Source organism: Pirellulales bacterium, assembly GCA_035533075.1.
Classification (GTDB): domain Bacteria; phylum Planctomycetota; class Planctomycetia; order Pirellulales; family JAICIG01; genus DASSFG01.
In genome coordinates, this window is sequence record DATLUO010000193.1 from 1 (window position 1) to 115,343 (window position 115,343).

97 protein-coding genes (1 of these 97 running past the window's edge) are annotated in these 115,343 nt (G+C 63.1%); 36 read left to right on the top strand and 61 right to left on the bottom strand.

The features are described 5' to 3' along the window. Nucleotides 1-1,110: 1,110 nt before the first annotated feature. The 8 genes from VNH11_23630 to VNH11_23665 form a co-directional block, all read right to left on the bottom strand. The gene (locus VNH11_23630) at nucleotides 1,111-2,748 is read right to left on the bottom strand and encodes a glycosyltransferase family 39 protein (GenBank protein HVA49377.1); all 1,638 of its coding nucleotides are present in this window, start codon (nucleotides 2,746-2,748) and stop codon (nucleotides 1,111-1,113) included. 29 nt (nucleotides 2,749-2,777) lie between these two features. Further along, nucleotides 2,778-3,389 (bottom strand): hypothetical protein, encoded by a 612-nt coding sequence (locus VNH11_23635; protein HVA49378.1) that lies wholly within the window; start codon nucleotides 3,387-3,389, stop codon nucleotides 2,778-2,780. A 4-nt stretch (nucleotides 3,390-3,393) separates the two neighbouring features. Further along, the gene (locus VNH11_23640) at nucleotides 3,394-5,379 is read right to left on the bottom strand and encodes a glycosyltransferase family 39 protein (protein HVA49379.1); all 1,986 of its coding nucleotides are present in this window, start codon (nucleotides 5,377-5,379) and stop codon (nucleotides 3,394-3,396) included. 614 nt (nucleotides 5,380-5,993) lie between these two features. Beyond that, nucleotides 5,994-6,629, bottom strand: coding sequence for a hypothetical protein (locus VNH11_23645; GenBank protein HVA49380.1), 636 nt, complete (start codon nucleotides 6,627-6,629; stop codon nucleotides 5,994-5,996). 29 nt (nucleotides 6,630-6,658) lie between these two features. Continuing rightward, nucleotides 6,659-7,570 (bottom strand): ABC transporter ATP-binding protein, encoded by a 912-nt coding sequence (locus tag VNH11_23650; protein ID HVA49381.1) that lies wholly within the window; start codon nucleotides 7,568-7,570, stop codon nucleotides 6,659-6,661. Between the two features lie 4 nt (nucleotides 7,571-7,574). Then, nucleotides 7,575-8,522: a DUF1573 domain-containing protein gene (locus tag VNH11_23655; GenBank protein HVA49382.1), complete on the bottom strand. Its 948-nt coding sequence runs from the start codon at nucleotides 8,520-8,522 to the stop codon at nucleotides 7,575-7,577. Between the two features lie 196 nt (nucleotides 8,523-8,718). Then, on the bottom strand, nucleotides 8,719-9,747 hold the full coding sequence (locus VNH11_23660) for a hypothetical protein (GenBank protein ID HVA49383.1): 1,029 nt from the start codon (nucleotides 9,745-9,747) through the stop codon (nucleotides 8,719-8,721). A 455-nt stretch (nucleotides 9,748-10,202) separates the two neighbouring features. Beyond that, a complete protein-coding gene (locus VNH11_23665) occupies nucleotides 10,203-11,198 on the bottom strand; it encodes a MauE/DoxX family redox-associated membrane protein (protein HVA49384.1) in 996 nt (331 codons plus the stop codon). 514 nt (nucleotides 11,199-11,712) lie between these two features. Here VNH11_23665 and VNH11_23670 point away from each other — a divergent pair. Next, nucleotides 11,713-12,738: a hypothetical protein gene (locus tag VNH11_23670; protein ID HVA49385.1), complete on the top strand. Its 1,026-nt coding sequence runs from the start codon at nucleotides 11,713-11,715 to the stop codon at nucleotides 12,736-12,738. Between the two features lie 12 nt (nucleotides 12,739-12,750). Here the strand turns inward: VNH11_23670 and VNH11_23675 are convergent, their stop codons facing one another. The 11 genes from VNH11_23675 to VNH11_23725 form a co-directional block, all read right to left on the bottom strand. After that, nucleotides 12,751-13,137: a hypothetical protein gene (locus VNH11_23675; GenBank protein ID HVA49386.1), complete on the bottom strand. Its 387-nt coding sequence runs from the start codon at nucleotides 13,135-13,137 to the stop codon at nucleotides 12,751-12,753. Further along, complete coding sequence (locus tag VNH11_23680; protein HVA49387.1) at nucleotides 13,097-15,160, bottom strand: glycosyltransferase family 39 protein; 2,064 nt, start codon at nucleotides 15,158-15,160, stop codon at nucleotides 13,097-13,099. Before VNH11_23680 ends, VNH11_23675 begins: the two co-directional genes overlap by 41 nt. Before the next feature lie 95 nt (nucleotides 15,161-15,255). After that, nucleotides 15,256-16,113, bottom strand: a complete 858-nt coding sequence (locus VNH11_23685; protein ID HVA49388.1) for a glycosyltransferase family 2 protein — start codon at nucleotides 16,111-16,113, stop codon at nucleotides 15,256-15,258. 99 nt (nucleotides 16,114-16,212) lie between these two features. Next, nucleotides 16,213-17,220, bottom strand: a complete 1,008-nt coding sequence (locus VNH11_23690; protein HVA49389.1) for a DUF1559 domain-containing protein — start codon at nucleotides 17,218-17,220, stop codon at nucleotides 16,213-16,215. Nucleotides 17,221-17,255: 35 nt separating this feature from the next. After that, on the bottom strand, nucleotides 17,256-19,130 hold the full coding sequence (locus VNH11_23695; GenBank protein ID HVA49390.1) for a glycosyltransferase family 39 protein: 1,875 nt from the start codon (nucleotides 19,128-19,130) through the stop codon (nucleotides 17,256-17,258). Beyond that, nucleotides 19,127-20,323 (bottom strand): hypothetical protein, encoded by a 1,197-nt coding sequence (locus VNH11_23700; protein ID HVA49391.1) that lies wholly within the window; start codon nucleotides 20,321-20,323, stop codon nucleotides 19,127-19,129. The genes VNH11_23695 and VNH11_23700 overlap by 4 nt, the downstream gene beginning before the upstream one ends. Before the next feature lie 36 nt (nucleotides 20,324-20,359). Next, nucleotides 20,360-21,223: a hypothetical protein gene (locus VNH11_23705; protein ID HVA49392.1), complete on the bottom strand. Its 864-nt coding sequence runs from the start codon at nucleotides 21,221-21,223 to the stop codon at nucleotides 20,360-20,362. A gap of 408 nt (nucleotides 21,224-21,631) precedes the next feature. Further along, nucleotides 21,632-22,432 carry a DUF1573 domain-containing protein gene (locus VNH11_23710; GenBank protein HVA49393.1) on the bottom strand — a complete coding sequence of 267 codons (801 nt, stop codon included), beginning with the start codon at nucleotides 22,430-22,432 and terminating at the stop codon, nucleotides 21,632-21,634. Between the two features lie 23 nt (nucleotides 22,433-22,455). Further along, nucleotides 22,456-23,112, bottom strand: a complete 657-nt coding sequence (locus VNH11_23715; GenBank protein ID HVA49394.1) for a cysteine peptidase family C39 domain-containing protein — start codon at nucleotides 23,110-23,112, stop codon at nucleotides 22,456-22,458. Between the two features lie 804 nt (nucleotides 23,113-23,916). After that, nucleotides 23,917-24,669, bottom strand: a complete 753-nt coding sequence (locus VNH11_23720) for a hypothetical protein (GenBank protein HVA49395.1) — start codon at nucleotides 24,667-24,669, stop codon at nucleotides 23,917-23,919. A gap of 263 nt (nucleotides 24,670-24,932) precedes the next feature. Beyond that, nucleotides 24,933-25,457, bottom strand: coding sequence for a hypothetical protein (locus tag VNH11_23725; GenBank protein ID HVA49396.1), 525 nt, complete (start codon nucleotides 25,455-25,457; stop codon nucleotides 24,933-24,935). Between the two features lie 370 nt (nucleotides 25,458-25,827). Here VNH11_23725 and VNH11_23730 point away from each other — a divergent pair, with 370 nt between their 5' ends. After that, the gene (locus VNH11_23730; protein HVA49397.1) at nucleotides 25,828-26,535 is read left to right on the top strand and encodes a hypothetical protein; all 708 of its coding nucleotides are present in this window, start codon (nucleotides 25,828-25,830) and stop codon (nucleotides 26,533-26,535) included. A 55-nt stretch (nucleotides 26,536-26,590) separates the two neighbouring features. Beyond that, the gene (locus VNH11_23735) at nucleotides 26,591-29,668 is read left to right on the top strand and encodes a PVC-type heme-binding CxxCH protein (GenBank protein ID HVA49398.1); all 3,078 of its coding nucleotides are present in this window, start codon (nucleotides 26,591-26,593) and stop codon (nucleotides 29,666-29,668) included. Here the strand turns inward: VNH11_23735 and VNH11_23740 are convergent. Beyond that, a complete protein-coding gene (locus VNH11_23740; protein ID HVA49399.1) occupies nucleotides 29,625-30,113 on the bottom strand; it encodes a hypothetical protein in 489 nt (162 codons plus the stop codon). The genes VNH11_23735 and VNH11_23740 overlap by 44 nt on opposite strands. 86 nt (nucleotides 30,114-30,199) lie before the next feature. Between VNH11_23740 and VNH11_23745 the strand changes: the two genes are divergently transcribed. After that, a complete protein-coding gene (locus tag VNH11_23745; GenBank protein ID HVA49400.1) occupies nucleotides 30,200-30,541 on the top strand; it encodes a hypothetical protein in 342 nt (113 codons plus the stop codon). A gap of 100 nt (nucleotides 30,542-30,641) precedes the next feature. Here VNH11_23745 and VNH11_23750 read toward each other — a convergent pair whose 3' ends face one another. Next, complete coding sequence (locus VNH11_23750) at nucleotides 30,642-32,036, bottom strand: HD domain-containing protein (GenBank protein HVA49401.1); 1,395 nt, start codon at nucleotides 32,034-32,036, stop codon at nucleotides 30,642-30,644. Between the two features lie 125 nt (nucleotides 32,037-32,161). On the opposite strand from VNH11_23750, the gene VNH11_23755 reads away from it, so the two are divergent. Next, nucleotides 32,162-32,755, top strand: a complete 594-nt coding sequence (locus tag VNH11_23755) for an LUD domain-containing protein (GenBank protein HVA49402.1) — start codon at nucleotides 32,162-32,164, stop codon at nucleotides 32,753-32,755. Nucleotides 32,756-32,759: 4 nt separating this feature from the next. After that, nucleotides 32,760-33,344, top strand: a complete 585-nt coding sequence (locus tag VNH11_23760; GenBank protein HVA49403.1) for a gamma carbonic anhydrase family protein — start codon at nucleotides 32,760-32,762, stop codon at nucleotides 33,342-33,344. Here VNH11_23760 and rlmKL read toward each other — a convergent pair. Genes rlmKL through VNH11_23780 form a run of 4 tightly spaced genes read right to left on the bottom strand, consistent with a single transcriptional unit; the run spans nucleotide 33,268 to nucleotide 37,464 of the window. Continuing rightward, nucleotides 33,268-35,592: a bifunctional 23S rRNA (guanine(2069)-N(7))-methyltransferase RlmK/23S rRNA (guanine(2445)-N(2))-methyltransferase RlmL gene (gene rlmKL / locus VNH11_23765; protein ID HVA49404.1), complete on the bottom strand. Its 2,325-nt coding sequence runs from the start codon at nucleotides 35,590-35,592 to the stop codon at nucleotides 33,268-33,270. The genes VNH11_23760 and rlmKL overlap by 77 nt on opposite strands. Nucleotides 35,593-35,624: 32 nt before the next feature. After that, entirely contained in the window at nucleotides 35,625-36,503 is an 879-nt protein-coding gene (gene rsmH / locus VNH11_23770; GenBank protein ID HVA49405.1) for a 16S rRNA (cytosine(1402)-N(4))-methyltransferase RsmH, read from the bottom strand. Nucleotides 36,504-36,560: 57 nt separating this feature from the next. Beyond that, entirely contained in the window at nucleotides 36,561-37,190 is a 630-nt protein-coding gene (gene dcd / locus VNH11_23775; protein ID HVA49406.1) for a dCTP deaminase, read from the bottom strand. After that, nucleotides 37,165-37,464 carry a hypothetical protein gene (locus VNH11_23780; GenBank protein HVA49407.1) on the bottom strand — a complete coding sequence of 100 codons (300 nt, stop codon included), beginning with the start codon at nucleotides 37,462-37,464 and terminating at the stop codon, nucleotides 37,165-37,167. The genes dcd and VNH11_23780 overlap by 26 nt, the downstream gene beginning before the upstream one ends. Before the next feature lie 353 nt (nucleotides 37,465-37,817). On the opposite strand from VNH11_23780, the gene VNH11_23785 reads away from it, so the two are divergent. Next, nucleotides 37,818-38,483: a metal-dependent transcriptional regulator gene (locus VNH11_23785; protein HVA49408.1), complete on the top strand. Its 666-nt coding sequence runs from the start codon at nucleotides 37,818-37,820 to the stop codon at nucleotides 38,481-38,483. Here VNH11_23785 and VNH11_23790 read toward each other — a convergent pair. After that, complete coding sequence (locus VNH11_23790; protein HVA49409.1) at nucleotides 38,480-39,481, bottom strand: hypothetical protein; 1,002 nt, start codon at nucleotides 39,479-39,481, stop codon at nucleotides 38,480-38,482. The two genes, VNH11_23785 and VNH11_23790, sit on opposite strands and share 4 nt — an antisense overlap. Before the next feature lie 463 nt (nucleotides 39,482-39,944). Here VNH11_23790 and VNH11_23795 point away from each other — a divergent pair, with 463 nt between their 5' ends. From VNH11_23795 to VNH11_23840, 10 genes are all read left to right on the top strand, one after another. Then, a complete protein-coding gene (locus tag VNH11_23795; protein HVA49410.1) occupies nucleotides 39,945-41,072 on the top strand; it encodes a DegT/DnrJ/EryC1/StrS family aminotransferase in 1,128 nt (375 codons plus the stop codon). A gap of 13 nt (nucleotides 41,073-41,085) precedes the next feature. Continuing rightward, nucleotides 41,086-41,826, top strand: coding sequence for a GNAT family N-acetyltransferase (locus VNH11_23800; GenBank protein ID HVA49411.1), 741 nt, complete (start codon nucleotides 41,086-41,088; stop codon nucleotides 41,824-41,826). A gap of 105 nt (nucleotides 41,827-41,931) precedes the next feature. Continuing rightward, the gene (locus VNH11_23805; protein HVA49412.1) at nucleotides 41,932-42,984 is read left to right on the top strand and encodes a glycosyltransferase family 2 protein; all 1,053 of its coding nucleotides are present in this window, start codon (nucleotides 41,932-41,934) and stop codon (nucleotides 42,982-42,984) included. A gap of 183 nt (nucleotides 42,985-43,167) precedes the next feature. Further along, nucleotides 43,168-43,974: a transketolase gene (locus tag VNH11_23810; GenBank protein ID HVA49413.1), complete on the top strand. Its 807-nt coding sequence runs from the start codon at nucleotides 43,168-43,170 to the stop codon at nucleotides 43,972-43,974. Beyond that, complete coding sequence (locus tag VNH11_23815) at nucleotides 43,974-44,915, top strand: transketolase C-terminal domain-containing protein (protein HVA49414.1); 942 nt, start codon at nucleotides 43,974-43,976, stop codon at nucleotides 44,913-44,915. The genes VNH11_23810 and VNH11_23815 overlap by 1 nt, the downstream gene beginning before the upstream one ends. Nucleotides 44,916-45,206: 291 nt before the next feature. Continuing rightward, nucleotides 45,207-46,907, top strand: a complete 1,701-nt coding sequence (locus tag VNH11_23820) for a hypothetical protein (protein ID HVA49415.1) — start codon at nucleotides 45,207-45,209, stop codon at nucleotides 46,905-46,907. Nucleotides 46,908-46,944: 37 nt separating this feature from the next. After that, complete coding sequence (locus VNH11_23825; GenBank protein ID HVA49416.1) at nucleotides 46,945-48,141, top strand: alpha/beta fold hydrolase; 1,197 nt, start codon at nucleotides 46,945-46,947, stop codon at nucleotides 48,139-48,141. 249 nt (nucleotides 48,142-48,390) lie between these two features. Continuing rightward, nucleotides 48,391-49,218, top strand: a complete 828-nt coding sequence (locus tag VNH11_23830; protein HVA49417.1) for a ParB N-terminal domain-containing protein — start codon at nucleotides 48,391-48,393, stop codon at nucleotides 49,216-49,218. Between the two features lie 291 nt (nucleotides 49,219-49,509). Further along, nucleotides 49,510-52,482 carry a hypothetical protein gene (locus VNH11_23835; protein HVA49418.1) on the top strand — a complete coding sequence of 991 codons (2,973 nt, stop codon included), beginning with the start codon at nucleotides 49,510-49,512 and terminating at the stop codon, nucleotides 52,480-52,482. A gap of 46 nt (nucleotides 52,483-52,528) precedes the next feature. Continuing rightward, nucleotides 52,529-53,899, top strand: a complete 1,371-nt coding sequence (locus VNH11_23840) for a hypothetical protein (GenBank protein HVA49419.1) — start codon at nucleotides 52,529-52,531, stop codon at nucleotides 53,897-53,899. An 81-nt stretch (nucleotides 53,900-53,980) separates the two neighbouring features. Here VNH11_23840 and VNH11_23845 read toward each other — a convergent pair whose 3' ends face one another. Beyond that, nucleotides 53,981-54,115: a hypothetical protein gene (locus VNH11_23845; GenBank protein HVA49420.1), complete on the bottom strand. Its 135-nt coding sequence runs from the start codon at nucleotides 54,113-54,115 to the stop codon at nucleotides 53,981-53,983. Between the two features lie 162 nt (nucleotides 54,116-54,277). On the opposite strand from VNH11_23845, the gene VNH11_23850 reads away from it, so the two are divergent. Beyond that, nucleotides 54,278-59,272 carry a hypothetical protein gene (locus VNH11_23850; GenBank protein ID HVA49421.1) on the top strand — a complete coding sequence of 1,665 codons (4,995 nt, stop codon included), beginning with the start codon at nucleotides 54,278-54,280 and terminating at the stop codon, nucleotides 59,270-59,272. Between the two features lie 445 nt (nucleotides 59,273-59,717). On the opposite strand, the gene fusA is transcribed toward VNH11_23850, so the two are convergent. Both fusA and VNH11_23860 read right to left on the bottom strand, forming a co-directional pair. Further along, entirely contained in the window at nucleotides 59,718-61,805 is a 2,088-nt protein-coding gene (fusA, locus tag VNH11_23855; protein HVA49422.1) for an elongation factor G, read from the bottom strand. A gap of 512 nt (nucleotides 61,806-62,317) precedes the next feature. After that, a complete protein-coding gene (locus tag VNH11_23860) occupies nucleotides 62,318-62,797 on the bottom strand; it encodes a hypothetical protein (protein ID HVA49423.1) in 480 nt (159 codons plus the stop codon). Nucleotides 62,798-62,967: 170 nt separating this feature from the next. On the opposite strand from VNH11_23860, the gene VNH11_23865 reads away from it, so the two are divergent. The 3 genes from VNH11_23865 (at nucleotide 62,968) to VNH11_23875 (ending at nucleotide 65,115) form a co-directional block, all read left to right on the top strand. Beyond that, on the top strand, nucleotides 62,968-63,321 hold the full coding sequence (locus tag VNH11_23865; GenBank protein ID HVA49424.1) for a hypothetical protein: 354 nt from the start codon (nucleotides 62,968-62,970) through the stop codon (nucleotides 63,319-63,321). Nucleotides 63,322-63,459: 138 nt separating this feature from the next. After that, nucleotides 63,460-64,320 carry a flagellar motor stator protein MotA gene (gene motA / locus VNH11_23870; GenBank protein ID HVA49425.1) on the top strand — a complete coding sequence of 287 codons (861 nt, stop codon included), beginning with the start codon at nucleotides 63,460-63,462 and terminating at the stop codon, nucleotides 64,318-64,320. A gap of 12 nt (nucleotides 64,321-64,332) precedes the next feature. Continuing rightward, complete coding sequence (locus VNH11_23875) at nucleotides 64,333-65,115, top strand: flagellar motor protein MotB (protein HVA49426.1); 783 nt, start codon at nucleotides 64,333-64,335, stop codon at nucleotides 65,113-65,115. A gap of 31 nt (nucleotides 65,116-65,146) precedes the next feature. Here the strand turns inward: VNH11_23875 and VNH11_23880 are convergent, their stop codons facing one another. Then, a complete protein-coding gene (locus VNH11_23880; protein ID HVA49427.1) occupies nucleotides 65,147-65,419 on the bottom strand; it encodes a hypothetical protein in 273 nt (90 codons plus the stop codon). A 242-nt stretch (nucleotides 65,420-65,661) separates the two neighbouring features. Here VNH11_23880 and VNH11_23885 point away from each other — a divergent pair, with 242 nt between their 5' ends. Continuing rightward, nucleotides 65,662-66,495, top strand: a complete 834-nt coding sequence (locus tag VNH11_23885) for a creatininase family protein (GenBank protein HVA49428.1) — start codon at nucleotides 65,662-65,664, stop codon at nucleotides 66,493-66,495. Nucleotides 66,496-66,515: 20 nt separating this feature from the next. On the opposite strand, the gene VNH11_23890 is transcribed toward VNH11_23885, so the two are convergent. The 12 genes from VNH11_23890 to VNH11_23945 all read right to left on the bottom strand — a co-directional run bounded on the left by VNH11_23890 (nucleotide 66,516) and on the right by VNH11_23945 (nucleotide 80,855). Then, nucleotides 66,516-68,885, bottom strand: a complete 2,370-nt coding sequence (locus VNH11_23890) for a HEAT repeat domain-containing protein (protein HVA49429.1) — start codon at nucleotides 68,883-68,885, stop codon at nucleotides 66,516-66,518. A gap of 30 nt (nucleotides 68,886-68,915) precedes the next feature. After that, nucleotides 68,916-70,457: a hypothetical protein gene (locus tag VNH11_23895; protein HVA49430.1), complete on the bottom strand. Its 1,542-nt coding sequence runs from the start codon at nucleotides 70,455-70,457 to the stop codon at nucleotides 68,916-68,918. Between the two features lie 209 nt (nucleotides 70,458-70,666). Then, entirely contained in the window at nucleotides 70,667-74,113 is a 3,447-nt protein-coding gene (locus tag VNH11_23900; protein ID HVA49431.1) for a hypothetical protein, read from the bottom strand. Further along, nucleotides 74,114-74,827, bottom strand: a complete 714-nt coding sequence (locus tag VNH11_23905; protein HVA49432.1) for an ABC transporter ATP-binding protein — start codon at nucleotides 74,825-74,827, stop codon at nucleotides 74,114-74,116. A 171-nt stretch (nucleotides 74,828-74,998) separates the two neighbouring features. Beyond that, nucleotides 74,999-75,940 (bottom strand): inositol oxygenase family protein, encoded by a 942-nt coding sequence (locus tag VNH11_23910; GenBank protein HVA49433.1) that lies wholly within the window; start codon nucleotides 75,938-75,940, stop codon nucleotides 74,999-75,001. A 2-nt stretch (nucleotides 75,941-75,942) separates the two neighbouring features. After that, nucleotides 75,943-76,779, bottom strand: a complete 837-nt coding sequence (locus VNH11_23915) for a phosphatidylinositol-specific phospholipase C/glycerophosphodiester phosphodiesterase family protein (GenBank protein ID HVA49434.1) — start codon at nucleotides 76,777-76,779, stop codon at nucleotides 75,943-75,945. 103 nt (nucleotides 76,780-76,882) lie between these two features. Continuing rightward, the gene (locus VNH11_23920) at nucleotides 76,883-77,092 is read right to left on the bottom strand and encodes a hypothetical protein (GenBank protein ID HVA49435.1); all 210 of its coding nucleotides are present in this window, start codon (nucleotides 77,090-77,092) and stop codon (nucleotides 76,883-76,885) included. A 90-nt stretch (nucleotides 77,093-77,182) separates the two neighbouring features. Beyond that, the gene (locus tag VNH11_23925) at nucleotides 77,183-77,521 is read right to left on the bottom strand and encodes a transcriptional regulator (protein HVA49436.1); all 339 of its coding nucleotides are present in this window, start codon (nucleotides 77,519-77,521) and stop codon (nucleotides 77,183-77,185) included. Beyond that, nucleotides 77,508-78,149 (bottom strand): hypothetical protein, encoded by a 642-nt coding sequence (locus VNH11_23930; protein ID HVA49437.1) that lies wholly within the window; start codon nucleotides 78,147-78,149, stop codon nucleotides 77,508-77,510. Before VNH11_23930 ends, VNH11_23925 begins: the two co-directional genes overlap by 14 nt. A gap of 246 nt (nucleotides 78,150-78,395) precedes the next feature. Further along, nucleotides 78,396-78,593: a hypothetical protein gene (locus VNH11_23935; GenBank protein ID HVA49438.1), complete on the bottom strand. Its 198-nt coding sequence runs from the start codon at nucleotides 78,591-78,593 to the stop codon at nucleotides 78,396-78,398. Next, nucleotides 78,590-79,183 carry an AAA family ATPase gene (locus VNH11_23940; protein ID HVA49439.1) on the bottom strand — a complete coding sequence of 198 codons (594 nt, stop codon included), beginning with the start codon at nucleotides 79,181-79,183 and terminating at the stop codon, nucleotides 78,590-78,592. The genes VNH11_23935 and VNH11_23940 overlap by 4 nt, the downstream gene beginning before the upstream one ends. Before the next feature lie 220 nt (nucleotides 79,184-79,403). Continuing rightward, a complete protein-coding gene (locus VNH11_23945; protein HVA49440.1) occupies nucleotides 79,404-80,855 on the bottom strand; it encodes an arylsulfatase in 1,452 nt (483 codons plus the stop codon). A 50-nt stretch (nucleotides 80,856-80,905) separates the two neighbouring features. Here VNH11_23945 and VNH11_23950 point away from each other — a divergent pair, with 50 nt between their 5' ends. After that, nucleotides 80,906-82,621: a serine/threonine-protein kinase gene (locus VNH11_23950; protein ID HVA49441.1), complete on the top strand. Its 1,716-nt coding sequence runs from the start codon at nucleotides 80,906-80,908 to the stop codon at nucleotides 82,619-82,621. A gap of 39 nt (nucleotides 82,622-82,660) precedes the next feature. Here the strand turns inward: VNH11_23950 and VNH11_23955 are convergent, their stop codons facing one another. Next, on the bottom strand, nucleotides 82,661-82,879 hold the full coding sequence (locus tag VNH11_23955) for a hypothetical protein (protein ID HVA49442.1): 219 nt from the start codon (nucleotides 82,877-82,879) through the stop codon (nucleotides 82,661-82,663). A 259-nt stretch (nucleotides 82,880-83,138) separates the two neighbouring features. On the opposite strand from VNH11_23955, the gene VNH11_23960 reads away from it, so the two are divergent. Then, nucleotides 83,139-84,308, top strand: coding sequence for a metallophosphoesterase (locus VNH11_23960; GenBank protein HVA49443.1), 1,170 nt, complete (start codon nucleotides 83,139-83,141; stop codon nucleotides 84,306-84,308). Nucleotides 84,309-84,480: 172 nt separating this feature from the next. On the opposite strand, the gene trpC is transcribed toward VNH11_23960, so the two are convergent. Continuing rightward, the gene (gene trpC, locus VNH11_23965; GenBank protein ID HVA49444.1) at nucleotides 84,481-85,263 is read right to left on the bottom strand and encodes an indole-3-glycerol phosphate synthase TrpC; all 783 of its coding nucleotides are present in this window, start codon (nucleotides 85,261-85,263) and stop codon (nucleotides 84,481-84,483) included. A 1-nt stretch (nucleotide 85,264) separates the two neighbouring features. Further along, complete coding sequence (locus VNH11_23970; GenBank protein HVA49445.1) at nucleotides 85,265-86,122, bottom strand: sugar phosphate isomerase/epimerase; 858 nt, start codon at nucleotides 86,120-86,122, stop codon at nucleotides 85,265-85,267. Between the two features lie 186 nt (nucleotides 86,123-86,308). On the opposite strand from VNH11_23970, the gene VNH11_23975 reads away from it, so the two are divergent. The 3 genes from VNH11_23975 (at nucleotide 86,309) to VNH11_23985 (ending at nucleotide 89,323) form a co-directional block, all read left to right on the top strand. Beyond that, nucleotides 86,309-87,859 (top strand): hypothetical protein, encoded by a 1,551-nt coding sequence (locus VNH11_23975; protein ID HVA49446.1) that lies wholly within the window; start codon nucleotides 86,309-86,311, stop codon nucleotides 87,857-87,859. 26 nt (nucleotides 87,860-87,885) lie between these two features. After that, a complete protein-coding gene (locus VNH11_23980; GenBank protein ID HVA49447.1) occupies nucleotides 87,886-88,203 on the top strand; it encodes a hypothetical protein in 318 nt (105 codons plus the stop codon). 505 nt (nucleotides 88,204-88,708) lie between these two features. Then, the gene (locus VNH11_23985) at nucleotides 88,709-89,323 is read left to right on the top strand and encodes a hypothetical protein (protein HVA49448.1); all 615 of its coding nucleotides are present in this window, start codon (nucleotides 88,709-88,711) and stop codon (nucleotides 89,321-89,323) included. A gap of 121 nt (nucleotides 89,324-89,444) precedes the next feature. Here VNH11_23985 and VNH11_23990 read toward each other — a convergent pair whose 3' ends face one another. The 3 genes from VNH11_23990 to VNH11_24000 form a co-directional block, all read right to left on the bottom strand. Further along, nucleotides 89,445-89,831, bottom strand: coding sequence for a DUF1501 domain-containing protein (locus VNH11_23990; GenBank protein ID HVA49449.1), 387 nt, complete (start codon nucleotides 89,829-89,831; stop codon nucleotides 89,445-89,447). A 464-nt stretch (nucleotides 89,832-90,295) separates the two neighbouring features. Then, nucleotides 90,296-90,880: a peptide-methionine (S)-S-oxide reductase MsrA gene (msrA, locus tag VNH11_23995; GenBank protein HVA49450.1), complete on the bottom strand. Its 585-nt coding sequence runs from the start codon at nucleotides 90,878-90,880 to the stop codon at nucleotides 90,296-90,298. Between the two features lie 295 nt (nucleotides 90,881-91,175). Next, a complete protein-coding gene (locus VNH11_24000) occupies nucleotides 91,176-92,156 on the bottom strand; it encodes a hypothetical protein (GenBank protein HVA49451.1) in 981 nt (326 codons plus the stop codon). Between the two features lie 536 nt (nucleotides 92,157-92,692). Between VNH11_24000 and VNH11_24005 the strand changes: the two genes are divergently transcribed. The 4 genes from VNH11_24005 (at nucleotide 92,693) to VNH11_24020 (ending at nucleotide 97,440) form a co-directional block, all read left to right on the top strand. After that, nucleotides 92,693-93,916, top strand: coding sequence for a M20/M25/M40 family metallo-hydrolase (locus VNH11_24005; GenBank protein ID HVA49452.1), 1,224 nt, complete (start codon nucleotides 92,693-92,695; stop codon nucleotides 93,914-93,916). A 264-nt stretch (nucleotides 93,917-94,180) separates the two neighbouring features. Further along, nucleotides 94,181-96,058: an SLC13 family permease gene (locus VNH11_24010; GenBank protein ID HVA49453.1), complete on the top strand. Its 1,878-nt coding sequence runs from the start codon at nucleotides 94,181-94,183 to the stop codon at nucleotides 96,056-96,058. 145 nt (nucleotides 96,059-96,203) lie between these two features. Further along, a complete protein-coding gene (locus VNH11_24015; GenBank protein HVA49454.1) occupies nucleotides 96,204-96,389 on the top strand; it encodes a hypothetical protein in 186 nt (61 codons plus the stop codon). Nucleotides 96,390-96,549: 160 nt separating this feature from the next. After that, complete coding sequence (locus tag VNH11_24020) at nucleotides 96,550-97,440, top strand: xanthine dehydrogenase family protein subunit M (protein ID HVA49455.1); 891 nt, start codon at nucleotides 96,550-96,552, stop codon at nucleotides 97,438-97,440. A 46-nt stretch (nucleotides 97,441-97,486) separates the two neighbouring features. On the opposite strand, the gene VNH11_24025 is transcribed toward VNH11_24020, so the two are convergent. The 8 genes from VNH11_24025 to ribA form a co-directional block, all read right to left on the bottom strand. After that, the gene (locus VNH11_24025; GenBank protein ID HVA49456.1) at nucleotides 97,487-98,077 is read right to left on the bottom strand and encodes a hypothetical protein; all 591 of its coding nucleotides are present in this window, start codon (nucleotides 98,075-98,077) and stop codon (nucleotides 97,487-97,489) included. Nucleotide 98,078: 1 nt separating this feature from the next. Next, the gene (locus VNH11_24030) at nucleotides 98,079-99,149 is read right to left on the bottom strand and encodes a protein arginine kinase (GenBank protein ID HVA49457.1); all 1,071 of its coding nucleotides are present in this window, start codon (nucleotides 99,147-99,149) and stop codon (nucleotides 98,079-98,081) included. A 4-nt stretch (nucleotides 99,150-99,153) separates the two neighbouring features. Beyond that, nucleotides 99,154-99,648: a UvrB/UvrC motif-containing protein gene (locus VNH11_24035; protein ID HVA49458.1), complete on the bottom strand. Its 495-nt coding sequence runs from the start codon at nucleotides 99,646-99,648 to the stop codon at nucleotides 99,154-99,156. A 100-nt stretch (nucleotides 99,649-99,748) separates the two neighbouring features. Further along, a complete protein-coding gene (locus tag VNH11_24040; GenBank protein HVA49459.1) occupies nucleotides 99,749-101,350 on the bottom strand; it encodes an arylsulfatase in 1,602 nt (533 codons plus the stop codon). A gap of 270 nt (nucleotides 101,351-101,620) precedes the next feature. Beyond that, nucleotides 101,621-102,271, bottom strand: coding sequence for a hypothetical protein (locus VNH11_24045; protein HVA49460.1), 651 nt, complete (start codon nucleotides 102,269-102,271; stop codon nucleotides 101,621-101,623). Between the two features lie 7 nt (nucleotides 102,272-102,278). Further along, on the bottom strand, nucleotides 102,279-102,845 hold the full coding sequence (locus VNH11_24050) for a hypothetical protein (GenBank protein ID HVA49461.1): 567 nt from the start codon (nucleotides 102,843-102,845) through the stop codon (nucleotides 102,279-102,281). 1 nt (nucleotide 102,846) lies between these two features. Further along, nucleotides 102,847-103,851, bottom strand: coding sequence for a hypothetical protein (locus VNH11_24055; GenBank protein HVA49462.1), 1,005 nt, complete (start codon nucleotides 103,849-103,851; stop codon nucleotides 102,847-102,849). A gap of 231 nt (nucleotides 103,852-104,082) precedes the next feature. Beyond that, nucleotides 104,083-105,294 (bottom strand): GTP cyclohydrolase II, encoded by a 1,212-nt coding sequence (ribA, locus tag VNH11_24060; GenBank protein ID HVA49463.1) that lies wholly within the window; start codon nucleotides 105,292-105,294, stop codon nucleotides 104,083-104,085. Between the two features lie 543 nt (nucleotides 105,295-105,837). Between ribA and VNH11_24065 the strand changes: the two genes are divergently transcribed. Next, nucleotides 105,838-106,179 (top strand): hypothetical protein, encoded by a 342-nt coding sequence (locus VNH11_24065; protein HVA49464.1) that lies wholly within the window; start codon nucleotides 105,838-105,840, stop codon nucleotides 106,177-106,179. 43 nt (nucleotides 106,180-106,222) lie between these two features. Here VNH11_24065 and VNH11_24070 read toward each other — a convergent pair whose 3' ends face one another. The 4 genes from VNH11_24070 to VNH11_24085 are packed head-to-tail and all read right to left on the bottom strand — an operon-like array spanning nucleotide 106,223 to nucleotide 109,805. After that, nucleotides 106,223-107,602 carry a hypothetical protein gene (locus VNH11_24070; protein HVA49465.1) on the bottom strand — a complete coding sequence of 460 codons (1,380 nt, stop codon included), beginning with the start codon at nucleotides 107,600-107,602 and terminating at the stop codon, nucleotides 106,223-106,225. Next, on the bottom strand, nucleotides 107,596-108,513 hold the full coding sequence (locus VNH11_24075) for a hypothetical protein (GenBank protein HVA49466.1): 918 nt from the start codon (nucleotides 108,511-108,513) through the stop codon (nucleotides 107,596-107,598). The genes VNH11_24070 and VNH11_24075 overlap by 7 nt, the downstream gene beginning before the upstream one ends. Further along, on the bottom strand, nucleotides 108,510-109,556 hold the full coding sequence (locus tag VNH11_24080; protein ID HVA49467.1) for a formylglycine-generating enzyme family protein: 1,047 nt from the start codon (nucleotides 109,554-109,556) through the stop codon (nucleotides 108,510-108,512). The genes VNH11_24075 and VNH11_24080 overlap by 4 nt, the downstream gene beginning before the upstream one ends. A gap of 6 nt (nucleotides 109,557-109,562) precedes the next feature. After that, entirely contained in the window at nucleotides 109,563-109,805 is a 243-nt protein-coding gene (locus tag VNH11_24085) for a hypothetical protein (protein ID HVA49468.1), read from the bottom strand. Nucleotides 109,806-109,952: 147 nt separating this feature from the next. On the opposite strand from VNH11_24085, the gene VNH11_24090 reads away from it, so the two are divergent. From VNH11_24090 to VNH11_24100, 3 genes are read left to right on the top strand one after another with little or no spacing between them, the layout of a single operon-like run. Beyond that, nucleotides 109,953-110,489: a hypothetical protein gene (locus VNH11_24090; GenBank protein HVA49469.1), complete on the top strand. Its 537-nt coding sequence runs from the start codon at nucleotides 109,953-109,955 to the stop codon at nucleotides 110,487-110,489. Beyond that, nucleotides 110,486-110,821 carry a hypothetical protein gene (locus tag VNH11_24095; protein ID HVA49470.1) on the top strand — a complete coding sequence of 112 codons (336 nt, stop codon included), beginning with the start codon at nucleotides 110,486-110,488 and terminating at the stop codon, nucleotides 110,819-110,821. Before VNH11_24090 ends, VNH11_24095 begins: the two co-directional genes overlap by 4 nt. A 2-nt stretch (nucleotides 110,822-110,823) precedes the next feature. Beyond that, the gene (locus VNH11_24100) at nucleotides 110,824-112,323 is read left to right on the top strand and encodes a LutB/LldF family L-lactate oxidation iron-sulfur protein (protein HVA49471.1); all 1,500 of its coding nucleotides are present in this window, start codon (nucleotides 110,824-110,826) and stop codon (nucleotides 112,321-112,323) included. Nucleotides 112,324-112,448: 125 nt separating this feature from the next. Here VNH11_24100 and thiL read toward each other — a convergent pair whose 3' ends face one another. After that, nucleotides 112,449-113,366 carry a thiamine-phosphate kinase gene (thiL, locus tag VNH11_24105; protein ID HVA49472.1) on the bottom strand — a complete coding sequence of 306 codons (918 nt, stop codon included), beginning with the start codon at nucleotides 113,364-113,366 and terminating at the stop codon, nucleotides 112,449-112,451. A gap of 1,348 nt (nucleotides 113,367-114,714) precedes the next feature. Between thiL and VNH11_24110 the strand changes: the two genes are divergently transcribed. Continuing rightward, on the top strand, nucleotides 114,715-115,343 hold the beginning of the coding sequence (locus VNH11_24110) for a serine/threonine-protein kinase (protein ID HVA49473.1). The gene runs 700 nt beyond the window's last position; only the first 629 of its 1,329 coding nucleotides appear in the window; the start codon lies at nucleotides 114,715-114,717; its stop codon lies beyond the right edge, outside the window.

A 115,343-nucleotide genomic window follows, 5' to 3' on the forward strand; every position in this document is an offset into this window, starting at 1 on the left:
GCCCCTATGACCATTTCCATCGACCGATGGACCTGCCCATGCCTGGCCGCTTCATTCTTCTTGGGAAAGCCGGATGCGGGAAATCCGCCCGTCCGGTTTGACGAGGGGCGGGGAGGCCAACCTCCCCGCCTACTCTACTCAGGTAATCTTTCTGTCGTTCTACTCGTTCTACCGCGCGGCTGGCTTGGCATGGATCCGTGGCGGGCGCTGGCCCGCATCGTTCCCATTGTTGTACCGCGCCGTTGGCTTGGCACCGATTTTTTTTCGACCTCTCACCGCACCTCGACGAGAGCCGGCGACGCTGCTTCGCCGCACGGACAAACGAATTGCTCAAAGAATAGGCAGTCAGGCGACCACTATGCACATCATTTCGGCGGCCGCCAGAAAACCCTCCTGTCAGGTTAATCGATGGGCAAAAACCTCGTGTTTCGCCGGTGTCGGCAAATTTGCCCACACCGTGCGCGGCGCGCGAACCGATCGCCCATCGCTCAGCCCACTGCTCAATTCTTAGGCACGGCTGGAGCTCTGCCAACCACCAACCACTGACCACCGACCACTAATTGTTAGACGCTTTTCCGCCCTAAAAGTTCCTCCCCGTTCCTTTGCTGCGGGGCACGCATCGCCGGCCATCGGCCCGCTGTTTTTCCCCTCTGCCAGTAATACGAAACGGCGCGGCCCAAAATTCCACCGCAGCCTCTCTCCTCCTCTTTTCCCGTAAGGTGACGCTGGCGACGCGGGCCGCCGCTTCGCGACCGCCGATCCGCTCGCGGAGCGTGCGGGCTACGTAGCCCGCACGCTCCGCAAGCGGGAGGGTGACCGCGAAGCGGCGGCCCGCTGCCGGAAGCGGTTGTTGGGCGCGTCGTTTTGTAGACTGCCAACGTACACCTCCGCCGGGCAAGCCGGCGGCATCCACTCGGAACAAAAACGGGCGTCAGGTAAACGCTCGTCGTCCCGCGTTCATTCTTGTGTTCTATCTCGCGACTGGCTTGGGATGCATCTGGCACGCGCGGAATGACGGATTGCGGGCGATTCGACGTGATGCTGGCATTCTTAGATGCGGCTTTGGCCCTCATCCTGAAGGCGTCGTCGGCTTTTCCGAGTGTTGAACAATCAAGGCGAAGGCGCTTGACGGTCGGCGAAGCAATGGAAGACCCAAATCGGCCAGTCGGGCACGCCGTGGTCGTACCGCTCGACGAACGTTTCGGTCACCTTGACGCGGTGCAGGGCGGGGACGTCGAACGACGACTCGAAGCGGTCCAGCGGCCCGTGGCCGATAAACCACACTCCCGTCTCGAGCGACCGCTCAAGTTGGTCATTATCAATGAAGTCGTCCGCGGGTATGAATTGCCGCGCCCAGCGGCCGCGGGCCATCGAGCCGACGAGGCGGACGCGAGCTTGGGAGCCCGCGTAGAACTTAGCGGGCACGAAGTGCAAGTGGCTCTCTGCGACAACCAATTCGCCCGGCCCGATCGAAGCGAGCACGCGCTCCATTGCTCCGCGCATGCCGTGGCAGGTCTCAATCTGGCGGCTTCGCCAGAAGTCGAAGGCCAGAAAAGTGTTGCCCCATACGAGCAACAACAACAGCCCTGCACGCACGCCAGGCCAGCGTGCCAGCAATCGCCACGCGGCCAGCGCGATCAGCGCAAGCAGAAAGAGGTGCGCGAAGCGAAAGTAGCGTCCTTCCCAGATTGGCGTCTTCAGCGACGCGAGCCCCGCCGCGGCCAGCGGAAACGCAGCCGAAACGATCAGCATCCAGTCTCCCCGCCGCGCCCGCCAGGCCACGACGAAGACGCTGGCCAACAAGACCGACGTCAGGCCGATGGCCTCGACTTGGCGGAGCGCGCCATAGGGCGGATCGACCGGCTGCACGAACTGCGCGAAAGTATCGGCGAGCAGTTGCGCGTCCAACGGTGCAATCCAGAAGCCCTTGTGAACCATGCGATGCTCCGCGAGGAACATCGGCAGGCCGGGCAAAAACATCGCGGCGGCGAGCGCCCCCGCGGCTCCGGCCCGGCCTGCCAACGATTGCGCCCGCCGCCTCTTTCCGCGCCAAAAGCGAGCCGCGATCAGGCCGAACAGCGCGGCGAACTGGCCTGCGACCGAAAAGAGCAGATAGGGATGGAGGTATTGGGTCACGCCCGCACTTGCGCCGTAGGCGAGCCACCATCGCCAGGCGCCGCTGCGCAAGGCCCGCAACAGCAGCCAGCTCGACAGGGCAACGGCCGCGGTGCCGGGGGCGTACATGCGCACTTCGATCGCGGCGTTGATCTGGAACGGACTGGTGGCCACCATGAGCGCGACGGCCAGCGCGAACCATTGGGCGTTCATCGAACCGCGCGCGGTGCGCCGGCCTTCATTCGCGGCGCGCGACAGCAGGTAGAGCTCGAACGCGAACAGATACATGCCCGCGACGGCGAGCAAACCGAACAATACCGAGAAGCCGCGCAGGGAGGCGGCCGACTCGCCGAATGCCGCCATCCAGCCTTTCAACAGCAGGAAAAACGGAGGCAGCACCGTGTCGAATCGCAGGCGGTGCAATAACTCACGCGCCGGAAGGCTGGACTGCTGCCAGGAGGCCGCCTCGTCGAACCAGATGCTGCGCGTGGTGAATTGCGGGAACCGCAGGGCTGCGGCCAACAGCACGGCCCCGCCAATGCCCAAGAGTATGCGTGCGCCGGGCCGGCGCAATGGCAGCTGCTTTGCTTGCTGGCGCGGCGGCGCCTCGACGACAAGAGGGGGCGCGCTCATCGGTTGATCTTCAAGTCTGGGAGCGCTAATTAGAGATCGGCCGCCCCCTTCTCCGTGACCTTGGTGTTCCAAACTGAGAGATAATCGAGTTCTTTCAGGGCCACGAGGTGTTTCAGTCCCGCGTCGCTCACCTGCGTTTCGTCGAGGCTGAGCGTGCGGAGCCACGTCATTTTGGCAAGATGCGCGAGCCCCGCGTCAGTGACGTGGTCTCGCCACAAAGAGACCGACCGCAACTTCGGCAGCTTGGCGAGCGTTTCCAGGCAGGCGTCGGAAATAGCCGCGCGGTCCAGACGTAGCGACTCGAGATCCTTGAGCGCGGCAAGCTTGCCGACGCCGAGGTCGCTGATCCGCGTGCTCGAAAGAGAAAGCGACTTGAGTCGCGGCGACTGTGCGATGTAAATGGCTCCCTCGTCGCCCACGCTGGTGCCGTCGAGGCAGAGGTTTTCCAGGCTCGTGGCGCCGGCGAGCGCCGCAAGGTCGGCGTCAACCACCCGCGGATGGTCGCGTGCGTCGATTTCGGCCGAGTCGCCCGCCTGGACCTCATCGACCGCGGTACGAAATAGCTCGTGATCGGTGGGCCGGTGGCAGCCCGCGATCGCCGCGAGTATGAAGAGCAACGCTGGCAAACATCTCTTGCACATCGCTTTAGCCTCGCTCTTGATTCGCTGGCTGGGGCGAATCCGTGAGTTCGGGGAGGCCGAGACGGCGCCTCACCCGATTCACTTCGGGCAGCTCCAGGTGATAGATATAGATCGAGTAGCCGGCTCTCGCGACCGGCTCGAAGTGCTGAAAATAGGTGAGGTATGGGCGATCCATGTATGATTTATCGCCTTGGCCGTCGGGGATGTGATACTTGTATCCATGCAGCATCATCACGCTCACGGCATACCAGCCAGGAAGCGGGCCATTTTCCGCGCGGGAGGTTGGTGAGGGCTCGCGCGGTTCTCCCCCCTCGTTCTCCGGATGAACCGGTCCGTGCGGCGGGAGCGAGAATTCGATTCCTGCGGCGCGCGGGTCAAAATAGCCGAAGTAGGCCAGTCCTAGCGGACGGGCCTCCGTGCGCTCGCCGAGCCATGTCTTAAGGTACAGGAGATCCTGACCCCAATCGAGATTGCTGTCGAGCATGTGCCAGCGGCCCCCCTGCGGACCGCCAACGAGCTCATTGAAGTACGAAAGCGAGTGCGGATAATACCAAAGGCTACTGCCGATCGACCAAGCCAGGGCCAGTCCCGCAGCCACCTTCTGTAGGGGACGGACTCGGTGCCGTTCCGGAGATACGCGGCCTCCGTGACGTTCCGCCGATTCCGGTAGAGAACGGACTCTGTGCCGTTCCGTGGCATCGGCAAACAACCGCCCCAACCTGCCGATCCAAATAAACACGAACGGAAAGATCGGCAGCACGTAGCGCAGGTGATGATTGAAGCCGGTCTGCGAACTGACCAGAACGAGAATGACGGCCGCCGGCAGAAGCAAGACGAATTCGTCTCGCCCGGTCGCGCCGCCAATCGTCGACGTCTCGCTCGGCGAGATGTTCGCCGTCCTCATCACGCGGAGCGTGATGCCCATGCTGGCCGCTATGAGAAACAGCAGCCAAGTTCCCAGCGGCACTTTGATCGCCAAGCCATACAGGTAATAGTACCACCAGCCACCATGCCGCCATTCGCCGCGCAGGTAAGATGGATAGCCGCGCTCAAAGTCGCTTTTCTGCTGGTCAATGCCGCGAACGTAGTTTGCCGGTAGAGGCACCCTCAGCCCCGCCAGGGCCGTTCTCGCGAAGCGGTTTCGCCGCCCCGAATTACGCCCGGCCAGATCGGGCGCGCCGCCCAGTGACGTGCTGAGGAAGTCATAGTCCCCTAACGGCTGTAGCGAACCTTCGAATACGTAACCGAGGTTGAGGACGTACAGGCCCAGCGCGGCCATCAGCACGAGTTGGGCGGCTTGTCGTAGGCCAGCCTTTCCAGCCCGACGCCCCTCGCTCGTGACCTCCGCTAGGTCGCGCTTGTCAATCTGACGCTTTTCGAGCGCTGCCGACACGCTGTCAAGCTGGAAAGCCTGACCTACGCTCTTGCTAGCTCTGGCGACGCGCCAAAACAGCCAAGCTAATGGAAAAAGAGCGTACAGGATGAGGAACGTCGACTTCGCCAGCTCGGCTGCCCCGAGCGCGATTCCCGTCGTGACCGCCCGCGGCCAGCTCGGGGCGCGCAGCCATTTCCAAAACAGGTACCAACAGAGCACGCCCATTGATGTAGCTCCCACATCGGGCGTAATCATCTGCGCGTGGGCGAGGACATTCGGACAAAAGCACCATAACGCCAGCGCCAACAATCCGCCCACCGGACTGTACAGCTCTCGGGCCCAGCGATAGCAAAGGCAACCCCCGAGCACGCTAAAAGGAATGCAAGCCCAGCGGGCAATGGTGAATAGCCAGAACGATCGCACCCCGTTGGCGGAGATGAACCGTTCTCCACACTGAAACTCTCCGCGCGCGCCGGGCGAAAGGGAGTAGGCGCTCCAGTCCGATCGCGGGCGCATCAGCGCCACAGGCCTGGTGGCCACCAACCTCACGAGCGGCGGATTGACGCGGTAGAGGTCGAAACGGCCGAAGTGCCAATGGCTGAGGCCCGCGGCCATGTGACCGACCTCGTCGATCGACGGGCTATGCTTCGTCGCCGCCCAAGTCAAAAGAGCGGCATGAACGCTTAACAAGCAAGTGGCAACAAGGCCCGGTCGTCGTAACAGTTTCGCGATCATTGGGTACAAGGAGGATGGCCTTCCCAGGCCGTCGCATTGTTCTTTCTTCTGGCTGTCAGTGGGACGGCCTGGGAAGGTCATCCTCCGCCGACCGAGCCCTTATCCGCCCCACTTCCGCCAGCGCTATAATGTCCTCATGGCATCAACGCCATCGCACAGAAGGATTTTCTTGTCTTGCGCCGGGCCGCGCGGACAGTATCCGACCGGAACCTCCGCGATGTGCAACCCCATGCGGCACGCTCGGACCACTTCGTGCGCGTCGGCGTCTGCTAAATGCACTGCTCATATGAAATCATGGAAAGGCTGACGGGATTATCGGGATGCTCCACCACTTCCAAGCAAGCAACACGTTCACCTCTACCGAACCGGCGATTCTTGTTCGCCTATTTTAGGAGCCTCTTTTGCGATTGCAAGGGATGGCCAGAGAAACCAAGGAACCGTGACACGAACCACTCGACGGACTGGGTGCTCTGGGCAAGGGCGAAGCTCGGCGGTTAACTGTTTAGCTCGTTGTACCACAGGAACACCAGGGTGCCTCCTATTATGCCCGTGATTCCGATACACGCCTCCGCTCCCGCCAGACCCGCAATTGCCTGGCGCGAGTTCAGATCGATTGCGAAAACCGGCGCAATGAGAATCACGATCATTTGCACGAGAATCGCGATGAACGCCGGGAGGCCGGTGGTGGGCATGAAACTTGAGAAAAACCAGGACACTCCGAACACCATCAGGCCTGCCGCGATAAGCGCCGGATGTGGGACCTGCGCGATTACTGGGGCGGAACCGTTGCTGGCGGGCGTAAGCGAAACCGCCACTCCAGCGGCCAGGAGGTTTCCTGACCAGACGCAGACAAGCAAGCCGGCAGCGACGATGAACTTGCTCAGCGCAATCGCGAACCGTGTCGGGGGCAGATAGGCTAAGAATCGCGCGGAACCATCGTTCCGCTCGCCGGACAACGCGCTGCCGCCCGCGAAGGCCGCGCTGACTAGCGAGAGACCCGAACTTGCCGCGGCGGACAGCGACCATGAATCGCGCAACGGATAAGGCGCGCCTTTGACCAGCCAGGTAATAACCGACACGAGATAGGGCATCGCCATCAGAGCAAGCGCAAGGCAGATGACGTAGGTCATTAATCGCAAATCCTTCCACAGTAGCGCTCTCATCGCCCCACCCTGCCGCGCGCGTAAGCCAGAAAAATGTCTTCCAGACTGATCGCTTGCTCATCGACGCGCTCACAGCGATTCGCCTGCCGAACTTCGTCGAGCGTCGCGGACGTGACGTCGCGAGCGACAACAACCCACTCACGATCGACGCCGCGCTGCCAAATGGAATTCCTTGGGGGGACGAACGGCCCCGACTCCGCGGCGAGCCGAACATGTATGCGTCTTGTACGACCGAGCAGATCCGCCACGCGGCCCGATATCGCAAGTCGCCCCGCGATCATGAAGCCGACTTCGTCGGCCGTCCGTTCGATATCGCTGACGTTATGACTCGACAGCACGACCGTTCGTTCACGGAGTTGCGGCAGCGTCTTGAGAGCGTCGAGGAATTGCCGGCGAGTCAGCGGGTCAAGTCCGTTGGTCGGCTCGTCGAGCAACAGCAAAGCGGGCTCGTGCGCGAGGGCCAGCAGAAGCGCGAGTTTGGCCAGCATGCCATGCGACAGGTGCTTGACTCGCTTTGCCGCATCCAATCCCAACGACGAGCAAAGCTCGTTTGCGAGATCGAAGTTCCACGTGGGGTAAAAGGCGCTGGTAAAACGAATTACCTCGCGCACGCGCATCCACGGATAAATAAAATGCCGCTCGGGAACGTATCCGATCCGCGCGCGAAGTTCCGCGCTACGCCGCGCGACATCGCATCCCAAGACGACGACCTTCCCGCTCGTGGGCATGATGAGCCCTGCGAACAACTTTAGGGCGGTCGACTTTCCAGCACCGTTTGAACCGAGCAAACCGAATATTCGCCCCGCGCGCAGCGAGAAGTCAAGATGGTCGACGGCTAGTGTGTTGCCAAACGCCTTTGTCAGTGCGCTGGCTGCGATCGCTACCTCAGGCATGTCGCCTTGGCTCATGTCATCACAGGATTATCACCGGAACTACCAAGCGACGCTTGCCGCCGTTGCGGAGGCTGGCGTTGACGACGACGCTACTGCGATGCACTCCGGCGTGCTTCGCGTGCGAGACGCATGTAACCACCAATTTCGGCCGGTCGGTACCGTTGTCGACGACCGTCCACTCGATGCCGCCCTCCGCGCATTCTACGGCTCCGATGTCCACTGCTGCATCGCCTAACGCGGAAAATACCACTTCGCGGCTAGCCATGTGGTCGCTCGGCCCCCAATACAGAACACTGGGCATGGCCTCGATTTCGTTGGCGACCTCACCGCTTGCCACGAGCGAAAATTCCTGCGGCGGCCCGTCGCTGCGGGCGACGCTAATTCTGATTCGCGTGGAAAATTGCCGTTCTCCCTCGGCCAGCTTATTTGGATCGACCGTGGTATCACCGACAAACACGAAATCATCCGCGCTTCGCCGCGGAGCATCGCTCAACTCCACGACGATGTGCGGCTGCTCTCCGTCGCATGCCGCAGACAGTACGGGAACTGCTCCGTCGATCGAAGGCAGGACAATACGAAACGCCGCCCTCGCCGCGGCACCCCCTCGCCGCAACGAGTCGAACCGGATGGCCGATGGCAGTACGCCATGGGCCGGGTCGATTTTCGCTGCGAGAGAAACGGCAAAGTCTTGTCGAATCGGCTCTTTGACTTCTCTCTCCGCGACGAGGGCAATCGAGGCCACTGGCGCCGCTTGCATAGCCGACGTGTCGAGCGCCGCCAGCAGCGTGGCGCGTTCGGCGGGTTCGAGCGTGTCCTTGTCCAGCTTGGCCGACGTGCAAGTACAGGAACTTTCGGCAATGCGAATCTTGACCGGAGTGGCTGAGACGTTGGTGACTGTGAATTGATGCGTGGCGACTAATCCGCTAGGCACCATTCCGAACTCGTACCGCGGTTCAGATACGCTCACGAGTTTCGCCGACTCAGCCTGGCGACTATTCGCGGCGGCTCCGCCAGCCTGGTCCGCCGCTGGCGACTCCTCTCTGAGGCGGAACAAGGCGGACAAGAGCGAACACAGGACTCCCAACGCGAGTAGCACAAACGCGGCGTTTTTGATGTTGTGTCGGGATAGAATGTCGCGCGCACCCATGATCGGCTCCGGCGTTTCAGTCTAGGGTTCGTTGCCTGTGTCGTCGTCGTCGCGCTGCCCACCAAGCAATAATGAGCGCGGCTACGACGACATTAACCAAAACAAACCAGCGCCGGACAGCACTTATGGGCTCGGGCCCTGCGCTGGGAACAGTAAATATCTTGTCAATCACAAGGTCGTTGACCGTCGTTCCAGGCGGAAAGTCGATCACAAATGTGCCGTTCTCGAAGACTGGATTGATGCGCGTCCGCTTGACGTCGGCAGTGACGACAAGTTTAACTCGATGTTCCGCCCGCGTTGTTATTGCCTCCAGTTTTGTCGGCAGCCATACAGACTGACCCTGCCCGTCGTCGAACTGGTACGCCTCGAGAATGCGCGCGTCCACGGCCGGCGTGTCACCCTTGCCGTACAGCAGGCTTCTCACCGGCAGTGCGCCTCGTTCCAGGTCAAGCCAGACGCTTGCATAGCGATGCGGCACGCCCGACCCATCCGTAAAAGTGGCGTCGACAACATGGCACGGCCGGTCGCCGACTTGCTCCGGATCCGACCGCAATTGTGCGTACTTCAGGAGGTTCACCAAGCTGGCGTCGTCCGTGCCACGCCCGTCCGGACGCGGCGGGTGCATCAGGGCGCCGGTCAGCACGCGTTCGGTGCCAAGAGGATTGATGGGCGGTTTCTTGGGCTGCGAGATTGCCCCTTGAAGAATCGATGGGTTGTGAAAGGTTGCCGTGCTGTCCGAAAGGGCGTATTCCAAAGCGAACATCTTACCGTTCGCCTGCGGGTCCGCGGAATCCTTCCACCAGCGATAATTGCCGGTCGCAATGTCGAATCGCATTCGGCCCCGAAGCAGCGGAACTAACAAAGGAAAAGTTCCGTCGAGCAGCTCTTGGTGTTCTTCGTAGGTAACATCAATGGCGTGGACGCGCTCTCGAGCGCTCTTCGCGATTCGCACGATGTCTTCGAGCGCAATTCCATCGCTGGCGACGGCGCCCCGCGGCACAAAGGCCGCGGCCAGGCAGATGAGACGGCAGACACGCGTATTCATCGGGGTACATACTCCGCCGTGTCAGGGGCATGTCGCTGGAAACGATTTACCCAAAGCGCAGGCCGCGGTGTTACAATAAAGTGGGGTGCATACGCACCATAGAGAGCAACCGCACGTCGTGTTGACAAAGCCGTTGAAGCAGGCCCTGTAAGTGGAACTACAGGTCGCGTACTTGACACCCCCGATGCATTTCGTCGTCATACTGGGGTCCGGGCCGCAAGCGTTCCATGAGCAAATGCCGCAAAGGCTTGGCGGTGCCGCCGAGCAACCAAAGGCGGGCACCGTCCCGCAACCGGCGCTCACCCTCGCAGAACAATCCCAGATGAGCGGCGGAGCGGCGTAGACGGTCCGCGCGAACCAAAGCATGTTCATTGCACAGAACACCGCGGAAATGAGCAGGAACGACACCACCGAAATCCACGATCGAACGACCATCGCCATCGCACACGCTCCTTTCAAATCGATTTCTCTGGAAACACAAACGAGACGCAGTCCCCTGACATATCAGTAGACGGTGATTTCACCTCCGACTCCGCGATCGCGCAGGCGGCGGTGGGTCCGCCTAGAAGTTCCGCCGCGCGCGGTAGCCGCCCAAACCAAGAGGCTTGGACAATCCCTTCCTGAACGAAAACAGCGATTGGCGTGTCAATTTGATAACCGCCGGCTCGAGATCGCAGTCGACACGTGATGAACGGTGCGCGCCGCTCCGCAGCCGAGCGCCCGTCAGGCGACGGAATCTCGATCGCGGCAATGCGAATCGGATTGCCGTTAGCGCCCAATTCGCGCGACAGATGGTCGCAGTCCTGAAGTACCCCGCCGCAACGGCGGCAATCGGGTCGGTAGACCACGGCAAGCCAGGAACCCCGCCCCAGCACTTCGCCTCCTTCGAGATACCGCATCAGAAGAAAAGGTTGCCCCTTCAGCCCGGCGGGATCGTAGCAAATCGGCCCCCCACCCCAATTTGCAGCGTAGCCGTCCGAACCGTTCTCATCCGAAACGATGTGCCTTGGTGCGCTAAATACGCCCGCAACGGCCACAATACCGGGTAACGTGATAGCGAGGGACCAAGCCAAGCACCGCATTGAGCGAAAACGTGGCCTCGTCGACTCCCCTAGCGAACACGACACAACCGCCGCCGCGTCGAGCGCAAACGTTACCCAAGGGCTTATGGCGAACTCGCCAAAGCAACCGCAAGACGTTTCCCCGGCGAGCCCCTTCCAGAGCGAGAGGGTCGACAGGATAAGAAACCATAAAGTGGCGGTATAGCGCGCCCGAGGTCCAGCTTGGCCGAATACCAGGCAAATGGCCACGGCGACGTGAATCTCGATGACGGCGACAGTAAGCCAGTGCGATCCGAAAAAACGCGCGGCGCGGCCAGGATAGGCCATCAACTGGTACGTTTTGGTTACCGCTGCGAACATAAGCACGCTCACCCAGAGCCAGCGCACCATAGGGTGCGAACAGACCGACACTGCGTGACGATACAGACGACCGAGGCGAACTTGTCCAACCATCGAACGAACCGTGCTAACAACGCGATGAACCGGCAACCGGCGTGTAATGTGGCGGACTCGTCTTGAGTGCATCGTCCGCCACGAACCGCGAACACCAAGATGCGAATATGAATCTACGCGCCAGGAGCGATTCCCGCAAGTAGCTTTTTATGTTCTTTCGCGCCCCAGTTCGCCCCAGGCCCCACTGGGGCGCGCTGGTGAGCTACGATGGTTCGAGCTTAGCCAGAAAGATTGGCCGCCCCGCTCGTCGAAGAACAATGAACCGAAGCTTCCGGAGCTTTTGACGGCTCAGCAACGCTTGTCGCGGCGCTCTGGGAACCGTCGCTCTACGGGGGAAAAACGAGATCGCGCCGCACACGCTTGACTTGCCGCGTTTCGAGGTGATAAATGTAACTTGAATAGCCCGCCGTTGCCACCGGCTTGACCTGCTGCAAATAATTAACGTGAAATCATGACCAATAATCGCCGTCTGCCGCTGATCGTCGTCGCCACGCTTTTGCCTATCGCGGCCCTCTCTTACGCCTTCTTCCTCCATTCCCGGGGAGGAACGCCCGATTCAAAGCCAAGCATCCCCGCGGCCAAGCCGATGGCACAGGTCGTCGCCCGCGTCCAGGCGCTCGGCGGGACGCTAAGAATCGATGGCGACGCCGTCGAAATCGACCTGACTCAGACCGCAGTCAGCGACGAAGATCTCGCGCTGTTCAGTTCACTTCGCGGAGTGAGGCGGCTTGTTCTCGAGAGGACGCACATCACCGACTCTGGCCTGGCGCACATCGAGCAAATGCGCGACCTCTGGGCCTTAGATCTCATGGAGACCCATGTCAGCGCCGCCGGGCTGGCGCATCTAGAAGCTTTGCCGAAGCTGGAGGTGCTCTATCTTGCCAGCGCGCCCGTTAACGACTACCCGGGCATCAACGACGCCGGCGCTCGTGAGATAGCGCGGTGCAAGGGGCTGCGCGTGCTTTACCTGAACCGAGGCGCTGTGACCGATGAAGGGATCGATCATCTCAGCGATCTACCACGTTTGGAAACGCTGGTTCTTCAAGAGGCAAAGTTGACCGGCAGGGCGCTGGAGAGCTTCGGCCGCCTGCCCAAATTGCGGGAACTGGTACTGAACGGCGTGCCCCTCACCGATGCCGACCTGCGGCACATTGGCGCGCTGCGGCGTCTCAATACGCTCAATCTCGATTATACGAAATGCACGAATTCGGGGCTCGCGAATTTGATGCAGTTGCGCGAACTGACCGGCCTAAGCATCGCATATACATCAATTGGTGATGAGGGACTCTCTCACTTGGCGCGGCTTGAGAAGCTCGACTCCCTCTGCCTAATGGGGACGCGCATCAGCGACAAAGGCATCGCCGTACTCGGGCGAATGTCTTCGCTAAAAGAGCTGTATCTTGAAGATACAAAGTTGACAGTGCAAGGCATCGCCTCACTTCGTGAGGCTCTCCCGAAGACGAAGATCACGCCCTGACGAGCGCATCTCTCACATAGAATACAACGGTCTGGCCATCGCGGATCGCTCTATGTCAACGGCGACGAACTGGCCGCCGAGGCCGATCGTGTCACCCGCCGGGCGCTCGCACTTGCGGCGGCCAAGGCCCACGCTGGTGCCGTCGAGGCAGAGGGTTTCCAGGCTCGTGGCGCCGGCGAGTGCGGCAAGATCGGCATGGACGACGCGCGAATGGTCGCGTGCGTCGATTTTGGCCGAATCGCCCGCCTGGACTTCGTCGATGGCGGAACGGAACAGCTCGCCGTCCGTCGCGCGGTGGCAGCCCGCGATCAGCGCCACGGCCAGCAGCGCAATGCACCGACTCACCCGGTCCATTGACTCAACCTCCTCCTCCCACGTTGTGCGCTGGCGGTGCGTCAAGTTCGCGCAGGCCCAGCTCGCGCCGCACCCGATTCACCTCCGGCAATTCGAGGTGATAGATGTATATCGAGTAGCCTGCCCTCGCCACCGGCTCGAAGCGCTGAAAATAGGTGAAATACGGCTGCTCAGTGTAAAACTTTCCTCCCTTTCCATCGGGGATTGCGTATTGGTATCCGTGCAGCATTGTTACGCTCACGGCATACCAGCCGGGGAGCGGACCAATTTCCGCGCTAGAGGTTGGCGACGGCTGGCGCCGTTCGCCGCCCTCGTTATCCAGATGCACCGGACCATGCGGCGGGAGCGAGAATTCAATTCCCGCGGCGCGCGGGTCAAAATAGCCGAAGTAGGCCAGCCCTAGCGGGCGGGCCTCTGGGTGCTCGCCTAGCCATGTCTTAAGGTACAGAAGATCCTGGCCCCAATCGAGATTGCTGTCGAGCATGTGCCAGCGGCCGCCCAGCGGGCCGCCAACGAGTTCGTTGAAGTACGAAAGCGAATGCGGGTAATACCAGAGGCTGCTGCCGATCGACCACGCCAGGGCCAGTCCCACAGCCATCATCTGTACGGAACGGACTCCGTGCCGTTCCTTAGATACGCGGCCTTCGTGACGTTCCGCCGTTTCCTGTAGGGAGCGGAGTCTGTGCCGTTCCGTGGGATCGGCAAACAACCGCCCTAACCTGCCAATCCAAATAAACACGAACGGAAAGATCGGCAGTACATAGCGCAGGTGATGATTGAAACCCGTCTGCGAGCTGACCAGGGCGAAAATGACGGCCGCCGGCAAGAGCAAGACGAATTCGTCTCGCCAAGTCGCACCGCCGATCGTGCCCGACGCGCCCCGCGAGATGTCGGCCACCGCCCCCATCACGCGGAGCGTGATGCCTACGGTGACCGCCATGAGGAACAGCAGCCAAGTTCCCAGCGGCACTTTGATCGCCAGGCCGTACAAGTAGTAGTACCACCAGCCGCCGTGGCGCCATTCGCCGTGCAGATAGGACGGAAAGCCTTGCTCGAAATCGTACTTCTGGTGATCGATGCCCAACACGTAGTTTGCCGGTAAAGGCACGCGCAGCCCTGCCAGACCGGTTCCGGAGAACCTGTTCCGGCGGGCGGAACCCGGCACGCCCATGTCGCGCGGTCCGCCCAGCGCCGCGCTGAGGAAGTGGAACTCTCCTAATGGCTGAAGCGGGCCTTCGAATGCGTAGCCGAGGTTGAGCACGTAAAGGCCCAGCGCGGCCATCAGCACGAGCTGCCCCGCTTGCCGTAGGCCAGGCTTTCCAGCCTGACGCTCCTCGAGCGTCGCCAGCGAACCGTCAGGCTGGAAAGCCTGACCTGCATTCTTGCTCGCGCGCGCGAGCCGCCAAAACAGCCAGGCCAGCGGCCAGACCGCGTACAGGACCAGAAAGGTCGCTTTCGTCAGCTCCGCCAGGCCAAGGGCGATGCCCGTGGTGAACGTCCGCGGCCAACTCGGGGCGCGGATCCATTTCCAGAACAGGTAGCAAGAAAGCACGCCCAGTGACGTCGCTCCCACGTCGGGCGTGATCATCTGCCCGTGGGCAAGGAGATTCGGACAAAAGCACCATAATGCCACCGCCAGCAATCCGCCCGCCGGACCGTACAGCTCGCCGGCCCAACGGTAGCATACATAGCCGCCCAGCAGACTAAACGGGATGCATGCCCAGCGAGCCACGGTGAACAGCCAGAACGACCACTCGCCGTTGGCGGCAATGAATTGTTCTCCACACTCGAATTCCCCCCGGGCGCCGCGCAAGAGGGAATAGGCGCTCCAGTCCGATCGCGGGCGCGTCAGCGCTACAGGCATGGTGGCCACTAACCGCACTAGCGGTGGATTGACCCGGTAGAGGTCGAAACGGCCGAAGTGCCAATGGCTCAGCCCCGCGGCCATGTGTCCGACTTCGTCGATCGACGGGCTATGCCGCGTCGCCGCCCACGCCAACAGCGCGGCGTGAAGGCTGAGCAAGAGCGTCGCAACAAGGCCCGGTCGTTCTGATAGTTTCGCGATCATTGGCTACGAGGAGGATGGCCTTCCCAGGCCGTCGCGTCGTTCTTTCCCCTGGTTGTCATTGGACGGCCTGGGAAGGCCATCCTCCGGTCGAGTCCCTATCTGCTCCACTTCCGCCAGCGCCATAACGTCTTCAGCGCTTCGATCCCGTCGCGCAGCCGGATTTTCTTGCCCTCCGCGGCGCCGCGCGGACAGTATCCGACCGGAACCTCCGCAATGTGCAACCCCATGCGGCACGCTTTGGCGGTCACCTCTGGGCAAAACTCAAACCTCTCGCACTCCAGACGCATCGCCCGGAGCGTCTCCGTGCGGAACAGCTTGTAGCACGTGGCCTCATCGGTGAGCCGCGCGCCGTAGAGCCAACGGGTCGCCGCGTTCAGCGCGCAGACCCCGATACGAAACGTAGTCCACGGCGGGGTAGCCGGACTCGTGAGAGTTCGGGCGGCGGTAAGCAACGTCGTTTCCGGGTCCGCCTCGCCCGAATTCTCACGAATCGCGGTACGCGAGCGAAGGTATCGCGATCCGTACACCACATCCGCCTCGCCGGCCAAAAGCGGCTCCAGCAGGCACAGGTAGTCGCGAGGGTCATACTCCAAGTCGGCGTCTTGAACGAGCGTGTATTTACCCTGCGCCTGTTCGAGGCCCGTCCGGATTGCGGCGCCCTTGCCGGAGTTGCGCGAATGGGCCAACAATTCGACGACGGGATGCCCCTCCCAGCGCTCGAGAACCCCTGTTGTCCCGTCGGTCGAGCCGTCGTCCACAACGAGCACCTGCATATCGAGCGGCACATCGACGACACTGCGCAGCAACTCGTCGACCGTCGCCGCTTCGTTGTACACCGGAACGATGACCGTCAACAGCGCACCGTAGCCATCTCGCTCCGCGAGATGTTGAGGCTCCGCTTCGGCGTGCGCGGTCGCCGCCCTAGGCACGATCCGCTCGATCAATCCCGCCATCGTCCACCCTCCCTAATTCGTCAAACCCCGCGTTCGAAAGCCCAAGACCAAAGCCCCAAGACCGACAGGCCGGAAATCCAAAATCGCAAATCCAAGATCCTACTTCAGCCAGCCGTCATCAATCACCTTGCCGTCCTGTCGGTTTCCCAGCCGCCGATGCACTTCGGGATCAATGCCGTAGCTGATCGTCCGCACTGAGCCGTCGCAAAACGCGAAATTGCAGCCGTGTGGGTGCGGGCTGCCGAAGCGGCCGAAGTCGTAGTTGCCCGCCGCGTCGTTGAGCGGCGTCCAGCCCTTTGGCGTCCAGCGGGCGATGTCAAAGTCGTCGCCCGAATACATGCTCTGGTCGTCGCCGATATCGCCGCCGCTCGAATAATCGCGAACGTTCTTTTCACCGACCAGATAAGTGTAGCTCTTACCGTCCTTGATATGCGCGAACGTGACTTCGCTCCGCAGAAAGCAAACACCGGTGAACTCGCTCTTGGGTTTGGGCCATTGGTAGTTCGGGTCGTCGCCCTGGGCCAGGGTGAGCGGTCCCTCGCCCACGTCGAGAAAGACGTCGCCTGCATTGACCGCGTAGTCGGTCTTGGCGGCCATATTTACAGGCGCCGTGTTGAACGGCGGCCAAGGCTGCGGATACAAGCCGAGCGGCCGCCGTGTAGGACAGTTGAAAAGCGAAAGCGGAAATGAAAGCAAACGAGCCAAAGACTTCTTCTGGTCGCCCTGTGATTCGCCGGCGCCGAGGCGACGCAAATCGCCGCGCTCGAGGTAGGGGAGCGTGGCGTAGATCCATCCGCCCGGCTGACGCAGGCCTGTGCCGCGGTCAGGGTCGCCGACCCAGAGGTAGCCCCAGCCGTTTGATGGGAGCCGGCTGAACGCTGATTCGTGGTTGAATAGCGCCAGCCCTTGCTGCCGCAGATGGTCTTGGCATTGCATCCGCCTGCCGCTCTCACGGGATGCCTGCACCGCCGGCAGCAAAAGCGACATCAGCATGCCGATAATGGAAATCACAACAAGAACCTCCATCAGAGTAAATCCACTGCCGTGCCCGCGGACACGCCGCCGCGCAGACCCAGCACTATCAACTTCCAGGCACATTTTAAGCATCCGAACCGCCTCGGCTGATTGGCAACCTTTCTGGGTCAAGGGAGAGTGTCTTCGCGCTCGCTTGCCCCGCCCGCCGGCAAATCGCCCAACAGTTCTGGGAGTCCCAACCCCCTGCGCACGCGGTTTGCCTCATCCAACGTAATGTGGTAGATGTAGATAGAGTAGCCCGCGCGCGCCACCGGCTCAAAGTGCTGGAAATACGTGAAGGCGCCGTCACCGCTTGAGATACGCCCGCCGCGCCCGTCATAAAGCGGGAACTCCAAACCGCGCAAGACCGATACACTCACGGCATACCAACCAGGCGACGGACCAAGTTCATCCTCGGGAATGAGTTTGCGGCCATCGAACGATGCGCGTAGGGGATTTGGCGCTGTAAAGTTGACCCCGGCTGCCGTTGGGTCAAACATACTGAAGCACGCTAGCCGCAGTGGGGAAGCCTCTGGGTGCAGGTCAACCCAGTCCTTCAGATACAAGATATCCTGCCCCCAGTCAATGTTGCTGTCAACGAGGTGGTTATGGCCATGAATTGGCCCGCCCGCTAGCTCGTTAAAGTACGATAGGCAGTGAGGATAGCAACAGAGGCTGCTGAGGACTGACCAGGCCAAGGCGCCACCTGCAAGCACCTTGAGCCCAGTGCCGCGGCGAATAACATCGTGCGCCGCCGCTCCGCAAAAGATGAATGCAAAGGGAAACGCTGGCAACACATACCGCAAATGGTGATTGAACCCGGTCTGCGAGCTAACAAACACGACAATCAACAGCGGCGGTCCCAAGAGTGTTAATACGTCCAGACGCGCATGATTGCGCAACATCGAGGCGCTCGTCACCACTAGGCCGAGACCAAGAATGCCCCATGTCCCAAGAGGAACTTTGACTGCGAGTGCATAAAGGTAATAGTACCACCATCCGCGGTGCTTCCAGCGTCCGCCTAGGTAAGAGCGCAAGCCAATTTCAAAATCGCGCTTTTGGTGGTCGATTCCCAGGACGTAATTCGCTGGAAGCGGAACCGGAAGGCGGCCCACCGCGATATCGGCAAACCGATTTTGAGTGGACGGCCCCGGCGCCGCAGTGGCGTTGTGTCCGGAGAGCGCACGGCTCAGGAAGCGGTAGCTTTTTAACGGCAGCAACGTCCCTTCAAACCCATATCCAAGATTGATGACGAACAGACTTAGGGCCAACATCATCACGAGTTGCTTCACTTCGCGTACGCCGTTCCCGGTCCTCGAGAGGCACCACCACAGCCACACTGCCGGCCAGAGAGCGTAGAGCAGGATAAACGTTGTCTTACACAGTTGCGCAAGACCAAGCGTAAGCCCGGCAGCGTAGGCACCCTCCCAACTGCGCGCGCGCAGCCATCGCCAAAACATGTAACACGTAAGAACACCCAAAGCGGTCGCCCCAAGGTCTGGCGTGATCATCTGCGCATGGGCCAGTATGTTGGGCGAAAAGCACCATAGTACCACGGACATCAAGCCAGCCGCGGGCCCGTACAGGTCGCGGGCCCAACGAAAGCATATGTACGCGCCCAAACAACTAAACGGAGCGCAAGCCCACCGAGCGATGGTAAAAAACGAAAACGCACGACTCCCATGCATCTCAATCAATCGCGCGCCACAGTTGAATTCCGGGCGGTTACCTGATAGGATGGCACGCTCCTCCCATTCGTTCCTCGTTTCCATACAGACCACAGGCGCAGTCGCAATCAGCCGGACTAGAGGCGGATTGACACAATATAGTGTAAAGCACCCCGATCGCCAATGGCTGACACCCGCCGCCAAGTGGCCTACCTCGTCCAGCGACGGGCTGTGCTTCGTCGCCCCGTACAGAATCAACCCCAGATGTATGAACACCATGACACCGGCGGTTATTCGGACAACTCCCCCCGTAGACATTTTCATCGCCGCCCTCATCCTCCCCGTGTTCGGCCGCGCAAATACGCCGCAACGCCGAGGACCGCAAGGGCGACGATTGAGATCACCGCCAATGCGCCACGCGCCACTGCACTTAGACCCCGTTGATCTTTACGGGCTTCGTCCACCAAATATTTGCGGCCCTCCTTGGCGAGGTCACGAAGGGCGTCGAGGCCATCCCCTGGAACCTCATACGTCTTGTTCGTTGCCATGTCCAGAACATAGCTCCCCGCCGGCAGTGTCGCCCGGAAATCGTCGTCGGTGGCTTCGTTAATGCCAATATGCGATACCCGGAGCGATGCTTCAGCATATACCTTATTCCAATACTCTTTGGGATTATACAACTCGGCGAATGTCTCACGGTGCCAGCGCCTGGGTACCCAGAGCCCAGCCGACTCCACAAAGTCTGACAGCGTATCTCGGTACACGAGCGCCATATCCTCTGGTCCGTAGTACAGTTCCCTACGTCGGAATGCGAAGCCGATATTTGGGTCTACCCATAGCTTATCGTAGCCCTCGGCAAGCAACACGTGGCACCACGCCGAATCGACCAGTTCCAAATCGGCCTGTACACGATAGTGGGCGTTGGCGCCGAACGGGGTGGGCCGCAGACAGTGCGGGTAGAACCAAGCGTTGTCATAGTTGGCTCGGTCGCGATCGGTTATGGCGATGCCAAGCGCCACTTCGGCATATAATTCCCCTGCCTCGCAGGCTCGATTCTTCCCTGGCGTGAGCATTGCGATCGACCCCGGTGAGAACTCGATGCTTTGCTCGCCATCGAAGATTACGGTCGTTGGTGGCCGCTGATGGCTGCGACCGCGCGGCGCCTTAGGCGCGGTTGGTTCAATATACAGCCGTCGCCGCTCGCCATCCATGACGAACAGCACCCGGTAGGGGTCAAGCGCAAGCGCGTCGGGCCGCTCTTTGTGTGCGGGGAGCTCTATTAACTGGCGAAACGAGACATCGTACTCGACCCGAAGGTTCTTTATTTTCCGTGCCCTCTCCGACGCCGCTCGGTATATGTCAGCCTGGGTAAATGTCGCCTTGAGTGCCGGCTCGACTGCCATCGCGTGCGGTACAGCGGCCGATATGACGAGCGCGACCCCGAAATGCGCATGAACCAGTAATCGCGTCAGATACGGCAGCGCGCCCCAGGGACGCGCCCTTCGCCGCCGGCATGCTACGAAGAACATAAACGCCTCATTTGGTAGATTGATCCGAACTGTCTTCTACGTTTGTGATGTTGCCGTCGCCGCCGTGGAGGGCCGGATGTGTTTGGCCCACAGATTCGGAAACCACATTCGAAGTGCGTTCAGCGCGTGCGTGTATGCGCTAAAGTGCCCTTCGAATCCTGCCGGCGATTCTTGTAGGAGAATGTCGCGCAAATAGTCGCAGCCGCGCAGCACCATGTCTGCATCTACCTTAACCTCTGGCGGCACCGCCGCAAGCCATTCTAAGGTATGTGCCGTCACGGTCATCCCTTCTATGCGCGATGGTTCAGCGATGCATCGCGCAACGTCGTCACTCCAGCCGGCCGACCAAGCGCCCGCGGAACTCTGCGTCCGGCGCAGCACTCCCGATACCTCGTTAAGACGAGCGATCGCGCGGCGGCGTACGGCCGGACTGAGGAGTGCTGTCTGACTGTCGGCGTTCAACAACGCGGCCACGCCGAAGTTAATGTGCGTACCGTAACACGAGGCCCCCCGCGTATCAGAGGTCATCAAAAAGTCGCATACGTCATCAAACGCGAAGCGCTCGCCGAACTTGTTTTCCCAGCCGCCCACATTAGGTGCATAAAGCGCCACGGCGATCACCGCCCATACCACCTCGTCGTCCAGCGTAAAGCTCCAGAGACAATAGCGCAGTGCTTCCGATAACGCGACGTCCCGTCCGTGAACCTTGAAGGCGCTGGCGGACGGCGTCCCAAGCATAGCCAACACAGAAAGCGTTTTATGGGGGTGCGGATCCGCCGGTCGCAGATCTGTATTGTAGAGCGCACGCGGGACGACCGCGAGTTTTAGTCCCTGGTCCGTCAATTGGTGAAACGTCCCCGCGGGGAAGTGTTGCTGCATCGAGTCGCTGTCGAAGACCATCCTAAGTACACGCCGGCCGGACCACGTAGCGCTCTCGCCGAAGCCAGCATTGCCCCAAAGCCGGAGCCCATGTATCAACTCTGGCCACTGCGGCGACGGAGGCAACTGTAGACGCCTAATTGCTGACACGAGCGCGTCGTCATCAGTCCGCGAAAAGGCGCGTCTATTTGGAGTCAACGCCAAAGGCACTGCTCTGAGCGCGGGCAACGCGTCCTTTCGTAACTCCGCGATAGGTGACGGCGTTCCCCAGGTTGAGAATAGGATCACGGCGGATGCCAGGGCAAGCGATAACGCGGCTACGGCACGTCGAACTGACTTTAATGGCATTGGCAAATCCTCGGGGTGCGTGAGGCTATAGGACGCGTAATTTCTGGAAGATCCAAGGCTAGAGGACTGTGATGGGCGCTTTTACGGTGGCGGGCCGAGCGCATAGGCGTCCAAGCGAAGCGTATGTTCCGCGGTGCCCAAGCGATATCGAATTGCAAATTCACCTTTTCCTGGGCGCCAGTCACCCTGCGATTGCAATGGCACAGTTACCGAACGGCGGTAGTACTGGCCGTCACTAATTGGCGGATCAACCTCTGAACGGGAGATTACTGCGGCGACCCATGGGAAAGGCGACTCCACAGAAAGTAGCTGGAGGTCTGCGTCGCGAACCACGGACATCAGATATAATCTGAGCGGCGGCGGTTGAAGCGAGTTGGAAACGCCCCGGATTACGATTGGTCCGGATATCGAGTCAAGCCCTTCGAAGAAACCGGCGAGCGTAAACTTGTGCGTTTCTGGCGCGTTGTCATCGCCCGGTGTCGCCAAGGGCGCGGCGGTTACAATGAGAAATTCTGCCACGTGGCCCGAGTGCTTGACGATCTCCGTCGACAATCCTAGCGTGAGTGTGCCATCAGCCCATGGCTCAAGGACTTCCGGCGGAGCGAGGCGTGAATTCACGCAACCGCAAGTCGCTCGGCCGCGCGAAAGGCGAATTGGATGGTCCGTGACGTTGCGAAATCGAAACTGGTGCTCTGCCCTGATCCCGCGCGTGAGAACGCCGAAATCATTTGTCGCCGGGTCCAGTTCTTCGAGGAGGAACTTCGGCGGCGCGGAAGGTGCGAGCGATGGCCGGCCAACAAGGCTACGAAACATGTCGGAAAATAAGAACGCCCCGGCGCTAGTTGAAAGGATAAGCGAAACAATTATGATAATGCGCGACATCGGACGGACGAGAATAAAATGTGCTATGGGCCGCGCTTAGCGCGTCTTCGCCTACGAATAAGGAAAAGTGCAAGAAACCCAAGAACGAACGAACCGGCAAGGAACGTCAGATGCGATTGGCCGCGCGTATGCGGGACGAGAAAGTACCCGCTCGCCGCGCGCGTGAACTCCCGGCGGTTATACTCGCCGATTGAACGTGCGTTCGAGTCATATGCTGTCACTGAGTGGCCTCCCACCCGGAGCACCACCACGTAGTGCGCGTCGGGCCAGATATCCGAAGACTCAAGATGCGCGATTGCGGGCAATGGCAGTCGATTTAGGGATGCAGGCTTGCACAACACCGCGTCAAGCGGCAGGCCGAGTGTCCGAGCCGCCGTTTTCAGGTCGAGCAGCGATGCGCCTCGGTCAGCGGCGGGGAGCATTCGCATAACCTCTTCGACCGTGTGCGGTCGATCTAGCAGAAGCAGCAAATACACCAGCGAATAAGCGCCACAAAGCTTGAAGCCTCCAGAGCGTTGGCTGGCGCTGTACTTGTCTGCCGACTTGCGCAATTTAGTTGAGAGCTCGGAGGGTGTGCCGGCGATAGGGTCCGGCACCGCAGCGATAAGATGGGGCTCAACGACCGCAATCAGAACGACGAGTACCGAGAAGACGATTGCTTTAGGCGCAACGGGAACCATCGGCTGCACTCCGGCGACTCAGCGTCCGTACGGTTCATTGCTCGTCCCTTCTGGATTTGTGGCGGTGTGTCAAGCTATAGCTCGCGCAGATTCCGTCTCGCATACCAAACAGGCAGCCGGCCGACAAGCATCGAGTAATGCATAGCCCAGAAGGCGTTCGATATTGAACAGTTCCGCGCGAATACCAGATGGCAGATGCGCGGTTATCGCCGCAATCTTCCTCGTACAGAACTCCGCAGTACCTTATAATCACGGCGGCGCGCTCCTCAGCCAGGCCGGACGGCGCTGTCAGGTTCCTCCTCCACCGCCGCCACCGGCTGCACAGTTTGAAGCTGCCGTTGCCTGGTCGTTGCCGCAGGGTGGCTGCGGCGCCTTGGTTCCGCTGCAATTGCATCCCCAGATGAGGCCGGGTGTACAGTTAGCCTGCCCAGGCGGCGCGCAAACGGGAGGGGGGTTGACCACCGCCTGTAATAGGAGTCCGGCGTTGTAAATCGGCCGAGCCACCGTGCAGTCATAGGGGCACTGGCCGGTTCCGCACGCTCCTCCCGTCGGCGGTGGACATAGACCACTGGCAACATTGCGTGTGCAAAAATTTGCAGTCGTCCCGCTGTTGCTGATCCCGCAGCCCATATAGCTCTGCGCGCCGCTGATGCGTGCGGCATCGCTATCGCTCACAACCGAAACACCGGTCCCCGCGGACGACGCCCAAGTTAGAACAGCAAGCACCACAGCGGATAAAAGTAGCAGTGCGCCTGGCAACGCTCGCATCAACACTCTCATAGTATTCTCCTTTTAAGTAAAAAACTACGCGGAACCGAGTAGGGCCTTCGCCAATTCGTCACACTCCAACGCATCGCGGGTGGCATTGGCGTAAATACGCAATCGAAATATGGTCTTGTCGTCCCTGTCCAAGCCCTCCAGCTCTAAATCGAGTTCGCCCGCCGCCTCCTCACGGCGGAAATCGACCCAGATCAACATCTGCGTGCGCTCGCCCGGCGCAAGCTCGTCCGAGCAAAGCCAAGCGTGAAGGCAATCGCAACTTGGTCTGAAACGCGCGATACGCGCTCTGGCTGGCCCGCGATTAGTCAAGCATACGGTTTCGTGCGCAAATCCATTCGGCGCCACCAACCCCAAATCAACGGTCTCAGGCAATGCGATGAAACTGAGAAGACGTGACCTGCCGTCTTGTGATCGCTCGTGCGGTTCGTGCGGTGCATTTGGCTGGCGAGTTGAAGCGAGCCCCGCCGCTGACTGAGCATCAACCGCCGAAGCAATGGCGCGAGGATGCGGAGGATGTGAGGCAGGTCGTGCCCGTGTCCCAAGCTGCAAACCGTCAGCGCCCATATCTGCGATCGCTGTGTTGTGCGAAGGAATAGGGGGCTGGCTGCGCTGTTGAGATGAGGTGGCTCCAAGAGATGTGCGACCGCCTAACAGGATCGGGGCCGCGTAGTGCCACGATGCGATGCATAGAGCAATGAGAGCCACCGCAAAGGTCACCGAGCCGACAATCGATGCGCGGGCGAGGCCGACGCCCTTTAACAATTTGTCGGCAATCATATATGAACCCTTCGGACATTCATCCAATGTACTGTCTTGCACCTGCTGATTCTCAGCTGCACTTGTCGTTCATGGCCCCGAGGCCGCGGTGCCGGAACGGCGATGGGCTCTGCCGGCTCTGCCAGCGGCCGCTTCCGTCTTTTCGACTCCTAATTCATCCGCCAAGCGAACCGTCCGTAAAGCTATGCGGTGTCGGACGCGTCAGCAAGGGGTTTCTCGGCTTTTTAATGCCCCAGTCGGCCCTAGGGCGCTCCGGGGCGCGCTCACCGTTGCGGTGGTTTGGGAAACGACCAACGAAATTGACGCCCCTTGGCGGCGGACGAGAAGTGGATGCGGGCGTCCTTCTGGCCGTGGTTGAGGTGGTCGAGCAGCCGACGAAGGTAGTGGCTGCGCTCCGACGGCGGCATGTCGGCGAATGGGTTGTCGATTGGGTTCTTCCATTCCGCGGCCACGCACGCGTCGACGATAGCCTGCTGCGTCTCTGCGATCTCGGGTAGGTGCTTGACCAGCATTCCACCCAGGGTGAGATCGCGGCTGGCCGCGTCCCAATGAGGCTTTTGCTCGGCTCCGTCGGTCGGGCGCTGAAGAAGGTTGCAGACCCGCAGTGCGTAACGCAGGCCGGCCGCCGACAAAACAAAGCAAGTCCGCGCGGCGGGGTTCATCGCACCGGCACGCCGGAAAGTTCGCTTGCGGGCGCCGTTGCGGGTTATCTCGACGCGGTGCTCGACGAGTCCCTCGTTGATCATCAGGCGCAGGTCGGCGTTAGTCAGGCCGTCGTGGTTGTGCAAGACTTCGATCGGTACCGCCAATTGCCAGACATCGATTGCCGCCGCATGTGCTTCGGAGGAGGACTCAGCGAGCCGGCAAACTCCGCGCAATCGCCGCAACAGACCAACGTCGAACGAGTTGTTCATGGCGAACCCCTGGGGTGTTCCTGGCCAACTCCCCGTGCCGATGGAAGTGAGTGCGGCACGCGGACCCCCCGTTTATAATGTCGCGCGGGCCGCAAAGCAAGCCTGTTCGAGGGGGCGCCGGAAGGTCCTCGCGCGGCACACCGAGCGACGACCGCCGCCACCGGGCGAGCGTTTAGCAACCAAGGCGCTTGCTTGCGCGTCGAGGGCCTGGTATCGTCAGCCCGACGGCAAAGGAGAAGCTCTCGTGCCTGTTTTTGAGGCATTGCGATCGAATCCGAAACGCGGCCGGCAGCAGCAGGCTGTGCGTCGGCCGCTACGTTCGAGCCGCTGGGCGGTCGGCCTACTGGTGTCGCTGGCGGGCTGCTATCAGCCGTCGGACAGCGAGTTGTTTCGCGCGGCGGCAGAAGCCGCCGTTCGGGGCGAGACCGATACCATCGACGTCGGCGATCACGGAGACATCCGCGATCGAGATCTGGACGCGTTGCGAAAGGCCATCGGGCTGCGAAACCTGCGGCTGGACAACACGCGCGTGACCGATGCCGGCCTGCGGTGCCTTAGCGACCTGCAAGCGATTCAGTGGCTTTCGTTGAGCAACACGCGCGTCAGCGACGCGGGCGTCAAGCAATTGAAAACCCTCACGTCGCTGCAGTTTCTGCGGCTCGACGGCGATCGTGTCTCGGACCACTGCCTGAGCGATTTGGCGGCCGTGCCCGCGCTGCGCGAGCTGTCGCTTTGGAAAACCGCAATGACCGACGACGGTCTTGAGGCCATCGGACGAATGCCTCAGATCCGCCGACTGAGCCTGGATGAGACGCAGATCAGCGACGCGGGCCTGAAGCACCTGTACGGGCTTTCGTCGCTGGAATATCTTTCGGTGTGGGGAACGAAGGTGACCGAGCGCGGCGTCGAACGACTCCGCGCGGCGCTGCCGGATCTGCAGATAAATCGGTGAGCTGGTGGAATCGGTCGATAAAGAACGCCGCGCGATATTCGGGCCGCGCACCGCGATGAGACGCTCAGCAGTCGGGATTTGTGCTTGCCTGACCATCGCGGCCTCGGTGGCGGCCTGGATGATTTGGAATCCGGGCCCGAGCGAAGCGCAGCGGAACGGCGAGGGTTTCGCGCTGGCCGCGCGCACGGCGCCGCTCACGCCGCAGGAACAGTTAAAAAGATTCCGCTTGCCGCCGGGGTTCAAGATCGAGCTTGTGGCCGCTGAACCGGAAGTGCCCAAGCCGATCAACCTAAGCTTCGACGCGCGAGGAAGGCTTTACGTAACTTGCTCCACCGGCTACCCGATTCGTGCGGCAACGCACGAAGCTAAAGACAAAATCGTCGTCCTAAGCGACGGCGACGGCGATGGCCAGTTTGATCGTCAGCGCACGCTGGTGGACGGACTCAATATCCCGATCGGTGTAGCCGCCGCGGAACAGGGGGTGGTTTTTTACAGCATTCCGGAGATCCATCGTTGGACCGGCGACGTCGAAGATCCGAAGGCGGGAACGAATGCTGTGCTACACGGCACCTTCGGTTGCCAGGACACGCATGGCATGGTGAGCTCGTGTACGCCCTGGATCGATGGCTGGATCTACGCCTGCCACGGGTTCGCGAACGTCTCGACCGTGGCGTTCCCGGACGGCCGCGCGATCACGTTCCGCGGGGGCAACACCTTTCGCATGCGGGCGGACGGAAGCGACGTGGAGTATTTCACTCATGGTCAGGTGAATCCCTTTGGCCTGACGTTCGACCCTTTGGGAAACCTGTTTTCGGCCGACTCGACGACCTTGCCCGCCTATCAGCTTTTGCGAGGCGCGTCGTACCCCAGCGCCGAGGGCGGCGGCTTCGACGGGCTGGGTCCGGGACCGGCGATGATGAATCACCTGCACGGCTCGACGTGCATCGCGGGCATCGTCTACTACGCCGCCGACGCTTTTCCGGCGGAATATCGCGACACGCTTTTCATCGGCAACCCGGTCACCGGCCGCGTCAATCACGACCGGCTCGAGCGGCACGGCACGACGATGCTGGCGATCGAGCAGCCGGATTTTTTGACCTGCAGCGACCCCTGGTTTCGCCCGGTCGATTTGAAACTTGGTCCCGACGGCGCTCTGTACGTCGCCGATTTCTACAATGCGGTGATCGGGCACGTCGAACTGCCGCTGACACACCCGGCGCGCGATCACGGGCGAGGGCGGATATGGCGGATCAGCTCGACCTCGGACCGCGCGCAGCGGCTTCGTACTCCGGATATGGATGGGGCACCGGTGGAGGAACTGGTTTCGTTGCTTTCCGACGCCAACTTGACGGTCCGCGTGCTGGCAACCGAAGCGTTGGTGGCCCGAGGCTGGTGTCCTGAAGAGAAGGATCTCGCGGCCGACGATCGAGCGTGGAGCGACTGGCGGCGCGCTCATCTGCTCTGGTTGCGCGAACGGCTGGCGCCCGGCGGGCTTTCGCCGGAAGTCGTCGACCGGCTGGCGCACGATCCCGCCGCCTGCGTGCGCGTGCATTTAATGAAAGCCCTGGCCGAGCGCGCGGACTGGGGGCCGACGGGCGGACCGCCGGACCGAGATGACGTTGCGTCGTTGGTGCGCCGCCGACTGTCCGACCGCGACCCGTTCGTCCGCCGTGCCGCGGCGGAAGCTTTGGGGCGGCACGCCCACATCGCCAACGTGAAGCCACTTCTGGATCTGTGGCGCGAGGTTCCGGCCGACGACACGCATTTAGCACACGTCGTGGCGATGGCCGTGCGCGATCATTTCGTGTTCCTTCCCGGTCTCTATGCAAAGTTGGACGATTCGATAACCGCCGACCCGGAAAACGAGCGCCTGCTGATGCAGGCCAATCTGGCCGCCCCCGGCGCCGTCGCCGTCGAGCGGCAGATCGACTTTCTGCGTCGCGGCCGAGTTGGGCCCGGCGATTTCCAGCGTTTTATCGAAGGTTTGCTACCGGCTGTTTCACAATTGCAGCTTATGGATCTTTGCGCGGTCCTCAACCAGGTGTCGGAGGATCATGGGCTTCTCGAACAGGCCAAGTCACTGGAACTCTTGCGGGGGGCCGCGCAAATAAGGGCGATTCGGCTGCCGGATTCGACTTACCAATGGTGCGAGAGCGTCGTCATGGCGTTGTTCCGCGGACAAGCGCAAGATGTGGCCGCGGCGATCGAATTAGCAGGGCGTTACGAACTGTCCGCGGCCTACCCCGCGTTGCTGCGGCTCGCTTCGCGCGATTCCCCGTTGCCCGAGCTGCGGGCCAAGGCGCTCGCCGCTGCGATGACGGTCGATTTCGAGCGTTCACTGCCGCTGGCATTGGAAATCATCGACGCCCCGGAGCAGACCCTCCTGGCGCGGCAGGCGGCGGTGCGCGCGTTGGGGGCCGCCAACCGTGAATCGGGACGGGAAGAACTCGCGCGGCGGCTCAATATCGAGCCCTTCGGTCTGGCCGCCGAAATCGCGGCTGAGTTGGCCGGCGATCGGCTGGGAGCGAAGAAACTGTTGGCAGCCGTCGAGGAGTCGTCAGCACCGGCGCGGCTTTTGGACGAGGTCCTGGTGAGCGAACGGTTGAAACGGACTGCGCCTGCGGAGGAGCGCGTCCCTCATGATCAGCGAAAAGCGACCGCGGACGCTAGAGAGGTTGCGCGGCTCGTCGAATTCCGGCGCAACGCGTTCCTGCAAGCTAAGCCCGATGCGGCTTCGGGCCAGCGAATCTTCAGCAGGCTCTGCGGCCAATGCCATGCGGTCGGCGGCCGAGGCGGCACGGTTGGCCCGGCGTTGGACGCGATCGGCAATCGCGGCGTGGAGCGCCTGCTGGAAGACATTCTCGCGCCCAGCCGGAATATCGCGCCCGAGTTTCGAGCAAGTCTGGTGGCCTTGAGCGACGGAAGAACGGTCTTCGGGCGAATGGTCCGGCAGGACGCGCAAGGCATTGTACTCGCAGACGCCGAAGGAAAAGAGAACTGGTTTCCCGCCACCGACGTTGACGAGCTTTGGCCCAGCGCTGTCTCCGTGATGCCCGCCAACATGGCCGACTCGATAGCCGAATCGGATTTCAATGATCTGCTTGGTTTTCTGTTGAGCCAACGCGCCAAGTGACTCGGCGGCCAAGCTGCGTGCAGCCGATCACCTCGGGCCGTTCCGCGCGCGTCCAAACGAAGACGTTGCCCGACCAGTCGTCGTCGCTCGACCATCGCAGGACCGGCTCTTTTACGAGTTCGAGCGGATGGCCGTCGGAGGTCGAGAAATTGCACTTTTCCGCATCCTCGCGATACGCTTCGCGCAGCGGGTCGCCGGCGGCGGGCTTGGCCGGTTCAGCGGCGATGGCGTTCAGCCACAACGCGACGAGGCCGCCTTGGATCTTGGCTCGGATCTGAGATAATGAAATAGAGATGGATGTGGGCGAAGACCCAAAACCCGGTCCCTGCGGTGAACATAACGAACCTCGGATGAACCTAAGCGTAGCGCAGCCGATCTTCTTTTGCAACCTGCCGTGTGCTTTATGACCCGCGCCTTTCGATTCAACCCTGTCAAGACGATTCAAGCCGTTGCTTTTTTGCTGCGTCGAGAGCCGGCCCGCCGAATGAACTACATGCGACTGCTAAAGATTCTCTATTTTGGACCAAGACGATGAATTTGCGATTTACCCTAGCGGCGTCAACCAGCATCCTACTCGCGTCTGCGGCCGTGGCCTCGGCCAAAGTGTCGCGCGTTTGGAACGACCTTTCGCCCGGCCCGCGAGTGATCCGCTACGACGCGGATAAAGACGAGCTGCTCCATTACAACTCGATTTTCTCGACGGTGATGGCCGGTCGCCGGCCCGGTGGCGAGCACTCCTATTCCGGCAACCGACTGGGGGCCTTTCAGTATCATGGCAAGCGTGGCACCGGCGGCCTCTACGACGCGCTGGAGGATTACAAGAACAAGCTGAACTCGCGGAATTATCAGTATCGCCGCGGCAAGGCGTGGTAGATCGGGCTTTCCAGCCTGACGGCGGTCAAACCGGCAGTTCTTATACCGGCGGAGCAAGCCACGAAGCGGCAATCGCGTCCGTCAGGCTGGAAAGCCTGACCTACATATTCGTCGGCTCATCGGCCACGTTCGGCTCGACCAGCGCATCGAGCGCCGCGGCCAGCACCGCATGGTGCTCGCGGCAGAGTGCATAGACGCGGCAAATACGCGAGGCCAGCGGCAACTGGCGAAAGAGTTCGCTGGTCGTCAGCTCGCGGATTTCGTCGCGGCCGGGGTCGTATAAAAAGTTCTGGCCCGCCGCCGGCCCTTGCGTGCCGGGCCGATGCACGTGCCGCGCCAGGTCGACGCGCAACGGCAGCTCGCGGAGCTCCGCCGGCAATTGCGCCCGCAGCGCCCGTTCGACGAACGCCGCCTGGCTGAAGATGCTGCTCGATTCCGCCACGCCGGGCGAAAAGAACAACGTCCGCTCGCACGCCATTTTCCAGCGGACCCTGCGCGCCAAAAGGTCGCGCCAACGCTGGCCCAGGTCGCGTTGCGCCGCATCGCTCGATTCCGCCCAGCGGGCCACGTCGATCAACAGCGACCATTCCGTGAACCGCTGATACTCGTCGAGATGCTCCAGTGGATTGCCGGGGAAGAGCAACTCGCGGCTGTCGGCAAACAGGTCGGCCAGATCGAGGTCGATGGCCCGCACCGTGCGGTGAAAATAGAGCGAGCGGAACAGCTCCGCCCGCACGCCGATGAAGCGGACCAGTTCCGGCAGCCCACGGGCATGGACCGTCAGTCCCCGCTCGCTGAAAAAACTGTAGTGCAACAGCCGCTGGAGATCGAAGGCCCGCAGGTTGTAGCCCGACATATAGGCGTCGCGGAGCACGAAATCCATGTTGTCGATCGTGTAAAGTCCACTGAACAGGTTGCGCAGGTGCCGCAGCCACACGGGTGCGGACGGTTCGCCCGCGCGCGGCCGGGTGATGAGATAAGCGATTGCGTCCGGCTCGATCTGTTCGCCGTCGGCCAGCCGGCTGTTCGGATTGCGCCGCACGCCGCGGAGCAGGTCACCGAGCTGTTCGCGGATGATCGTGCTGCCCAAGGTTTCGTGCGTCAGCCCGAATTGCGACAAAAAGTGCTCGTCGAAGAAGTGGCCGAACGGCCCGTGCCCAATGTCGTGCAACAGCGCCGCCAGCCGCATCAAGGTCTCGACATAGCCACGGCTGGGCACATCGGGGCAAACCTCGGCCAGGCTGTCGTAGAGCGCCGCCACCGCGCGGCTGGCCAAGTGCATGACGCCAAGCACGTGCTGGAAGCGTGTATGTTCGGCCGAGGGAAAGACCCACCAGGCGGTTTGCAACTGATGGATCTGTCGCAGCCGCTGCACCCAGGGGTGGTCGATCAGATCGCGTTCGGCCGTTTCGCCGGCCGCGGCGCCGCGGTTGGTAAAGGCGATATAGCCGTGGATCGGGTCGTGGCTGAGGGCTTCGAGCTGATAATCTCGCATGCGGGAATTATGGCCGCTAGAGCGTGGCGGTCCAAGTCAACGCCGCCCATGCTTGACATGCGTCGAACGATAGGCTTTGCTCTTGCTCACGGGGACGACCTCCTAAAAACAGAGTTCGAAGGTGTATGAACAGCAAAGAGTCGATGCTCGATGCCATTCGCCGGCACTGCCCCGCCGAAGCGCCGCTGCCCGATCTCGACCGGGAGTGGGTCCGCTACGACGATCCGCGGCAGCAGTTTGCCGCGACACTGGAATCGGTGGGGGGGCGGTGCGTCATGGCCGGCGACGCCGACCAGATCAACGCGGAGTTGGCGGCGATGCCGGCCTGGCAGCAGGCAAAGCAGACGGTTTCGCTGTTGCCCGGCGTCGGTCCCGGAAACGTCGATCTGAACGCGCTCGCCGGTCCGCACGAACTGGAAGCGCTCGATTTCGCCATCTTGCCGGGCGAATTTGCCGTGGCCGAGAATGCCGCGGTGTGGGTCACGGACGAAGCCGTGAAGCATCGCGTGGTGTACTTCATCGCCCAACACGTGGCCTTGGTGGTGCCGGCCGCGGCGGTGCTCGACAACATGCACCAGGCCTACCAGCGGATGACGTTTACCGGCCCGCGTTTTGGCACGTTCATTTCCGGCCCCTCGAAAACGGCCGACATCGAGCAGTCGCTGGTGATCGGGGCGCACGGCGCCCGCTCGCTGACGGTGTTCTTGTTGCAAGGATGAAGCGATGGCAGACCGGACCGCCTTTCGTCCCGACCTAGTAGCAGCCGATGTCTACCTTGCCGCCGGGGCGCAGGTCGTGGGCGATGTGACGATCGGACCGGAGTCGAGTGTGTGGTTCAATGCGGTCATCCGCGGCGACACGGAGTCGGTCCGCATCGGCCGTGGCACGAACATCCAAGACAACTGCGTGCTGCACGCCGATCCGGGCTTTCCCTGCACTCTCGGCGACGGCGTCACGGTCGGGCACACGGCGGTGGTGCATGGCGCGGCGATCGGCGATAACGTGGTGATCGGGATGCACGCGGTGGTGATGAACGGCGCGCAGGTCGGCCGCGACAGCCTGGTGGCGGTGGGCGCCGTCGTCACCGAGGGTACGGTGATTCCGTCCGGCTCGCTCGTGATGGGCCTACCGGGCAAAGTCGTTCGCCCGTTGACGGCGGACGAGATCGAACGGAATCGGCTCAGCGCGGAGCATTATGTGGCCAGCGCGCGGATGTTCCGCAACGCCGCTATCAGCCCGGCACGACAAGCCGCCAACAACGGTGAACGCGGCGGTTCCGGAAATCCTCGGGCACCGTCTGGCGGCTGATCTCGCGAACGTTGACGCCGGCGAGCGCGGCCTCGTCGAGCTTGAAGCGCCGCGAGTTGGTCGAAAAATAAATCACTCCGCCCGGCGACATGAGCGCGATCAGCCGGGCGAGCAGCTCGGCATGGTCGTGCTGCACGTCCCAGATGTCGTCCGTCATTTTGCTGTTGGAAAACGTCGGCGGATCGACCACCGCCAGGTCGTACTCGGCGCCCGCGCGGTGATGCTTCAAAAAGCTCAACGCGTCATCGCGGACGAAACGATGTTCGCGGCCGGCCAATGAGTTGAGCTTCAGGTTCTCTTCGGCCCACTGAAGATAGGTGTTCGAGAGATCGACCGTGGTGGTCGCCGCGGCCCCGCCCGCCGCGGCGTAGACCGTGAACGAGCCCGTGTAGCCAAACAGGTTCAAGAACCGCTTGCCGGCCGCGGCGTCGCGGACCATCGAGCGCGTGATGCGATGGTCGAGAAACAGGCCGGTGTCGAGATAGTCGGATAGATTGACCCGGAACTGCAGGCCGCCTTCGTGTACCACGAACGTCTTGCCTTGTTCCGAGAAGCGATCGTACTGGCTCGTGCCGCGCTGCCGTTCGCGCCGCTTCATGAACACCTTGGCCTTGGGTACTTCCAGCGTTTCGGCCGCCGTCTTGGCCATCAGGTCGAGCCAGTCGGCGTGCCCGGCCGGCGACCGGTCGTGCGGCCGCTCGTACTCGGCCAGGTGCAGGCAGTCTTCATAACGATCGACCACCAGCGGTATTTCGGGCACATCGCGGTCATACAGCCGGTAACAGGTGATGCCCCGCTTCGTCGGCCAGCGGCGCAGATGCCTGGCCCGCGCCGTCAGCCGCCGGGCAAACAGATCGGCCTGTTCGTAAGCCTTGGTGGTCAAACCACCGAAGGCGGGCGCCCCCAATTTTGGATTTTGGATTTTGGATTTTGGATTGAGGCATTCGGTCTTTGGACTTGGGTCTTCGGCCTTGACCGCTTCGCCGACTCGCTTTTGCTGGCTGCCCTCTGTTTCATTCCTCGTTTCCAACTTCCAATTTGCAATTTGCAATTCGCAATTCGCAATTCCCCCCTCCCCTGAGCCGTCTCCCCCTTCTGAACTCTGAACCCTGAACCCTGAGCCCTCTCGCCCCGGCTTGGGTCCATAAAACTGGTAATACGTGCATTCGATGCGGCCGTTGTAGAGTTTGCGGCGTCGGTCGGCGGGCCGGCCGACGAGCGACTCGAATTCGGGAAAGGCCGTCAGGATGTAGTGCGACCAGGTCTTCAGCCGCCGCAGCACCAGCGGCATCGAGGCGTAAAGGGCCTCGAGGTCGTCGGTGTCGCCCATCCGCTCGCCGTAGGGCGGATTGCAGATCACGCAGCCGTGCTCCTTCTTGCTGGTCAGATCGCGGAAATCGCGCTGCTGAAAATGAATGTCGTCGGCCACGCCGGCCTGCGCGGCATGATAGCGGGCCAGGCTCAGCACCGCTTCGTCGACGTCGGTGCCGATGATCTTCAGCGGCAAATCGGGCTTCGCCAGATCGCGCGCCTCGCGCCGCGCGTCTTCCCAGAGCCGCGTGGAAATTGCCGGCCAACTCTCGGCGGCGAACTGCCGGTGGATGCCGGGTGCCAGGTTGCGGCCGATCAGCGCGGCTTCGATCGGAATGGTGCCGGAGCCGCAGAACGGATCGACCAGCGGACGGTCGGGCTTCCAGAAACTCAACAGCACCAGCGCCGCCGACAGCGTCTCCTTGAGCTGCGCTTCAGCCACCAGCCTCCGATAGCCCCGCTTGTGCAGCCCGGTGCCGCTGGTGTCGAGCGTCAGAGTGGCCCGGTCGTCGAGCAGTGCGACCTCGACCGTGTATTGCGGTCCCGTTTCGGCCAACACGTCGGTGCGATGCGCCTTACGGAGCTTCTCGACAATCGCTTTCTTCACGATCTTCTGGCAGGCCGGCACACTGGAAAGTTGCGAATTGACCGAGCGGCCGTTGACCGGAAAGGCGGCGTCAGATCCGATCCACGCTTCCCAGGGCAGCTCGAATGTGCGGTCGAAGAGCTGGCCGAAATCGGTGGCCTCGAACGAGCCGATCTCGATGAGCACACGATCGGCCGTGCGCAGCCAGAGGTTGGCGCGGCAGACGGCCGCCTCGTCGCCGGCAAAGACGATGCGGCCGGTCTGCGGAATCTTGGTTTCGTAGCCGAGCGACTTAAGCTCGCGCGCCACGATGGCTTCGACGCCGACGGTAGAAGTGGCAATGAGCTGCATGGCGGACATGGGTAGAATCGCATGGAAGTGGTCTAAGGCGGCCCGCCGGTCAGGCAAGCCACGCGCAACTTGGCGCTGCGCGAACGCGGGTTCCGGGCAACCTCCTCGGCCGACGGTCGGAGCGGTTTGCGCGTGAGCACGTCGTATCGAGCGTCGTCGCGGAAGGCCGTCTTCACCAGCCGGTCTTCCAGCGAGTGAAAGCTGATCACGGCCACGCGACCGCCAGCCGCGACGCAATTCGGCAGATGCGCCAGCGCCCGTTCGAGCGAGACAAGCTCCTCGTTGACGGCAATCCGCAGCGCCTGGAACGTGCGCGTGGCCGGGTCGATCGCAGGCGCGCGCGCCCGCGGCACGCAGCCCCGCACCAGCCGGGCAAGGTGTTCGGCCGTGCGGACCGGTCCGCTCGCGCGCCGCTCGACGATGCGGCGCGCGATGCGGCGACTGAACCGCTCTTCGCCGTAGCGATAGATCAGGTCGGCCAGCTCCCTTTCGCCCAGCCGGTCGAGCAGCTTCCAAGCGGGCTCGCCGACCGTGACGTCGAACCGCAGGTCGAGCGTCCCGGCAGAATCGAAGCTGAAGCCGCGCTCGCCGTCGGCGAGTTGCTCGCTCGACAGTCCCAAGTCGAGCACGACGCCATCGACCGACTTCAGGCCGAGTTGCCCGAGTACCTGCGGAAGTTCGGCGAAGTTCGCGTGTACCAGCTTCACCGGCAACCCGCTCAGGGCGCACTCGGCGGCGGCCAGCGCCGCGGGATCTCGATCGAAGGCCAGCACTTCACCCTCCGGCGCCACGAACTGGGCCAAGGCCCTGGTGTGCCCGCCGGCGCCCAGCGTGCCATCGACGAGCCTCATGCCCGGCCGCGGCGCCAACCAGCTTACTACTTCATCGAGCATGACCGGCACGTGCGCCATACTGGCATCCTAGCACAGTCCGCGTCGTCGGCCATCGAGTACGCCTCCGCGCCGAAATCAAGCTCCGGAGGAGTTCCCTCGCGCGGGCGAAACTTGGCCCTGGAACTCGCTCGGGTTCTCGTCATTGGGGATACCCTTGACCTCCTCAACGATGGGTTGTGCGATGTACATGTCCGGCGTGAGCAAAATTGGCGATGGCCCGAGGTTGATGATCTCCAGCACCAGCCGGCCTTCGAAACCAGGATGCACGGTTGGCGCCGTGAAATGAATCAACAGGCCGCAGCGAGCTCGGCTGCTCTTGCCCTCGATCCGGGCCGCCAGGCAGGTGTCCGCGTTTTTGTCGATGGGCAGATGGACCCGTTCGTGAGTAATTCCAAGCACGAACTGATCGCGGTCCAGCTTGAATGGCGTGCGCTCTGAGATCACATATTTATCGGAATATCGCGAGATGTGCTCCGAAAGTTTGCCGGGCTGCGTGTGGTCGTAGACAAACACGCCTGCGTTCGGTATTGCAATCTCGTTGCCCAGGCGCAATTCGACCGTGTGGGTGTCGTAGGGGCAATGAATGCCGAGCGCCGGGAATCGCGGCAACGGCTCGGGGTCGATGATCAATCGCTTGTCGTCGAGCGCCTTGTGTAGTTCGACGTTGGAGAGGATCATTTCACGCGGGCTGGCGGGCTTTGGCACGGCGTAACTGATCGCGCCGGACGGTAATCGTCCGGCCGTTTTCCAGCGAGTGCTGCGGCAGTCGAACGAGGACAAGATCGCCTTGCTCTTGCATCACGTCGACACGCAGCCATCCGGCAACGGGGGTACCCGGCGAAGCGGCAGTGGGCATCTCTAAGTCGGAATCTTGAGCAAAAAGCGAAAAGCCTGACCCATCGTGAAGCATGCCTTGAACGGCAAATTCTCCAGTGAACTGACCGGGTGAGATCGAGCAGCGAAGCAAGGTCGTTTCCATGTTTGATGCCTTCCTGGCGGGATTGGGTTGGGACAGATGCCGATTATGAGCCGAAAACGGCAGATTGCAAGAGTCATCGGTTAGTCCGCCCAAAGCCGCGAATAAAAAAGCCGCCCCGAAAGGCGGCGGCCATTACCATTTCCTCCGTAGGTATTCTACCAAAGCGTCCAGTGCTGCTCCTCCCGCGTCCTTTCGCCACGCACGCGATACACTGAAAAAAGCGTGGCCGATGCCAGGTCGGCCAGCTCACTTCATCGAGCATGACCGGCACATGCACCATACTGGCATCCTAGCACAGTCCCATCCTACAATGAGTGTTGACGCGGAAACTAGCGAACCTGCGGAGCAATGTGGTGCCGAGCCTCACGGTCGAGAACTATGTCAAAGCGATCTTTCAGATCTGCTTTGCGCAATCAGGGCGGCCCGCCGCGACGGGCCAACTCGCCGCGGCATTGAACGTTTCGCCAGGGACGGTGACGAGCATGCTCAAGACGCTGAGCGAAAGCGGCCTGGCGACCTACGCTCCCTACGAGGGCGTGCGGCTGACGCCCGCCGGCAACGCGCTGGCATTGCGCGTAGTGCGCCGGCACCGGCTGATCGAGCTGTTCTTGGCCAAGACGCTCAACCTGGCGTGGGACGAAGTCCATGAGGAGGCGGAGCACATGGAACACGCGGTCAGCGACCGGCTGGTCGACCGCATCGAGGTCTATCTTGGCTATCCGCAGTTCGACCCCCACGGCGATCCGATTCCGCGGGCCGACGGCTCGATCGAGGCTTCGGCCAGCCGGACGTTGGCGCAGTGCCAAGCGGGCTTCCGCTTTCGCCTGGCGCGGGTGGTGGACCAGTCGCCTGAGTTTTTGCGGTTCCTGACCGATGCCGGTCTGCCGCTGGAAACGCGCGGCCAAGTGGTCGCCAACCGGCCTGACGCCGCGGTGATGACAGTCTCCGTCAACGGCCAAACCACCGAGCTGGGCCGCGAAGCCGCCGAGAATATCTTGGTTGCCCAGTCGGAAAGCTAATCGCCATGTTCTGCGGCGCTGCCGCCGAGCTTCCGTGCGCCGGCGCCCGCCTTTCCATAGGTGCCGCCCACGGCCGTCTCCAGCTTCGAGGGAGCGGCAAAGCTCGGCGGTTCGGGACCGATCAGCCGTCCACCTTCCTCGGACGGGCCGCCGATCAAGCTGCTGAGCCGTTCGCCCGTCTGGCCGCCGACGGACCCAAAGGCCGCGAACCCGTAACCATAAGCCCCGCCCGATCCGCTCCGCGAGCCGTAACCGTAGGGATTGTCGTAGCCGTAGCCGCCGTAGCCAAATCCGCTGCCGTAGCCATAGCGGATGCCAAATGGCGATCCGGAGTTAAACCAGGATCCCGAGCCGGGCATAGCGGTTCCCACGCCCGGACGCCGTCGCCGCGCCTGACTGCGGGGAATGCCGCCATACTCCGCCCACTCCTCGGCTTCCGCCTCCGCCCCAATTGCCGAGGTTGCCATTTCGACCTGCCCGGCCTCGGCGGTTCTCAACTGTGCCCGACCGGTCTGAAAACCACGATAAGCATTGAACCATTGGTTGAAGGCCGGCGAAGCAACGGGCTGGGCCGTTCGTCCCGGCGCCGGGGGCATTTCGCCGCCCACGTCGCCGGGCGCGGCCGCTTGACTCTGCATGGCGACAGCGGTCGCTTTCGTAATACGAGTTTCACCGCGTGGTTGATACGGCACCCAACGGGAGCCATTTCGCCACAGCCATTGCCCGTCGTCGGTTTGATACCACCAGTGCCGGTTGTAATAGCGGTAACGCCGATCGGTTGGCTGTTTGTTTTCCGACGCCGGGGGCGCTGCCGTCGCTGCGTCGCCCGCCGGCTCTTCCTGCGCGGCTGGTTCATCCGCAATGGTACGGCTGTCGTCCTGGACCTGCTCGTCGCCATCGAATCGGATCACGGCGATCGCTTCGCCTTGTTGAGCGAGCGCGGCCCCTCCGTACATCAGGAAAGCGCCCAGACCAACGCTAAACATTGCATGACGCATCGCGCTACCTCCTGATGAACAAAGACGAACGCCGTCGCAGAGTCCAGTTACCGCCCCTCAGTTAAACATCGGTCAGAACGGTCGAGCCAATTATATCGACTTCCAATCGGGAGTGGTAGTTTGGTAATCGGGGTAAGGTGGGGCAGGGTTCAGAGTTTTGGGGTTTGGGGTTTGGGGTTGGGGTTTCGGGGTTGGGATCTTTTGGTCTTGGGCAGGCAAAGCTTTCCCTCATCCCTCATCACTCATCCCTCATCCCTCATCCCTCATCCCTCATCCGAACCCTGAACCCTGAACCCTGAACCCTATGCTGAGGCAGCGCTCGCCGGCTCGCTTGTCCTACTTTACGTATCCTCGCGCGATCGGGCGCTGGCCGGCAAAGTGACCTTTTGCGGGGGCGGCAAATCCTGTATCTCAACGGCCCCTCATCTCTTGCCGTCCTCGCTCCCAGCATCCGGGCGCCTTCATGCCTCAAAAGACGATTCTCACCGCCGGTCCCTCGATCACGAAGAAAGAGATCGACTATGTTCTCGATGCCGTTACGTTCGGCTGGAATGACAACTGGAATGGCTACCTGAAACGCTTCGAGCAAGCCTTTGCCGACTATACCGCTACGCGTTTTGCGCTGAGCACATCGAGCTGCACCGGGGCTTTGCACCTGGCGCTGTTGGCGCTGGGCGTGGGGCCAAGCGACGAAGTGATCGTGCCCGAAATCACCTGGGTGGCCACGGCCAGCGCCGTGACGTATACGGGCGCGAAGCCGGTTTTTGCCGACGTCGACGCCGACACCTGGTGCCTCGACCCGCAGAGTGCCGAGCGCGCCGTCACGGGCCGCACCAAGGCAATCGTGCCGGTCCATCTTTATGGGCATCCGACCGAGATGCCGGCCATCCATGCCTTGGCCGCGGCGCACAAGTTGAAAGTGCTCGAAGACGCGGCCCCGGCGCTGGGAGCCGAAGTGGACGGCAAGAAAGTCGGCGGACTGAGCGACGTGGCGGCGTTCAGCTTTCAGGGCGCCAAGATCATGACCACGGGTGAGGGCGGCATGCTCGTCACCAATGACGAAGCAGTCTACGAGCGGGCAAAGTTCTTGGGCGATCATGGCCGCGGTCCGCATGTGGCCTTCAAGATCGCCGAGACCGGCTACAAATACAAAATGTCGAACGTGCAGGCGGCCCTGGGGCTGGCCCAGCTCGAACGCATCGAAGAATTGGTGGCCAAAAAGCGGCAAATCTACGCCTGGTATCGGCAACGGCTGAGCGACTTGCCCCAAGTGCAACTGAACGCCGAGCGGCCCTGGGCACGCAATATCTATTGGATGACGTCGATCGTACTCGGGCCGCGTGTGGGGATCAGCCGCGACGGCGTGATGGCACAACTCAAAGAGCGGCATGTCGATAGCCGCCCATTTTTCCCGCCGGCCAGCTCGTTTCCGATGTATGCCAACGCGGCCGAGCGAAATCCGGTGGCCTACCGCGTCTCGGCCAACGGCATCAACTTGCCGAGCGGACACAACCTGACGGAATCGGATGTCGACTATGTCTGTGCCGCGCTGACCGAAGTGTTGTGCAAACGGTCTCGCCGCGCCGCCTGATACACAAGTAACCATGAACCATTCGTACGAAGAGAAAGTTCTCGAACTCATCCGGCGGCTGAAACGCGGCGAGCAGGCGGGCCCGGCCTCGCTGCCCGCTCATCCTCGGGTGACGCTCGAGCCGGTCACGTGGGCCGACGCCGACGAACCGCAGTCGATACATACGCTGGCCGAATGGCGTAAGAAGGCCAACCCATATTTTCCCGCTCAGTTTCCGGTGAGCGAGGAGGGGACGCACCGCTGGCTGGTACACAGCACACTGGAAGTGCCCGACCGGCTCTTGCTCTGGGCTGTTTCAGCCGAGGGCCAGCGGACCGGGCATCTCGGTCTGTTCCGCTTCGATTTTACCGATCGCAGCGTGGAACTCGACAACGTCGTTCGCGGCGTGGAAGGCGTGCTGCCCGGACTGATGCAGGCCGCCGTCGAATCGCTGCTGGTGTGGACGTTTGAGACCTTGGCCATCGATGCGGTCTATCTGCGAGTGCTGTCCGACAACGAGCGGGCCCTGCGGCTCTACCAGCGCTGCGGCTTCCAGGAAACGATGCGCATGCCGCTGGTCCGCGAGCAGGAGGGCGACGCTGTCCGCTGGGTGGAAGCCCAGGCCGATCATCGCCGTCCGGTGACTCGCTATTTCGTGACCATGCGCCTGCTGGCGACCGAGCGGCGTCAGCGCAAAGCACAACTCGCCGGCCCCCATCATGTTCTGCGTGCGACAATGCCCCAAACTCGATCTGATTTTACCCATCAACCGTAGGGTGGGACCAGCGAGCTTGCGAGCGCCGGCCCACCATTGGCGCGACGTAACGGTGGGCCGGCGCTCGCAAGCTCGCTGGTCCCACCCGACAGAGCCATTAATAAAATGAGCAAGAGTCTACTTACTGTCGTCCACGGCCAAGCTGCGACCGAGGGTGGACTGGTGACCGTGATCATGCCCGCGCGAAACGAAGAGGGAAACCTGCCGCGGGCATACGCGGAGCTGACCCAAGTCATGTCGGGCACTCCCTACGATTATGAAGTGCTGGTGATCGACAACGACAGCCAAGACCGCACGGGTGCGATCGCGGCCGACCTGTGCCAACGCGACCACCGCTGGCGGTATGTGAAGTTCAGCCGCAACTTCAACGTCGAGGCATCGATCAGCGCGGGGCTGCGTTTGGCGCGCGGCGACGCGGCCGTGGTGCTGTTCAGCGATTTGCAGGATCCGCCCGAACTGTTGCCGACCTTTTTCAGCCATTGGGAAGAGGGGCACGATGTGGTGTACGGCGTGCTCCGCGACCGCCAGGGCGATCCGTGGTGGAAAGTCTTGGGCGCCAAGGCCGTTTATCGAATGGTCAACGCGCTGGCCGACGTGGAGATCACGCCGAACGCAACCGACTTTCGTTTGTTGTCCCGGCGGGCCATCGACGCCTTGAATCAGTTCGACGAACGCAACCGCTACCTGCGCGGCTTCGCGCATTGGATCGGTTTCCGCAGCCGCGGCGTCGAATACGACCGCCGGCCCCGTTCAGCCGGAAAGAGCAAAGCCCCGTTCTTCTACCTGATCGGGCTGGCCATCAATGCCATCACCTGTTTTTCCACTCGTCCCTTGCAACTGTTCTCTATGGCCGGCGCCGCGGCGTTGGCGGGCACCTTGTTGCTGGCGGCCGTCTATCTCGGCAGTTACTTTTTCGCCTACACGATGCCGGGCCTCACCACCGTTTACCTACTGCTTCTCGCCAACCTGGCCGTGCTGCTGTTAGGCTTCGGCACGCTGGGAGAGTACGTGGGGCGGACCTACGTGGAGACGAAACGCCGGCCTCTATGGCTGATTGACTACACCTTGAATTTCGAAGAGGCGGAAGAAGTCGTGGCCGAGCCGGTCTCCTCGGCGAACGTTGTCGAGCAACCCGCCGCATGGCGAAAGGCGGCCTAGGAGGAGCCGCAATTTTGGATTTTGGATTTTGGATTTTGGATTGACCGCGAATCCAAAATCCAAAATCCAAAATCCAAAATCCAAAATCGTAAGGTGGGGCCAGCGAGCTTGCGAGCGCCGGCCCACCCTACGCACCTATCTCATCTCTCATCTCTCATCCCTCATCTCTCATCCCTCCCCGCAATGTCCTTCCACCCCAGCGACCTGCGTGCCACCGTGCTGCGAATGGCCTACGCCGGCTCGACGGTCCATATTGCGTGCGCGTTTTCGCTGATCGAGGTCATGGCGGTCCTCTATCGGCGGTGGCTGCGGCTGGGCCAAGGACCAGGTGACGCAAGCCGCGATTATCTGGTGCTGAGCAAAGGGCATGGCGTGATGGCCCAGTACGCCTGTCTGCACGAACTCGGCTGGCTGAACGACGATGATCTCCACAACTACTTCGGCGATGGCACACGGCTGAAGGGCTTGTCCGACGCCCATGTGCCCGGTCTCGACGTGACATCCGGCTCGCTGGGGCACGGTCTGTCGGTCGGCGTCGGCCTGGCGCTGGCTGCCAAACGCCGCGGCAGCGAACAGCGAACGTTTGCCATCGTGGGAGACGGTGAACTCAACGAAGGCACGGTCTGGGAGGCACTGCTCTTCGCGTCGCATTTTCAGTTGTCGAACCTGATCGTGATTGTCGACGAAAACGGTTTTCAGGCTATGGGCAGCACGTGCGAGGTGATGCAACTTGGCCGCATCGCCGACAAGCTGGCCGCTTTCGGACTGGAAACGCGGGAAGTCGACGGCCACGACGAAGGTGCCATCGACGGCGCCATCGCCCAACTCGTCGAACTCCCTTGCTCTCGGCCGAAGGCGATTGTGGCGCGGACCGTGAAAGGCAAGGGCGTGTCGTTCATGGAAAACGACAACCGCTGGCACTATACCCGGTTGACGGCCGAGACCTACAGCCAGGCCCTGCGCGAGCTGGACCGACGGAGGGCTGCCTGATGCGGTCGGCATTGTCTCAGGCGCTGGTGCAGGCCGCCGTCGAGGACGAGCGGGTCGTGCTGCTCACCGGCGACCACGGCTATTCGCTGCTCGACGATTTCCGCCGCGTGTGTCCGCGACAGTACCTCAATGCGGGCGTGGCCGAGCAGAACATGGTGGGCGTGGCGGCCGGCCTGGCCAAGGGCGGCTTTCGGCCGATCGTCTACGGCCTGAGCGCCTTTGTGCCGGTGCGGGTGCTGGAACAGATCAAGCTCGATGTTTGCTACGAGCGGCTGCCCGTCATCTTTATCGGCGACGGCGCCGGCGTCGTTTATAGTGCCTTGGGCAGCAGCCACCAAAGCACCGAAGATGTCGCGGCGCTACGGGCGCTGCCGAATATCGCGATTCTTTCGCCTTGCGATGCATACGAGATGACGGCCTGCATGGAGTTGGCGCGTCAGGCCCGCGGCCCCGTCTATGTGCGCGTCGGCAAATGCGATCTGGGCCAGATCCACGACGCACGGCCGCAACTGGAATGGGGCCGGCTCTGCCCGCTCCGTCGTGGAAACGGCACCCTGGCTTGGATCGCCACCGGCTCGATGGTCAAGACCGCGTTGAACGTGGCGACCGCCTGGCCAGGCAGCGACGTCTATAGCGCCCCATGTCTTAAACCGCTCGACTCCGCACAGGTCGCCGAACTATGCGACCGGCATGAGGCGGTGATCGTTTTGGAAGAGCACAGCGTTTACGGCGGGCTCGGTTCGGCGGTGGCCGAGATTGCCGCCTCCGCGGCCCCCACCTGGATTTGCCGCATCGGCGTCGAAGACCGGTTTTCGAAATACTGCGGCAGTTACTCGTATCTGCTGCGCGAGCATGGCCTCGATGCCGCAGCGATCGAAACGAAGGTACGACAATTTTTGCACTCCCGAAAGACCGGCCGGCCCGTGGCCAAGGCGGCATAACGAGTAAGTGGTAGGGTGGGACCAGCGAGCTTGCGAGCGCCGGCCCACCGAGGAGTTTGTCGACAATGGTGGGCCGGCGCTCGCAAGCTCGCTGGTCCCAACCTACCGAAGCGAAAGCGAAACGATCGAATGACCGCCACCACTTCTGCACAGCCAGCGCGACGGCAGCCACCGACCACGCAACCTTCATCGGCGGCCCAGCCGCGGCCGGCGCCGAGCGAGAACGCCGAATCGCGACCGTGGCTCCTTAGCTTGGGGACCTACCTTGCCGCCGCCGCCCTTACTTCGCTGGTGCTTACGTTGACCCTGCGGCTTTGGCGGGCCGATTTCAGCATCCCCTTCGCCAATTCCGGCGATGCCCTGTGGTGCCAGTCGTGGATCAAAGGAATTCAAGAGAACGGCTGGTATCTGACCAACCCGCGCCTGGGCGCACCCGGCGCGATGGATCTGTACGATTTTCCACAGGCCGACAACTTGCACTTCTTGCTGCTGAAGGCGCTCGTTTCGGCCACGCACGATGTCTCGTTTACCTTCAACGTCTATTACCTGCTGGGCTTTCCGCTGATCGCGCTCAGCACGCTCTTCGTGCTGCGCCGCTTCGGGACGTCTCGCCTGGCGGCGCTCTCCGGCAGTTTGTGGTTCAGCTTTCTCCCCTACCATTTCGTGCATGGCCAGCATCACCTGTTCCTGGCCTCGTATTTCGTCTTGCCGCTGGCGGTGATGATGATCCTGTGGGTCTACACGGACCGATTGCGTTGGCCCTGGTCGCGGCGCGATCCGCAAATGCCTTGGGGCCGCGGCCGAATGTGGGGCAGCCTGCTGGTCGCGCTGCTCGTGGCCTCCTCCGGCGTCTATTACGCGTTCTTCACCTGCTACCTGCTGCTGGTGGCGGGATTGGCGTCGGTGCTCGATCGGAAAAAGTGGCAAGGCATGTTGATGGCGGGCACGCTGGTCGGCGTCACGACTGCGGCCGTTGTCGTCAACCTCGTGCCTTGCTTGATCTACCAGTATCAACACGGGCCGAATCCGGCGTTGCCAGGACGGACCGTTGATGAGGCGGAACACTTCGGCCTGAAGATCGGCCAGCTCCTGCTTCCCATTGACGAGCACGTGATCGGCCGGCTGAACCCACTGCGGCAGCGTTACGATCTCTCGCCGCTTGCGTCGGGCGAAAAGGTCGGCGCCACGCTGGGCGCCGTCGGCACGGCGGGCTTTCTGTTCCTGATTGGCTTGCTCTTCTGCCGAACGCGGACACGGCAAGGCGAGGTCGTGCCGGGCCTGGCGGCGCTGAACATCGCAGCGGTCTTGCTGGCGACGGTCGGTGGCTTCGGCTCGCTGTTCGCGCTGCTGGTGAGCGCCCAGATTCGCTGCTACAACCGCATGAGTCTGTTCATCGCGCTGCTTTCGTTGTTTGCGGTCGCCATTCTCCTCGACCGCTTGGCGGACTGGTTTCACGGGAAGGGTTATCGCATCTGGCAGTACCGCCTGGCGCTCGCCTGTCTGGCGGCCTTCGGACTGGTGGACGAAATCGGTCGCAGCCGAGCGCCCGATTACGCGGCGCTGAAAGCACAGTTCGAGTGCGACCGCGACTTCGTGCGCGAAGTCGAACAACAGCTTCCCGCCGACGCCATGCTGTTGCAGCTCCCCTACTTTCCGTTTCCTGAAACGCCGCCGCTCCATCAATTGGGCGACTACGATCTGGTGCGGTTGTACCTTCATGCCAGCGCACTAAAATTCAGCTATGCCGCGATGAGGGGCGGCGCCGCCGACCGTTGGCAGAAAGAAGTGTCCGCGCTGCCGATCGAAGAGCAACTGCCGCACTTCATCGAGCAAGGCTTTGCCGGCATCGCCATCGACCGGGCGGGCTATGACGACCGCGGCGCAGAACTGGAAAACGACCTGCGGGCCATCTTGAATCAAGAACCCCTCGTCAGCCGCGACGAGCGGCTGGCATACTATGCGCTGCCGGCCGCCGATTCGATGAGCCGGTAACGAACCCCGAACCCTGAACCCTGAACGCCGAACCCCGATGCCTCGCCACACACAACACTTCGCCCTGATTGTCAGCCTTCTATTGTTGACTTGCGTCACCGCAGTTCCGGCCGCGGAACCGACCGGCCCCTGGAAGCTCGCCGAGTTGAAGAAGGCACCCGAGGCAACCTGGGGCGAGACCAAGGAGGGAGTGCAGCAAGTCTTTTACACCAGCGGACCCTACGAAGGGCAGCCGACGCGCGTGTTCGCATATTATGCCCGGCCTGAAAAAGGCGACGAACCGTTCCCAGCCATGGTCTTGGTTCATGGGGGCGGCGGCAAAGCGTTCGCCCAGTGGGCCCGCTTATGGGCAGACCGCGGATATGCCGCGCTGGCCATGGATCTGGCCGGGCACGGTCCCGACGGCGAACGCTTGCCCGACGGCGGCCCCGACCAGGACGACCGCACGAAGTTCCGCGAGTTCTCCGACGACGAACTCGACCAGACGTGGAGCTATCATGCCGTGGCCGCGGTGATTCGGGGCGTGTCGCTGCTGGCCTCGCGCGAGGAGGTCGACCCGGAGCGGATCGGCATCACCGGCATAAGCTGGGGCGGTTATCTGACCTGCATCGTGGCCGGCCTCGACGACCGCTTGAAGGTGGCCGTGCCGGTCTATGGTGGCGGGTTTTTGGCCGACAACAGCGTCTGGCTGCCGACCTTCGAGCGGATGCCGGCGGACGAGCGCGACCGTTGGGTGAAGAACTTCGATCCTTCGAACTACTTGCCTTCGGTCCGTTGCCCGGTGCTGTTCATCAACGGCACCAACGACTATGCCTATCCGCTGGACAGTTATCAGAAGTCGTACCGGTTGGTTCCGGGGCGGGTCGATCTGTGCGTCAAGGTGCGCATGCCGCACAGTCATCCCGACGGTTGGGGGCCGCCCGAGATCGGCATTTACGTCGACAGCGTTCTCAAAGACGGCCGGCCGCTGGCGACGATCGGTCCGACGGAGCTGCGCGGCAACCGCGCCGCGGCGCGATTCAAGGCGACGGTGCCGATCATGCGTGCCGAAGCCCACTATGCGGTGGCGACTGGTCCCTGGAACAAACGGAGCTGGCAGAGTGTGAGCGCGGTCCACACCGGCGAGGCGGTTTCGGCCGAGCTGCCCACCGCCCGGCCGTTGGTCTACTATCTGAGCGTCACCGACGAGCGCGGGGCCCAGGTGAGCACGCCGCACGAGCTGCTGCCGGAGTAGCGATGAGAGCGATGTTTCTCGCGAGGGCCGCCTCCCGCCGTCGCATAAGCGTTCCCGCGCGCGTTGACCCGCGAGACTTTTCGCCGCCCCTCTGCCACTCTCTGGACCAGCCCGCGCCGCCGGCTGGCCCGGCGTTGCAAGCTATGTAATAAATTTTCTTGATCGCCTATTGACAATACTGAACGCACGATACAATACGGGTAGGCGTGTTGTGTTCTTAAGTTCACTTTTTGCATTAGGAGGTGTTCCATGTCCGGTGAAGAACAGTTGGTTTCTCTTGAAGTCGCCAAGATCCGCACCGACGGCGGCACGCAGGTCCGCGAACAGATCGACGGCCTGCTCGTGGAAGAGTATGCCGAGCGGATGCACTCGGAAGACGTCTTTCCGCCGATCGTGGTTTTTTTCGACGGCCAGGATTACTGGCTGGCGGACGGCTTTCACCGCTTCCAGGCCCATTCTCAGTTGCGACATCCGACCGTCGAGTGCCGCCTGCTTCAGGGCACGCGACGCGACGCGGTGCTGTTCGCCCTCAAGGCCAACAACGCCCACGGCCTGCGCCGCACCAGCGCCGACAAGCGCCACGCCGTCAAGCTGGTGCTGGCCGATGAAGAATGGTCGAAACGGTCGGACCGCTGGATTGCCGACGTGTGCGGGGTGGGCCGCGACCTGGTCGGCGAAATCCGGCGGGAACTGTCGGATTCCGACAGTTCACCAAAAGAGGGGGATTTGCGTGTGGGGCAAGACGGCAAGCTGCGGCAGGCGGGCCGAACGGCGCGAGAAGCGGATCCGCCGACCGGCGACCGCGTCGAAGTCGCCTTGCGCGCGGCGGAAAGGTTCGATCGCTGTCTCGTGGCTTTGAAGAAGCTGGCGATGTCGGTGGAGCAGTTGGCCCTCGTGCCGGGCGGCCATTATCTGCTGACCCTCCGCCTGGACGATTTCCGCACGAACCTACGTCTGTCGGCCAATTACCTGACGGCGATGCGGCCGTCGAGGCGCTGTGACCTCTGCGGCGGAGACGGCTGCCAGTTCTGCAGCCAGCTCGGCTGGGTCTGCACGGGCGTCGAGAAATGCGGCTGAAATCCGTCGTTCCGTGATGGATCGACCGCGAAGCAGCGGCGGTGGCTGGAGCTTGGCCGCGGAGCATATTCCGAAGGTCGCGGCCCAAGCGGCCAATCTCGGCCCAGCCACCGCCAATCTCTCATTTTCGGCCGCGTGAAGTAGAATTCTCGTTATCAACAAATTTTCGGGAAGTCGTCCAATGCGACACGCGTGTCGCATTGGACGAGATCCGCCCCTTGAGACTTCCGGCAAAATCAGTGAAAATCGACTGCCAGCGTCTTGCTGGGCGTTACGTCAACCGGGGGTGTCATGGCCGACTTCGATCCGTATCACAAGTGGCTTGGAATTCCGCCCAAGGACCAGCCGCCGAACCACTACCGGCTGCTGGCGATCGAGCTGTTCGAGAGCGATCCCGACGTGATCGAGAGCGCCGCCGACCAGCGGATGGCGCACGTCCGCACCTTTCAGACCGGGCAAAACTCGGCCGTATCGCAGCGCATCCTCAACGAGCTGAGCGCCGCCAAGCTCTGCCTGCTCAATCCACAGAAGCGGGCCGAATACGATCGCCAGTTGCGCGAAAAAACGCAGGCGGCCGGTTCCGCCGTTTTACCTGTTACTGCCGGTGAGGGCCGGGGTGAGGGTGGCGGCACAGTGCTCCCTCTCCCACTGGGAGACGGCCGGGGTGAGGGTGGCCGGCCTCGCCCGCTGCCGAAAGCCACGCCGCTGACGGCCGATCAACCTGCTCCGGTGGTGATTAAATCGTCGCCATCGGAGTTCAGTATTCACAAACGGCCCCGCCGACCGCCGGTGTGGCAGCAGCCCGCGGTGCTGGCCGGCTTTGCGGCTGCCGCGATCATCCTGCCGTTGGGCATCTATTTTCTGAAGTCCGGCAACCAAGAACCGGCCGCTTCGCCGCGTAAGGCGACCAGCGTTCGCTCGTCGCCAACGGTTGTCAGCGGCGGCAAGCACGATCCGAAAACAGTGCCGAGCAAGCCTGTGACGACGCCGGCTCCGCCGTCGGTTCCGGCAGCTTCGGCAAAGCCCGATTTCGAGATCATCGACGCCACCTGGGGAACCGGCGACAAGTGGGTCAACGTGACCGACGGCGTCCGCAAGCAGGTGAAAAACAATCGGCTGATGATGATGGTCTGGTCGAACCTGTTCGGTTCCCCGGAGGACCCGGCCAAAGGCGTCGGCAAAGTTTTGCGCATCCGGTATCGGTCGCGCGGCAAGCAGTATGTGGCCGACTTTCCCGACGTCTACTTTGTTTATCTCGACGGCAACCCACTAGCTCCGCCAACCGATTCGCCCGGCGGGCTGGAATTGCTCGAGGCCCGTTTTGGCGCCGGACTGGCCTATGCGGACGTGCTGCCGCAACTCCGCGAGCACTTGCGCGACGGCCGCTTGTGGGTGCCCGCCGATGAATTCGCAGACACGACCGCCGACGAACTTGCCAAAGACAACATCCATTCCGGTACGTACAAGGTTCTGTGGATCCGTTACCGCAACGGCACCGGCGAGCATTTCACGTACGCCTGGAATGACAATCCAGTTGTGATCGAATCTCGTCTGCCCGATGCCGCGGGACCGCCCGTCGATCTTTTGAAGTCGATCGACCTGAAACGCGACGTCGTCGACGGCGAATGGAAACTGGCCGACGGTGTGCTTCATGCTCCGGGCACGCACGGTACGCGAGTCCAATTGCCGCTCGATGCACCCGACGAATATACCCTGACGGTTGTCGCCGAAAGCGAGCCCGAAATCATGGATATCAGCGTATTGTTGCCCGTGGGTGGCAAGCAGGTCATGAGCGTCATCGACGGCTTCGGCGGCGTGACATCGGGACTCCAGGTGGTTAACGGTTGGCGGGCAGACAGCAATCCCAGCTATCGCTGGCGATGCGCGCGGATGTTTGAGCGGGCCCGGCCGAACACGCTCGTTTATATCGTGCGCCGCACTAGCCTGCGCGTCCTCCGCGACGGCGCCGAGGTCATTCGCTGGTCGGGCAATCCGGCAGGCTTCTCGATCGCCGACGGTTGGAAGGTGCCCAATCACCGGCGGATCGCCTTGGAGGCATACGAGACACCGTACCGCGTGACCAAGTTGGAACTGGTGCCGCTGGCTCCCGAGAAGTCGCCGATGCTGACCGAGCTCGAGCCGGGCAAGAGGGTCGACCTCCTCAAGCATATTGACCTCGATCGCGACCTCTTGCACGGCCATTGGGAGTACGACGGGCAATCGCTCGTTTCGCCCGACTCGGATAAGGGCTTGTTTCAATTGCCTGCCGTAGTGCCCGACTCTTATCGACTCGATGCCGTAGCGCAGCGAGAGCATGGCAACGACTGCCTGACGATCATGCTGCCCATCGGCGGCAAGTCGGCGGCGCTGATCCTGGACGGCCACGGAGGCAAGCTTTCTGGGCTGCAAGCGATCGACGGCAAGAACATCGACGCCAACGAGACGAAGTACGAAGAGCCCCTTTTCGCAGATGGTAAACCGAAGGCGATTACGATCACGGTCCGCAAGAACCAGGTGCAAGCGGTCTGCGATGGGAAACAAATTGTCGATTGGACTGGCGACGTTGAGCGACTTTCAGCCAACGCGCGATACCACGACCGCGTCTACCTGGGCGACTGGTATTCGCGCTACCGCCTGACGAAGATCGAAGTGACGCCGCTCGGTTCCGAAGGTGCCGATGGTCCGCCCGCCCTCGACGGCCCGCCGTCGGCGCCGGAACCGCCGAAACCGAGCGTTCCGCTTGCTTCCGCGGAATCAGTCGACTTGCTGAAGCAGGTCGACATGGCGCGCGATCACGTCAATGGGAATTGGAAGCGTGATGCCGAAGCGCTCGTGTCGCCGAGACTGCTGGCCGCGAAGATGGAACTACCGTTCGCGCCGAGCGGCGACTATGAGCTCACGATCGTCGCCGAGCGGCTGTCGGGCAACGATTCGTTCATCGTAGGACTTGTCATCGACGGGCGCCAGGTGGCCATGACGCTGGACGGCTACGGCGGAGAGACAGCGGGCCTGGCGGACCTCGATCACCACGACGGCGCCGAGAACGCCACCACGCGCCGCGGCCGACTTCTCCCGCCCGGAAAGCCCCACACCGTGGTCTGCACCGTGCGCGGCAGCAGCCTGCGCGTGACCTGCGACGGCGAGCCGGTGATCGCCTGGTCGGGCGATGCCGCGCGGCTTTCCAACAGCGACTTCTGGCAGGTCCACGACAAACGGCGTCTGTATGGGAGCGTGGGATTCCGAGTTCAAATACACGCGCATTGAATTGAAACCGCTGTCGTCCGCGAAGGCCACCGGCGGGGAACGCAGAATGTCCGATCTCGCCGGCGACAATACTAACGGCAACCAGTCGCGTCTGCCGGTGCCCGGCGAAGACGAGCAAAAAAAGTCACGGCAAGAACTGCTGAAGAAACTAGCGGCGGCCAAGGCGCCGGAGCAGAAGCGCACGCTGGCCCAGGAATTCGTGGCGCAGGCGTTGGCGGCCACCAAGGTCGACGCGACCGCTTACGTTCGGTTGCGCCAGGCGGTCGATCTGGCCGACGCCGGCGGTGATCTCGACCTGGCCTGGCAAGCGATCGACCAGCTCGCAAAAACCTTTGACGTCGACGCCCAAGATTTGCGTCAAAAGTCGTTGACCGAAATCGGCAAAACGGCCAAGTCGCCCGAACAATGTCGCGACCTGGTCGATGCCTCCTGCCGGCTGATGGCTTCGGCCCTTGCCGACGCCAAGCCTGAGATCGTCAAGAAAGCGGCGGCACAGGCCCAGAGCTGGGCCAAGCGAGCGAAAGATAAGACGCTGCAAAGAGAGTTGGCCAGCCGCGTATCAGGCGCAACCAAGGTGGCCGGCGAACTCGATGCGGTGGCCGCCGCACGCCAGACGCTCACGACCATGCCCGACGACCCGCACGCGAACTTCGTCGTCGGGCATTTCGAGCTGTGCGTGGCCGACGATTGGGAGCCGGCGCTGGTCAAGTTGGCAAAGGGCGACGACGCGGCTTGGCGGAAACTGGCGTCCGAGTCGCGGCCGCTGGTCCACGATCTTTCGGGCACGGATCTGCGGATGGCCGCCGCCGATGCCTGGTGGACGGAAGCTGAAAAGGAGCCTTGGCCCGGCCGGCATTACCTGCGGCTGCACGCCGCCAACTGGTATCGACTCGCCCTGCCGTCGCTCTCCGGCACCAATCGCACCCACGCCGAGCAGCGGCTTAAGCTCCTGTTGGCCACCGACGAAGGGCTGCCGGCTTGGGAGTTGTTCGACGGCGGTCAAACGGTCGGCGGCTTCCGGCGAATTACGCGCGGAGGTTCTTTGAGAACGCGCGTCGATTACGACGGCCCGATCGACGTGACCTTCACGGCCCGCACCGACAGCTTGAACATTCGCCTCGCGGCCTACGATCATGACGTAGTGATCTGGAATTGGGAGCTCAATCCGAGCGAGCTGCGTGTCGGCCGTCCCGATGGCAGCACCGTGCCGGCCCCCGTCACGCCGTTGGAGCCAAATCGCTGGTATACCTTCCATTACCGCGTCACGCGGCAAGGCACAACGATTACCGTCGACGGCGTCCCTGTTTTCTCCGAGAATCAGGTTTACGGCAAATTCCCGCGCGCGGCGGTCGGAGTGACGGGCGCGGGCAACGCCGTCGTCGACGTGAAAAAGTTCGTGATCAGGCCGCTTGAGTGAGCCATTTCCCTCCGAGTGAATCCGCGTGGTAGTATGGCCGGTGAACTACATCCACAACCGCGAGCACGGCGTGCAGAGCATCTACGATTTGGCCACCGCCAGGTCGTATTTGTCGTAATGCAGGCCATGACCGCGCAATCGTGGCACGCGGCCGTAGCAATAGCCGTAGGGTGGGACCGGCGAGCTTGCGAGCGCCGGCCCACCATTCTCGGCCATCGTGGTGGGCCGGCGCTCGCAAGCTCGCTGGTCCCACCCTACACCTCGTGACCAACTTACTATTACGACGCTACCCCCTGGCGCAACCCTTGAGCCATCCGGCAAAATCGGCGAAAATCGACTGCCGGTGTCTTGCCGGGTGTCACGTCAACCGGGGGTGTCATGGCCGACTTCAATCCGTATCACAAGTGGCTTGGAATTCCGCTCAAGGACCAGCCGCCGAACCACTATCGGCTGCTGGGCATCGAGCTGTTCGAAAGCGATCCCGACGTGATCGAGAGCGCCGCCGACCAGCGGATGGCGCACGTGCGCACATTTCAGACCGGGCAAAACTCCGCCGTCTCGCAGCGCATCCTCAACGAGCTGAGCGCCGCCAAGCTCTGCCTGCTCAATCCACAGAAGCGGGCTGAATACGACCGCCCGTTGCGCGAAAAAACCCAGGCGGCCGATTCCGCCATCTCTCCGGGCGGCAGCCGGGGTGAGGGTGGCCAGCCTCGCCCGTCCATCGAACCGCATCCCGGGCCTCGTCCGGTACCGCAAGCCGTTCCTTTACAGCGGGCCAGGCCGATGCCCCAGGTTGAGGCGATGCCGCTGGTGCAGCCGACGCCCGTCATCGTGCCCGGCGCCGGTCCGTCGTCAGGCATTAACATTCACAAGCGGGTCTCGCGCAAAGCGCCGCTTTGGCAACAGCCGGCGGTGCTCGTCGCGGCTGCCGCTGCGGTCGTGATGATGGCGATTGGCGGTTACTACGTGACGCCGGCCAAACAAACGCCGGCGACCTCCGTGGTCACAAACCCGTCGAAGGAATCCCGGCCGAGCGCGCCGACTGCGACATCGCCGGTCGCTTCGGTCGATCCGGCCGCTCCGGTCGATTCGCTGCCCCCGCCGCCCGCCAAGTCGTCGACCGGCACGACCGTCGCGGCTCCCTCGGTCGCGTTACCCTCGGCGCCCTCCACGCCCGATTTCGAGATCATCGAGGCCACTTGGGGCGTGGGCGACAAATGGGTCAACGTCACCGACGCGGTACGCAATCGCGTCAAGGATCACCGGCTGATGATGATGGTCTGGGCGAACCTGTTCGGCTCGCCTGAAGATCCCGCCCCAGGAACCGGCAAAAAGCTGCGGATTCAGTACCGCGCGCGGGGCCGGCGATACACGGTCGAGTATCCCGACGTCTTTTTCGCCTACCTCGACGGCAACCCGCTTGCGCCCCCGACCGATTCGCCCGACGGGCTGGAACTGCTCGAAGCTCGCTACGGCGCCGGCGCAAGCTATGTCGACGTTCTGGCCCAACTTCGCGACCACCTGCACGACGGCCGCTTGTCGGTGCCAGCCAACCAATTTGTGGGCACGACCGCCGACGAGCTTGCCAAACATGGCCTCAACTCCGGCACGTTCAAGCTGCTCTGGGTCCGCTACCGCAACGGCACCGGCGAGCACTACACGTATGCCTGGAAGGCCGACCGGCTCGCGATCGACTCCCGCTTGCCCGAGGCGGCCGGACCTCCGGTCGACCTTTTGAAATTGATCGACGTCAATCGTGACGTGGTCGAGGGCAATTGGACGTTGGCCGACGGCATTTTAAGCGGCCCCGCCACTCAGAACGCGCGCATCGAGATCCCGTTCGATCCGCACGAGGAGTACGCTCTCACGGTCGTGGCCGAAGGCGATCCGGAAATCAAAGACATCAGCGTCTTGCTGCCGGTCGACGGCCGGCAGGTGATGAGCGTGCTCGACGGCTTTTCGGGCATCGGCTCGGGCTTGCACATGATCAACGGCCGTGTTGCAAATGATAATCCCGCCTATCCCTGGCGGCGGACACGAATGCTCGAACAGGGCCGGCCAAATACCTTGCTGTACGTCGTGCGCCGGCGAAGCATCCGCGTCTTTCGCGACGGGGCCGAAATCATCCGCTGGTCGGGCGATCCGCAGACGTTTTCGATCGCCGACATCTGGGCTCTGCGGAGCACGCGGCGGATTGGCCTTGAAGCCTACGATACGCCCTTTCGCGTCCGCAAGCTGGTGTTGGTGCCGCTGACCCCCGAGAAGTCGCCGATGCTGACCCAACTCGAGCCGGGAAAGACCGTCGACCTCCTCAAGCAGATCGACCGCGACCGCGACCTCTTGTACGGCAACTGGCAGTACGACGGCCAGTCGCTCGTTTCGGCGGATTCCGACAAAGGACAGATGCAGTTGCCTGCGGTCGTGCCTGGCGACTATGAGCTGAATGTGGTGGCGCGGCGCGAGTCGGGCAACGAGAGCCTGAGCTTTACGCTGCCCGTCGCCGGCGCGCAAGTTTCGTTGTTGATCGACGCGCAAGGCGGCAAACTGTCGGGCCTGCGACAGATCGACGGCAAGAACATCGACAGCAACGAAACGAAGCACGAAGGCGCCGTGTTCGCCGACGGCCAGGCGAAGTCGATCACCGTTACCGTCCGCAAGAACCACGTGCGCGCGGTGTGCGACGGCCAGCCGCTTGTCGGCTGGACCGGTGACGTCAACCGCCTGAAGCCGACCGAACACGCACCGTATAACGACCGCATCTACGTGGGGAGTTTCAATTCTCGCTATCGCCTGACGAAGATCGAGCTGACGCCGCTTTCGTCGGAGGCGGAAACGGCATCGCCGGCCCTGTTGGCGGGCGAGCCGGTCGACCTGCTCAAGCAGATCGACGTCAAACGAGACGCCGTCGCGGGCGACTGGCAGGTTGCCGACGGCGTACTGATTTCGCCCGATACCCCGTTCTCGCGATTGTTGTTGCCGCCCCCGCCCGCGCCGGACTACGAATTAACCATTGTAGGCGAACGAGTCCGAGGCGGATGGGGGCTGGGAGTGGCGTTAGTCGCGGATGGCCGCCAAACCGTCGCGGAGATCGACGGCTTCAACGGCCATTTCACCGGATTCTCAGCACTCGACGGAAAAGGGTGCAATGAAAATGAAACATCGCGACAAGGCCGGCTCATGGTAGACGGCAAGCCGGTCAGGCTGGTTTACACAGTGCGGCCCAACAGCATCCGCGTGGCGCTGGATGGCCGCACGATCATCGACTGGAAAGGCGATCCACGCAGGTTGTCGATGATCGATGGCTATAAACTGCCCGATCCGACCCGGCTGGCGCTCTGCGAGTTTAAGACCGTTTGCCGCATCAGCAAGATCGAGGTGGTGCCGTTGACTGCCGAGCCGTCATCGGTTTCGCCTGCGATGGTGGCTGACGGCGGCGCGGATGTACTGAAGCAAATCGATTTCACGCGCGACGCATTCCGAGGCAAGTGGCAACTCGGCACCGATGGTGCGATTCTGACACCGGACGACGCTTATCCGGTTTTGGTGCTGCCGTCGCCGCCGGCGACGCAATACCGTTTGTCGATGCGAGCAGAAAGGTTGCGTGGAACGGGCGCGTTTGGCGTCAGATTGGTCGTTGGCGGATCGTTGGTAGTGGCATTTATCGATGCCTTCGATGGCACGATTTCCGGTCTCGGTGAGGTTGACGGGCGGCACTGCAATAACAACGTCACGACACGCCCTGGACATTTCTTGGACGAAGGGCGTGCCTGCAACCTGGTCTACACTATCCGCGAGAGATCGGTGACCGTGGAATTGGACGGAAAACCGCTCATCACCTGGACCGGCGACCCAGCTTCGCTGTCGGTCCACGATATTGCCAAGCTGCCCGATCCAAGCCGGCTTGTCCTGCTGCCAAATTCTTCGGTGTTTCGACTGACGAACATCGAGCTCGTCCCTCTCCCGTCGAAGGGCGCCAGCAGCCGGCCGCCGAATCTCGCCGATCTGACGGCCGGCAACAAGTCGCGCCGGCCCGTGCCCGACGACGAGGCGCTGAAAAAGGCCAAGGAGGAAATGCGGAAGAAGTTCGCCAGCAGGCTCAGCGCGGCGAAATCGCCCGATCAGAAGCGCGGCCTCGCCCAGGAACTGGCGCAAAAGGCCGTCGTCGACGACGAGACCGGCGCCAGGGCCTACGTTCTGTTGAGCCAGGCCATCGACCTGGCCAAAACGGCGGGCGATCTCGACTTGGCCTGGCAGACGATCGATCAACTCGCGAAGACGTTCGCCATCGATGGCCTGGCCCTGCGCCAGCAGTCGCTGGTCGACGTCGGCAAGGGAGCGAAGTCGCCGGAGCAGAACTGGGTGCTGGCCGACGCGGCCTGCCGCTTGATGGTCTCGGCCCTGGCCGCGCGCGACGCGGCAACGGTGAAGAAGGCCGCGACGCAGGCGCAAAGCTTCGCCAAGCGGACCAAAGACAAAACGGTGCAAAAGGCGATCACCAGCCGCGTGAACGACGCCGCCAAACTGGCCGGCGAGATCGAGGCCGTCGCCGCGGCCCGCGAAACGCTTAAAACATCGCCCGACGATCCGCAGGCCAACCAGACCGTCGGCCATTACGAGTTGTGCGCGGCGGGCGACTGGCAGGCCGCCTTGCCGAAGCTGGCCAAATCGGGCGACGCCAACTGGAAGAAACTGGCTGCCGACGAGTTGGCGCTGGGCGCCCGCTCCTCGCCGGGCAGCCGGCCAGGGTTCGGCAATCGATTCCCGGTGACCATTCAACCTGCCGACGCCACACGACAACTCGCGGCGGCCGACGCCTGGTGGTCGCGCGCCGAAGACGAGCCCTGGCCCGGCAAGCACTACCTGCGGTTGCGCGCCGCTCATTGGTACAGCGCGGCCTATCGCTCGCTGGTCGACGTCAACCGCGTCCGCGCCGGCGAGCGGCTGAAGGCGCTGTTGGCCATCGACGAGGGTTCTCAGAACTGGGAATTGTTCAAGCGGCAGGGCTTCCAGACGGAGCAACCGACGGGCGACGTGGTGCGGATCGATAACCAGAGCGGAGGACTGGAGACGGTGGTCGAGTACGACGGCCCGATCGACGTCACGCTGGTGGCGCGAACGACCGGCAACATGGTGCGGCTCTCGTCACACCGTTGGACTTGGAGCTGGAACTATGCGATCGAGCCGAACCGCTGGCACACGCTGCGTTTCGTGATCACTCCCCTGGCGCGGACGGTCTTCGCCGACGGAGTGTCGGCCTACACCGATGCTTCTACTTCGCGGACGCCCCGCACGCTGAATTCCGCGCCCGTTTCCATCTACGGCGGCGACGAGGTCATTGAGATCAAGAAGTTTATCGTCAGGTCCCTAGAGTAGTGGTCAAAAGGGCCATCTCGATCCGGTCACCCCATTGCCAGGAGAGTAATCGCTATGGCTGTCCAAACCGAACCGTCGCTGCTTGATTATCTGCACGACGCACGATGTCGTTCTTGGGAATGGGACTGCCGCGGTCCCTTGGTCCGCCGGATGCATTTGGTTGCGGAGGTGGATGACGAGTGCGATTACGAGCCCTGGAGGGGAAAGACGATCGGCATCACACTTTTGGACGCCGTCGCGTGTCGATTCATTGGGTGGGGCTACCAGACGGGGGCGGAAACCATTGATGCCTATCGAAGCGGCGTCTCGCCTGAGTTGGAGCGAGAGTGCGCCCGCCTTCAAAGCGTCGGGATTGAGGTTCCGCCCTTGATGTTCACGATCGTCTTCGCCAGCGGCTCGACGATCGAAGTCGCTTGTCGGGAGGTGCTGGCGGAACCTGTGGCATCTACTTCGCCCCCACAAGTTGCTTCTTCTTGTCGGCGATGATGTTCTCCTGAATCGCGGCGGGCACGCGCCGATACTTGGAAAACTCCATCGTGAAGGTGCCCTGGCCTTGCGTCATGCTGCGCAGGTCGGTGGAATAACCGAACGTTTCGGCCAGCGGCACTTCGGCCTCGATGGTGGCCGTCGAGCCCTGCATCTCGGTCGCCACGATCATGCCGCGGCGGCTGGTCAACTCGCCCGCCACCGAACCCTGAAAGTTCGACGGCACCTCCACCTCGATCTTCATCACCGGCTCCAACAGCACCGGCTTGGTCTTCATAAACGTCTCGCGGAAACAATTCCGGGCACAAGTCTGGAAGGCCATGTCGGAGCTATCGACCTCGTGATACGAGCCGTCTTCGAGCACGGTCTTCACGCCTACGATCGGGTAGCCGGCCAGCGGCCCCTTGTGCAGCGAATCGCGAAAACCCTTCTGGACCGACGGAATGTATTCCTTGGGAATGCGGCCGCCGACCACCTCGTCTTCGAAAATGAAGTTTTCTTCCTCGTCCTCCTCGGTGAGCGGCATCATCTTGCCGACGATGTGGGCGTATTGCCCCGATCCGCCCGTCTGCTTCCGGTGCTTGAAGTTGTATTCGGCCAGTTTGGTGGGGGCCTCGCGGTAGCTGACCTTCGGCGCGCCGACTTCAACCTCGACCTTGTATTCGCGACGGATGCGCTCGACGTAAATATCGAGGTGCAGTTCGCCCATGCCGGCGATCACGGTCTCGCCCGTCTCTTCGTCGCTGGCCACGCGGAACGTGGGATCTTCTTTCATGAACCGCTGCAGGGCCTTGCTCAGGCGGTCGGCGCCGTCGCGGTTGGCCGGGCTGATGGCCATTTTGATGACGGGTTCGGGCACGAACATGCTTTCCAACGTGCAATACTTGTGCTGCGAAGCGTAGGTGTCGCCGCTGGCGCAATCGACGCCCATGATGGCCACGATGTCGCCCGCTTCCGCCGTATCAACTTCCTCGCGCTTGTCGGCGTGCATCCGCACGATGCGGCTGAAGCGCTGCTTCTGGCCCGTGCGCTGGTTGTAATACGTCTCGCCCTTGGCGATCGAGCCCTGATAGACGCGCATGAAGGTAAGCTGCCCGTAGGGATCTTCGACGATTTTGAACGCCATGCCCACGAACGGCTTCGACGGATCGGGGGCCAGCGGAAACTGCTGCGTGGCGTCGGCGTGCTGCTTGGCCACGATATTGCGGTCGAGCGGGCTGGGCAGGTAACGCACCACGGCGTCGAGCAGCGTTTGCACGCCCTTGTTGCGATAGGCCGTGCCCATGAACACCGGGGTCAGGTCTTGCGTCTGCAGGGCCTGACGCACGAGATCGTGGAGCATTTGCTGCGGCACTTCCTCTTCGGCCAACAACAGCTCCATCAGCTCGTCGCTGTACATGGCCAGCGCTTCGAGCGTATGGTGCCGCTCGGCTTCGGCCTCGGCCCGCATCTCGGCGGGAATCGCTTCGCGGCGGACCTTTTCGCCGGTATTGCCGTCGAAGTAGACGGCCTGCATGGCGATCAGGTCGATCACGCCCTGGAAGTTGTCTTCTTTGCCGATGGGGAGTTGCATCAGCACGGCGTCGCAATCGAGCTTTTCGCGGAGCTGCTTGACCACGCGGCGGAAGTCGGCGCCGGTGCGGTCCATCTTGTTGATGAACGCCAGGCGGGGCACGTGATAGCGCTTCATCTGGCGGTCGACGGTCATCGACTGCGACTGCACGCCGCCCACGGCGCAGAGCACCAGCACCGCGCCGTCGAGCACGCGCAGGCTGCGTTCCACTTCGACGGTGAAATCGACGTGGCCCGGCGTGTCGATCAGGTTGATCTGGTGGTCGTTCCAGTGGACCGTGGTGGCGGCGCTGGTAATGGTGATGCCGCGCTCGCGCTCCAGGTCCATGTAGTCCATGGTGGCGCCGCCTTCGCCCTTGACCTCTTGCATGCGGTGGATTCGTCCCGCGTAGTACAAGATGCGCTCGCTCAGGGTGGTCTTGCCCGAGTCGATGTGAGCGGAGATTCCGATATTCCGTAGGGTTGCCAGATCCATGTCCGAGGGTCTCAGTAAACAGTTTTCCCGGTGCGGGGCGTGCGAACCTCTCCGCACGACCTTTCCGGGTATTTGGAAATTGCCAAGCACGCAGTGCCACGTCCGTCCGCCTGCGGTGCGGGCATTCTACGTGCCAAACATGCCTGCACTGCCAGCGAATCCGTCGGGCGCTAACCCAACGCGGGGCGGCACATCGCGGCCGGAACCGCTACGGCCGTCCCACACCACCGGTGCGGCAGAACCGGGGGAAGGAGCCTAGTAGTCTATCTTATCTCAATCCCGCGAACAGCAAAGGTCATTTTTGCAACGATTGCGCTAGGGTTGCGCTCATCCCGCCCATTTTGCATGACGGCAGCCGGGCGTGGGCGATAACGGCCGCTCGAAAGGCTGCCAGTTTTGCTGGTCGTTTGTATTATGACCCATGATGTTACGGTTCTTGGTGCCGCCAGTCAAGAGCCGAGGAAACTTCAGGCACCGCCCTTACGTCCGAACGACGACCAGGTGAAGTTGGCTCAGCGGCGCTGGGCCGGCGGGAGCACGTCGCGATGGGCGGTATTCGCAGAGCCGCGTCGCTCGCCGGCCAAGCGTTGTTCGTCCCAATAAGCGTAGTGCAGCGTAATGGCGGCGATTAGACACACGGCAAAAATCCAGAAAAACGCGGTGACCGTCGTGCCCACCACTTCTTGGGCTTCGGCGCGCTCTTGGACCTCGGTTTGGCTGCGCGGGCGCCTGCCCGGCGACATGGCGGCGATCAGCAGCGCCGCCACGAATCCCATGAACAGAAACGGCAGCCATGCCGCGCCGAAGAGATGCGGCCCGACCGGACTGAGCCAGATTCCGCCGGCCCAGGTCGTGAGAAACAGCACCAGAAACAGGAGTAAAGCCGTGCCCCAGTTGGCGCGTTCGTAGGCGCCGCCGCGCTCGATCGCCACCAGGATGGCGGTGAAGACGATCGCCACCGTCATTGCGAAGCCAAGATGAACCATGATCATCGCTGAACCTCCGTCTCAAATTACCCTGCATTACTCTCCGATTGCATCGGGGATGCCAAAGACGACGAATTTGGCGGCGGAAGCGGATTTCAGGGTTCAGGACCTGAACCCTGAACCCTGAACCCCGGCCTATAGTTAAGCGGGCCAAACAAGTTCGCGCTGCGTGGATTATGCGACAACGAAGAACCGACGGACTGATCAAGGGCTTTGCCTGGATTTTTTTGGCCGCGGGCGTTTTGCCGAGCTTCTCGACCAGCGAACAAGTCTTTCAGGACGTGACCACGCTTTCCATCGGCGTGCCGTGGTCGCCCTGGCTCGTCTATCGCGAGTCGTGGTCGAGGCCGGCCATCGCCGCCGCCCCCGTGGTCCAATATCAAACGGTCGTCGAGCCGAAAAGCTGGTCGAGTGCGGCCGTGGTTGTTGGCATCGCTTTGCTCTTCGCCTCGCGGTTCTTCGCGCCCGCCCAGACCGCGCCCCGAACGACGCCTGCCATTGCGCGTCGATCCACCGTATTGCGCACTTGATGGTCTGGCTCGCACTTGCCCTTACGGGTTGGCGGTTTAACCTCCACGCGAGCATCCGCGTGCTAGATACAAGAGGCGGAGCTTTGACACGCCGTCCGCGGTCAGCGATTCGGGAACCAGGCAGCAGGCAGGCAGAGCATGATTGTCATTGTCGGTAGCATGGTGGTGTTGGGCTGCGTGCTGGCCGGCTTTACCTTGTCCGGGGGACACATCGGCGCGCTGATCCATCCGGCGGAAATACTGACGATCGGCGGCGCCTCCCTCGGCGCGCTGATTATGATGTCTCCCAAGAAAGTCCTGGGCGACCTGGTGCGCGGCCTGTTGCAATCGCTGAAAGGCGCCGCGTTCAGCAAAGAAGCTTATCGTGAGCTGTTCGGCGTGCTCTACGAGCTGCTGTCGGTCGCGCGGCGCGACGGCCTGCTGGGTCTGGAATCGCACATTTCCGATCCGCATCAAAGCCCGATTTTCAACAAATACCCGCGCATCGCGCACAATCATCACGTGGTCGATTTCATCTGCGGCGCGTTGTCGCCGGTGATCGAAGGCACGGCCAATGCCGAGCAGCTCGAAGCGCTGCTCGAAATCGAACTGAAGGTGCTGGAAGAAGAGCACCACGCACCGATCAGCGTGCTGTCGAAAACCGCCGACGCTTTGCCGGGCTTTGGCATCGTGGCGGCCGTGTTGGGCATCGTGATCACGATGGGGGCGATCGACGGGCCGGTGGAAGAGATCGGCCACAAGGTCGGCGCGGCGCTGGTCGGCACCTTTTTGGGCATCCTGGCGTCGTATGGCTTCTTTGGGCCATTGGCCGGCCGCATGGAGTTTCAGGGGGCGGCGGAGCTGGCGTTTTTCCGCACGATCGCCGCGGCCGTGCTCGGCTCGGTGCGCGATCTGCCGCCCAAGGTGGCCATCGAGCAGGCGCGGCGCGGCGTTTCCAGTGAAATGCGGCCCATGCGACAAGAGTTGGACGAGATGTTTCGCGCGGCGGAAGCCGCTTAAAGGAGCGACAATATGGCCGGCCATGGCGGTGGAGCATGGAAAGTGGCGTACGCGGACTTTGTGACCGCGATGATGGCTTTTTTTTTGGTGATGTGGATCGTCGCTCAGAACAAGCCCGTCAAAGAGGCCGTGGCCAAATACTTTCGTGATCCGTTCGGCACGGCGGGCGCGCCCAGCGGTCCGCCGTTGGCCGTGGCCGCGCCCGAAAGCGGCGGCTTGTCGAATCTGAAAGCGCCGCCCAAAGGCCCGCGCGGTTACGGACGCGGCGCGGCAAAGGTGGACGCCAAGGCCGCCTTGGGATCGGCGCTGAAAGGCGGCGCGCCCCTCCAAGGGACGGCCGATCCGGGCAGCACGCGCGTGGGAGCGGCGGTCCTGTTCGCTGAAGAATCAGCCCAGCTCGATGAGCAAGCCCAGCTCTGCTTGAGGGCCATGGCGCCTGCCCTGCTGGGCAAACCGAACAAGATCGAGATTCGCGGGCACGCGACCGGGCGCCCACTGCCACCCAATAGCCCGTATGCCGATGCCTGGCAGCTCTCGTACGCTCGTTGCCTGGCCGTGTTCAAGTTTCTGGAGCAAGAAGGTGTCGAATCGCACCGCATGCGCTTCAGCCAGGCGGGTCCGTATGAGCCGCAAGAGCAGCCGGGCGACGCGAACTGGGCGGCGCAGAACTCGCGCGTCGAGGTGTCTATGCTGGGCGAATTTGCCGACGCGGTCAAAACGAAGCGAGGGATGCCGCTTGACCGCAGGCATCCCTCGCTTGGGGTTTCATCGCAGGCAGGTGTCGAGCGCGAGTGAAACGCGCGAAAACACCCGGCCGCCGGCTGGCCTATTCGGCCGGCTTCTCGTCCGCCGCGGCTTCGTCGGCCGGCTTTTCGCCAGCGGGCTTCTCATCGGCGGGGGCTTCGTCGGCCGGCTTTTCGTCAGCGGGCTTTTCATCCTCGGGCATCTCCTCGGCGGGCTTCTCTTCAGCCGGGGTTTCCGGCGCGGTGGGCGTCGCGGGAGGGGGGGTTGCCGGGACGGGCTTGGGCTTGTTTTCGGTGCAACCGGCCACAAAAAGTCCAAAACCGAACAACATGCTCAGTAGCGCAAGTCTTTTCATTCCAATACCTTTTCCATTGCTTGATGTCCGACGCGTCGCCAGGTCCGTCCTGTCTCAGCCATCAGAAACTAGATGTTCTCTTCTAAGAAGAGGCAACGACGGCCGGATTTATTCCCCGCCCATCGCCTTTTTTCGGCCGCTGGCAGTTTTCCGGCTTTCCGGCAACTCGTTGTGATACGTCTCGCCCCAGCTTACCATACTTCCATATCCCCACATCCAACCGCCGAGGCCGAGTATCCTTTATGAAACGCCCATTTGCTTTGGCCATGATCTTTTTTTGCGTTGGCTGGCCCGCACGTCCGATTGGGGCGGAAGAGCCGGTGCTCGACACGCCGCGCCCCATCGAGGCAATCGATACGGTCTTCATGGAAGAAATGACCTGGATGGAAGTTCGTGACGCCATTGCGGGCGGCAAAACCACCGCCATCGTTGCCACGGGGGGAGTCGAGCAGAACGGGCCTTACGTGGCGACGGGCAAGCACAACTACATCTTAAGGGCCACCACGCAGGCCATTGCCCGCCGCCTCGGAAACGCCCTCGTCGCTCCGATCGTACCGTTCGTGCCCGAAGGCGATATCGACCCGCCGACCGAACACATGCGCTACCCTGGGACGATCAGCGTCAGCGAGGCGACGTTCGAGGCGCTGTTGACCGACATCTGTGCCAGCCTGCGGGCACACGGGTTCAAGAATATCGTGTTGTTGGGCGACAGCGGCGGCAATCAGACGGGCATGAAACGCGTGGCCGAGCGGCTTAACCGCCGCTGGGCGGAGGCGGGGCCGCGCGTGCATTACATCGCCGAGTATTACGACTACCGCGCCGTGACCGAATGGCTGGAGAAAGAAGGAATCCACCAGGTGGACGAAGGCTTGCACGACGACTTCGCCGTCACGGCCCTGCTCATGACCGTCGACCCAAACCTGGTGCGGATGAAGGAGCGAGGAGCGACCGGCAAGTTCTCGATCAACGGCGTCGAGCTGGCCCCGGCTCCGAAAACGATCGAGTGGGGCAAGCGGATCATCGACTTTCGCGCCAACGCGGCGGTGTCCGCAATCGAGCATTCGATTGGGCCGTAAGCCGGCGCGCGCTTGCTCTCTCAACTGGACGAAGACTGCCACCATCGCTTCCAGCGCTCAACGCGGTCGAGCGTGCTGGTGGGCGGGTCGTCGGGCCGCTCGGCCACGTCGCGGCCAACCACCTTCGGCAAGCTGGCCAGGGCCGCGGTGCGTACGCCTAAAGTGTCGTCGAGCAGTCCGATCAGGGTCTCCGTATAGCGACGGTCGCCCACGCTTCCCATAAGCTGGGCCGCCTTCCGCCGCGTGCCGATATCGGTGTCGTGCGCCAGCAGCTCCAACGTTTGCGGGCCGCTGGGCGCTCCCAGCGCGATCAGGCTTTCGGCCAGGGCCAGCCTCAAGGCACGGTCGTTCGTGACCAGCAGCCGCTCCAAGGGGCCGGCGTCGACCAACATGCCCGGATGCCCCAAAGCTTTGACCGCCGCCGACACCACGGCCTGATTTTTGTCTTTCAGCGCCGGCAAGATCAGCGGAGCGTGTGCCGGCGACGAGTGGGCCGCCAAGTACTCGATCGCCTCTCGCCGCACCTCGGCCGCACGGTGGCCCAGGCCGGCGTAGGCCAGCCGCACCGCCGGTTCGCGTCCGTCCTTGGCCACGGCGCGTAGCATTCCGGTCCAGACCAGTGAGTCGGGCTCCGCGGTGCCGAGCTCGGCCAAGCGGGCCACGATCACGCTGTTCAGCGGACCTTGTTCGGCCGCCGCCGCCAGGCTCCCGGCTGCACGGCGGCGCTGTTGAACGTCGGTCGAAAGCAGGCGGTCGATCACTTCGTATTGGCCGCCAAATTTGGGCAGCACCTGGCGATAGACCGCATCGGGCAAAACCACCCGCCCCTCATCGACGATTTGTCCCAGCACCCGCGGCAGGTCGGGACCAAAGCCCGCTAACTCGCCCAAAGCCTCGCTTGCCGCTGCGCCCGTCGGCGACGCCTGTTGCAGCCGTTGGACGATCTGCCGAGCTCGCTCGATTCGCTCGGGCACCAAGGGCACCTCGACTGCCGAGTGCTCGGTTCCCCGTGGGACCATCGACTCCAGCGAGGCGATGCCGAACTGACCGCTCCACTGTTGTCGCAACTGAGAGAGCGCCGCGGTGCGCCGTTCGCCGGGAGCATCCGCCGTAAACTCGCGGGCCGGCGGCCAACGTTCGGCAAGCTGGGCCGCCGCCGACTTGCGGGCCATGTAAGCGTTGCCCCCCATCGCCTCCAGCAGCACCGGTCCGGCCACCTCGAGCGGCCACTTGGCCAAGGTGGCAAGCACCTCTTTTTCGACCTCGATGCTGGCATCGGCCAGCAGGCGTCGGGCCAGCAGGGCGCCGCCCGCGTCGGGCCAATGGACCAGGGCCGCCGCCACCGACTGCCGCACGTGCCACGACGGGCTTTCGGCCGCGGCCCAAACGCGGTCGCGCGCGCCGAGCTTCGCCAGGGCGCCCACGGCGGCCGCGCGAATCACTTCGGACTCGCGCTCCAGCCCCTCCAACGCCTGCTGCGCCTCTTTTCCGCCGATCTGTCCCAGCGCCGCCACGGCTGCCAGGCGGACTTCCAAGCGATAATCGGTCAGGCCGCCGCGGGCGGCATCCAGCGCAAAGGGGTGATGTCGGGCGGCCATCGCACCCAGGGTCGCCGCGCGCACGCGATGGTCGGGATCGGTCCGCAGATCCGCGGCCGCTTCGGGCAGCGCCGCGGTGCCCGGACGCAACCAACCTCGTATGGCGGCCAGGCGAGCGGCCGCGACGGGACTTTTGACCGCCGACACAAAGCGCTCATCCGCCCCGGCATCGACATGTTCCGCCAGTCCATAAAGCAACTCGGCGTGCAGCTCGGCAAGGTACGAAGGCGTCGAGAATTCGCCGTAGCGCGTGGTGAGTTCTCGCAGCGCCTCCAGCGGCGACGGCTTGGCCGTTTCGGCCAGCGCTTCGGCGGCCGCGCAACGAAACGGCAATCGCAAGTCCTTATTGCCGACGGCCCCGATGAGTTGCGTGCGGCCGCGGCTATCGCCTAGGCGCGTCAGGCAGATGGCGGCGTTGGTGGCGACGGTTTTATCGCCACTGGCCAGCTCGGCCGCAAAGTCCGGCCGTTCATTGAGGGGAAGCGCGTGGAGCGTTTCCAGATCGCGATGCCGCCAACGGCGGCCTTGCGAGCGGTCCGTCGGTGGTTCCGGCGCCAGCGCCGCGCTCCAGCCGTCCTTTCGCAAGGGCGGAGGCAGGATGTCGATGTTGTCGTTGGCTGCGGTTGCCTCGGCAGCGTCGCGATTCTTGGCGGATCTGCCCTGATCGGACTTGCGTGCCGCGGTGGAGCGTGTACTCGAAGTGACGGGCTTCAGACGCAAACCCGTGCAGCCGACCAGCATGAGCACCAGGCACGCGAGAAACGGCTTTCGGTTTGCAAGAGCGACAGGCACCGGGGCAAATCCTTTTGCCGTTTCGTGAACTTACTCGCTGACCTTGCTCTCGCCGGCCGGAGCGTTTCCTTGCGGTCGCGGCCGTGCCGTACCGGGCGGAGGCGCCTTCGCGGCCTGGGCTTCTTCCGCCACAGGGCTACTCAACACCGCCTCCAGATCCTGGTTGGCGGTCGCCAACACGTCGCCCAGTTTTTGCAGGGCCTTGGGATCGCCCAGCGTCTTGGGATTGGCCAGCGACTTGACGATGTCGTCGATGTGCTTCACGATCTTGACGATGGTTGCTTTCGTGGCATCGTCGGCGGTTACGTCGAGGCCGCTGAAGGAATCCGGACCTGTCTCCCTCGATGTGGCGGCCTCTTTGCCGAACAGCGCCATGCGGATTTGCGACAGTTGCCAGAGCATTTCTTCGCTGCTGGCCTTTTGCACCGCGGGACTGACCTCCTCCTTCTCCTTTTTCTTCTCCTCGTCTTTTTCGCCGTCTTTTTTCTTGTCGTCCTTTTTCTTGTCGTCCTTTTTCTTGTCGCCTTCGTCTTTCTCCTGCTCGGCATCCTCTTCTTCGGCGCTTTCGTCGGGCAAAAAGGGGCTGGCCTGTGAAACGGCCAGCATCAGCCCGGCCAGCGCGCGGACGGCGGACGGCACGGCGGCTCCCTGCACGCTCTTACCGTCCAGGTGGCCCAAATCGCCGGCGAACTTCGCCCGCGCCCAGTTGGGGAGCGTATCGTCGCCGATGAGGGCGATGAGCGACGCGGCTGCTTTCGGCTGGTCGACGGCAATCTCTTTGGCGATCATCGCCTGCAGCAAGTCGGCCGCCACAAGCCGCAGCCAAGTCTGGCCGATCCGGTCTTTTCCTTCGCCGACCGGCTTTTCAATGATGCCCAGCATCACGTCGGCAATCTGCGGCTGCAACGGCGCGGCGATGCCGAACTGCGTGTGTCGCTTCAGCCCGATGATCGCGCAAATGCGCATCGCCAGGTGCTGCTTGGCATCGGCGACGATTTCCATCAGCGCGGTGGTCGCTTCGGGCAGGGGGACGGGCGCCGAAACGCCGGGCTGTATTTCCTGCGCGTCGAGCTCGGCGATCATCAACACGCAACCATAGCGGATGGCCCGCGGGTACTTCGGATCTTCGGCCACCTGGCGGCAGGTTGTCAGCGTCAGCTCGTTGAGTCGCTTGTGCAGGTCGGTGACCGTGCGGTTTCGCTGGCCTGACGGCACCAGCCACTTGTTCTTCAGGTCCTTGCGCCTGTCTGCCAGGGTCGAAATGTTTTTCTTCCAGGTCAGCGCGTACACGTAATAGTGCGCCAGATCTTCGAAGGCTTGTTCTTCGTCTTTGTTGCTCGACTTGCCTTGATTGAAGAGGTCGATGACCTTGCGGCGGTCCTTGCTGCTCGGCTCCTTGATCTCGCGGCGAGTGCCGTCTTTGGCGACGTATTCCGTTTCGCCCTCGAACTCACCGTCGGCCTCCTGCCCCGCCACAGGCCCGGCGGCCAGCACCGAGAGCAGCAGCGCCGCGGCACTCCAAACTCCTGCTACACCGGCCCTGCGTGATGTCGGTTTGAGAAAACTGGACATGCGAATCAATCCTGCCGCACCCGCCGTGGGGCGAGCACGTTTGTAGCGCCGTGCGAAGCGGCGCGGCTACCTGTTCCGAACGGAGCTCAAAGCACCGGGTAAAATGCGAACAGAACGTCCGGCGGCCTTGAACGACGACAAGCCTCAACACGCCCCATGCTACCAACACTCAAATCCTTTTGTCAACCTGTTTTGCGGCTAGGCGGGGCCTACGACACCGCTCGCTCCAGCGATTCGGGCAAAAGATGGGCGCCCACCACCAACCGCGGCGTGTAGCGCCCGCCGACCTGGTCGCGGTCCCAGACCTCGGACCACAAATCCCAGGGCACCGGCCAACTCGCAAAGACCAGCGCCTCGCGATCGAACGGGCCGGGCCGAATCACGGGCAACGCCGACGGGCCCTCGCGCAACGAACGTTCCTCGCGCAAGTCGAATGATTGCAAAGGCCTGCCCGTGCCGCTCCAGACGGTCAAGCCGCGCTCGGTGACTTCGAACGACTGCTGCGGATCGAGATTGGCGGCCACCTGCTCGTAGACCAGTTCCACGCCGCAGATCTTGTAAAGTCCGGTCAGCGCGTCGGCCAGCGCCTGCCGGGGAGCGTCGGAAAGCCGCGCCGTCCAGCCAGGCTCGATGATCCGCGCCGTCAGCCAACCAGCCTGTTCGCTCAGCGCGAGACGCAACGAATCGTCGGCAATTTCCGGGCACTCGAGCTCGATGCGGACGCTGTTCACCGACAGCTCGATCTGACCCAGCTTCGCGCGCAGCGGCTGAAAGCGGCGGCTCTCGGCCAACAGCTCGACAAATTCGCGGTCGATGAATCTGCGCACGGTGCGCTCGACCGAGCCGAGCGCCTCGCGATACTTGCGAGACTTCTTCCAGTTGCCCGTCCAAAGCGCTTTGCGGTCGGCGCGGCGCAGCCGAGCGTAAAGCTTGGGAACGGTGCCGGAGTGAAAGCCGGGGCGGAGCAGACGGACCAGCGTCTCGCCGTGATGGCCGACCGCCGACGGTTGCAGCTCCTTCGACCGGTTGGCCTTGTAGAGCCGCCAGTTCTCCTTCAGCTCCCAAACCAGGAAGCCGACGACTCCGGGCAAAGCAAAGATGGCGGTCCCAAAAATCGTTTTGGCCGCGCCGGGATTTACGAACCGTTCCAGGGCGCCGATCACCGGCGACGAAAAGACCGGCGCCAGCGACAGCAGAATCTTGTGCGAGACGGTAACCACCGGAAAGTGCTTGACCGGATTGATCTGCGGCTCGATCAACAGCGTAATGCAGAACCGCACCACGTAAGTCACGAAGAACCACATCACGCCCAGGACCGACTTGGTGACGACGGCCGCCCGCCGCTGCCCGCTGCGAAACCGCAGCCACTCGTCGACCGAATACAGAAAACGGTCGATGGTGTCGAGCACGCGACCGAAGAAGTCCATCACCATCTGCACCAGCGCGCCCAGCACGCGCAGGCGAAAACGGTCCCAGTTGTGAACCAACCAATCGGTGATCAGCTCCTCGGCGTTGCGTCCCACGCGCGAATTGAGCAGCAGGTTGACCACGAAGAAGATCAACGCGCCGTTTTTCACCGCGGCGTCGCCGTCGCGCGACAGCGAGCGGAACGCTGCCAGAATGAGCAGCGTGAAAACCAGCGGCTTAATCAGATAACGGCCCGCGAAGCGATAGACCGGGCTTTGCAGAATGCTGCGGATCAGCGGCACGGCGAGCAACCAATTCGGCAGATCGACCGCCAGCCATCGCGCGCAGCGGTAGACAAGTCGCCACGCCTGTCGGCAACCTCGGCGGAAGGCCTCGACGTAGATCAGGCCGAGCAAGACCGAGCCCACCGTCATCACCGCCAGCGACATGACGCCCTTGGGCACCAGTTCCACTTTGTCGGCAACCTCCGCCGCGACCTCGGAGGCATGGTCGGCGGAGGCCCGGAAACCGCCGGCAATCAGCAGGACCAGGTGTTTGATGCCTTCCAGCAGCAGATACGCGCCTCCGTAGGGAATCGCCAAGTAGCGCACCAGCACGCGGCCCAGGGCCGTGCCGAAGGCCAGCGAGCTGAGCCGTTGCGGCAGCCGCAAATAGACCTCGCCGCGGTGATAAACGCCGTCCAGCGCCGCGGCCAGGCGGCGGTCGGCCTCGAGCAATTGGTCGCCCGAAAAAAACTGCCGGCCGCTTTCCAGGTCGGGCAACTTCAGATTGTTGCGCGAGATGCCGTCGCGCAGATCGCTCATGGTCAAAAAGTCGCGCTCCACGACCTGGTCGAGCAATTCTTCGATCAGCTTCTTGCTGGCCACGCGTTCGGGCACATTCGCCGGCCGCAGCCCGACTTCTTCCAGCGACGACGCGATCGCCGGCCGGAAGCGCTCGCGCAGCCGCCGCTCGGCATGCTCCACCGCCGACCGCAGCAACTGCGTCAACCGCCGCCGCTCGGCGTCGTCGACGCGCGCTTTGGCCGCGCGCCGCAGCGCCACGCGGAGGTGCTTCGACATCAGCACCTCGCGCTGGCCGGGCAAGTGCCGTTTGAGCGGCGCCTTGCCCCGCGCCATCGTCCATTCCACCAGGTTGACCGTGTAGACTTCGCGCTCGAAGTCGACGCACACTTTTTGCAGGTCGTAGAGCGTGCGCCCCTCGCGCGTCCAAAAGCCGTGGACCGACCGGCCCAACAGGGCCGTCATCGACTGCGACCAGCGCCACGTCTCTTTATCGCTCAGTTGCAGTGCCACGCGGATGCGATCGGTCAGCCGTTGCAGGTCTTCGCGGGCGGCGGCGCGGGCCCGGTTGGCCAGGCTGGGCCGCACATGGCGGGCGGCCCGCGTACGCAAGATGGCCGCCCGCACCGCGTTGCCCAGAGCAGCGGCGCGATCGGCCCGCCGGTTCAGGCGGCGATAGATCCCGTCCGACGGCCTGGCTTCCACGATGGCCAACTCGGCCTCTTCCGTTTCCTCGGCGAACTCGTGGTCGATCTCGTCGGCAATCTGCACCGGTGCCGGCGCGCCGGCGGGCCGCGTTCGCGACCAGAGATCGGCCGCATCGACGTCGATTTCGAGCACTTCGCTGACCCGGTCCAGGTCGTGCAAGCCCGGAAAATACCGCCGCACCAGCGACGCCGCGAAGTAACGCAGCTCCAGAAACACCGCCGCGAACTCGATGTAGGTGCTCACATCGTCGACTGGCGGCAGCAACAGATCCTCTTGCCGCAGCACAACCCGGATCTCCTCGAACTCCGCCACGCCGATCCGCGAGATGCGATTGCGCACGGCCGGCGCATCGAGCTGGCCGTCGGCGCGCTTGCGGTCGAGCTGCTGGTGTACGCGGGCATGAAACAGCAGCCGCCAATACTTCACCAACGCTTCGCCCGTGGTCAGCGTGGAAAGATACTCGGCGTCGGGGCGGGCCAGCAGGATGACGCGGCCGCTGAGCGGCGCGTGCGACGGCAGCCCAAGCTCGTCGCGATCGACGATTTCCAGCAACCGCTCGGCCTCGATCAGGTACAGTTTGCGATGCGGCACTTTGAGTCCGATGCCGCCGATCTGGCGGTCTTGCTTGATCACGCGCCGCAAGATGCGCGGAGGGGCCAAGAGCGCGGCCGGTTCGATCTCGGCGATCGCCCGCTCCAATTCGGAGACCGACAACGGCAGATCAAGCTCGCCGGCCATTCACGCTCCCAGGTAAGCTTGCTGCACGCGCGGATCCGACGCCAATTGGGCCGCCGGTCCGGCCAGCGTGACCGTTCCCTGCTCCAAAACGTAGGCCCGCTCGGCCAGGGCCAGCGCCTGGCGGGCGTTCTGCTCGACCAGCAACATGGACATGCCCGTCCGGTGCCAACTGGCCAGCGCCTCGAACACTTTGGCCACGACCAGCGGTGCCAGGCCCAACGACGGCTCGTCGAGCAGCAGCAGCCGCGGCCGCGACATCCAGGCCCGCGCCAAGGCCAGCATCTGTTGCTCGCCGCCCGACAGCGTGCCACCCGCCTGCTGCCGGCGTTCGGCCAGAATCGGAAACAGCTCGTAGACCGACTTCACATCGCGCTCGATCGCCGCGCGGTCGCGGCGGGTGTAGGCTCCCAACTGCAAGTTCTCGGCCACGGTCAGCCGCGAAAAGATGCGCCGCCCTTCCGGCGCGTGGCTCAGACCCAGGCGCACGACTTCGTGGGGCGGCAAGCCCCGCGTCGACCGGCCGCGGAAACGGATTTCACCGCGGTCGGCCGGCAAACAGCCGGAGATGCACAAGAGCATCGTCGTTTTGCCCGCTCCGTTTGCGCCGATCATCGCCACCATCTCGCCTTCGCCGACTTCGAGCGACACGTTCTTGAGCACCTCGGCCTGTCCGTAGCCCGCCCACACCCGCTCCAACTCAAGCAACGCGGCCATCGAAGCATTGTACGGTGGCGCACACGGAAGGGAACAGCGTTCCGCTTGCGGAGCTACGTAGCCCGCTTGCTCCGCAAGCGGAACGGCCTGGACCGGACGAGGATCTTCCCTTCGTCAATCGTCATGGTCGGCCGCGCCCTTCTGCTTGCGGAGCAAGCGGGCTACTGGCGGCTACCAAACCAGCGTCGGCGGGAAAAACTCCGCCACCAGATCTTCATAGTAGGGCCGCAGCGCCGCCACGTCCGGCCGCTCGGCGCTCTTCGTATAAAGATCGTAAGGACTGAACGCCTTCACCCAGGGAAAATACTGGCGGTCGGCGTCGTTCATCAGGTGGGCGTAGGCGCCCTCGCGATGACCCGGATAAAACGAATGATAGCGGATCATGTACAACGCCTCGCGCGGCAGATAATCGCGCACCACGTGGTAGAGATACTCATCGTGCCCCCACGTCATGAGCACGTTGTCGAGCCCGCAGCCGGCGGCGTAAATGCCGCAGCGCGTTTGATAGTCGGGCACGCCGGCATCGGCGTTCTCAGCCAGAAACTCCTGAAACACGATCGCGTCGGACCAGGCGCAGCCGACGGGAAAGGTGTCGCCGACAACCGCCCATTGCGGTTCGCCGAACAGGCACAGGATTTTGCCCAGGTCGTGGATCAGCCCGGTGAGGATGAACCAACGCGGCCGGCCGTCGTCGCGTATGGCTTCGGCCGTTTGCAAACAGTGTTCGATCTGGGCCAACGACGTGTCGGGATCGCTGTCGTCGACGAGGGTATTGAGAAACTCCAGCGCTTCCCAGATGCCCATTTGCCGTCGCGGCCCGCGGTCTGTGGCTGCCGTTTCGCCGCCGGCCGGCGAACAGCCGGGCAAGCCCGAAAGGTATTCGTCTCGCTTGGCCCGCACAAAATCGACCGTTTGATGGCGATGGTGCAGGCGGTAGAACTCTTTGACCTGCGGCCGCGTTTCGGCGCGGTAATCGCGAAACGCTCGCGGCATGCTGCTCTTGTCTGCTTCGAGCACTTCGGCCGGTGACGGATATCGCCGTCGCAGGTCGTCTTCCCATTCGTCAAGACCGCCCAGCGGACCGGTGACGTTGTGCCGCTCAAGATCGGCCATGGTTACTCCTTCGCCTCGGTTTGGTCATTGAGCTTCGAGTCGCGCAGAAATCGCTCCAGCCCCGCCAGATCGTCGGTATTGATCAGGTCAATCTTCGCGGCGATCAACTCCCGCCACAGGGCCGGGTTGTCGGGCGTGGCCCAGAACCGCACGCGGCGGCCGCGGTCATGTGCGCGATGCACGATATCAAGTAGCTTGGCTCGCTCCGCTGCCGGCATCGGCCCTTCACCGCGCCAGCGAAAGTGCAGCGTCCAATTGTCGCTGATCAAGGGTAACAAATTGCTGGGGGCAGAGGAATCGAGATCGCTCAGCCGGCCGTCGATGCCGACATGCCGCGGCTCATCGGCGGCGATGGTCTCACGGGCACGATCGCCCGACACGATGACGGTCACCGCCTTCGTTTCCAACCGGCCGTCGCGGACCACGGAAATCATGTCGTCGTATTCGGCCAGCAACTTGGCCAGCGCCTGATAGCTCGCCTTGCCATCGGCTTTGACATCGACGAGCAAAGTCAACGTGGGACCGCCGGGCCAGACGCGGCCTCGGCCCTGGCGGACTTTTTGGCGCAGCGGATCGAGGTAAAGCCGCCGCAACGTTCGTTCCGGGTCCAACTCCGGCCGAGTATGCGCGACGAGCAACTCCCCGTCGATCAGATAAACGTCGGCCTCGACGCTCGTAAAGCCATGATCGATCGCATCGAGCAAGGGCCGCTCGTGGAGGTAATCGTTATGGGCGTGCGCGTTCAAAAGTGGCGGCCCGGCGGCGCAGACGTGTGCCGCCACAGCGAGCATGAAGCCGCACAACGCACAAATCGACCGGGGACGGCCTTGGGACATCATTCTCGTTGACCGCTTGAAAACAGGCTACTTCAGTGAAGCCGCTGAAAAACGGGCTTCCGGACGCCCTCGGCCGGCAACCACACCAGCCGATGGGCCGTTGCGGTTATTCTATGGGAAATCCGCCCTTTGCCCAGCAGCCGCGGGACGCCGCCAGCAGGAACGCGTCCACCAAGGGATGTGGTGCTTCGGGGGCCGATCGCGCCTGTGGCACATAGAGTGTGCCGACAAAGAACGGATGCCCTGGCAGCTCGACGGCGCGGACCTCGCCCTCCGCATCCGAGGCGACCAGGCGCAAATCCCGCGAGCCGAGCATGGCAACGCGCTCCGGCCAGGCACCCCGCTTTGCCCGTGAGGACACTATAGCCGCGCGCTTGGTTCGCTGCTTTTTTGGAGCCGGACGAGATTATTTCCCGGCATGGGAGGTCGGGGGCCGCTCGTCGCGCTGGGCCAGATCGATGATTTGCTGCATCGTCGCGAGATATTGGCGCAAGGCGCGGCGTCCGGCGGCGGTGATGCGGTAGGTGCTTTTCGGACGCCGGCCGACAAACTGCCGTTGGCAAGCCACGTAACCCGCGTCTTCGAGCTTGCGCAGGTGAACGCCCATCGCGCCGTCGGCCACTTCGAAGCGCTTGACGAGCGTGGTGAAGTCGAGCGGGCCCTCGACGTAGAGCGCGGTGATCACGCCCAGCCGCACCGGCCCGTGAACCAGCGTGTCGAGGCCGTTGAAGTCAACCGCCGACATGCTCGCCCCCTTCCGCCGACTGCAATCGCCGCACGTGCCGATGCATGACGAACGCCGCTAAGCCGAGCCCCACGAGGCCCAGCAGCCCAATCAGGCTGTGGTAGTACGGTGCCTGAACGATGGGAATGGCCAGCCCAAACGCAATCGCCGGAAGGGCGCCAACGATCAAATAACTTCGTGGATACCGTGCTGGCGGTTGGGCGACGCCCACGACGAGCAACGCGATGCCCATTAGCGCCATCGCGCTGCCGACGAGCTGCATTTTCGTCATTCCGACATACTTGCCCCACCTTCCATATACCCCGGCGGCAGGAATAAGGCACGCCAGGGCAACGAGCGTCGAGCGGTACTCACGGCGGCGCGGTTCCTCGCGCGGCGACAAGCGGCGCGATTTCAAGGCGATGTAAATCATGTAGACGCCGAGCGTCGCAGCCAGCGGCGCCGCGGCCCAGGCCGAAGTGACTTCCCAGGGAGCGTTTGGCCAGCTCAACGCGGCGTGCAAGCCTCCCGCCGCCGAGATCGCCGCGCAGAACCACACGTCGGTCCCGCTCCAGAGTAAACCAATTCCCAACGCGTTCCGCATGGTCGACAGGTCCGACCGCACCCGTTCCAAATCGCTGCTGCTCATGACAAGGTTTCCTCGGAGTGTGAATGCTCTAACACTGCAACAACTCCAAAGTTTAGAGTATGTGGCCCACCGTGTCAAGAGTCGAGGCGGCACCTGCCCGGATCACCGTCGCGGAATTTGAGCCATGCATCGTAGATTTCTTTCTCTTTGGCGCTGTAGAACAATCGTTCGACGCCGGCGGCAAGAGAGGCGAGGGGCCAGGCAGGCGGCATTTGCCTTCAGTGGCGCAACGGACGAGGGCGGGAACTACGAGGCCGGCGAATCCGTGACGGGAATGTCTTTCGCTGGAATCCAAACAATGCGGCCATCTTGCCAGGTAACGACCGGCAGTCCGGCGCGTTTGTGAGCGAGCAAGGCGTTGCGAACGGCTTCTTGCATCGCCGCTTCGATGGCCAGAACCTCGGCCCGTAGCTGGGCGAGTTGCTCGTTTTGCGCGGTACTCATGGCTGCGTCTTCATGTTCAGAATCCCGTTCCAGATTTCGTCGAGGTAAACCTCCGCGGGTTGGCCGGCAATCCCGGCGGCGATCACGCGAGATTGCCCGACACTCGTATTATCAATCATTTTCCAGGAATCCGCCAGCGGCAAATACAGTTCCCGTAAATTCCTGAGTCCGGCGGCGTAGCGACGGCGCACGGTGGCTTCAGGAACATTGTGACCGCCAAGGCGGACGCGATCGGCGACACGGGCGACTGCCAGGTCGGCGCTGGGCAGCCACAAAAAGAGGAGATGGGTCGTGTAGCCGGTTTCCCGCAACTGTCGAAGCCAAACCGCGTACGAACGGCTCGCCAGGGTCGTTTCATAGCCGAAGTCGGCACGCGCCGCCGCCAATTCATTGAGCCGGCCAAGCATTATCCGGCCCGCTTGAAAGGCGACTCGGTCTTGTGCGAAGGCTGACAAGCCCTGGGCAATCGTGTCGGCATTAACGAATTCGTCGATATGGAGGGCGCCCAGCAACAACTGAGCCGCAGAGGTGGACTTGCCGGCGCCGTTTGGGCCGGCGAGCACAACAACTTTTGGCGACTGGCTTGCCACAGGCATCTCGGCGGTTGGTGGCACATTAATGCTTCGGGTTACGGCCGCTCAAGCCAAGCCGGTCAGACACCCGGCTTTGCCCGTGAGGACACGATAGCCGCGCGCTTGGTTCGTTGCTTTTTGGAGTCGGAGCAGTGCCCCTGCCAAGTTCACTGAAGATCCGCACGATTAATCATCAAGGCCCTCAAATTCGGGATCGAGTGCGAATCGCTCCAGTTCCTCATCCGTGCCTCACGGTTGGCTCCGTCTGCGTTTTGGCTTTTTGTGGACCTTGCCACCGCGGTTTCCAGTCGGGCGAGTCGCTGCGAGCGGTCGCCAGATACGCGCCGATCTTGGCGGCAATCTCAGGATGCTCCGCGGCCACGTTCGTCTTCTCGCCGATGTCGGTCTGCAAGTCGTAGACCGCCACGGGAGCATCCGGCCCGCCGCTGCGAATGCCCTTCCAGCGGCCCTGGTAAATCGCCGCTTGCTTGAAACCGCCCTCGTGAAACTCCCAGTAAAGAAACTCGTGCTCCCGCTGCTCGGCGGGCCGGCCGAAGAGCGTCGACGCAAAGCTGATCGAGTCGCAATTGTCCGGCATCTTTGCGCCGGCCAACGCGGCGGCGGTCGCCATCCAATCGCCGAAATAGGCGACGTGATCGGATGTGGTGCCCGCCGCGACACGGCCTGGCCACCAGGCAATCGTCGGCACGCGAATGCCGCCGTCGTGCAGGCTGCGCTTGATGCCCTGCAAAGGACCGGCAGGGTTGAAGCGGGCGAGGTGATGGTTGCTCTCGTTGTGCGGCCCGTTGTCGCTGGTGAAAATCACCAGCGTGTTTTCCGCCAGTCCCAACTCGCGAAGCGTGTCGAGCAGTCGGCCGACGTAGCCGTCGAGCCGCGTGATCATGGCGGCCTGACCCTTGTCAGGTTCGGGCCAGTCCTGATCGGCGTAGGGGCCGAAGTCGGGCACCTCGGCGCCGTTCTTCAGCACCCGCGTGCGTTCGTTGTTGGCGTGTGGAACAACCATGCACCAGTACAAAAAGAAGGGCCGCGATTGGTTGTCGGCCACGAATTTTGCGGCCGCGTCGGCAAACAGGTCGTCGGCATATTCGACGGCTTCGGTGGCATAGCCCCCGCCCGGCTCGCCGATGGGCGTGACGATGTTCGGCAGCGGAACCTTTTCTTCGTTTCGCCACAGATAGTCGGGAAAGTGGTTGTGCGCGTGGTGCTGATTGAGGTAGCCGAAGAACTCGTCGAAGCCCTGCTTTCGCGGCAGGCCGCTCTCGGCCGGTCCGACGTCGCCCAGCCCCCATTTGCCGATCAGGGCCGTATGGTAGCCGGCTTGCTGCAATACCTTGGCGACCGTCGTGTCGCCGGCCCGCAGCGCCTGGGCCACGCGATTGGCCGGGCCGGCGTTGCCGCGCACGCGTGTGTGGCCGTGGTGCTGCCCGGTCATGAGCACGCTGCGCGACGGGGCGCAGACGGTCGCCCCCGCGTAGAACTGCGTAAAGCGCAGGCCCTCTTTGGCCATGCGGTCGAGCCGCGGCGTCTCGATCACCCGCTGGCCATAGCAACCGAGCTCGCCATAACCCAGGTCGTCGGCCATGATCCAGATCAGGTTCGGCTTGTCGGCGGCCGCCGCCTGGCCGCAGGCCAACGCCGCGGAGAGCAACGTACACAGGATTGTTTTCATCGCTTCCTCGTGACAGTCGTGGCTGCGATTATCATACTGGTAGAAAGCACATGGAACCAGAACAGCGTTATCAAATCGTGGCCACGATCGGCGCGGGCGACTTCGCCACGGTCTACCACGCGCGCGACCTGGAGTTGGCGCGCGAAGTGGCCATCAAGCAAATCCACCATCAATATCTGCAGGACCCCCGGCAGCTCGACCGCTACTGGCACGAAGCCCAGGTTCTCGCCAACCTGCACCATCAGCACATCATGACCATCTACGATATCGTCCGCCCCCGCGGCTGGATGATTCTGGAGCTGATGCGAGGCAGCCTGCCCGGCGAGCTGCAAGGCCGCCCGGTCGATATCGAGACGCTCAAGCTGGCGCTGGTGCAAAGCCTGCACGCCCTGGACTTCCTGCATACGCACGGCGTGCTGCACGGCGACATCAAGCCCAGCAATCTGCTGATCAGCATGCACAATCGCCTCAAGCTCGGCGATTTCGGGCTGGCGCGTCGGGCAGGCAACGGCGAAGGAAGCCTGCTCAAAGGCACGCCCAAATACATGGCGCCGGAAGTGATGTCGGAGCAGTTCGGGCCGGTCGGTCCGCCGAGCGACCTCTATTCGCTCGGCTTTACCTGCTACGAACTGCTGTGCGGGGCGCACTTCGAATCGTTGTTTCCCGGCTTGAACAGTTTCGGGCGTGACAAGGCGGTGGCCTGGATGATGTGGCACTCGGCCGCCGACCGACGGCTGCCTCCGGTCCAAAAGGTGCTGGAAGGCGTGCCCGACGCAATCGCCGCGGTGATTGAACGCCTGATCGTGAAAGACCAAGCGGGCCGCTATCACACGGCCGCGGAGGTGTTGGAAGAGCTGAAAGAACGGCCCTTCACACCGGGCCCGACGGCCGCCGACGTGGAGGCCGAAGCGGCGGCCGCGCAGGCCAAGCGCAAGCGGCGGCTGGCCATCGGCGCCTTCGCCGCCAGCGCCGTCTTGAGCCTCGGTCTGGCATTCTGGCCTTCGGGCGGCGGCCAGCCCGAAGCGAAGCCCGATGCGGCCGCGGCGGCGGACGTGCGCAGCGGACACATTCGCGACTTGATGCTCGACGAACGGAAGATGGTGTTCGTGCTGCCGCAAGATCGCCGGCCGCTGGAGATTTCCATTCCCCCGGACTGCAAGATTCAATTGAACGGCGATCGGTTCTTGTTGTTGCGCGAGCTCGAGCGCGGCGATGAGGTGCGCGTCACGCTGGCCAAAGACCAGACGCACCAGTTGACGGCCGAGGCGATCGACGTGGTGCGGCCCGAGGTGCTCGAAGGATCGTTTCATGCGGCCGACGCGAAGAACGGAACTTTGACGCTCGATGTGACGCCGGATGGAAAGCGCAAGGAACCGCGCATCATCCACGTGCCCGAAGAAGTCAAACCGCGGATGAACGGCGAGCGGGAATTTGCGGGCCAAGCGGTCGGCCTCGACACGTTCCAGCCGGGCGATCGGATGGCCGTGAGGTATTTCATGCACGGCGAGCGGCGCGACGCCGTGGCGGTCGACGGCTACCGGCGGGTCTCGCTGACGGGGACGCTGAAGCAGTTGAATCTCGACGAACGGCGGATGGTGATTTCGGCGGAAGGCAAGGAGTTGGAGTTTCCTTTCGACGCGGAGTGTACGGTGACGCTCAACGGCGACTTCGCCAGCCCGCGCGACCTGGCGCCGGGCGACGAAGTGACGATCGAGCACGACGTCGAGGCGGTGCGGATCGAGGCCCGCCGTGCGGCGGCGCCGTGACGGCAGCCGGCGGTCGCGGAGGCTGGCCTTCCTAGGCCGTCACGCTTCGTCCTGAGGGGCCAGGAAGCTTGCGGAAACGAGGCGGGGCAGGAGAATGCCGATCACGATGCCCGCCCCCAGGGCGGCAAAAACGGCCGTCATGGGCCGCTCTCGCACGGTCGCTTCCACGCGGTCGTCGAAAGCACGTAGAGCTTGCCGGCCCTGGTGCCAATAGTCGCCCGCTCCCTGAGCCATTCGCGAGCCGGCTTCGGTTGCCATCCGGGCCGCTCCGTTCCTGCGAGGCATAACTCCATCTCCCATCAAAAGCTACGTGAAAAACACCGGCTGGCGCCGCCCCGCCGTTCGCCAGCCGGCTGCGTGAACTCAACCGCATTTTGTGCGCCAATCGCCCGCATTGAGCTTTCATGCCGCCGCCGCTTGTGCGAAAATCATGTTGCTCGCCCAGTATGCGAAGCGACGGCCTTTAACCTTACGTCCGCAAAGCTAAGGGCAAATGAATACCCGTTGGAGATCCGAGGTGGCAAAGGCGCACACACGCCGCCGGCTGGCGGTGCTGGGCGATTTACATTACGAGACGCCGCAAGACGGCGATTATCGCGCTGCCCGCGAGCAGATGTTGGCCCTCAAGCCCGACGTCGTGATTCAGTTGGGCGACCAGGGCGGCTACAGCCACTGTGGCACTTGGCAGTCGTTCCTGGAGGGACTCGGCTTTCTGCAAGGTTTCGACCGTCCTTTCGGCACCTTAATGGGCAATCACGACATGGAGGGGCCGGAATACGCTTCCGACAGCGAGGCGGTGGCCGCCTGGTGCCATGCCTTCGGCGCCACGCACCCCCACCGCACGATCGACCTGGGCGAAGCGCTGGGCATCTGCCTGTCGACCACCCGGTTCCGCGCCAACCGCGGCTGCTGCCACGAAGTCTATATCGACGACGAACAGCTTGCCTGGTTTGCCGCCACCTTGGCCGACAACCGTCCGCGGCCGACGTTTGTTTTTTCGCACGCTCCGGTCATCGGTTCCGGCCTGCGCGTGTTGCAAAGCGTCCATCTGATGTGTCCCAACGCCTGGATGAACCACACCGATCGGCCCGAGCGGTTCATCGAGATCGTGCGCGGCAATCCACAAATCAAGCTTTGGTTCTCGGCCCACAATCACCTGGGGCAAGACTATCCCGACTCGTTCTCGCGCGTCGGCAACTGCACCTTCATTCACACGGGCGTGATCGGCGACGTGTCGCGCGACGGCGCCCGCCACAGCCGGCTGGTCGATTACGACGCGCGAGGCTATGAAATCTCGACCGTCGACCATCGCACGGGCCGGCTGGTGGCCAACCTGCGCTACGATTACGGGCGCGGCTCGCTGAAGGTGTTGTCGCGGCACCGGGCGGGCAACGGCGAAGTCCACTACGCGCCGCCGCCCTTTCCCGGCCGCAAGGCTTCGTTGACGCTGGGCCGCAGCGTCTTCGTGACCGAGCGTGGGATGCTGGTGGAGTACGACGCCGAGTTGAAGGCGCCGGTGGGGGTAGTTATGAAGGGCCTGACGAGCGCCCAGGTGCGCGTGCGGGCGGGAGAGTTGCAGGTGATCGAGTTCGGAGGCGCCGTGCGTATTTTGCGGCCCAACGCGGCCGGCCGTTATCTGCAGGTCTTCGAGCCGAATCCTTGGCTGGGGCAGCGGCGGTCGGCGTAGGGTGGGACCAGCGAGCTTGCGAGCGCCGGCCCGCGAGGGTTCAGGGTTCGGGGTTCAGGGTTCAGGAAGGCCCTAGAACCAACTCGCGCAAGGTGCCGCGGACATTGGCCGCTGCGGGGTTGCGCCTGAACCCCGAACCCTGAACCCCCAACCCTGAACCCCGAACCCTGAACTACGTTCCCAGCAACGCGTCCACCGCTTGGCCGATGTCGGGGCTGGCCATCAGCGTCTCGCCCACGAGCATGCCGTCGACGCGCGCTTGCTCGAGCCGCAACACGTCGGCGCGGGTGCGGATGCCGCTTTCGGCGACCAGCACGCACTCGTCAGGCACGCGCTCGCGCAGCCGAAGCGTGTGGTCCAAGTCGGTCTCGAAAGTCCGCAGGTCGCGATTGTTGATTCCGATCAGCGTGGCCCCGGCGTCGAACACCCGCCGCAGGTTGTCAGGCTCATACAATTCGACCAGCGGACTCATGCCCAGGGCCACGATTTCGTCGTGCAGCGCCCGAAGCCGGCAGTCGTCGAGGCATTCCGCGATCAGCAGCACGGCGTCGGCCCCGGCCGCGCGGGCCTCGAGCACCTGATACCGGTCGAGAATGAAATCCTTGCGCAGCACGGGCAACTCGACCGCCGAACGGACGAGGCGGAGGTCGGCGAGGCTGCCTTGAAAATACTTTTCATCGGTCAGCACGCTCAAGCACGAGGCGCCGTGGCCGGCGTAGATGGCGGCGATGGCGACCGGGTCGAAGTCGGCGCGGATCACGCCCTTCGAGGGACTGGCCTTCTTGACCTCGGCGATCAGCTTGATCGGTCCGGGCGCGGCCAGCGGAGCAAAAAAGTTCCGCACCGGCGGCGCCGACTCGAGTTCCTTGACGAGCGCCCGTTCCGGCCGGCGACGTTTGGCTTCTTCGATTTCGCCGCGTTTGGTGGCGACGATCGTTTCGAGAATGGTAGACACTTCAGCTCGCCTTCTGACGCTTGGCCCATTGGCCCTTGATAAAGGCCAGGCCGTCACGGGCAAGCTGGTCCTCGCTCTCGAACATCCGCCGCCAAATCTTGGTGGCCGCGGCCAAGGCCGGCAAGGCCAGGCCAAAGGCTTCGATGACGAACCAGCCGTCGTAGCCCGTCTGCTTCAAGGTATCGAACGTCAACTCCCACTGAACGTGCCCTTGGCCCGGCGTGCCGCGGTCGTTCTCCGATAAGTGTACGTGGACGGTGTATTCCGAGCAGCAACGGATGGCCTGGGCGATGTCCTTCTCCTCGATGTTGGCGTGGAAGGTGTCGTACATCATGCGGCAGTTGGGATGGCCCACGTCGCGAACGAAACGGGCCGTGTCGGCGGCCGTGTTCAGCAGGTAGCACTCGAAGCGGTTCAGGTATTCGACCGCCAGCGTCACGCCGCACTGGCCGGCGTGCTCGGCCACCTGCCGCATGCTATCGACGCCCCACTTCCACTCGTCGGGCGCGGGGCAGGCGCCGGTGAAACCCCCCAGCGCCGAGTGAAACGGCCCGGCCATGAGCTTCGCCCCGACCGCCTGGGCGCAATCGAGAATCCGCTTATTGTTCTCGACGCCCAGTGCCCGAACCTTGGCGTCGGGGCTGATGGGATTGTCGTCGTTCAGCCGGCAGGTGACGACCGTTCGTTCAAGGCCGACCCCGTCGAACCAGCGGCCCAGGGCGGCATATTTCTTGGTGTCGTGATCGAAGATGGGAAACTCGACGCCGTCGTAGCCCATCTTCTTGAGCCGCTCCATAATCGGCTTATGGGCATCGGTGATGGTGTCGGTCCAGAGCAGCATGTTCATGCCGAATTTCATGGCGGGTTCCTTGGGAAGGTTCAGGGTTTCGGGGTTCGACCATTGTAGCCGGAATCGGATCCCAGCGAGAGTCGTCCACCGCCTGGACCGTCTGGAAGCCCCTGTGGTCGCCAGCCTCGGGGTACGCCGCGGCCGGGCCGAGTCAACACGCTTGCATTCAGCCAACCGGCGCGAGATGCTGGCCCTATGTCCAATTCGCTTAACGTGAGCATGCCAAGCAACCGGGAAGCAGCGAAGCGGGGGCAGCCGAACGCACGTCGGCGGCGATGGCTGTTTCGGCTGACGGCGATGGCCTTCGGACTCTCGCTGTTGGCCGGCTTCGAAGGCGTTTGCCGGCTCTGCGATTGGGGCCGGCCGGAGCTGCGCGACGACCCCTTCGTCGGTTTCCGCTCCATCAGGCCGTTGTTCGTGTTGAACGAAGACCGCAGCCGATATGAGATTTCCAAGGCCCGGCGGGTTTACTTCCGGCCGCAGTCATTCTCGGCGGAGAAGGCGGACGACGAGTACCGCGTCTTCTGTCTGGGCGGCTCGACCGTACAAGGCCGGCCCTACGCGGTTGAAACGGCCTTTTCCACCTGGTTGGAAATCAGCCTTCGGGCCGCCGATTCTCGCCGCCGCTGGAACGTCGTCAACTGCGGCGGCGTCTCCTACGCCAGCTATCGGCTGACGCCGATCTTGCAGGAAGTGCTGGGCTACAAGCCCGACCTGATCGTCCTATGCACGGGCCATAACGAGTTTCTTGAAAGCCGCACGTTCGACCACATCCGAGACCGGGGTGAACTTGTGAACGCATCGATCGCCGCGGTTTCCCGGCTGCGCGCATTCAACCTGATGCGCGACGGCGTCGTCCGTTTGGGCGACGCCTCGCCGAGCGTTCCGCCCGAAGGACGCCCACTCTTGCCGGTCGAAGTGGAAGCCCTGCTGGATTATCGCGGTGGGCTGGAAGAGTATCACCGCGACGAAGCCTGGCGCCGCAACGTGATCCGTCAATTCCGTTTCAATCTGCGGCGCATGGTGCAGCTTGCCCGCGACGCGGGCGTCGAGGTCATTCTCATGAACCCCGTCTCGAACATTCGCGACGTGCCGCCGTTCAAAGCCGAGCATCGGCCCGACCTCGGCGCCGAGGATCTCGCGCAGTGGGAATCGTTGCTCGAAGCGGCGCGAGGGCATTTTCGCCGCGAGAGTTACCACTTGCAAAAGGCCATCCCGCCCTTGGAGCGGGCCTGCAGAATCGACCCGCTGCACGCGGGCGGTTGGTATACGCTGGCCGAGTGCTATCGTGGCGTGGGCCGAATGGCGGAAGCCCGCGAGGCATACCTGCGGGCGAAGGAACTCGACGTCTGCCCGCTGCGCATCCCGCAGCCGATGAACCAGGCCATTCTCGACGTGGCGCGCGAAACGGGCACGCCGCTGGTCGACGTCGAAAAGCTCTTCGAGCAGAGCAGTCCTCACGGCATTGTGGGCAGCGAGCTATTGGTCGATCACGTTCACCCCGGTTTCAAGGGACACCAACGGATCGCCGATGCTCTGGCCGACAAGTTGGTGGAACTGGGGCGCCTCCGTCCGGCGTCCGATTGGCAGGCAAAAAAGCGTAGCGCCTTCCAGAAGCATCTCGACGGCCTCGACGACAATTACTATATCCGCGGAGAGCAGCGGCTGAAAAACTTGCGGCTCTGGGCCCAAGGTCGGGCCACGACCGTTCGACCGTCGGCGTCCAGCGCTGGCCAACGGCCGTAGGTCCCGATGCCGAACCATCCAATGCCATGATGAGTGACGACGCCCGCGAACCGCCCGTGCAAAGTGTTGGCCAAAGCTCCGCGGCCGGGAGCGTGCCGGTCTTTAATTGCCATGCTTGCTTGTCGACGCCCGACGCCGAAGGGTGGATCACGGCGCGCTGCTCGAATCTGCCCGAAATCGTGGTTCGAGGCAAAACCCAGCGCGAGGCGCTGGCCGCGATGGTTGCCGCGTTCAAATCCGCCCTGTCGCGATACCGCGCCGCGGGCCGGGCGATTCCCTGGGCGGAATCCCCCGCGAAACCCGAACCGGGCGAACAGGAACGCTGGATTGCCGTCCATCTGTAGCTGGCAAGGCGAGCAGGTCAGCCCGATCGAGTATGCGCCGACCTGGGTGTGGTTGTTTTCGGCCACGAGCACGATCGGTTTGGCGGACGGCTTGGGCTTCCCGGTGAGCACGACGCACGTCCTCTCCTCGGCGGTGGCCGGCACCATGCTGGCGAACCGCTCGGTAGTGCAGCTTGATTCCATCAAGAAGATCGCCCGGGGCCTGGGCGTCGACACTTCCGGCCACCGTCGTGCTCGCCGGCGGCGCCTTTTTCCTACTCCGTCTGGTGCTGGACCTGGACTGACGGTTTTGACAGCAATTCGTGCGCGCGATAAGCTGGCGGCAGAAGGTACCGCGCTAGGCCAAACGAACCGTCGGCGACAGAAAATTGACCGTTCCCGAAAGTTCGACGACAATCAGGGCTGGACTTGGAGATGCAAGTGATCTCACGAGCCGGTGGTTTCACTTCAGCTTGCGAGCGTTGCTAATATCACGCTTCGACCGTACTAACACTGGAGGGTAACCGTGAGAAAGACGACTTTTCTGGGCTTTATGGCGATGATCCTCCTCGGATGCGTGCTGGCGGCGACGCGGAGCGACGCAGAGCAAGAGGGCGACAATCAAACTCCGCAATCGCCGTTCAAGGGTCAAATCTTGGTCATCTCATCGAAAAGCAATGTCGAAATAGGAGCGGTGCTAGAAGACGCCTCGGTCAAGCGGCTTGGCCAGCACTCTTTCCTGGTAGGAAAAGGCGCGGACGATTGTCACCCGGATAATTGGCACAAGGGCCGAACGGTTTGGGTCGCAATCGATGACATAGCCCAAATCGCCGAGTTTGAAAACATCGATGAATACACGCGGCACCAAAAAGAACTTGCGGCCCAGGAAGAAAAGCGCGAGGCCATCCAAAAAGAACTTGCGGCCCAGGAAGAACGTTCCGATCGGCTCATGGCCCGCTTTAACTCCTTGATGAGCGATGAGAAGCGACGTGATGCGGAGACCGTTGCTGAAATATTGCAGCATCGCGACGCGCCTTCGTCCGTTACGCCACCGAATGATGTCGGCTTCCAAAGGTGGCTACTCGACCGAACGGAATGGGACAGGTTTATCGAGGATTACCTCGACAAACACAGCCCGTGACCACTGGGCGCCGCAGCCGCTGTGCCGCCCTTTTTTCGGGCGCTTCCGCCATACCGGTCGCTTGACGAAAATCCTGTCGATTAGCCTGACCCACTACCTCGAATCGCACCACCGCGACTGCCTACGAGACCAACTCCACCACGGGCTGGGCGTTGTCTTCCATCAGGTATTGCGGGCGGCCGTTGAGGTCGGCGATCGTCGTCTGGCCGACATCGATGCCGAGATGCTTGAACAGCGTGGCGTAGACTTCGCCGAACGTCACCGGCCGCGCGACGGTTTCCCCGGCGATGCGGTCGGTGGCGCCGATCACCTGCCCGTGCCGCATCGCGCCGCCGGCCAATAGCGCGCAGTTCACCTGCGGCCAATGGTCGCGGCCCACGATGGATCTGATCTTCGGCGTCCGGCCGAATTCCCCCCACACGACGACGGCGCAGTCGTCCGCCAGACCCCGCAGATGCAGGTCTTCCACGAGCGCGCTGACGCATCGATCGAAGACCGGAAAATCCACAACTCCAGATAACCTCGGCTAGCCGTTCGTCCAGTTATAGCTTGTGGTTTCGCCGGTCCGGTCGACGCGGCTAGTGAGGTCGCCGGAACTGTTGAAGTCGAGGGTCACTCCCTGGTGCGTCACAAGCTGCCAGCCGCCCGTGACGGCGGTGAGCGTGTCGAAGGCGTGCGGCCCGGCCGGGCTGGTGTAAGAATTTCCCGGGCCGGCCGTGAAATTCCAACCCTCGGCGCAACCTTGGCGTGAGGGTTTCCGAGATCCGTTCCGGACAAGCCGAAGATCAGTGTTCCTACTCTTTGTATAGACGCGAACCGGCGACCGATGCCGCAATAATTCTTTCCAGAATTCTTTGGCACGCGGCTTGCCGACGACCGACAGCCACTCGCGAGAGAGAGGGCAAAAGCAACACACTCAGCCTTTCGCGTCACTGGCAACGCGAGGTCGTTCGATCGGCCATGATCTCGGCGCTACTTCTTCGCCGGCTCCTTCAGCTTTTCGTGAAACACCTTCTTCACCTTGACGACCTTCGGCCGGATGACGGCGCTGCAATACCCCTGCTCGCGGTGAAGGTTGTAATAGTTCTGGTGATAGTCCTCGGCCGGGTAGAACTCGGAAAACTTCGTGATTTCGGTCACGATCGGTTTGCGGAAGGCGTGCTCCTCTTGGAGCTTCTTTTTGTAATGCTCGGCCAGCTCTTGCTGCCGCGGGTTATGGTAGAGAATCACGGAGCGATACTGCGTGCCCTCGTCGGCCCCTTGACGGTTGAGCGTCGTCGGATCGTGCGTCTGCCAGAACACTTCCAGTAGCTCCGGATAGGAAATCACTTCGGGGTCGTAGGCGATCTGGATCACCTCGGCGTGGCCCGTTTGCCCGCTGCAAACTTGTTGATAGGTGGGATGCGGGAAGATGCCGCCGCTGTAGCCCGATACGACCGACCGCACCCCTTTGAGCTGCTGAAAAACGGCCTCGCTGCACCAAAAGCAACCGGCGCCGAAGGTCGCCTTCTCGAGTCCTGGCGAGCGCTCGTCGGTGGAAGTCGATGGTTCGTTCATATCGCTCTCCTTTGCTGTTTCGGTTGGGTCCGCGGCCGCTTTCGATTTCGCGGGCGGCTTGTTTGCCCGTGGCGCGGCAACCAGCGCTGGGAGGGCCGCGCCCAGAGCCATCAACGCCGAGCATGCCAGGGTCACCGCGTTTCGTCGCGCATCAGACATGGTTACCTCCCAAAATTGGTTTCACGCGCGGGATGCCCCACGGCCCCAACCTATTTTAGGCGGAAGCGGGCAGAATGCCAAAGCCCTCCCCGTCTTGCCGGACCGGGTAGCCGCTTGGGCAGCCAAGTGCGGGCCGCTAACGTTTTCGCGGCCGGGCCGGAGGTCGCACGGCCATCTTGGGACGCCGGGCCACGTAAAATGCCGGATCGTCGATGATCCAGCCCGTCGACCAGGTACGGCCGTCGTCGGCGCTGATCAGGTCAAAGAAAAACGTGTCGAACTGGTGGCAGGTGAAGCCGTAGGGAAACTGCGAGCTGACGCGGTCGGCCGAGGTCAGGTCTTCGATGCCCGGCTTGGCGTAATAGTGAAACTGGCCGTCGGTCGTACACGACATGCCCATCGTCCACCAGCCGGTCTGCTTGATGTCGGGTCCCCGCAGGTCGCGGCCGCTCGGTCCGGCCCGCAGCAAGAAGAACGCCGAGTCTGCTTTGTGCCGGCGGTCGCTCTTGCTGTTAAACACGATCCACATTCCGGGCCAATACTCTTCGACCGGTTCCTTGCCGTCGGGCCGCGAGCCGTGCGCCCCGGCCCGCACTGCGAAGGTGTTGCCCGTCCGCCGCTCCCATTCGTCAAAGGGCGGCATATAGACCCGCACCACGAAGCTGGGCAGCCACGAGACCGGCACGCCGCGGCCCATCGCGCCGCGCACGTTGGCGACGAAATCGTCCTGCTGGCTGTGGTAACTGGGCCGGTCGGGCGTGCCCGTGTAAAGCGACCGCATCAAGAGCGAGCCGCGGCTGCCCGACAACCCGCCTTCGGGCGTGGCCACGCGCTGAAGCAGGTCGGGGTGGCCCCGCAACGGCCCTTCGAACCAGCGGCGGTTGCGCGAATAGCCGTTGGGCAAGCGCGATTGGCCGTCGAGCTCGGAACTGTTTTTGGGGTTATTGAAGACGTAGCTCCAGTTCGGGTCTTCGAAGTCGTCGCCCGCGTTGGAGATTTTTTCGCCCGTGCCGGGCACCAACGGCTCGTAGGCCGCCGCCGTGACGGCGAAGAACATGCAGGCGATGCCCACGACGAGCGTGCGCGGCGACAGGACATAAAGAGTGGAACGCATCACGGCAAGAACCTCCCTGTTCAATGACGAACGATTCGCTCGGCCCCCGATTGGGGCGATTCTGCCACAAGCCGCATCGCGGGGCAAGCCGAAACGTCCGTTCGTTTTGTCGTAAGTCGGCAGAAAACCGCGGTTCGTTGCGCGTGCCGCCCGTGCAGCACCGGCCACCCTGTGACGGAATGCAAAACCCAAGCCTTTTGCGTCACTGGCAACGAAAGGTCACTTGAGCGACTTGCCATGCAACACGAACCGGTTCAAGCGTTTAGGTCGCTCACCGCTGGCCGACGCCGCAGCCTCCCGCACTGCGACGGGCAAGCAACAGCGCCGCGCGCGGAGCAGTTTGACGAGCGTCCAGACGTTCATTCCTTGGCGATGCCGCTGGCCGCGGGTGAGGCTCTGCCCTGATATGCTGGGTGATTCGCCAAAGCAGGACCGCGACGATACGATGAAAACGCCACCGCGAAAAGGGCCAAGGCCGCCTCAGCTCCATGCGTTGGTGCCAACCACTCCTTTTATTCCACACTGCCAGCCGACACTTCATGACCCCAGTAACCAAACAAAAGATGCCGCGGGGCGGCGGCGCTGCGTCGCCCGAACCCGATCTCGGCGCCGCGTTCCGCCTGGTGATGCGGCTGATGGCCCTCCGCGGCACCAGCGGTCAGGAACGCGCGGTGGCCGACTTCGTGACCGAGCGACTGCGAGAAGGGGGTGCCACGGCCAAGGCCATTCAGTTCGACGACGCCCACCGCAAGTCGCCACTGCGCGGCGAAGTCGGCAATTTGTACTTCTCGCTCGGCGGCACGCTCCGCGGCCCGCGGCGGCTGCTGATGGCGCATCTCGACACCGTGCCTCTGTGCGTGGGCTGCAAACCGGTCCGTAAAGGCGAACGCGTCGTCTCGGCCGATCCGCACACCGGCCTGGGCGCCGACGACCGTGCCGGTTGCGCCGTCATCCTCACGGCGGCCCTGGAAATCCTGCGACGAAAGCTGCCCCATCCGCCCTTGACCTTCCTCTGGCCGGTGCAAGAAGAGGTGGGCCTGCACGGGGCGCGGCTGGCGCGGCTGTCGAAGTTGGGCAAGCCGCGGTTGGCTTTCAACTGGGACGGCGGTCCGGCGGAAAAGCTCACCATCGGGGCCACCGGCGCTTTTCGCATGACGTTCGAAGTCGAGGGCCTCGCCAGCCACGCGGGCGGCGCTCCGGAACAGGGCGTCAATGCCATTACCATCGCCGGCCTGGCCATCGCCGAACTGGAGCGCAAAGGTTGGCTGGGCGATATCCGCAAAGACGGCCGGCACGGCACGAGCAATATCGGCGTCATCCAGGGCGGCGCCGCGACGAACGTCGTCACCGACCACGTCAAGCTGCGTGCCGAATGTCGCAGCCACGACGGTACGTTCCGCAAGCAGATTCTGACCGCGTTCGAAGACGCCTTCCAACGGGCCGCCGCCGCGGTCAAAAACGTCGCCGGTGCCGGCGGGAAAGTACGCATGGAAAGCCAGCTCGACTACGACTCCTTCCGCCTTGCCGACCGCGAACCGTGCGTGCTGGCGGCCGAGGCGGCCGTGCGGGCAACCGGCGCCGAGCCGCTGCGGGCGATCACCAACGGCGGACTCGATGCCAACTGGCTCACGGCCCGCGGCATTCCCACGGTCACGCTGGGCTGCGGCCAGCAGAGCGTCCACACCACCGCCGAGCAGCTCGATATCGCGGCCTTCGAGCGGGCCTGCCGCATCGCCCTGCGCCTGGCCACGGCCGCGGATTGAGGCTGTAGGGTGGGACCAGCGAGCGTGCGAGCGCCGGCCCACGAGTGTTTAGGATTCAGGGTTCAGGAAGACCCTAATGTGAAACCAACTCGCGCCGACCCAACGCAAGGTGCGGCGGACATCGGCCGTTGCGGGTTGCGCCTGAACGCTGAACCCTTTGACTCTGCCCCAGCCACCGTTACAAAACGCTTTTTCTACCGCGCTTGCCTTTGGCGCGGCTAGACTATAAAGTCCACTCCGTTGCTTTCAGTCCAGGTCGTTGAGATGCTGTTTGCCGATCGAGTCGCGGGGCTTCTAACGCCCGCCCAGTTGACGCTGCTCGACTTGGCTCTTGTCTTCGGCCTGTTGATCTGGTCGCGGCTGCCGCCCGACTTTGTGCTGGTCGGCGGCGTGGCCTTGCTCGTACTGACGGGCATTCTCGATGCCCGCGAGGCGCTGGCCGGCCTGGCCAACGAGGCCATGGTGACGGTCGGCATCCTGTATGTCGTCGGCGCCGGAGTGCGCCAGACCGGCGGCGTCGATTGGATCGCACAGCGCCTGTTCGGAAAGCCGAAATCGACGTTCAACGCCATCGTGCGGCTGATGTTTCCCGCCGCCGGGCTGAGCGCGTTTATGAACAACACGCCGTTGGTGGCCATGCTGATCCCGGCCGTGACCGATTGGGCGAAGATGCACCGCATCGCCACCTCGAAGTTGATGATTCCGCTCAGCTACGCGGCCATCCTTGGCGGCACGTGTACGCTCATCGGCACCAGCACCAACCTGGTGGTCGACGGACAGGTCAAAGAAGAAGCCAAGCGACGCATTGCGGCCGACGTGAAGGCGGGCATGCCGGAGGCCAAGGCGCGCGAGAAGTTCGAGCGAGAGACCCGCTTGCCCGCCGACGGACTGGCGATGTTCGACATCACCTGGGTGGGCCTTCCGGCGGCGGTCCTCGGTTGCGGGTTCATGGCCGTGGCGGCGTGGTGGCTGTTGCCCGACCGCAAACCGGCCATGAGCAATCTGGAAGACCCGCGTTCGTATACCGTCGAGATGCTGGTCGAACCCGACAGCCCGCTGGTGGGCAAAGCGATCGAAGAGGCCGGGCTGCGTCACTTGCCCGGCGCCTACCTGGTGGAGATCGACCGCGAAGGGTTTATTCTGCCGGCCGTGAGTCCCGACGAGCGGTTGCGCGGCAACGACCGGCTGGTGTTTGTGGGCGTGGTCGATTCGGTGCTCGATTTGCAAAAGATTCGCGGGCTGGTGCCGGCCACCGACCAGGTGTTCAAGCTCTCCGCCCCGCGTTCGTCGCGCTGCTTGATTGAAGCGGTGGTGTCGAATAGTTGCCCGTTGGTGGGCAAGACGATCCGCGACGGCCGCTTCCGCTCGATTTACAACGCGGCCGTGATCGCGGTGGCCCGCAACGGCGAGCGGATCAACAAGAAGATCGGCGACATCGTGCTGGCGCCCGGCGACACGCTGCTGTTGGAAGCGCACCCGGCGTTCGCCGACCAGCAGCGAAACAACCGCGACTTCTTTCTCGTCAGCCGGCTGGAAGACTCGCAGCCGCCCAGGCACGAGCGGGCCTTGGTGGCGGCGGGCATCCTGATCGGCATGGTGCTGCTGGCGAGCCTCACGTCGCTGGGCATGTTCAAGGCGTCGCTGCTGGCCGGGGGACTGATGCTGGCCACGCGCTGCTGCTCGGTGTCGCTGGCCCGCCGCAGCATCGACTGGGAAGTGTTGCTGGCCATCGCCGCGTCGTTTGCCATCGGCGCGGCGTTGGAAAAGACGAAGGCCGCCGAGATGATCGCCCATCAAATGATCGGGCTGGCCCAGGGAAACGCTTGGGCCTCGCTGGCCATCGTCTACCTGGCCACATTGCTGGCGACCGAGTTGATCACGAACAACGCCGCGGCCGCGCTGATGTTTCCGATGGCCGTCAAAACCGCCGAGGGCCTGCAGGTGAACTGGATGCCGTTTGTGATCGTGGTGATGATGGCCGCCTCGGCCGGCTTCGCCACGCCGATCGGCTATCAAACGAACCTGATGGTTTATGGTCCGGGCGGCTACCGCTTCAGCGACTATCTGAAAGTCGGCGTGCCGCTGGACCTGTTGATCGGTGTGATTACGGTGCTGCTCGCGCCGTTTTTATGGCCGTTTTAGTAATCGCCGGTACGACTCATCGTCGTAGGTGGGACCAACTCAGCTTTAAGACACTACCCGGGATGCGCCGCGTGATTCCGCCGAGGCGGAGCTCGCGCCGCTGCGCGACCGGCGGCGGTTTCACTTCACGGAATTCTCGGCGCTGATGTTTGCCGAGATCCGTCTCTGTCATGCCCGCCGCAACATCGCCGCCGCTCGTTCCTGGTACGACCTCTGGCAGCGCATGGTTCCCGACGGTCCCCAGCTCGACGCCGCCCGCGAGTTGCTGGAAGACCGCTCTACGCGCTGGATGAAACGGATGTGGGACGCGGCATGGCGGCGGGGCGGTTGAAAGGACGCGGCGGACGCGGCAACCTCCGGACGTTAATTGAGGATCGAGGCCGCCCATGCCGAAGCGATTCGCTCTTGCTTGACAGCCCCCACCGCAAGGCGTCAAATTGCGGTTTCAAGCATCCGACGAAACCCCCTGGTCTTTGCTGTGAGTTCCCACCTTGAAAGACTTTGAATACGCCGCCGCCACCAGCGTCGATGAGGCCGTGAGCCTGTTGGCCGCCCGTGGAGAACGGGCGAAAATCCTGGCGGGCGGCACCGATATTCTCGTGCAGTTGCGCGAAGGGCTGCGCGAGGCCGACTTGGTGCTCGACGTCAAGAAAATCCCCGAGCTGATGGAACTGTCGTTCAGCCGCGAGCGCGGCTTGCGGTTGGGCGCCGGCGTGCCGTGCTACAAGATTTACGAAAACGAAGCGGTCAAGACGGCCTATCCGGCGCTGGCCGATTCGGCACGCATCATCGGCGGCTGGCAGATTCAAAGCCGGGCCAGCATCGGCGGCAACCTGTGCAACTCGTCGCCGGCCGCCGATTCGATTCCGTCGCTGATCGCACTGGACGCCGTCTGCCAGATCGCCGGCCCCGGCGGACGACGTAGCCCGCCGGTGGCCGAGTTTTGCACCGGGCCGGGCAAGAACGTTTTGCAGCGCGGCGAGTTCCTGGTATCGCTCGATTTTCCGCCGCCGCAGCCGCACAGCGGTTCGCGCTATCTGCGGTTCATTCCCCGCAACGAAATGGACATCGCCGTGGTCGGCGTCGGCGCCTGGCTGCGGCTCGATGCCAGTGGCAAGAACATCGACGAAGCCCGGCTGGGCATTGCCGCCGTGGCTCCCACGCCGCTGGCCGCCACCGAGGCCGCGACTTGGCTGGCGGGCAAGCCGGCGACGCTGGAGTCGTTTACCGAGGCCGGCCGCTTGGCCCGCAGCGTTGCCCGGCCGATTACCGATATGCGTGGCCCGGCCGATTACCGAGTGCATCTCGTCGGCGTAATTGCCCAGCGGGCCCTGGCTGAGGCGGCTGAGAGGGCGAGGGGCCGCCACGCGAATCAAAGCTAAATGGCCGCAGCGATCCTACCGGGAATGCCGCAGTGATGCGCGCGTCTTACGCGGAGAATCGGGTTCGCAACCGCTGACGGCATCGCAAGCAGAACCGCCAGGCGGGACGGGCGAACGGCCAGCGCACGAGCCACACGCCGAACCAGAGCAGCGACTCCGTGAGGCCGAGCACGGCAGGGCAGGTCAAAAGGAACACCAACGTGCAGCCGAATCCCACGCCCAGCACGGCGCTCCACGGCAATGCTTGCCGCACGTGTGCCTCGACGTGGACCACCACCCAACGGATGCCGGCGAAGTAGATGGCGGCAAACGTGGTCAAGAACAGCAGCGAGCTGAGGGCGAACTGCCCGCCTTGCGCTCGCTCGTTCGTGGCCCAAAAGTACATCCACGCCAGGGCCAGGCCGGCGCAAACGAGCACCGCCCCGATCGTCGCCGCATACATGATGGTGAACGAGTGCCCGCTCAACGCCGACAGCCCGAGGGCCACCATCGCCAGCCAACCTAAATTGGCAATCGCGCGGCACCACAGGAGAGTGCGGCTCGTTGGCTCGCAAGTCGCGCCGGAATCGGGCACGGTCGCTGCCGGAAAAACAACATCATTTCGCCGAGAATCGCCCTTGCTGACTTCGAGCGGCATGTCAGTTCTGCAGCGGCCCATCCTCTTTGTTGAGGTGCCGCCGCAGATAGCGGGCACGCTCGATGTTGCGGTCGGCCGTGTCCAACTCGCTGCCGGTCAGCTTTTGCAGGTGCGCCGGCTGCGTGTAAATGAACAACTTGTTCACCAGCGGTATCTCCAGGTCGGCGATCAGTCCCAGGTTCACGCCCATCCGCACGCTCGACAGCAGATGCATGGTCTCCTCGGAGCTGATCGTCTGGGCGGTCCGCAGGATGCCGTAGGCCCGGCTCACGCGGTCGTGCAGGGTTTCGTGGCTCTCGCGAATCAAGAACTCACGGGCCTTGCGCTCGTAGTCGATAATCTGCGGCACCACGTCGCCCACCTGCTTTACCAGGTCGGTCTCGGTGCGCCCCAGCGTCACCTGGTTGCTGATCTGGTAAAAATCGCCCATCGCTTGCGAGCCTTCGCCGTACAGCCCCCGCACCGCCAGACTGATCTTTTGTAGCGAACGGAACAGCTTTTCGATCTGCCGCGTGATGACCAACGCCGGCAAGTGCAGCATCACGCTCACGCGCATGCCCGTGCCGACATTCGTGGGGCAGGCCGTCAAATAACCAAGCCGATCGCTGAAGGCATACGTGACTTGCGACTCGACCAGGTCGTCGATCGTGTTGATCTGCTCCCAGGCCGCCAGCAAGTCCAGCCCGCTGTGCATCACTTGAATGCGGAGATGGTCTTCCTCGTTGATCATCAGGCTGACGCGCTCTTGCGGGTCGATGGCCACGCCACGGGCGCCTTCGGCCTCGGCGTGCTCGCGGCTGATGAGCTGCCGCTCGACGAGAAACTGGCGGTCGAGCCCTTCGAGCTTGTTGACGTCGAAGTAGACCAACTCGGCGGCCCCCGGCGCCCGCATCACGCGGTCGCGCAGCATGCGTTCGATCTCGGCCCGGTCGGAGGGCGTGGCCCGGCTGATGAAGGCGAACTCCGCCAGGTTGCGGGCCAGCCGAATGCGGCTGCTGATCACGATGTCCGATTCCGGACCCGATCCCCGCAGCCACTCGCCGCTCGTGCGTGCCAATTCTTCTAGTTCCACGGCGTCACGACAACCTTTCGATTTGCCGAATTTCGTCACGCAACTGCGAAGCCTTCTCGTAGTCTTCGCCCTGGATGGCCTCTTTCATCTCCCGCCGCAGCCGGATCAACTGCGTCTGTTCGTCGGTGCCGCCGGTGGTGCGGCGCGGCCGCTTGCCCGCATGCGCGCTCTCGCCGTGGATGTTCAGGATCAGCGGGTCCAACTCCTTGCGAAAGCAAACGTAGTCATGCGGACAGCCCAGCCGGCCGTGGTTGCGGAATTCAAAGAAGGTGATGCCGCAGATCGGGCAGGCCTGCTGATCGAGCTTGGCCAACTCTTCGGCAGTGCCGCCCACAAGCTGCTGTGCCAGCGCGCCGGCCAGGTTTCCGGCCGGCTGGTCGTCGGACTCGGTGAGATATTGCCTGGCGTGCTCTTCGCAAAGGTGCAGTTCCTGCGGTTTGCCGCCCGTCAACTCGGTGATGTGAAACGTGGCCGACTTGTCGCAGCGTTGGCACTTCATTCTTCGATCCGCACGCGTGGCGACCGACAAAGACCGGCTGATCGGGTCGCTGTTTGGGGCATTCGATTCTGCGGGAATTCTATCAGTGCCCCCCACAGTGTCAATGGACGTGGACCGGCGTCGTGTTCGGCTGCGGCATGCCGGGCGTGCTGCGGCCGTCGGCGACGTACTTGTCGAGCAGCGCCGTCAGCCGTTCGACCACTTCGGGGTGTTCATCATAGAGGTTGTGCCGCTCGCCGATGTCCGCCGCCAGGTCGTAAAGCTGCACCGGCGGCAGCCCGGCGGCCTCCTTGCTGCCCGGCTTGGGCGCGCTCCAGCCGCCCGAATCGCGGCACAGTTCCAGCTTCCAGTTTCCTTGCCGGATGGAAAACGAGCCGTTGATCGAGTGATGCACGATGGCCTCGCGCCGCGGTGGCTCGGCCTTACCCAGCAGTGCCGGCAAAATGCTGACGCTGTCTTCCGCGGCGTCGGCGGGCAACGTTTCGCCGATCAAGTCTGCAAACGTGGCCATCACGTCGGTCAGGCACACCAAGGCGTCGCTCTGTCCGCCGGCCTGGACCTTGTCCGGCCACCGCGCGATGAACGGAATGCGATGTCCGCCGTCGTAGATGTCGGCCTTGGCGCCGCGAAATACATAGCTCGGCTGATGGCCGTGCGCCGCCAGCGTTTTCAAATCGGCGACGGGCGAACAGCCGTTGTCGCTCGTGAGGATGACCAGCGTGTCGTCGGCGGCGCCGCGGTCGTTCAGCGCGTCGAGCACGCGGCCCACGGTGTCGTCGACTTGCATCACGAAATCGGCGTAGTCGTTGATGCCGCTTTTGCCCCGCCACTCGTCGGTCGGCTCGATCGGCGCGTGCGGCGCGTTGAGCGGAAAGTAGAGCAAGAAGGGCGGCTGGTCGCGGTCGGCCGAGGCGTGCTCTCGGATGAAGGCCACGGCCTTCTCGGTGAGCGTGGGAAGCACCTTCACGGCTTCGAAATCATCGGCGGCCGGTCCCAGCCGCACAATCTTCTTCTCCTTGGTCGGCACGGCCGTGAAGCGGTCGTTTTCGATGAACACGTAGGGCGACATATCGAGCGAGGCGCTGATGCCGAAGTAATAATCGAAGCCCACCGCGTTGGGTCCGCCGGCGATCTTGCCCGCATAATCGACGTCCCAGGCCTTGGCATAGCCCTTGCCGAAGTTGGCCTTGTCGTCGGCCACGCCGCCGTCTTTGAGCGGCATATCCATGCCCAGGTGCCATTTGCCGACGCAGGCGGTGACGTAACCGTGTTGTCGGGCGAGTTGGGCGATGGTCAGCCGGCCGGGCTCAATGAGCGGCCGTGAATATCCGCCCAGCACGCCGCTTTTGAGCCGCGAGCGCCAGTTGTACCTGCCCGTGAGAATGCCGTAGCGCGTCGGCGTGCAGACCGACGAGCTGGAATGGGCGTCGGTAAAGATCATCCCGTCGGCCGCCAAGCGGTCGATCCTGGGCGTGGCAATTTTGCCCTCCGGGTTCAGGCACTTGACATCGCCGTAGCCCAGGTCGTCGACCAGGATGACCACGACGTTCGGCGGGTTTTTCGGTTCGCCGGAAAGTGCGGTAAGAGTCGAAAAGCCGACGATCGCAACGGCCGCGGCGGTGTGAATGAGCGTCGTCAGCGCGCGCGGCAAATGCCTGCGACCGAAACGGCAAGACGGCAGTGAAGGCAGTGAGGTTTTCATGGTCGGCTTCACCAAATCTTTGCGAGCTTACGAGAAAGCAACGAGGCGTATCCAAGCGCAAAGTATGGGTGCAAGCGGGGTCGGGGTCAACGGGGGTCGACCAGCGACGGAAAGCGGGCCCTTCTCGGCACGGTTCTCGCGACCGCGTTTCGCGGCTGTCTCGCGGGCGAATTACCGGCCAGCGTAGTTCGCAACGGCCGCCATAACAATCCCTTCGTCTGCGAGAAGGGAGTTTCTGCTTGCGGTTCGCGGTACGACCAGTCCACGCGTTCACGCCACCGACCTTAGCCAATTCGCGATCGACAGGAGTAGAAGAAGTGGATTAGGCAGACCTGTGGCAATTCGGAGCTCAGGCGGAATAATTACTCGGCGCTGGCCCCGCCGGCCTGGTTCTTCCATCGGCGGCGAGTTTATGTGCCAGTGCGATGGCGCGTGTGCCGGGTAACAGCCAACGATCTTTTCCCATTGCTGCAACCATGGCTCAATTGGAGGTTTATAACCTTCCACTGGATCGAGTTCCCATCGTATTTGCCGAATCGCAGGGCTCTCAAGATCGTCGATCCGGATGTAGCACCTTTGGTACAGTTCAATCGTACCAACATCCGTCGAAAAGTCGGTTACGAACCTGCCGCCGCCTGCTGGCGCAGCAGTCGCGTAAGGCCTTGTCACAAGGAGAATGCTGGCTTGCCCCCGCGGCGAAATCTGGATCGGAATCGTTGCACGGTCGCGACGATGGCGCTGAATTAAGTCGCGCGATTCCGCTTCGGCAATCCCAGCCGCGATTACCAACCACTTGGCCCCGGCCCTGTTGATGATCTCTACATCGAAAAGCTGGGCCCCTTCTACCGTGCGCTGAAAAACGCCTGCTTGCAGCAGGCAATCTTCAAGATGCCGCTGAATCCGCTCAAATCGGAAGTCCATGTATTACTCAGCCAGCGTGGCGCTTTAGCTGTTCATTCCAATCAGCGATATCTTCTGGCGCCGGGATTTCGCCTGGCAAGGCATGCAGCTCTTCGTTCCAAGCGCTCGGCAGGCGGTCGGGCAATCGCCCGACCGCGTTGCAATCGAGTAACGGTAATAGTCCCGTTGCGTCATGAACGTCGGAGTGCGCGAAGGACATCAAGTCCGGCGCCCGTCGACAGAGTGCGGCATAATCGGCCCGGCGAATAACCACTACCGTTCCCGGCGACGCCGCCAGCCGTTGACGCCAGCCGTTGAGCCATGCACCCACGGACTCGGCGCTCGCTTGGGGAACGAGGAGAAAACGCCGCGGAATTGGCGCGCTCTGATCCACATTCTCGTAGAGCTCAATGCTAAACCGCTGCAGAGCCACTTGATTGCTTGGCAACAAAACCGGTACGTCCGGAAAACCGTCAAGAGCAGCCTTGAGCACCAACAAGGCGCGAACCAAGTCGGTCTTGCTTTCCCACAATAGCACCTGTATGCCCCGATTTTTCAGGTTGAGTACCCGCAACAGATGCTCGGCGCTTTCCATCTCACCTCCCTACTTTCTGCTTGGCCTCTTTTCTGAGTCTGAAGCGGTCAAGTGCGGGCCGCGCTAGTGGATGAACCGTGATTCGCTGTTCATCACTTGAGGTACGCTGAACAAGTAGGCTGATCGGCGAGCGCAGCAATTCCGCCGCCTCGCCTAAGCCTGTTCCGTACTCGTCGATTTCGCCCAGTAGCTCAAGCTGCCTGAGCGAATAGTCCTGATAATTCCGAAGCGCATTGTTGATCACCAGCGAACAATCGGACGGCTCAATTCTGTCGTGTCCGGCCAAATGAGCTTCCAGACAAGCACTGCGCAAGAACTGAACGAAGTAACGCGCTACGCCGCCCGAGTAGTAAGCGAGCATTCTCAACGACTCGTCCCCTATCAAGCCGCGAAGCTGCGCACCTATGGCCATTTTCCAGTAAACCTGCGGAATCGCGCCGTTGTTTGGGTCGGGAACCTCAAGAGGATAGACCAGCAAGGGCGAATTCCAACGCGATTCGACAGAATGCCTGAGATCACCAAGCGTGTATTCGAACGGAGCCGTCATAACCAATGATGCGGCAAGTCGTTGCCACTGAGGGTGCGCGTCGACGAGCACCTCCTTCGCGGCAGCCGGATCGCGAATCTTGTCCACGTGGTCGACGAGAATTACGGGCTGTCGCCGCGATTTCTGTTGTATCCATTTGAGTAGCCGATTGAGCTGGTTGAGCAAGGTATCCGGAATCAGGCCAAAGCGGTCGGCGGCCTGAGAAACCGCCTGGTGCAGGGCTGCTTTGCCGAGTATCAGCAACAGCCCCGAGTCTCGGCTGTCTTCCGTCAGAGACACAGGGTACTCCATGTCGTGGAACCGGAAAACGACGCCTTGCCGGTCGTCTTCGTACTGCCCTTTTAGCCAGTCTACGAGTGTCTCGATCGTTGCATTTCGAATGTCGCGCCGTTCCGGTTGGCGCACACCGCCATACGAGGCACTTGCACTCCAACAATCTCGAAAAATCGCCAACAGCACCGCGGCCGCTCCGCAATGTTCGGTCCGACCCCAATTTGGCCGCTGACTAGAAGTCTGGCCTTGCCTCTGCGGCTCGACAACTCCAATTGAAGCCTGGGTTGAAACCCGTCGTCCCGCTCGACAGACGGCATCCGATCGTCAGCGATTTCTGATGAAGCGGGACGCTCGGCATCCAGGCGCCCGAGCACCGTGCGAAGTTGCTGCAGGTCTGACAGTGCGCTCGGCATGATGTTACGCTCCCGGCAGATGGTGGCCCAGCTTTTCGCGTTTGGTGGCCAGATAGCGTGCGTTGTGCTCGTTGATCGGCGCCACGATCGGCACCTGGTCGACCACTTCCAAGTCGAAGCCGTCGTAGATGAAGGCGTTCGTCTTTTTCGGATTGTTGGTGAGCAACCGCACCTTGCTCAGGCCGAGATCCTTGAGAATCTGGATGCCCACGCCGTAATCGCGCATGTCGGCCTTGAATCCGAGCGCCTGGTTCGCCTCGACGGTGTCCATGCCCTTGTCTTGCAGACTGTAGGCCTTGATCTTGTGGGCCAGGCCGATGCCGCGTCCCTCTTGCGGCAGATAAATCAGCACGCCGGTTTCCTCCTGGCAGATCATCTCCAAGGCCATCCGCAATTGGTCGCCGCAATCGCAACGCAGCGAATTCAGCAGGTCGCCGGTCAAACACGACGAGTGCAACCGCACCAGCGGCGCCGCCACCGTGGTCGGCGTGCCGAAAACCAGCGCGAACGGCTCCTGCGACTCGTATTTGACGCCGTAATAAATGCACGTCGCCGGGCCGTAGTGCGTCGGCAACTGGCACTCGGCCTGGCGATAGACGAGCTTTTCGCGTGCCCGACGATAGCGAATCAACTCTTCGATGGTGGTGATTTCCAGCCGGTGGTGCCGGGCCAGGTCGATCAGTTCTTCGCGATTGGCCCGGTCGCCGCTTTCGCCAAGAATCTCACAGAGCACGCCGGCCGGATAAAGGCCCGCCAGGCGTGCCAGGTCGATGGCCGCTTCGGTGTGCCCTGCCCGGCGGAGCACGCCGCCTTCTTTGGCCATGATCGGGTACATGTGGCCGGGCCGCACGAAATCGGCCGGCTGGCTGCGCGGGTCGATCAGAGCCAGGATGGTCGTCGCTTTCTCCTGGGCCGTGATGCCGGTGCGGGCACTGCTGTGATCGACCGCCACGGTGAAGGCGGTGCGCAGCGGGGCGGTGTTCTGGTCGACCATGGGCGTGAGCTTGAGCCGCTCGCAGACTTCCGGCAGCACGGGCACGCACACCTGCCCGCGGCCGTGCTTGAGCATGAAATTGACGATGGCCGGCGTGACCTTTTCGGCGGCGCAGATAAAATCGCCTTCGTTCTCGCGGTCTTCGGCATCGACCACGATCACGATCTGGCCTCGCCCGAAGGCGGCGATGGCCGATTCAACGGTGGAAAACCGAGTGTTCAAAGGGGTGGAATGGTTCCGCGGGTGGCTTCAGCTATCATTATAGGGACCGGCTGGCATCAAGCTAGCCGGTCGCGGGCGGACCCATCTGGTCCATCCGCTGGCTCATCGGCCCAGTGGACTCGATCTTCTACCAAATCCGCACTTGCCGCGATAGAATTTGTTGGTGGCTGCTCCGTCGCGTAGCCATTTAGCTGTGTTGGAATGCAACGAGGGCGAGGAACCAGATTTGCCACCAGCCGCTCCTCAATCCCCGGGCGACATCTTGATGCCCGGTGGCAATCCAATAGGGGCCGCAGGTTCAGGCAGGAAGGTTCGTTAAGTTCATGGAGGGCGGAAGAAAGCCGATGAGATTTTCGATGATTTGATCGTTGGTGGCAACCCGAGTACGCCTGCCAATTATCCTGGAAAAGGGTATGACCTGCCGAATGGCGGTTGGGTTGGGCTGCGTCCGTCTTCCAAGAGCGGCCCTCCGACCATGGATATCAATATCCCCGGCATTCCTATCAGAAAGCTAGAATTTCTATGACGAGTGAAATGGCCAACATGGAATCAATGAAGCGTGACTTGCTCACCGAAATGGCGGACGATCATGTCGGGTTGTGGACGGTTCGCGGATACGTCGGAGACGAGATGCCGGGCGCAGATGAAGCGGCACTTCGTAAAAAGACGCTCGACGTGCTGTATGACATGCTGCGGAGCGGAGCGATCGAGGCCGGTTTTCCTGACTCGAATGGGAGAGATTTCCACCGCTGGCCGTTTGCGCCCGAAGTGGTGATCGACTACATCAAGGCCCGCTGGAAACCGCACGGTCCACCTCCGAAGCCGGGTGAAATCGCTTGGTTCACAACGCCAACGCGAGCATTTCAGGCCGCGCGGTCGCCATAATCGTTTTGACACTCGCTTTTGAACGCGGCGGCCACCACTCTAACTAACTATCGCCGAAGAGCAAGCACATCACGTCCATCGTGGCCAGCGCCAACGCCGGGTTGTGAATTTGATCGCCCGCCACGCAGTCCTGCCACACGCGCAGCGCGTGACGCAGGTATTGCTCGCGCGATTCTTCCACCAGATCGGGACCGACCTGAGCCTGCACCTCGGGCCACAGCCGGCGCAGCTCGTCGAGCGCACCCGGCCTGCCGGCAATCGCTTCGAATACCGTGTCGTCGAGCAACTCCAACTTTTCGATCGCCGCCGGACACTGCCCGCCCACGACCTGCGCCGGATCGTCGGCCCAGTCGCTCCTGACCGGCGGGGCCGGCACGTCGCTGGGCCGGTTGCCGCGGAGGTGCGCGGCGTCGGCCCGACGCGCTTCGGCGGGCGCGTCGCCCGTGGCCGCCGCCAGCAACGCTTCGGCCGGCGCAGCGGGAAGCTCGCCGCGCGGCTTGCGGCCGCACATGTTCGTCGACGGCCCGCGTGGACCTTCGGCCATCCATTCGAGCAATTGATTGCCCAACGGTTCCAGATCGGCCAGCGTCAGGCCGGGACGCGAAGCCGAGAGCTGCTCGGCCAGAAAGGCCGTCTTGCCGGCGGCAATCGCGCTGGCCACAAATCCGCCCCAGCCCGCCGTGGCCGTGAATTCCCGCGGCGGCCTGCCGAACACCTCCACCATGGTCAGCTCGTATCGCCGGGCCAAGCGGCGCTGCTCGGCCAAATGACCTCCCAGGCAGACGATGCGCAGCGGCCGCCGGGGCGAGTATTTCAGGCCGGTTGAAAAAGAGAACTCCAGGCGGCATTCCACCGGCAGACAGTTCATCAGCCCCGCCAACAAGCGCGGACCGTGATTCGGCGCCAAAAGCGCGACGCGCGGCGAGGTGAGTGCGGCCTCGACGACCGCCTGCAACCAGAGCACGCCCGGATCGCTCAGCAGGTTGCCCAGCAAGGCCTCGTCGACGGCCGCCGCCCGCCCGCACAGCTTGAAGGGATCCAGATCGCCGGAAATCTCTTCCAGCACCCGCAGGTGTCCCTGTGCAAACGCCGCGTTCAAGAGCGCCAGCGCATTGTTGGCAAAGTCGGCCAGCAGCTCGCGGCCGACCACGAGGCATTGCGTATACACGCGCGGCCCGCGGCGGCCGCTGTGCTCTTGCCCGGCCGGCGTGGTCTTCGAGACACAATAGCAGCCGCTCGGCAAGGCATAGCAGTTGACGCTCATCGCATCGTCGCCCGTCTCCCAGAGCGAATCGTGCGACGGCCCGCGCGAGGCCAGCGCGCGCAGGTCGGCCTCGTCGACGCCGGGGCTGGTGGCCACGAGCTGGTAGCCGTCGCGACGGCCGGTATCCGCGGAGGTGAAAATCGCTTGTTCGACTAGCACGATGGACTCTTCAATTGCTTTACGAGCCACTCAAAAGGTTCGACGATGCCGCGCGGCTCAATGCGCAGCGGCACGCGCACGCGGCCGTAACGACTGACTCGGTGGGCGCATCCGCCGGCCACACTCGCGGCGAAGAAGCGAAAGTTCTCGAACCGCTCGAAGCAATGCCGCCAGAGGCCCGGCGACCGCGCCGCGGCGAACGCCGCCGGGTCGTCGAAGCAGGCCTCGCACCCGTCGGCCTTGGTCAGCACAAAGGCGATCGGCCGCCTCGACCAACCGTGGTTGCGGCGGCCATCGATCTCCGCCATGTAGGTCAATAACTTCATGGTGAAATAGTCTTCGTCGAGCGAGCCGCGCTCGAGCTTCAAGGCGTCGACCAAAACCAGCGCCCCCAAGGCCTTGGCCAGCAGTGGGTAGACGACCTCACAGGTGTGTGAATGGTCGAGTTCTTCGGCCAACGCTTCTCCCGGCAGGTCGGGCAACACCAACTCCAGCGGCGCGGCCTGGGGCCGCGTCCGTATCTGGCAATGGACCCAATTCCAGCGATCGGGTTCGCAGGGTGTTTTGTGGGGGAATTCACCGCGGGCCAACGCGCCGACGGTCGTCTGTTGCAAGTTGATCGAGAAGGCCCCGCGCGCGAGCAACTGCAAGCGGTCGGGCTGTCGCGACAACATATCCAGCAGCATGCCCAAGTAGACGGTCTTGCCGGCGGCGCTGCTGCCCAGCGCGGCGATCAAGCCGGGCACGATTTTTTGTGAGGCGGCCTGATGGGCCAGGGCCATCGGCGCGAAGCATTCGCGGCACAGCTCCATATCGTAAGTGTTGCCGGTTCCGCAAATAAAGCAGGCCGCCTGGTTCGATTGCTGGATCAACCGCAGCGAATCGAGCGGTTGCTGGCTGAGCTTGATCATGGCGTTGCTCCTGGTAGGGCCACGTCGCACGCGCTCAAGGCGCAGCGGAAGCCGATGTTGTGCTTGCGGGCCAGCGGGGTTTCGCCGCTCGGCGATTGGCAGCTTGCCTGGTGCTCAAAGTAGGTGTCGAACGCCCCACCGCGGAGGCCCTTCATGGGTATCGTGAGCTCCAGCGGGGCGCCGTCGGCGTCGAAGGCTTCGAAGTCTCCGTTCATCCATTCCCAGACGTTGCCGGTCAGTTGATACACGCCGCCGACGCTGACGCCCGCCGAGAACTGGGTGACCGCGGCGGTTCTGCCCGGTCCCGATCCCCAGACATTGCAGCGTCCGCGGTCGATGGTGTCGCCCCAGGGAAAGCGTCGCTGGCTGTGCTGTCCGTCGCCTGTGCGAATCGGCCAGGCCGCCGCTTTGAGCCACTCGGCTTCGTCGGGCAACCGTTTGCCGGCCCAACGTGCGTAGGCGGCCGCTTCGTGCCAATTGATGCCCACGACCGGATAATCGTCTTCGCCACTGGGATATCGGCCGCTGCGCCAAAAGCGCGGTCCCGGTGCGCCGCCGGAATCAACCAACTCGGCCCGCGTGGGCCAGATATCGGCGTCCCAAAGCGGCTCCAGGGCATACCCCCCTGCTTCGACGAACTGCCGAAACTGCCGGTTCGTGACGGGATAGCGATCCAAGAGCAGTGGCTCGACCTGTTCGAGCGCTTCGGCCACAGCATCGCCTTCGTAGTTGCGGAGACCAATATCGACCACGCCGCCCGGCACGGTGGCCATCGATCGCTCCAGGGCCTCGCGCGCCCGCTGGAATTGCTCCGCCGATAAACTCTCGACGACCTGGCGGCGAAGCAAGAGCGCGTAACGGCCTTGGGCCAGCATGCTCTCGACGATCGACGCGCGATCGGGCGCCGCAAGCGGTGCGGCCGGAGCGCGTTCGATGGCCTCCATGCTGGAAACGTCGGGCGCGACTTCCGGAACGGCGCCGTCGTTTTGGCCGTGCCAGCGCACCGTCCATCGCGACCACCAGGTTTGATTTGTCGTCAGCATGCGTCGTTATCCGATCGACATCGGTTGCCTGTCCGTGTGGTGTGTCAACGCTTCCTCTCTGTGTTGCAGTTCTCGTTCGCGGCGGGCCAGCTCGCGGGCCCGATCGGTCAGCTCGCAGCGCAGCCGTTCGAGCTCGTCCCATTGGCTATCGAGAAACGCGCCCAGCTCGCTCGTGCTGGCGTGCAGTTGCGCAAGAGTCGTTTCGACTCGTTCCCATTCGGCCGGCAGTTTGGATACGTCCGAGCGCATGCCAAGGAAACTTTAGGTCAAGGCGGCAGGGTGTGCAAAAACAGCGTAAACTACTTGCAAAGTCGCCGTCCGCGGGCGAAAGTAGGCATGTGGGGCCGAACGAGCGTTTACGACGTTCTTACTGCTACAACTGGGAGGACCAGCATCATGCTTCTTCGAATCAGTCTGCTCGCCGCGTTGGTATCGTTTGCCCTAGGCGCCGGCCCCAATGAGGCCAGCGCCGCCGGGCGTCTGGCCGCTTTTCGGGCCGCCCGAGCGGCGGCCCAAGACGCCGCGGCCGCGGCAACCCTGCCGCCGCCCGCGGCGATGCCCTACACGGCGCAGCCCGTCTCGCTTCAGCCCGCGGCGCCGGTCGAACCGATGGTTCCGGCCGCCGGGCCGGTGGCTGGCTGTGGCATGTGCTGCCCGCAGCCCTGCCTGATCTATCGCCACCGCGGCCACCATCGGGTCTGCTGCGGCTGTGCTCCGCCGGTCGAGACCGTGCTCACGGCCACCAATCCTTGCACCTGCTGCCCGGTGGCCATACCGGTTTGCCTGCCTGGCTGCTGCAATTGCCCGCCGACGGTGTCGTGCCACAGCGGGCTGTTTTGTGCCGGCGTGGTCGAATACGACTGGAGCTGCGGTTATCGCGTGACGGTTCGCTTCAAGCACAACGGCGAGGTGGTGGTGGTAAGCCGCGGATGAATCGCAAGAAGCGAACCAAGTCGCAGGCCGCGACCGAGCTACGCAGCGTGGAGGTGCTCACCATCGGCTGGATGCTGACGGTCGTCACCACGCTGGCCTGCGAGCTCGGCTCCGCCCTGGCCCGCTGGGCGGCCGGCGTCAACGAAGGCCCGTTGCGGATGCTCTCCGAGCTGTTGCTGTTCGCGGCTTTGGTGATCGGCTTCATCGCCCTGCTGGTCATGCCTGTCGTGCTGCGCAGCCGCCGCGTGGCGCCGCCGTCGGGCGTGCTGGTGTTCGCCGTTGTCGTCACCGCGGCGCCGCTGCTCATGGTCGCCGTCGAGATTCTCAAGTAACCATGACCGGCGACTACGCGCAGCACGAACATCACGAGTTTCTGGCCGCCAGCGCCGCCGCGCTGGCCGACGCTCAGCTCCAAGGCGCGCTTTCGCAATTGGGCGACACCTTGGGCGCTCGCAACCGGCAGGCGTTTGCCGAGATGGCCGAATCGGGCCGGCTCCGCGATCGGGCCCGCGCCATCAAAGACGCCACGCTGGCCAATCTCGCCGAGCACATCGAGACGCTGGAGGCGAGCGTGGTCCGCAACGGAGGGCACGTATATTACGCCGACGACGCGGCCGCCGCGCGGCAGACCGTGCTCGAAATCCTCCAGCGGGCGGGGGCCCGCAACGTCGTCAAATCGAAGTCGATGACGAGCGAAGAAATTCACCTCAACGCCGCGCTGGCCGAGCGGGGGATCAACGTCGTCGAAACCGATTTTGGCGAATTCATTATTCAGGTTGCCGGGCACCGCCCATCGCACATCGTGGCCCCGGCGATTCACCTGCGCACTCCGCAGGTGGCCGAGGTGCTCAGCCGCGACGCCGGGCAGCCGTTGCCGGCCGACGCCGAGCAGCTTGCCGCCTACGCGCGGCGGCGCCTGCGGGCCGAGTTCGCGCGGGCCGATGCGGGCATCACGGGCGGCAATTTCGCCGTCGCCGAAACCGGCACCATCGTGCTGGTCTCGAACGAAGGCAACGCCCGGCTCACGACCACCTTGCCGCGCGTTCACATCGCGTTGGTCGGCATCGAGAAGGTCATTCCGCGGCTGGCCGACCTGCCGGTGTTCTTGAAGGTGCTGGCGCGTGCCGCGACGGGGCAAAAGCTTTCGATCTACACTTCGCTGATCACGGGCCCGCGGCGGCCGGGCGAGCTCGACGGGGCTGAAGAGTTTCATCTGGTGCTGCTGGACAACGGCCGCTCTAGCATTCTGGCCGGGCCGCTGCGCGAGAGCCTGTTTTGCATCCGTTGCGGGGCGTGCCTGAATGCCTGCCCGATCTTCCGCACGGTGGGCGGTCACGCCTACGGCGGCGTCTATGCCGGACCGATCGGCGCCGTCTTGACGCCGCTCTACGACGGGCTGGCGGCGAACCATCACCTGCCGCACGCTTCCAGCTTGTGCGGCGCGTGCCAGGCGGCTTGTCCGGTGAAGATCGCCATACCCGAAATGCTGATCCAGCTTCGCGAGCGTTTGCACCAGCAACCCGGCCAGCTCAGCCGGAGCGAAGCGTTGGCCTATCGCGTCTGGTCGATCACGATGCGTCATCCGCGGCTCTACCGGCTGGCCACCTGGCTCGCCACGCGCGTGGTGTCACGTTTTGGTAGCCCGCTTGCGGAGCAAGCGGATGTGCCCCAACTTCCGCCCGATCCTCAATCTCCCCCAGCCACGCCCCCAGCGCCACGCTGGTTCGCTCATCTTCCCGGCCCGTTCGCCGGCTGGACCGGCACTCGCCACTTTCCCGCGCCGGCCGACGAGCGGTTCCGCGACTGGTGGGACCGCGAGGGAACGAAAAAATGAAAGGCTGCCGCAACGTAGGGCCGCCGAAGCCGAGCAGTCGGAGGCTTGCCCCGTCGCGGACAGCATCTTACGATGCCGCTGGTGGCAACCGCAGACTTCCTTTCTATCGATCCACAAAGTATCGCCTAATGCAGATAGCCGCGCGGAGCGAGTGGAGTTCGCTCGCCGGCGGGCGAACGCTGCCACAGGCCCGGCTCCGGCACAAACTCGCCCACGATCGTCAACGCCACACCCAGCGACGGACCGGCCACCATTCGTTCCGCTTCCGCCCGTGGCACAGCCAACACCAGCTCGAAATCCTCGCCGTCGCTCAAGGCATGTTCGAGCGCCGTCACGCCGTCGTTTCGCAAGCGGGCCAGCTCGTGCGCCGCCGCCGCGACGGGCACCCTTTCCAGTTCGAGCACCGCCCCGCAGCCGCTGGCCGCCGCCAATCGGGAAAGGTCGAGCGACAGGCCGTCGCTGACGTCGATTCCCGCGTGCAGATCATAACGGTTGTGGAGCGACAGGGCCTCGTTGACCCGTGGCTCGAAATCAAAGTGCTTTCCCAGAATGCTGCCGCCAAAGCTGCCGCTGACGACGATCGCATCGCCGGGCGTCGCCCCGTCGCGGCGCAGCACCCCCCGCTCGCTCGTCTGACCGATCAGCGTAATGCCGATCGCCAGCGGCCCTTCCCAGGTGTTCGTGTCGCCGCCGGCAATCGCCGTGTGGTAGCGCTCGGCAAGTGGTAGAAGGCCTTGATAGATTCCCACCGCGATGTCCAGGGCACGCGCACGTGGCAGGGCCAGCGCCACGACGGCCGCCAGCGGACGCGCCGCCATCGCCGCCAGGTCGCTCAGGTTGACCGCCAGCGCCTTGCGGCCGGTCCGCTCCAGCGATGCTTCAGGCAGACGAAAGTCGACGCCCTCCGTCAGCAAGTCGACGGTGATGACGCAATCGTGGCGAGCACCGAGATCGACGACGGCGGCGTCGTCGCCGATTCCCAGCCGCAGACAGGGATGAGGCGGCAGTCGGTCGCGTAGCCAAGCGAGGAATTCGGTTTCCATGAATCGCCCATGATAAGGCGGCCCGTGGGCGGGTGGCTAGTCGACAACGTCTGCCACGACGATTACTGGCCTCCGGGCCTCTTTCTGGATGACTTGGCATGTTCCAGCCGGCGTACTGACGCATGCGGGTCCGCACGTTGCGTTGCGGAAAACAACACCGTCGCTGCGGCGAGCTTACAACGTAACTCGCATGGACGAAGGGTCTTTCAACAATCTTGCGGCCGCCTTGCAAAAAACCGGCCGCAACCACCGTGATGGAGGGAAGGCAAGACGCCAAAGCCTTTGCTGCCGATCGATGACGCGCACGGCGATTTGGGCCACTCGCTGCCGCGACAAGGCGTGTGCGGCGGCCACGCGTTGGTGCGTCTCGCCGCGCAGGATGTGTTGTTCGTAGATACCGCAGTCGCGCTGGCTCGGCGGCCGTTCGTCCGCCGTCGTGCGTTTGACGGGTGGCTGCGCCTTTTCTCGCTTGGGCGGGGTGTTGGGTTCTCCGGGTTCGGGGTTCGGGGTCAGTGGCAGGGTTGGGGGTTCAGGGTTCAGGGTTCAGGGTTCAGGGTTCAGGGTTCAGGGTTCAGGGGGCCGGTTTGCTTGTGAAAAACAACAATCAGGCGCGCCGTCTGGGCTATCTAAGCTGGTCGGGGCCAGTGGCTTAGGGCGACATGCGAAAGCATCGATGCTGACTTGTACAAGCGCGGAACCATCTGACGGCTCTGTAGGGACCGCCCTCCGTGGCGTTCCGAGGTCGTGCGGGTTGGCGCCGACCGCGCTGCGCGGAACGCCACAGAGGGTGTTCCCCACAGAGCGCTCCTCGTTTGTGCAAATTTGCACAAACGAGAAAAACCGAGGGATTTCATCATCTCGTAGTTCTGAAGAGGGGATGAGCGATGAGGGATGAGGGATGGCCAAAATAAAGTCGCGAGTTCCGCGTTGAGGGGCGTTCCGCGGTGGTCCGGTTCCTGCCTTCTCGCACTTTACTCGCCGACTGGCTTGGGCACGGATCGTAGGCATCGCGCTCCGCCGTGATGGAACCTTTCGGCCGCGGATCCTGACAGAAAAATTACCTGGCATCACTCCTCTTGCACGGCCATAACAAGCATCGTCACCGGATTGATGGCGTAGCCGTTGCGTTTCCGTCATCGTCGATCTCGCCAAGCCGTTCCGCTTGCCGAGCAAGCGGGCTACGGAACCAGGCCGCTGACTTCCCTTGAATCAACCCTAGGTTTTGAAATACACTTGATGGAGAACAAGTCCGCATAGGCGGTCAGGAGAGATGCTATGCACGTCACCGTTCCACCACGGTTGCCCGACGTCGACGCTGAAGACTTTTATCCTAGCTCGGATGGCCGCCATGTCCGAACATTTCGACCCGTATCACCAGTGGCTGGGAGTTCCGCCCAAGGACCAACCGCCGCATCACTATCGGCTACTGGCCATCGATTTCCTGGAAGCCAGCGCCGACGTCATCGCCAACGCGGCTGACCGGCAGATGGCGCACGTCCGCACTTTTCAGACCGGCAAGCACGGCCAGGAATCGCAGCAGTTGCTCAACCAACTCGCCGCGGCCCGAATCTGCCTGCTCGACGCGGCGAAAAAGGCCGAGTACGACCGGCGGTTGAAGTCGCAGGCCGAGGCACAGAAAGCGGTGAGCCAGGCCCCGGCCGCCAGCGGCGCCGTCGGCGTGGGCTCGGTCCTGGGCGAGTACGAGCTGCTGGAGCCGATCGGGCATGGGGCGATCGGCGAGGTTTACAAGGCGGTGCATCGGCGCTTGCGGCGGATAGTGGCGATCAAGGTCGTCAACGCCGCCGCCAGCTCTCAGGAGGCGCTGGGGCGTTTCCAGCGCGAGGTCAAGCTGGCCGGCATGCTCACCCATCCGAATATCGTCGCCGCGCTCGACGCCAACGAGTCGGGCGGCCACCATTATCTGGTAATGGAGTATGTTCCCGGCCAGGATCTGGCGGCCCTGCTTTCGCAGCACGG

Bases quoted from the DNA above. Each gene is read 5' to 3' on its own strand.
- VNH11_24010 (HVA49453.1), top strand. From the start codon at position 94,181: ATGCTGTTTGCCGATCGAGTCGCGGGGCTTCTAACGCCCGCCCAGTTG.
- VNH11_23630 (HVA49377.1), bottom strand. From the start codon at position 2,748: ATGAGCGCGCCCCCTCTTGTCGTCGAGGCGCCGCCGCGCCAGCAAGCA.
- VNH11_23915 (HVA49434.1), bottom strand. From the start codon at position 76,779: ATGATGTCCCAAGGCCGTCCCCGGTCGATTTGTGCGTTGTGCGGCTTC.
- VNH11_23905 (HVA49432.1), bottom strand. From the start codon at position 74,827: ATGGCCGCGTTGCTTGAGTTGGAGCGGGTGTGGGCGGGCTACGGACAG.
- VNH11_23800 (HVA49411.1), top strand. From the start codon at position 41,086: ATGAACCATTCGTACGAAGAGAAAGTTCTCGAACTCATCCGGCGGCTG.
- VNH11_24025 (HVA49456.1), bottom strand. From the start codon at position 98,077: ATGCCGCTCGAAGTCAGCAAGGGCGATTCTCGGCGAAATGATGTTGTT.
- VNH11_23650 (HVA49381.1), bottom strand. From the start codon at position 7,570: ATGAGCCAAGGCGACATGCCTGAGGTAGCGATCGCAGCCAGCGCACTG.
- VNH11_24050 (HVA49461.1), bottom strand. From the start codon at position 102,845: ATGGAAAGCGCCGAGCATCTGTTGCGGGTACTCAACCTGAAAAATCGG.
- VNH11_23885 (HVA49428.1), top strand. From the start codon at position 65,662: ATGAAACGCCCATTTGCTTTGGCCATGATCTTTTTTTGCGTTGGCTGG.
- VNH11_23790 (HVA49409.1), bottom strand. From the start codon at position 39,481: ATGCGTCATGCAATGTTTAGCGTTGGTCTGGGCGCTTTCCTGATGTAC.
- VNH11_24095 (HVA49470.1), top strand. From the start codon at position 110,486: ATGAATCGCAAGAAGCGAACCAAGTCGCAGGCCGCGACCGAGCTACGC.
- VNH11_24090 (HVA49469.1), top strand. From the start codon at position 109,953: ATGCTTCTTCGAATCAGTCTGCTCGCCGCGTTGGTATCGTTTGCCCTA.
- VNH11_23935 (HVA49438.1), bottom strand. From the start codon at position 78,593: ATGAGTACCGCGCAAAACGAGCAACTCGCCCAGCTACGGGCCGAGGTT.
- VNH11_23835 (HVA49418.1), top strand. From the start codon at position 49,510: ATGGCCGACTTCGATCCGTATCACAAGTGGCTTGGAATTCCGCCCAAG.
- VNH11_23895 (HVA49430.1), bottom strand. From the start codon at position 70,457: ATGTCCAGTTTTCTCAAACCGACATCACGCAGGGCCGGTGTAGCAGGA.
- VNH11_24040 (HVA49459.1), bottom strand. From the start codon at position 101,350: ATGAAAACCTCACTGCCTTCACTGCCGTCTTGCCGTTTCGGTCGCAGG.
- VNH11_23715 (HVA49394.1), bottom strand. From the start codon at position 23,112: ATGGTTCCCGTTGCGCCTAAAGCAATCGTCTTCTCGGTACTCGTCGTT.
- VNH11_23795 (HVA49410.1), top strand. From the start codon at position 39,945: ATGCCTCAAAAGACGATTCTCACCGCCGGTCCCTCGATCACGAAGAAA.
- VNH11_23970 (HVA49445.1), bottom strand. From the start codon at position 86,122: ATGAAATTCGGCATGAACATGCTGCTCTGGACCGACACCATCACCGAT.
- VNH11_23640 (HVA49379.1), bottom strand. From the start codon at position 5,379: ATGGCCGCGGGCCTCAGCCATTGGCACTTCGGCCGTTTCGACCTCTAC.
- VNH11_23665 (HVA49384.1), bottom strand. From the start codon at position 11,198: ATGGTGCGCTGGCTCTGGGTGAGCGTGCTTATGTTCGCAGCGGTAACC.
- msrA (HVA49450.1), bottom strand. From the start codon at position 90,880: ATGAACGAACCATCGACTTCCACCGACGAGCGCTCGCCAGGACTCGAG.
- VNH11_23705 (HVA49392.1), bottom strand. From the start codon at position 21,223: ATGGTCTTCGACAGCGACTCGATGCAGCAACACTTCCCCGCGGGGACG.
- VNH11_24085 (HVA49468.1), bottom strand. From the start codon at position 109,805: ATGCGCTCGGACGTATCCAAACTGCCGGCCGAATGGGAACGAGTCGAA.
- VNH11_23700 (HVA49391.1), bottom strand. From the start codon at position 20,323: ATGTTCTTCGTAGCATGCCGGCGGCGAAGGGCGCGTCCCTGGGGCGCG.
- VNH11_24075 (HVA49466.1), bottom strand. From the start codon at position 108,513: ATGATCAAGCTCAGCCAGCAACCGCTCGATTCGCTGCGGTTGATCCAG.
- VNH11_23645 (HVA49380.1), bottom strand. From the start codon at position 6,629: ATGACCTACGTCATCTGCCTTGCGCTTGCTCTGATGGCGATGCCCTAT.
- VNH11_23950 (HVA49441.1), top strand. From the start codon at position 80,906: ATGGAACCAGAACAGCGTTATCAAATCGTGGCCACGATCGGCGCGGGC.
- VNH11_23710 (HVA49393.1), bottom strand. From the start codon at position 22,432: ATGTCGCGCATTATCATAATTGTTTCGCTTATCCTTTCAACTAGCGCC.
- VNH11_23780 (HVA49407.1), bottom strand. From the start codon at position 37,464: ATGGAAACGACCTTGCTTCGCTGCTCGATCTCACCCGGTCAGTTCACT.
- VNH11_23680 (HVA49387.1), bottom strand. From the start codon at position 15,160: ATGATCGCGAAACTATCAGAACGACCGGGCCTTGTTGCGACGCTCTTG.
- VNH11_23850 (HVA49421.1), top strand. From the start codon at position 54,278: ATGGCCGACTTCAATCCGTATCACAAGTGGCTTGGAATTCCGCTCAAG.
- VNH11_23845 (HVA49420.1), bottom strand. From the start codon at position 54,115: ATGGCCGAGAATGGTGGGCCGGCGCTCGCAAGCTCGCCGGTCCCACCC.
- VNH11_23840 (HVA49419.1), top strand. From the start codon at position 52,529: ATGTCCGATCTCGCCGGCGACAATACTAACGGCAACCAGTCGCGTCTG.
- VNH11_23860 (HVA49423.1), bottom strand. From the start codon at position 62,797: ATGATCATGGTTCATCTTGGCTTCGCAATGACGGTGGCGATCGTCTTC.
- VNH11_23930 (HVA49437.1), bottom strand. From the start codon at position 78,149: ATGAGCAGCAGCGATTTGGAACGGGTGCGGTCGGACCTGTCGACCATG.
- VNH11_23925 (HVA49436.1), bottom strand. From the start codon at position 77,521: ATGTCGGCGGTTGACTTCAACGGCCTCGACACGCTGGTTCACGGGCCG.
- VNH11_24005 (HVA49452.1), top strand. From the start codon at position 92,693: ATGACCCCAGTAACCAAACAAAAGATGCCGCGGGGCGGCGGCGCTGCG.
- thiL (HVA49472.1), bottom strand. From the start codon at position 113,366: ATGGAAACCGAATTCCTCGCTTGGCTACGCGACCGACTGCCGCCTCAT.
- VNH11_23750 (HVA49401.1), bottom strand. From the start codon at position 32,036: ATGCGAGATTATCAGCTCGAAGCCCTCAGCCACGACCCGATCCACGGC.
- VNH11_23980 (HVA49447.1), top strand. From the start codon at position 87,886: ATGATGAGTGACGACGCCCGCGAACCGCCCGTGCAAAGTGTTGGCCAA.
- VNH11_23760 (HVA49403.1), top strand. From the start codon at position 32,760: ATGGCAGACCGGACCGCCTTTCGTCCCGACCTAGTAGCAGCCGATGTC.
- VNH11_23745 (HVA49400.1), top strand. From the start codon at position 30,200: ATGAATTTGCGATTTACCCTAGCGGCGTCAACCAGCATCCTACTCGCG.
- VNH11_23920 (HVA49435.1), bottom strand. From the start codon at position 77,092: ATGCTCGGCTCGCGGGATTTGCGCCTGGTCGCCTCGGATGCGGAGGGC.
- VNH11_23690 (HVA49389.1), bottom strand. From the start codon at position 17,220: ATGCTTAAAATGTGCCTGGAAGTTGATAGTGCTGGGTCTGCGCGGCGG.
- VNH11_24045 (HVA49460.1), bottom strand. From the start codon at position 102,271: ATGGACTTCCGATTTGAGCGGATTCAGCGGCATCTTGAAGATTGCCTG.
- VNH11_23910 (HVA49433.1), bottom strand. From the start codon at position 75,940: ATGGCCGATCTTGAGCGGCACAACGTCACCGGTCCGCTGGGCGGTCTT.
- VNH11_24015 (HVA49454.1), top strand. From the start codon at position 96,204: ATGTTTGCCGAGATCCGTCTCTGTCATGCCCGCCGCAACATCGCCGCC.
- VNH11_23720 (HVA49395.1), bottom strand. From the start codon at position 24,669: ATGATTGCCGACAAATTGTTAAAGGGCGTCGGCCTCGCCCGCGCATCG.
- VNH11_23880 (HVA49427.1), bottom strand. From the start codon at position 65,419: ATGAAAAGACTTGCGCTACTGAGCATGTTGTTCGGTTTTGGACTTTTT.
- VNH11_23805 (HVA49412.1), top strand. From the start codon at position 41,932: ATGAGCAAGAGTCTACTTACTGTCGTCCACGGCCAAGCTGCGACCGAG.
- VNH11_23635 (HVA49378.1), bottom strand. From the start codon at position 3,389: ATGTGCAAGAGATGTTTGCCAGCGTTGCTCTTCATACTCGCGGCGATC.
- VNH11_24035 (HVA49458.1), bottom strand. From the start codon at position 99,648: ATGAAGTGCCAACGCTGCGACAAGTCGGCCACGTTTCACATCACCGAG.
- VNH11_23900 (HVA49431.1), bottom strand. From the start codon at position 74,113: ATGGCCGGCGAGCTTGATCTGCCGTTGTCGGTCTCCGAATTGGAGCGG.
- VNH11_23815 (HVA49414.1), top strand. From the start codon at position 43,974: ATGCGGTCGGCATTGTCTCAGGCGCTGGTGCAGGCCGCCGTCGAGGAC.
- fusA (HVA49422.1), bottom strand. From the start codon at position 61,805: ATGGATCTGGCAACCCTACGGAATATCGGAATCTCCGCTCACATCGAC.
- VNH11_23695 (HVA49390.1), bottom strand. From the start codon at position 19,130: ATGAGGGCGGCGATGAAAATGTCTACGGGGGGAGTTGTCCGAATAACC.
- VNH11_23955 (HVA49442.1), bottom strand. From the start codon at position 82,879: ATGGCAACCGAAGCCGGCTCGCGAATGGCTCAGGGAGCGGGCGACTAT.
- VNH11_23975 (HVA49446.1), top strand. From the start codon at position 86,309: ATGTCCAATTCGCTTAACGTGAGCATGCCAAGCAACCGGGAAGCAGCG.
- VNH11_24080 (HVA49467.1), bottom strand. From the start codon at position 109,556: ATGCTGACGACAAATCAAACCTGGTGGTCGCGATGGACGGTGCGCTGG.
- VNH11_23945 (HVA49440.1), bottom strand. From the start codon at position 80,855: ATGAAAACAATCCTGTGTACGTTGCTCTCCGCGGCGTTGGCCTGCGGC.
- VNH11_23830 (HVA49417.1), top strand. From the start codon at position 48,391: ATGTCCGGTGAAGAACAGTTGGTTTCTCTTGAAGTCGCCAAGATCCGC.
- VNH11_23865 (HVA49424.1), top strand. From the start codon at position 62,968: ATGCGACAACGAAGAACCGACGGACTGATCAAGGGCTTTGCCTGGATT.
- rsmH (HVA49405.1), bottom strand. From the start codon at position 36,503: ATGGCGCACGTGCCGGTCATGCTCGATGAAGTAGTAAGCTGGTTGGCG.
- VNH11_23825 (HVA49416.1), top strand. From the start codon at position 46,945: ATGCCTCGCCACACACAACACTTCGCCCTGATTGTCAGCCTTCTATTG.
- VNH11_23685 (HVA49388.1), bottom strand. From the start codon at position 16,113: ATGGCGGGATTGATCGAGCGGATCGTGCCTAGGGCGGCGACCGCGCAC.
- motA (HVA49425.1), top strand. From the start codon at position 63,460: ATGATTGTCATTGTCGGTAGCATGGTGGTGTTGGGCTGCGTGCTGGCC.
- VNH11_23660 (HVA49383.1), bottom strand. From the start codon at position 9,747: ATGAATACGCGTGTCTGCCGTCTCATCTGCCTGGCCGCGGCCTTTGTG.
- VNH11_23875 (HVA49426.1), top strand. From the start codon at position 64,333: ATGGCCGGCCATGGCGGTGGAGCATGGAAAGTGGCGTACGCGGACTTT.
- VNH11_23810 (HVA49413.1), top strand. From the start codon at position 43,168: ATGTCCTTCCACCCCAGCGACCTGCGTGCCACCGTGCTGCGAATGGCC.
- VNH11_23755 (HVA49402.1), top strand. From the start codon at position 32,162: ATGAACAGCAAAGAGTCGATGCTCGATGCCATTCGCCGGCACTGCCCC.
- rlmKL (HVA49404.1), bottom strand. From the start codon at position 35,592: ATGCAGCTCATTGCCACTTCTACCGTCGGCGTCGAAGCCATCGTGGCG.
- VNH11_23735 (HVA49398.1), top strand. From the start codon at position 26,591: ATGAGACGCTCAGCAGTCGGGATTTGTGCTTGCCTGACCATCGCGGCC.
- VNH11_24065 (HVA49464.1), top strand. From the start codon at position 105,838: ATGGAATCAATGAAGCGTGACTTGCTCACCGAAATGGCGGACGATCAT.
- VNH11_23670 (HVA49385.1), top strand. From the start codon at position 11,713: ATGACCAATAATCGCCGTCTGCCGCTGATCGTCGTCGCCACGCTTTTG.
- VNH11_24100 (HVA49471.1), top strand. From the start codon at position 110,824: ATGACCGGCGACTACGCGCAGCACGAACATCACGAGTTTCTGGCCGCC.